Here is a 115343-nt window from a genome sequence, read left to right on the forward strand (position 1 = left end):
GGCGGCGTCCTTCGGGTAGACGATCGCGGCACCGCGCGGCATCGACATGACGTAGTCGTTCAGCAGCGGCCGGAGCGCGAGGTACTCGTCGCCCGAGCTCGCGGTGATGACGGATCCGTCCGGCTGCCCGATCACGTCGTCGTGCGCGAGCATGCCGCGGTGCGTGTGGTAGATCACGCCGGGCTCGAGCGACAGCGTCGTGAGCTTGCCCTTGGGGCCGGTGAGCTGCACGCGGTCGCCCGCGCGGAACGGGCCGCGCGGCGGGGTGTGCGGGGTGCCGCCGGTCGTGTGCGGCAGTCCAGTGGTGTCGGGGAGCTCGGCGTTCATCGCGCGACCTCCTCGGCGTCGGTGGCGGACCCACCGGCTCGTGCGGCCAGCGCCGGCGAGGTGAGCGCCACGAGCCGGTCCACGTCGACACCGGCGAGCGACGTCAGGTAGACGTCGCCGGCCGTCTCCGGCAGCGGCACGATGTGTTCGACGGCGATCGTGACCGCGCCCGACGCGACGGCCGCGGCGACTCCGGTGGCGGAGTCCTCGATCGCGACGCATGCGGTGGCGTCGACGCCCAGCTGGGCGGCTGCGGTCAGGTACGCCTCGGGATGGGGCTTCGGGTGCTCGACGTCGTCACCGGCGACGACGACCCGGAACGGGTGGTCCGCCAGGGCGTCAGCGGCGACGAGCGCCATGGTGCGGCGGGACATCGTCACGAGCGCCGTGGGGATGCCACGGGCGTGCAGTTCCTCGATGAGCTCACGCGCACCGGGACGCCACGGCAGGTCGTCGTGCGCCAGCCGCTCCATGACGTACGAGGTCATCCACTGGACGATCTCCTCGACCTCCATGTCGACGCCCTTGTCCCGCAGGATCTCCCCCGAGCGCTCGAGGCCGCTGCCCACCAGGGAGAGCCCGTCCTCGTGGGTCCACTCGGCGCCGTAGCGACCGGTCAGCTCCACTTGGGACTGCTGCCAGATCGGCTCGGTGTCGATGATCGTGCCGTCCATGTCCCACAGCACGGCTGCGGGCTGGACGAGGGCGAGGGGATGCGCGGTCACGGGCGACGAGTCTACCGGCGCACGCGGTCGCCGAAGGCCCTGGGGCCTATTGTGGATGCCTGATCGTGTCCGGTCGGCTGTGGACGGTCCGCCTCCCGCGCCGACCCGCTCCACTCCACCTCCAGGAGGTCCGCTCCGTGCCACAGCACTCCCCCTTCAACGACGGCCGCCTGCTGGTCGTCGCGTTCGAGGGCTGGAACGACGCCGGGGAAGCCGCCAGTGGCCTCGCCCGGCGGATCGTCGACGCACTCGGGCTCGACGAACTGCGGGAGATCGACGGGGAGCAGTACGTCGACTACCAGTTCAACCGCCCGACCGTCGGCAGCGACGACAACGGCGTCCGCGGGATCCAGTGGCCGCGGATCGTGTTGCACGGCCCCGGCGACGTCGGACGCCCGGTCATCGGCGCGGCGGGTTCCCCGGCGGAGCGCGACGTCTTCGTGCTCGTCGGACCGGAGCCGTCACGCACGTGGCGGGCGTTCTGCGCCGAGATCATCGACCTCGCCGACGTGTACTCCATCGACGCGGTGGTGTTCGTCGGCGCCATGCTCGCGGACGTCCCGCACACCCGTCCGATCTCGGTGTTCGTGTCGAGCGAGAACGCCGGCGTCCGTGCCGCGTTCGACGTCGACAAGTCGTCCTACGAGGGCCCCACTGGCATCCTCGGTGTGCTCTCCGACTCGATGGACAAGGCCGGGCTCACGACGCTGTCCCTCTGGGCCTCGGTCCCGCACTACGTGCACAACGCGCCGTCGCCCAAGGCCACGCTGTCGCTCCTGGACAAGATGGAGGAGCTCACCGACGTCACGGTCCCCCGCGGCACGCTCCTCGACGACGCGACGCAGTGGGAAGAGGGCATCGACGCCCTGGCCTCCGACGACGAGGACATGGCGTCGTACATCGAGCAGCTCGAGCAGGCGCGCGACACCGTCGACTCCCCCGAGGCGTCGGGTGACGCCATCGCGCAGGAGTTCGAGCAGTACCTGCGGCGTCGGGAGCGCAAGGACGGCAAGGACGGTCCCGGCCAGGCGGGCGAGGGCCCGTGGCGGCCCCCGCAGCCGCCGCAGTAGGAGCGCGCGACGACGGACGGGAGGCTCGGTGCCAGCTGGCACCGAGCCTCCCGTCCGATTCGGCGCCCGTCCGGATCCCGCGCCCCGCCCGCCGCCCGCTGACTGGTCACGACACCCCGTCCGCTTCCCGCCGACTGGTCACGACACCCCGTCCGCCTCCGCCGACCGGTCACGAACTGTCGCTCGCGGGCGGCCGGACCGACGGATCGTGGCCGCTCGGCAGACGTGAGCGGGGTGTTGTGACCGGTCGGCAGGTGCCGGTCGGCAGGTGCCGGTCGGCAGGTGCCGACAGCGGGGTGCGCGTCAGCCGATGCGGATGCCGAGCAGGGCGTCGACCAGGTCGACGAGCTCGGGCGTGCACCGGGTCCCGCCGGCCACCGCGGTGTCGACGGCCGCGACCGCACCCGGCGTGTCGAGGTCGTCGGCGACGCGCGCTCGGATGCGCGCGATGACGTCGTCGGCGTCGTCGGCGTGCCCGGCGCCCGCCGTCGCCCAGGAGTCCCAGGCCGCGAGCCGTCGGATGGCGCTCGACAGTTCGGCGTCGAACCACTCCCATTCGTCCGAGTACCGGTGCGACAGGAGCGCGAGACGGATCGCACGGGGATCGGCCCCGTCGTCGAGCAGGCCGCGGACCGTGACCAGGTTGCCGAGCGACTTCGAGATCTTCTCGCCCTGGTACGCGATCATGCCGGTGTGCACGTACGCGTGCGCCAACGGCTGGTGCGCCAGAGCCGCAGCGTGCCCAGCGCTCATCTCGTGGTGCGGGAAGACGAGGTCGCTGCCACCGCCCTGCACGCTGATCGGCAGCCCCAACCGGTCGCCGGCGATGACGCTGCACTCGATGTGCCAGCCGGGGCGCCCCTCGCCGAGCACGGTCTCCCAGCGCGGCTCCCCCGCACGGGCGGCCCGCCAGAGCAGCGGGTCGAGCGGGTCGCGCTTGCCGGCACGGTCGGGATCGCCGCCGCGTTCGGCGGACAGGGCCAGCATCGTCTCGCGGTCCATGCGGCTCTCGTCGCCGAGCGCCCAGGACTCGGTCGGACGGTTCACGTCGAAGTAGAGGTCGTCGCCGGCAGCGTCGGGCGTCGGCACGCTGTAGGCGTAGCCGGTCTTTTGAAGGAACGCGACCGCCTCGGCGATGCGCTCGACCTCGTCGGTGACGGCCACGTAGTCGTCGGGCGGCAGGATGCGCAGGGCTTCCATGTCCCGGCGGAACAGGTCGATCTGCGACGCCGCGAGCTCCTGCCAGTCGACGCCGTCACGGGTCGCCCGCTCGAGCAGCGGGTCGTCCACGTCGGTGGTGTTCTGCGCGTACTCGACGTCGAGTCCGGCGTCGCGCCAGGCCCGGCCGAGCGTGTCGAACGCCAGGTACGTCGCAGCGTGTCCCAGGTGTGTGGCGTCGTACGGGGTGATCCCGCAGACGTACAGCGCCGCACGGTCGTCACCGCGGGTCGGGTCGACGGGCTTCCCGGTCGCCGTGTCGTGCACGACCGGACGGGGTCCGGTCCCGCCGACGTCGGGGACGGACGGGGCCTCCCAGGCCCTCACGGCTGGATCACTCCGAGCGACAGCAACACGATGAGAACAATACCGAGTGCGATGCGGTAGTAGACGAACGGCATGAAGCTGCGCTTGCTGATGTAGTTCATGAACGCCGCGATCACGACGAACCCGACGACGAATGCCACCACGGTCGCGATGACGGTGTCGACCACACCGAACGGCGCGCCGGTGTCACTGAGGCTGGTCGCGGCCTCGTACAGGCCGGACAGGAAGACCGCCGGGATGGCGAGCAGGAACGCGAAGCGCGCGGCTGCGGCACGGGTGTAGCCGAGCGCGAGCCCCATCGAGACGGTGGCCCCGGAGCGCGAGACTCCGGGAACGAGTGCGAGGACCTGCGCGATGCCGATGAGGATCCCACCGCCGAAGGTCATGTGCTCGATCCGGCGTTCCTTGCGGCCGACCCGGTCGAGCACACCGAGGACGATGCCGAACACGATGAGGACGATCGCGACGATCCAGAGCGACCGGAAGGTGGTCTCGATGGAGTGCTGCAGCAGGAGGCCGACGACGCCGATCGGGATCGTGCCGATGATCACGAGCCAGCCGAGTCGCACGTCGGGGTCATTGCGCGGGACCCTGCCACCGAGCGCCCCGAACCAGCGTTTGACGATGCGCGTGATGTCCCGCCAGAAGTAGATGAGCACCGCGGTCTCGGTCCCGAGCTGCGTCACGGCGGTGAACGCGGCACCCGGGTCCTGCGCGTCCGGTAGGAAGAGTCCGACGATGCGCAGGTGTGCGCTGGAGGAGACGGGCAGGAACTCGGTCAGTCCCTGCACGAAGCCGAGGAAGATCGCCTCGAGGATGTGCACTGGCGCGGCCTTTCGGGTCGTGGTCGCCGGTGGCGACCCGACAGCATATCAATACGACGCGAGCAGGTCCCCGAGGACACGACGACCGAACGCGAGCGAGTCCAGCGGCACGCGCTCGTCGACACCGTGGAACATCGCCGGGAAGTCGACGCCGGCCGGTAGTTGCAGGGGCACGAAGCCGTAGCCCGCGATGCCGAGGGTCGACAGCGCCTTGTTGTCGGTCCCGCCGGACAGCAGGTACGGCAGCACCGGCGCACCCGGGTCGTGGCGGCCGAGGACGTCACGGACGGCGTCCACGAGGGGTCCGCCGAAGTCCTGCTCGAGACCGATGTCGCGGAAGGACATCACGACCTCGACGTCGTCGCCGGCGAGTTCCCGCACGCGCTCGAGGACCGCTTCTTCGTCACCGGGGAGGCACCGGATGTCGATGAGCGCCTCGGCGGCGTCGGGGATGACGTTGTGCTTGTACCCGGCCTGCAGCACCGTCGGGTTCGAGGTCGTGTGGAGCGCCGCGTGGATGAACCGGGACGCCGACCCCGTCGCGAGGGCGACCTCGTCCGGGCCGGTCACAGTGGGGTCCACACCGAGGAACCGAGCGACCTCGGCGACCATCGCCTCGGTCGTGGCGGACAGCCGGACGGGCCACTCCTCGCTTCCGATCCGGGCGACGGCAGCTGCGAGCTTGGTCACGGCGTTGTCGCGGATGACGTGCGAGCCGTGCGCCGCCGTGCCCTTCGCGACGAGCTTGATCCACATCAGGGCCTTCTCGCCGGTCTGCAGCAGGTAGGCGCGGCGATCACCGAGCGTGATGGAGTAGCCACCGACCTCGCTGATGGCGGCCGACGCTCCGGCGAACACCTCGGGGTGCTCGGACACGACGTGGTGCGAGCCGAGGACGCCCCCGGCTTCCTCGTCCGCAAAGTACGCGATCACGAGGTCGCGCTCGGGTGCCCCCTGCGCGGCGATCACGTCACCGAGGGCGGTGAGCATCATCGCGTCCATGTTCTTCATGTCCACGGCGCCGCGGCCCCACAGCATGCCGTCCTTGACCACGCCGCCGAACGGGTCGACGCTCCAGTTCGCGGGATCGGCCGGGACGACGTCGAGGTGGCCGTGCACGACGAGCGCCGGCTTGCTGCGATCACGCCCGGGGATGCGTGCGACGACGCTCACCCGGTCGGGCTCCGACTCGAACAGCTGCGGCGTCGCGCCGAGCTCCTGCAGCTTGGCTTCGACGTAGTGCGCCGCTTCCGTCTCGCCCCTCGAACGGCCTTCGCCCCAGTTCGTGGTGTCGAGCCGGATGAGGTCCCTGGCGATCGCCGCGGTGGCTTCGAGCTCGGTGGTTGTGGCCGCGGGATCCGTCGTCATGCACCAACGCTATCGGGCACCGCTGACGCGCCGGAACTCGCCGTCGCCGGAGGACGCGCCCGGGATGCGCGCCCGTGTTCAACGTGCGTTCAGAGCCGTGCTAATGTCTTCTCCGGCAGCAACGCCGGGGAAACCCGCCGGAGCGGCCGACAACTGAAACGAACACCTGTCCGGGTGGCGGAATTGGTAGACGCGCTAGCTTGAGGTGCTAGTGCCCGTATTAGGGCGTGGGGGTTCAAGTCCCCCCTCGGACACGCAGTGTTGAGACACGCGGCGAACGGCTCACCTTCGGGTGGGCCGTTCGTTTTTGCGCGCCCGTTTGCTCCCGCCGTACCAGTCGTTGCGTCCGCAAAGGGCGACAGGGTCGCTGTCGTACGACAACGGGTACGTCGCAACCGCGCGCATGCAACTGTCGCGCCCGCAAGGAGCGACAGGGTCGCTGTCGTACGACAACGGCGTGGTCGTTCCGAGTCGGGAGCGGGCGCGCAGCCGACGGGCCGACGCGACGACGCAGCCGACGCGACCAGCAGACGGACGGGAGGCCCGGTGCCAGCTGGCACCGGGCCTCCCGTCGGTCAGGCAGTCGCGCGCTACTTCGTCGCGTCCACGAAGGCGCGGCCTGAAGCCGAGTTCGGTCTCCTACTTCGTCGCGTCCACGAAGGCGCGGCCTGAAGCCGAGTTCGGTCTCCTACTTCGTCGCGTCCACGAAGGCGCGGCGCGGGTCCGTCTCCTTGATGAGCGAGGTCGCGTCGCGACCGGAGACCGCGCCGGTCACCCAACCGATGACGATGCGCGCCTTGCGGTTCAGGGTCGGCATCGCGTAGACGTGGTACGCCCGGTGTGCGAGCCATGCGAGGAGGTTCGTCATCTTGATGCCCTTGATGTTCGCGGCACCCTTCCCGACGCCGTACGAGGCGACGGTCCCGATCGACGGGTGGCGGTACTCCTCGAGCGGCTTGCCCGTGATCGTCGCGACCACGTTGTCCGCCGCCACGACGGCCTGGCGCACGGCGTTCTGGGCGTTCGGCGGGTAGTACGCCGGCTGCTTGTCCGCGGTGAGGTCGGGGACCTGCGCGACGTCGCCGAGACCCCAGACGCCCGGGACGACCTCGTGCGTCTCCTCGTTCTCGACCTGGAGCTTCGCGTTGGCGGCGAGGTGCCCCTTCGGCCCGCGCGGCAGGTCGGAGGCGTCGAGGAGCGGGTTCGGCTTGACGCCGGCGGTCCAGACGAGCAGCCCGGTGGCGAACTCGTCACCGTCGGAGAGCTTTACGACGCCACCCTCGCAGCTCGGCATCGTGGTCTTCAGGCGGACGTCGATGCCGCGGGCGCGGAGGGACTCGAGCGTCCACTTGGACAACTCGGGGCCGACCTCGGGGGCGACACGGTCGAGCGCGTCGATGAGCACCCAGCGCGGCTGCTCCCCCGCGAGCGACGGGTAGGTCTTGATCGCGGCCTGCGAGACGTCGAACAGCTCACCGATCGCCTCGACGCCGGTGTAGCCGCCACCGATGAAGATGCTGGTCAGGAGCCGGCGACGCTCGTCCTCGTCACGGGTCGCCGCGGCCTTCGCGATGTTGTCGAGCAGCTTCGCCCGGACGTACGCCGCTTCTTCCACGCTCTTGAAACCGATGCCGACCTCTTCGAGTCCGGGCGTCGGGAAGGTCCGCGTGACGGAGCCGAGCGCGACGACGAGCTGGTCGTAGCCGAGCGTGCGGTCGTCGCCGCCGGCCGTGGCGATGGAGACGGTCTTGTCGGCGGACGAGATCCCGGTGACCTTGCCCTGGATCACCCGGGTCTTGCGCAGCGCACGACGGAGCTCGACCGTGACGTCCTTCGGCGCGATGTGGCCGCCGGCGACCTCTGGCAGGAACGGCAGGTACGTGTAGTACGTGTTCTGGTCGACGAGGGTGATGCGCATCGGGACGGTCGCGGCGTGCTTCTGGAGCTGCTTGACGGTCGTGTAGCCGGCCGAGCCGCCACCGAGGACGAGGACGTGAGGGATGGAGTCTGCCATTCCTCCGGTCTACTCGATCTGACCTTGCTGCGTCATGTACGCCGCGCAGAATGCCGAGATCCGGTCGAGATCAACGACGACCGTCGCGCAACCGCCACCACGCCGTCTCGGCGAGGTCGACCCCGAGGTACACCCCGTGCGCGGTCCGGCGCGACTCGGTGAGGCTGAAGCGGCGGAGACGGTACCCGCCACCGAACCGATCGATGATCGCCTCGGGAGAGGACTCAGCCGTGCGCTTCACGAGCCAGGTCCGGTCGTCGACGGCGACGATCACGCGCGCACCCGGGTCACCGGCGCCCGCCGATGCGGGAGCGCAGCAGGTCGATGCGTTTCTGGATCTGCTCGATGCTGGCCTGTGCGACGGCCGGTCCCCCGCTGATCCGACGGAGTTCCGCGTGGATGGCGCCGTGCGGCTCGTTCGAGTGCCTGGACCAGATCGAGACGAGCCGCTGGAGCTCCGACCGCTGTTCCTTGAGCGTCATGTACATGGGCCGGTTCTCGGGCACTGCCGCCTTCGGTTGGCCGTCCTTCACGGCGCGACCCTTCGAGCGCTTCGCCTGCGTCGCCTGACGGGCACGCAGCAGGTCGCGCACCTGGTCGGGTTCGAGGAGCCCGGGGATCCCGATGAAGTCGAGTTCTTCCAGCGAGCCGATCTCGCCACCGGTGCCGAACTCACCGCCGTCGTAGAGGACACGGTCGAACGACGCCTGCGAGTCGAGAGCCTCGAACGGCTGCAGGTCGAGGAGGCTCTCCGAGGCACGCTCTTCCTTGTTGGCCTCGGCGACCATCGCGTCTTCCGGGTTGTACATCCCGTCGTCGGCGTCCTTCGGGCGGTCGAGGGCGTGGTCGCGCTCGAGCTCGAGGGTCGCGGCGAGGGCCATCAGCCCCGGGACGCTCGGCAGGAACACCGACGCCGTCTCCCCACGGCGACGTGCACGCACGAAGCGGCCGATCACCTGCGCGAAGAAGAGCGGCGTGCTCGCGCTGGTCGCGTACACCCCGACGCAGAGCCGGGGGACATCGACCCCTTCCGACACCATCCGGACCGCGACCATCCACCGCGAGGTGTCCGCGGCGAACGCCCCGATCCGGCTCGATCCCGCTGCTTCGTCGGAGAGGACGACGGTCGGGCGCTCCCCCGTGATCTGCTGCAGGATCCTGGCGTACGCACGCGCGGTCGTGGTGTCGGTCGCGATGACCAGGCCGCCGGCGTCCGGCACACCGCGACGGACCTCGGTCAGGCGCTTGTCGGCCGCCGACAGCACCGCCGGCATCCACTCGCCTTCCGGGGAGAGGGCCGTGCGCCACGCCTGCGCCGTGATGTCCTTCGTGACCTGCTCGCCGAGGGATGCCGACATCTCGTCGCCCATGCGCGTCTTCCAGCGCATCTGGCCGGCGTACGCCATGAACAGCACAGGACGGACCACGCCGTCCTGCAGGGCGCGTCCGTAGCCGTAGTTGTAGTCGGAGATCGACGTGCGGATGCCCTGCTCGTCGGGGGCGTACTGCACGAACGGGATCGGTGCGGTGTCCGAGCGGAACGGCGTCCCGGAGAGCGACAGCCGCCGGGTGGCCCCGCTGAACGCCTCCCGGATGCCGTCGCCCCACGTGAGTGCGTCCCCACCGTGGTGGACCTCGTCGAGGATCACGAGCGTGCGCCCGCCCTCGGTGATCTTCTTGTGGACCTCGGGGTTCATGCCGACCTGGGCGTACGTGATCGCGACGCCCTGGTAGTGCCGGCCGAACATGCCGTCGCCGTTCTTGAACATCGGGTCGATGCGGATGTTCACGCGGTCGGCGGCGTCCGCCCACTGACGCTTCAGGTGTTCCGTCGGTGCGACGACCACGATGCGGTCGACGGTACCCCGGGCGAGCAGTTCGGTCGCGAGCCGGAGCGCGAACGTCGTCTTGCCGGCACCGGGCGTCGCGGCCGCGAGGAAGTCGCGCGGTTCGGTCTCGAAGTACTTCGTGAGCGCTTCGACCTGCCAGGCGCGGAGCTTCGACGCGGTGCCCCATGCCGCGCGGTCCGGGAAGGCCGGCGAGAGGTGCTCCGCCGCGGCGTTGCCCGCGATCTCGGCCAGTTCGGCCGGCGCGAGTTCACCCGATGCCGATCGGGCCTGCCCGAGTTCCTCCGACGGCGCCGTGGCCCGCTCGGTGTCGAGTCCGTCGGCCGCGGCGTGCTGCTGGTGTCCGTACTCCGCTGCGCTCACTGTCCCCGATTCTACCGTCACCCGATGTCCTGTCGGGCGTGCGGAGGTCGTTGCTCGGGCGTGCCGCGGACCAGCGACGCCGGTCGGAGCACGCCGGCGCCGAAGCGGGCCGTGACCGCGTCGACGGTGGTCTCGGTCTCACGCCACGGCGCGTCGTCGTCCCACAGCGCGTTGCTCGCCGCGGTCGGGACGAGGTTCTCGCCGCGGACCCCGATGAGTCGGATGCGGTTGCCCGGCTTGTGCAGCACGTCGTACAGCTCGACGGCTTCGCGGTGGATCCGGCGGGCCACGTCGGTCGGCTCGGCGAGAGTGCGGGAGCGGGTCACCGTCGTGAAGTCGGTGTAGCGGACCTTGAGGGCGATCGTGCGGGCCTGGACGTCGGCACGGCGCATGCGGACGGCGACCTTCTCCGCCAGGCGCAGGAGCTCCCGAGCGACGGCGTCGCGGTCGGTGAGATCGGTGCCGAAGGTGACTTCGTGCCCGATCGACTTCTCGCCGACGGCCGTGTCGACCACGCGGGGGTCCCGCCCCCACGACAGATCGTGCAGACGCTGCCCACCGGCAGGGCCGAGCGCGGACACGAGTGAGCCGAGCGGCGTGGTCGCCAGGTCGCCGACGGTGCGGATGCCACGGCGCTCGAGGATCTCCTGCGTCTTGCCGCCCACACCCCACAGTGCGGACACCGGCTGCGGGTGGAGGAACGCCACGGTCTCGGCTTCGGGGACCACGAGGAGTCCCGCTGGCTTGGCGCGGCTGGAGGCGAGCTTGGCGACGAACTTCGTCGACGCGGCACCGACCGAGCAGTGCAGCCCCGTCGCCTCGAACACGGCGCGGCGGATCGCGGTGCCGATCTCCCACGGCGTGCCGTACATCCGGACGGCCCCGGCGACGTCGAGGAACGCCTCGTCGATGCCGAGCCGTTCGACCCTGGGGGTGAATCGATCGAAGACGTCCATCACCGCTTCGGAGTTCGCCCGGTACTTCTCGAAGTGCGGCTCGACGATGATCGCGTTCGGGCAGCGGCGCTTCGCGACGGCCATCGGCATCGCCGAGTTCACGCCGTACTTGCGGGCTTCGTAGGTGGCGGCCGTGACCACGGAGCGGTCGGAGTCGTGCCCGACGATCACCGGCAGCCCGCGGAGGTCCGGCCGGTCGAGCAGTTCCACCGAGGCGAAGAACGCGTCCATGTCGACGTGCAGCACCGTCGCCGTCAGGTCCGCGACCGGTTGGTCGGAGACGAGGCGGTTGCGTCCGTCCTGCTTGCTCACACCGAGATGGTGCCACCGACCGCCGACATCGGCGTCGAGGCGTCGCCGACGACCGTCATGCCGACCCGCTCGGCCAGCAGCGCGAGCGACTCGTCGATGCGACCGAGCGCGTGCACGCGGTCCCGCAGCGCGTCGCCCTCCGGATCGTCAGGGAGTGACTGCGCCACGTCCTCGAGCCGGTCGGTGATCCGGGTCCAAACCCCAGCGGCAGCGGCAGCGGGACCGGCCACGACGCGGTCCGACAGCGTGTCCACGGACGCGGCGAGGTGTTCGGCCGCGCCGCGCAGGGTGGCGGGGACGACCGCCGGGGCCGCACCGGGCCTCCCGGCCAGCTCCCGCGCGAACGCCGCAGCCGCCTGCAGCGACGCCCGCATCCGCGCGTCGGCGCGCGCCGGTCCGCCCGTCGGGAACCGCACCATCGGCTTGAGGACGCTCTCGAGCTGGTAGGTCGCGTTGTCGACGGCGCGGGAGCGGGAGCGCAGGTCGAGCCGGTCCGACCGGGAGGCCGTGGTCGCGTCCGCCACGTCACCATCGTCGGTCTCGTCCGCGTCCACCCCCACGGTCGCCAGCACGAAGCCCCGCACCGCCACGAGCTGCCGGCGGACGGCACGACGGACGACGCTGCGCGTCGCGAGCGGCAGCACCACCAGGCTGACCAGGATCGCGATGGTCGCGCCGAGCAGGTTCTCGGCGAGGCGCATCGGGATGAGCGCGTCGGTGAAGGTGCCCGAGTAGTCGTAGACCTGGCAGAGCACGACGACGAGGCACGCCGCCCAGACCGCGTACAGGCCGCCGAACCCGTACGTGCCGACGGCGAGCAGCACGCAGACGATGACCATCGTGACCCAGGGGTGGTCGGTGCCGAGGACGTGCACCAGTCCGATGCCGACCGCACCGCCGACGATCGTCCCGGCGCCGCGGTGGATCCCCTTGCGGACACGCTCCGGGGTGGTGTTCGTGCCGGCGAGGACGATCATCACGCCGATGACGCCCCAGTAGAAGCGACTGCCGTCGAGGAGCAGGGCGAGTGGCTCCGTGATCGCGACGGCGATCGCCGCGTGCACCGCGGTCCGGAGCGACGCCGTCATGTGGAACCGACGCCACGGCCCCTCGGCGATCTCGTCCGCGACGACCGGCACGGCGCCGACCGGGCGGCCACCCGCGAGGATCACCGGGGACGCGAACGGCACGCCGTCGCCCGCGCGGGGCAGCTCGTCGCGGAGTTCCCTCCAGCGCAGCCCGGCCGCCCGGAGGTCCGCGAACTCCCGGCCCATCCGCTGCACGAGCACCGTGGTCCGCGAACCCCGGTCGGCAGCGGTCGCCGTGATCGCGAACCGGGCTGCGAGCGTCCGTCCCGCGTCGTCCCCGGCGCTGCCGCCGTGCCGGAGCACCGTCGTGAACGCCCGGAGCGCTGCGTGCCGGACGTCCTCCGGCGCGCCCTGCTCGACGAGGGCCGCTGCGGCACGACCGAGCTCGTCGATCGCGAAGTGGGTGTCGAACACGAGTCGGTGCAGCTCGTCGGCCGTACCGTCGACGCCGCTCGCCGCGAGCATGCCGTCGACCGTCAGCGCGATCTCGTGGTACTGCGCACGCCGGTGCCGGAGCCGCCGGAGGGCGCGAGCACGACGGCGCGGTTCGTCGGCGGTCGCGAGGGCGGCGGTCGCCGCCTCGAGCACGTCCGACCCGCGCGCCACGAAGCCGCGCCGGGTGCGCATCAGGGAACGGTACGGGTTCGGGCGGAGGAACACGGTCCGGATCACGATCGTCACGGCGAGGGAGCCGGCGACGACGATCGACAGTGGCAGCACCGCGGTCTCCGGAAGCGGCAGCAGCAGCCCGCACAGGTACCCGGAGAAGGCCACGATGGCGGCGTCGGACGCCCACTTCCCCCACTGGAACGCCAGGAACTGCACGAAGAGCAGCACGACGATGAGCACGAGTTCGACGATGCGGAACGGGTGCAGCGCGATGCTGCCGGCCAGGGCGACGACGAAGGGCACGATGACGGCACCGGTGCGCCCGGCGACGCGTCCGGCGCTCGGGTCGACGATGACCAGGCACGTGATGAACGCCGGCATGGCGCCGATCATCAGCCCGAGGATCGCGGGCAGCCCGAACCCGAGGGCGATCGCGTACCCGACGGCCATGCCGGCCGGGACGCAGAGCAGGGTGCGGAGGGCGCCCTCGCTCTTGACGAAGCCCGGGTCGAGGACGAGCAGGCGATCCCACAGGCGCTGACGGCGGGTCCGACGCCGTGGTGGTGTCCGGTGCGTGGGTGCGGAGCGGCCGCGGTCGGTCCGTTCGATCGTCGCGTCCGTCGTGCTCGTCACCTGGCGCATCGCCTCCTGCGGGGAAAACACCAATAGTACCGCATCTGAACTACTTTGCCGACGGGGGTCCGAGCACCTCGGTCGCGATCGTGCGCGCCGCCGAGTCCCGCGAGGACGGGTGGTACTGCCCGGCCCGCACGTCCCTGGCCAGCCGCGCGAGTTCGCTCGACGCCCGGTACGACCCGCCGCCGACGACCCGCATCGCCTCGTCCACGACGGACTGTGCGGCGTCCACCGTGCGGGCCTTGGTGCCGACGAGGAGCGGGAACCACCGGGGCCCGTGGTCCTCGAGCTCGTCCACGTCCCGAGCCAGCGCGTCCACCTGGAGCGCGACGGCGTCGACCGTCCCCCGCATGTCCGCTATCGCCCGGCGCACGTCCGGGTCGTCCGCACGCGACGTCCCGTCAATCCCCCGCCGGTCCCGGACCCGCTCCACCGCGAGGTCGAGCGCCCGCGTGGCGATCCCCACGTACACCGACGCGACGAGCAACTCGAACGCGGCGAACACCCCGAAGACGAGCGGGTCGGCGGTCGGCCCGACCGGCAGCGACCGCACGATCCGGTCCGCGGGCACGTGGACGCCCTCGAGCAGGGTCGTCCGGCTCTGCGTCGCCCGCATGCCGAGGGTGTCCCAGTCGTCGAGGTGCCGGATGCCCCCGTCGGCGCGGAGGGCGAACCCGTGCACCAGTCGCGGCTCGTCGCCCGTCGAGTCCTTGCCGAAGACGCTCAGCACGTCCCACGCTGGTGCCAGCGACGTGGAGACCTTCGTGCCCGTGAACCGGTAGCCACCCTCGCCGTCGGGCGCGGCCTCGGTCAGCGAGTCGAAGAGCACACGGTCGTTGCCGGGTTCGCTGACCCCGAAGGCCAGCAGCCGGTCCGCCGCGGCGTGGTCCGTGACGGACTGGAGGAACGACTCACCACGAGCGGACACGCTGCGGGCCGCCTGCACCCAGACCTGGTGCATGCCGAGGGCCAGCGCCGTCGCCGGCGCGGCCCGGGCGATCTCCCGCTGGACCGCAGCAGTCGCGCGCAGACCGAGCCCGCTGCCGCCGTCCGCGATCGGCACACCGATGCGCAGGTACCCGGCCGCGCGGAGTTCGTCGAGGTCCTCGGTGCAGAACGCGTTCTCGGCGTCGTAGCGGGGCGCGCGCTCCGCCAACCGGGCGAGCAGGTCGTCCGGGACGGTCCACGGCTTTGCCTTCGTCATGGCACGAGACTATGTTCCGAGGCGTGTCAGATCGTCATCCGTGGTCCAGGTACGTCGCGATCGGTGACTCGTTCACCGAAGGGCTCGGAGACCCGGACCCCACCGTGCCGGGTGGGTTCCGCGGCTGGGCAGACCGGGTCGCCGAGGTCCTCGCCCACCGGACCGACGACTTCGCGTACGCCAACCTCGCGATCCGCGGACGCCTGCTCCAGCAGATCATCGACGAGCAGGTGTCGGACGCGCTGGCGCTCGGGCCCGACCTGATCACGATCTCCGCCGGCGGCAACGACATCATCCGCCCGGGCTCGGACCCCGACGAGATCGCCTCGCGCTTCGACCGGACCGTCGCCGACCTGCGACGCGACGGCGCGACCGTCGTCATCTTCACCGGCCCGGACGTCGGCATGACCCCGGTGCTCGGGCTCGTCCGTGGCAAGGCGGCGATCTACAACGAGCACCTGCACGCCATCGCCCTCAAGCACGGCGCGCTCGTCGCCGACATGTGGGCGCTCCGGGTGCTCCGCGACTCGCGCATGTGGGCGCCCGACCGGCTGCACCACTCCCCCATGGGCCACGCGACGATCGCCGCGGCCGTGCTCGACACCCTCGGGGTGCAGCACGGTCTCGAGCCCTTCAACCCGGAGCCCCTCGCCGCACGGCCCTGGCGCGAGGCCCGCGCCGAGGACCTCGGCTGGGCGAAGGAGTACCTCGTCCCGTGGGTCGTGCGGCGCATCCGGCACACCTCGTCGGGCGACGGTGTCAGCCCGAAGCGCCCGGAGCTCCAGACGATCGTCGAGCACCGGAGCGACACGCCCTAGCGCGTCAGGCGCTCTGGGCGAGCCCGAGCGCGTCAGGCGCCCTGGACGAGCCCGAGCGCGTCAGGCGCCCTGGAACGGGTTCGTCCAGCGCCACCAGATGCCCGGATCCGGGATCGCCTGTTCCAGGACGAGCGGGACCGTCACCGGGTCGTGGTCCGTGATCGCGAACCGCACCCGTCCGATCCGCTCGCCCTTGGTGCCGAGCGTCACCGCGTCCAGCTTCGTCGTCGCCGTCACGGTGGTCTTGCCCCACACCAGGACCTCCGACGCGGACTTCGTCACGGCGTCGGTCTCGTCCTTCCACGGCGTCGAGTAGGTGCCGAAGGTCTGCCCGGCATGGGTCAGCGTGACCACGTGGAAGTTGTCAGCAACCGAGTGCAGCAGTCGCTGGATGTCGGCGTCGAGCGCGTCGTGGTCCTTGCCGCCGAGCATCGCGCCGATCACCGTGACCGTCTTCCCGCCGCGCTGGTACGTCGCCGCGAAGAGCAGGCACGCACCGGCTTCGTCGAGGGTTCCGGTCTTGATGCCCTCGACCCCGTCGATCCCGAGCAGCTTGTTCGAGTTCTCGATGTCGCCGACGTTCGGGATCGTCGCCTGCTTCGTGCCGACGACCTCCTTCACCACCGGGTTCGCCAGCGCGAGCTTCCCGAGGTCCACCAGGTCCGTCGCCGTCGAGACGTTCTTCGCGTCGAGGCCCGTGGGCTCCTGGATGGACGTCTCGTCGAGGCCGTGCTCGTCGAGCCACGACGCTGCGGCCTTCTTGTACGCATCCATCGACCCGAACGCCCAGAGTGCCAGCGAGCCCGCGTAGTTGTTCGCCGACTTCATGAGCATGACCTGCAGCGTCTGGTACTCCGACAACCGGAGTCCAGAGGGCATCGGAGCGACCTCGCCGTTCTGCGCGAGGTACTGCGCGTAGAGGCCCTCCATCTCCGGCGTGAACGCGATCGTCGGCCCCGCCTGCCCCTGCGACAGGGGCTTGGCGTCCAGCACGACCAACGCGGTCACGACCTTCGAGATGCTCGCGATCGACCGCTGCTTCGTGTCGCCGCTCGTGCGGAGGCTCTCCGGGAAGCCGGGCGCCTCGACCGCGGTCGCGCCGTACGACGGGAACGTCAACGACGGGAGCGAGGATGTCGGGGCGGCGTACGAGGTGGTCGTGGCGCTCGCCGGGGAGAACGGAACGACCGCTGCGGCGACGAGGTACCCCACCACCAGGACGAGCACCGCGACGACCGAGATCGTCACCGGCCTCCTGACGGCGGAACGGGGGCGGCGGACGACACGTGACACGACAACCGAGGGTACCGGGGCCGGGTACCGGCCACCTGCGGAACCGCCGCGATGTGGAGAAGGTGGGTCGAGCCTCCCGGCCCTATCCCCGCGCTCGCTGCGCCGCCCGCACCGCCCACAGGCCGACGGCGCTCGCCGCCGCCACGTTGAGGGAGTCGACGCCGTGGTGCATCGGGATGCGCACCGTCGTGTCCGCGGCGGCGATCGCGGCGGACGTGAGCCCCTGCCCCTCGGTGCCCATCACCAGCGCGACGCGATCGGGCACGTCCGCCGCGAAGGCGTCGAGGTCGACCGAGCGGTCCGTCAACGCCATCGCGGCGAGGTGGAAGCCCTGCGCGCGGAGCGACTCCCCCGCCTCCGGCCAGTCGCCGATCCGTGTCCACGGGACCTGGAGCACCGTGCCCATGCTGACCCGGACGCTGCGACGGTAGAGCGGGTCGGCGCACCGCGGACTCACCAGCACGGCGTCCGCGCCGAGCCCCGCGACGCTCCGGAAGACGGCGCCGACGTTCGTGTGGTCGACGATGTCCTCGAGGACGACGACGAGCTTCGCGTCCCGGACGACGTCCTCGACGCTCGGCAGCTCGGGGCGCTGCATCGCCGCGATCGCGCCGCGGTGCATCCGGAAGCCGGTGAGGTCCTCGAGCAGGTCGTCCGGGCCGACGAACACCGGACCGTCGTGGTCGGCGACGAGCGGCAGCACGCTGTCCAGCCACTTCTCCTGCACCAGGATGCTCCGCGGGACGTGGCCGGCGCGGACGGCGCGTTCGATGACGGTGTTCGACTCGGCGATGTACAGGCCGCCCTCCGGCTCGGACACCCGACGCAGCGCGACGTCGGTCAGTCGGGCGAAGTCGTCGAGGCGGGGGTCGTCGATGGTGTCGATGCGGACGGGGTGCACTGGTCTCGTTCCGGGGTCGTGGCGCTGTTCGGGTCCGCGCGTGCCGCGACGCGATGCGGCGTGGGAAGTGGCGGGGTCGGTCGGCTGTTGAGGGTACCGTGAACCTGATGGCGACGAGCGACGCGACCGAGACGGCCCAGTTCGACCGGGTCGTGGACCTGCTCGCGGGCAAGCGGATCGCGGTGCTCTCGGGCGCCGGCCTCAGCACCGACTCCGGGATCCCCGACTACCGGGGCGGCGGCCGCGTCGTCCGGAAGCCGATGACCTTCCAGGAGTTCCGCGCCGACGCCGCGAAGCGCCAGCGGTACTGGGCCGGGTCGCACCTCGGCTGGCGGACCTTCGCCGCCGCACGGCCGAACGCCGGGCACGACGCCCTGGCCTCGCTCGAACGGGCCGGCGTCGTCACCGGGGTCATCACCCAGAACGTGGACGGACTCCACCTCCGCGCAGGGTCACGGCGGGTCGTCGAGATCCACGGCTCCATGGACCGCGCCGTCTGCCTGACGTGCGGGCAGGTGTTCGCCCGGGCGGACCTCGCCGGTGTCCTCGACGCGCTCAACCCCTGGATCGATGACCCCGACTCGGTGCGCCTGCAGCCCGACGGCGACGTCGAGATCACCGACGTCGAGCGCTTCGTCGTGCCCGACTGCACCGTGTGCGGCGGGATGCTCAAGCCCGACGTCGTCTTCTTCGGCGAGTTCGTCCCGACCGAGAAGTTCGCCGAGTCGGTGTCGATCGTCGCGGACGCCGACGCACTGCTCGTCGTCGGGTCGTCGCTCACCGTCAACTCCGGCGTCCGGCTCGTCGACCACGCGGCGCGGCGGAAGCACCCCGTCGTGATCGTCAACCGCGGTGCCACGCGGAGCGATCGGCGGGCGGCAGCGAAGATCGACGCCGGTACCACGGAGACCCTGGTCGCCCTGGCGTCCCGGCTGGCTCTGTCATGATCGAGTCGTGACCACCCTCCTGTACCTCGTGCGCCACGGCGAGACCGACTGGAACAAGCAGCGCCGCATCCAGGGCTCGACCGACATCCCCCTGAACGACACCGGACGGGCGCAGGCAGCCGCTTCGGCATCGCTGCTCGCGCGCAGGTCGTTCGACGCCGTCGTCGCCTCGCCGTTGTCGCGCGCGTCGGAGACGGGGTCGATCATCGCGTCGCGCCTCGCGCTCCCCGCGCCCACGACGTACCCGGGGCTCGCCGAGCGTTCCTACGGCGAGGCCGAGGGCCTGACCGACGACGAGGTCCTGGCGCACTACCCGGACGACGTCATCCCCGGACGGGAGTCGCGGGCTGCGCTGCTCGCCCGCGCGACCGAGACCCTCGCCGAGATCGCGGTCCGGTACGACGGCGGCGTCATCGTGGTGGCCACGCACGGTGCCGTGATCCGGAGCGTGGTGAACGCCGCGGCTCCCGGGACCGCCGATCGGCACCACACACCGATCCGGAACGGGTCGATCCACTCCTTCCGGTGGGACCCGGAGCGCTTCCACGCGGAACTCGTCCGCTTCGACGACCCCATCGACGACGCGTCGGACGCGCCGGGCAAGTACTCCTTCGAGTACCAGAACCCGCTCGAACAGCGCAGCTGAGGCGGGCGCAGCAACCGGGCGGGCCGGGCGACCGCGCGCGCGGCGCTCGGCGTGACGCGGCGCTCGGCGTGGGGGCTCGGCGTGGCGTGATGCTCGCGTGGTGCGGCGACCTGGTGCGGCGCCGTGATCGACTGCGCAGCAATGCCGACTGACAGCCCGAACCCGTCACCAGGACCGCGCACTCGGTCGCTCCCGGTCCGCTGCGACCATCCGAGTGCGCAGACCTGCAGCCCACGGACGGCTTCCGATCGGCACGATTGCGCACTCGACGCGCAGCGCACGTCGCGCCGCCGTCACTTCATCCCGGCACAAGCGCGAGGATGACCCCGGTCCGACAGCGCAGAAGTGACGACCTCAGCCGGCCCCTCGTCGCCATTTCCGCGCACTCGATCACTCATGAAGTCGCACTCGAAGTCGCCCACGAAGTCGCACTCGAAACAGAAAACCGATCGAGTGCGCAGAAGCAACGTCTGCACCACCCACCTCGTCGCCACTCGCGCGCGCTCGATGGACGACGCTCGACAATGCCCCGCGGGAACTCGCCCTCAGGCGCCGGGACCGCCGGTGAAGCCCGTCGCCCCATCTGGGCGCGCGGCCTTGGCGTTCGCCGTCCGGATCTCCTGGTCGGCGTCGATGCCGGGCCGGGGCGCGAGCGGATCCTCCAGCCCCCGCAATGACCGCGCACGACGTGACGCCTGGACCCCCAGCACGACACCGACCGCCACGATCGCGAGGAACACGACCAGCAGGGTGATGAACATGCCTGCAGCCTAGCGACTGATCCTCACACCCGCTGTGCGTCCGACGAACGCTCTGCGCGCCGCCGTCGCACGCGATCCACGAGGCGGCGTTCATCCACCAGGTCGCCATCGGTCACCAGGACGAAGGCCCACCGTTCGGCTTCGAAGCGTTCCCGGCGCGCGATGTCGCGGAGGTACGTCGCCCGGTCCTCCTGGTGGTGGCGTCCTTCGTACTCGATCGCGGTCCGCAACTCCGGGTAGGCGAGGTCGACCCGCCCGAGGAATCGACCATCGCTGCCGCGCACATCGAGGTTGCACTCCGGCTCAGGCAGCCCGTGATCGACGAGCACCAGGCGCAACGCACTCTCCATCGGGGACTCGGAGCCCGGCCGGACCAACTCGACCGCTGCGCGCAGGCGGGTGATCCCCCTGATGCCACCGGCGCGGCTGACAGCGACCCGCAGATCGTCCAGCGAACACCACCGCTCGATGAGCTGGTCCCCCATCACGGTCAGCTCTCGGACGGACAGCACGGCGGCGCAGTCCAGCCACGTCCGGAGTGGATCGCTCGTCGGCAACCCCGCCGCTGTTCCGATGCGCGGAACCGATCTCGTCCTGTGACCGACGACTCCCGGCCGACGCATCTGCCGTCCGTTCGCGCCGGTCACGTGCAGTACGGGCTCGTCTCGTAGTCGCGCGGGTAGGGCGAGGCCCCACAAGGCCGCAGCGGTGGTGTGACTGAACCACTGGTTCGCACCGAGCAGCGGCCTGAACGCACGGGCCCGCAGCTCGACGGTGTCGAGCGGAACGACCCGCGGTACGCGGAGCGAGCGAGTGGGACGGACGAGGTCCCGCCCACGCATCCGCGACCGCGAGACACCTCGACGGCGCCCCTCGATGACGGTGAACGAGGTGTTCCTGAGGAGCAGTGGAAGCGGACGAGCGAACACGGCACCACCCTCCCGAACACCGCGCATCCTCGCTGCCCAATGTGCGGATCCGTGGAGGCATCACGGCAACCTCGCCCTGTGGAGGACGTTGCCCGATCGTTGTCTCCGCGCGCGGCACTGCTCCCGCGCGCGGACTAGCATCCTGTTCACTCGATGGCCCGAGCACGCGTGTGAGGGGATGACATGACGACCGAGGGACCGGGCCCGACCGGCCGACACCGCGACCGGTTCGGGGACGACGACGACCTCGGTCGCGCCTTCGGTACGGACACGTCCTCCGTGCCCGTGCGCACGACACCGCAACGCGTCCGCGCGTGGTCCCTGCTCCTGGCCGGGGTGGTCGTCGTGGCCGCGGTCATCATCGTCGTGCTCTCGATGATCATCGGCAGTGTCCAGACCGGCGTCGGCGGGATCTTCCCCCGACCGGACGCCAGCCTCCAGCGCTTCACGAAGGACGCCGGCGCGCTCGACGGTGTGATCTCGACCGACGCCACGAAGCCGACGAAGACGTCCTTCGCCAGCTACGACGTCACGGCGACGGTCACCGCGTCCACGGAGCTGTCACCGGACCAGCGCACAGCGCTCATCGACCAGCTGAGCGGGGCCGTGGCGGACGCGAGTAGCAACGGCGTGCACGTGTACGCGATCGCGGACCTGGGCGATGTGGACGTCGGGATCTCGCCGTCGAAGGCACGCACCGACGAGCGGCTCCGGCTCGCCCGTGCGATCCGGCAGGTCGCCGGCGTACAGCAGGTCAGGTGTGTGTGGGCGGCCGCGAGCGAGGGACGAGCCGACACGCCCGCCGGTCAGTCCGTCGAGGTGGAGACGGCTCCGACGGGTGTCGACGTCCCGGCGGTCCAGGCGCAGGTCACGGATGCCGTGCACCGGGTCTTCCCCGACGCCGCCGTGCAGGTCGTCGCCGCCGAGCAGTGACCCGTGCGTCGCCGAACGCCGGTGCGAAACCGTCGACGGGAGACATCGCCCGATCGAGTGTGCAGAAATGGGGACCTCGGCCGCCCTGAGGTCCCCGTTTCTGCGCACTCGATGACCGGCACGCACAAGACGGACCGGCACGCGCAAGACGGACCGGCACGCGCAAGACGGACCGGCACGCGCAAGACGGACCGGCACGCACACGACGGACCGGCACGCCGCGCACCCCTCAGGCGCCGCGTGCCGCGACCGCCTGTTCGACCGCCCGGACGACCTGCTCGGCGGAGTCCTCCCACCGGAACCGGGCCGCCTGCACGACCGACGCGTCCGAGGCGGAGTCCCACCGAGCCTCCAGTCTGCGCACCGCCGCAGCGACCGCAGAAGGCGACGACGGGTCGAAGTACTCCGCCGCGTCTCCCCCGATCTCGCGGAAGATCGGGATGTCGCTGACGGCCACCGGCGTCCCGACACCCATCGCCTCGACCAACGGGATCCCGAACCCCTCGTCGTACGACGCCGTGACCAGGGCGGTCGCCGACCGGAGCGCGTCGAGGTACTCCTCGTCCGACGCCCCGTCGTGGAAGACGACGGCGTCCGGGCCGGCGAGCGCGGACAGCCGGGCACGGTCGGCAGTGGACACGCGGGACATGCAGTGCAGCGTCCAGTCCGAACCGAGGAGCGGGAGCGCCGCGACGAGCGTCTCGACGTTCTTGTACGGCATGAAGGAGCCCATGTAGACGAGGGTCTTCGTCCGTGGTCCTCCCGCTGGTCGCACCGTGGCCGGGTCTGCTGCGTTGTACGCCATCGTCACCGGGCGCTTCGTCAGTCGGTGCGCCGTGATCAGCGCAGCGGTCGTCGATGACACCGTCACCACCCCGTCCGCTCCGTTCAGCAGGAGGCGCTGCGGCCACCACGACAGGTGGAACGCCCGCCAGCCGAGCCGGATCGGCCACGCGAACTCCCGCGGCGGCGTCCGGTTCCGGTAGTAGATCAGGTCGTGCAGCGTGAGCACGAGCGCGTACCTGCGCCCTCGTGACCCCATCGTCTGCATCGGTGAGAACACCGCGTCGAGTCCGAGTCGGTTCACGTGACGGGCGACGAGCGGCTCACCGGCGTCGGTCGGCGCCGGGATCAGCTCCCACGGCAGACCGCCCGGCAGCGACTCGAGCTGTCGTTCGTCGTTGACGAGCAGCGTGTAGTCGTGGCGCTCCGGGAGGTGCGCGACGACACCGGCCGTGAACCGGCTGATGCCGTCGTGCCGACCGATCCGGACGTACCGGCAGTCGATCCCGACGCGCAGACGGCTCACGATGCGCGCCCGGTGTTCGGCCTGGAGGCCCGGCCCGCCTTGGCAGCGCGCGCGGGCTTCCGGACGGGGTCGGCCATCCGGCGCAGGGTCGCGCTGGCAGCGGCGGCCGGCGTCTCGTAGTGCACCAGGTGCCCGACCTCGGGGATGACGACGAGCTCGGCGTCACGGAGCCGATCGGCGAGCGCACGTTGTTCCGGCACGGCGGTGATGTCGTCACGCTCGGCAGCGATCATGAGCACGGGGACCTCGATGCGGTCGGCGTACTCCGAGACGTCGTGGGTGACCGAGGTGCGGAAGGCCTCGAGCACGCTCGTCCGGTTGGCGAAGGCGGAGAAGTACCGGTCGTGCTGGTCATGCACCCACCGGCGCATCTCTGGGTCCTTCGACTTGAGCATCGCGACGCTCATCGCCCGGACGATCGCGCGGTTCCTGAGGACACCGAGGCCGACCGGTCGGGGCAGTGCTGCACCCGCGCGGTAGTACGCGATCGCGATGCCGGTGCCGACGGCGCGGGGGCCCTGGAGCGCCGGAGCCGCGATCGGGTTCACCAGGACGAGCAGCCGCGTGTCGAGCCCGGCGGCGACCGCTGCGGACACCACGATCGACCCGAACGAGTGCCCGAGCACGACGGCGGTGCGGTCGAGACCGAGCGCCCCGTGGAACCCGCGCAGCCACGACACGTACCCGTCGATGTCGGAGACCGCGAGCGGGTCGGAGATCCCGAAGCCGGGCAGGTCCGGGACGATCACGCGGACCCCGACGAGGTGCGCGGCGATCGACTCGAGCCCGTGGTGGTCGCCACGGAACCCGTGCACGGCGAGCACGGTCTGCGACGCGTCGGCGGGCCCGTACTCCCAGTAGTGGGTGGTGCGGCCGTCGACCTCGACGGCGCGGTGCACGACGGGCGTCGAGGCCATCAGCGACTGGTACGGAGAGAGCACGGGCGGTTGCATCCGCGCCAGTCTACGAAACCGACTCCGGTGCACCCGGGAACACGCTCGGAGCCGTCGGCCTATCGTGTCCGGGGCGGGCGGAGATGCCCGTCGACCACGACGAGGAGCACGGTGACCTTCACAGCCCCGATCCAGCTGCCCGGATTGACGCTCGACCCCCTCTGGTACAAGCGGTCCGTCTTCTACGAGTGCATGATCCGCTCGTTCGTCGATTCGAACGGCGACGGTACCGGGGACCTGCAGGGCCTGATCAGTCGCCTGGACTACCTGCAGTGGCTCGGCGTCGACGCCCTCTGGCTGCCGCCGTTCTTCAAGTCCCCGCTGCGCGACGGCGGCTACGACATCGCGGACTACAAGGCGATCCTGCCGGAGTTCGGCACGCTCGAGGAGTTCCGCGAGCTCGTGACGAAGTCGCACGAGCGGAACATGCGCATCGTCATCGACATGGTGATCAACCACACGTCGGACCAGCACGAGTGGTTCCAGCAGTCCCGGGAGGACCCGGACGGTCCCTACGGCGACTTCTACGTCTGGCGCGACACCGACGAGCACTACGAGAACATCCGCATCATCTTCGTCGACACCGAGGAGTCCAACTGGACGTTCGACCCGGTGCGTCGACAGTTCTTCTTCCACCGGTTCTTCTCGCACCAGCCGGACCTCAACTTCGAGAACCCGGCGGTCGTCGAGGCCGTGTACGACGTCGTCCGGCACTGGCTCGACCTCGGCGTGGACGGCCTGCGGCTCGATGCCATCCCGTACCTCTTCGAGTCGGAAGAGGGCAACGGCGAGGGCGAGCCGGAGACGCACGAGTTCATCAAGAAGCTCCGCGCGATGGTGGACGAGGAGTACCCGGGCCGTGTCCTCATCGCCGAGGCGAACCAGTGGCCCCGCGAGACCGCGGCGTTCTTCGGGACGGACGAGGAGCCCGAGTGCCACATGGCGTTCGACTTCCCGGTGATGCCCCGCATCTTCTACTCGCTCCGCGCCCAGCACGCCAAGGAGCTGTCCGCGATCCTGTCGGAGACGCTCGACGTCCCGGACAGTGCGGCGTGGGGCGTGTTCCTCCGCAACCACGACGAGCTCACCCTCGAGATGGTCAGCGAGGAGTACCGGCAGGCGATGTACGGCTGGTACGGGTACGACCCGCGGATGCGGTCGAACATCGGTATCCGCAGGCGCCTCGCTCCCCTGCTCGACAACTCCCGCGCGGAGCTCGAACTCATCCACGCGCTGCTGTTCTCGCTTCCCGGTTCACCGTTCCTGTACTACGGCGACGAGATCGGGATGGGCGACAACATCTGGCTGCCCGACCGGGACTCGTCCCGCACGCCGATGCAGTGGACGCCGGACCGGAACGCGGGATTCTCCACCGCAGACCCCGGGAAGCTGTTCCTGCCGGTCGTCCAGTCGCTCGTGTACAACTACGCGCAGGTCAACGTCGAGGCACAGCTCGCGCAGTCGCGGTCCCTGCTGCACTGGGTGCGCAACGTCATCCACGTGCGGAAGGCCCACCCGGTGTTCGGCATGGGGTCGATCGCGGTGCAGGAGACCGACAACGAGAGCGTGCTCGCCTTCGTCCGCTCGTGGGAGGGTGCAGGCACCCAGTTCGGTGCTTCGGCCGAGGACGTGCTCTGCGTGTTCTCGTTCGCCGTCAACGCGACGACGGCGACCATCTCGGCGCCCGAGTTCGCGGGTCGCCCGCTCTACGACCTGTTCGGCGGCAGCTCGTTCCCGTCGTTCGACGACGAGGGCAACGTCACGCTGACGCTGGGCACGCAGTCGTTCTACTGGCTGCACGTCGGGGCGGCGCCGACGGCATGAGCAGGGTTTGGCAGTCGTTCACCTGGCTGCACGTCGGGGCCGCGCCGACGGCGTGACCCGGCGTGTCGGTGCGCGCGGTTAGCCTGACACCGTGACGTTCCCCACATCGCAGCTCGACACGCCGGCGGCCCCCCAGGACCTCTCGACACGTCCGTGGTGGCACGCCCTCGGCGTGTTCGACCTCGAGACCACCGGCATCGACGTCGAGACCTCCCGGATCGTCACGGCGCACGTCGGGCTGATCGACATGACCGGGCGCAGCATCGTCGAGGGCTCCTGGCTCGCCGACCCCGGGGTGGAGATCCCCGAGCAGGCGTCGGCCGTGCACGGCATCAGCACCGAGCGTGCCCGGGCCGAGGGGCGTCCCGCGGGAGAGGTCGTCGCCGAGATCGTCGCCGCCATCGAAGCCGTGTTCGCGCGCGGCATCCCGCTCGTGATCTACAACGCCCCGTACGACCTGACACTGCTCGACCGTGAAGCCAAGCGCCACGGCATCGCCTCCCCCGTGATCGGCAACGTCGTCGACCCGCTCGTGATCGACAAGGCGCTCGACACCTACCGCAAGGGCAAGCGCACGCTCGAAGCCGCCGCCGAGCTGTACGGCGTCACCCTCTCCGACGCGCACGACGCCGGCGCGGACGCGATCGCTGCCGGCCGTGTCGCGCAGGCCATCGCGACGAAGTACCCGGACGACCTCACCGTCTCCGCCGAAGAGCTCCACCGCAAGCAGGTCGGCTGGTGCGCCGAGCAGGCCGCGTCGTTCCAGGACTACATGCGGAAGAAGCGTGACCCGTCCTTCACCGCCGACGGCCGCTGGCCCCACCGCACCGCCGACTGACGCCTGACCTGCCGCAAGCCCCCACCCCGATCGCGCCCGGCTGTGAACATCGCGCCCCGTCACGACGGGGCGCGATGTTCATGCGCGGGCGCCACGAGCGCGTTTGGCCTGGGTAACGCGAAACGGGCGGCTCTCCCGAGGAGAGCCGCCCGTTGCGAGCGCGCAGGCGTCTTACTTGCTGAAGCCCTTGAAGCGCTGGTTGAACTTCTCGACGCGACCGGCCGAGTCGAGGATGCGCTGCTTGCCCGTGTAGAACGGGTGCGACGCGGACGAGATCTCGACGTCGATGACCGGGTAGGTGGCACCGTCGAGCTCGATGGTCTTGTCGCTGTTCGCGGTCGAACGCGTCAGGAACGTCTCACCGGAAGCCAGGTCACGGAAGACGATGGCGCGGTACTCGGGGTGGATGTCGGTCTTCATGGAGATTCCTCGGATAGCAGTGTGTGTTGAGATGCGCAGAACCGCGCGGGAAGTCGTTGGCCTACGCCAGCCGTCTACGTTACCAGACAGCAGGGCCGATGTGGAGCAGGGCTAGGCTGCGCGCGCCGAGAACCGGCCGGAGTCCTTCGACACGGTGAGCCCGATGCCGAACGCCTCGGTCAGGGTGGCGTCGGTCAGGACCTCGTCGATCGGCCCCGCCGCCTGGACGTGCCCGTCGGCCAGGATCAGCGCGTGGGTGAAGCCCTCGGGGATCTCCTCGACGTGGTGCGTCACGATGACGATCGCCGGCGAGTCGCCGCTCTTCGCGTACCCGCCGAGCGTACGCACGAGACTCTCGCGCGCGCCGAGGTCGAGCGACGCGGCCGGCTCGTCGAGGAACAGGATCTCGGGGTCGGTCATGACCGCACGGGCGATCTGGACGCGCTTCTGCTCGCCGTCGCTCAGCTCGCCGAAGGTGCGGTCGGTGAACGCGCCGAGGCCCCACTCGTCGAGCACGCGCTGCGCACGGCGGACGTCGAGCTCCTCGTACTCCTCGTTCCAGCGACCCGTGACCGAGTAGGCAGCGGTCAGTACGACGTCGATGACCTTCTCGGTGACCGGGATGCGACGCGCGAGGGCCGTCGACGCGAACCCGATCCGGGGCCGCAGGTCGAACAGGTCGGCACCGCCCAGTTCGGTCCCGAGCACCTCGACCTCTCCAGAGGTCGGGAAGCTCTGGGCACCCGCGACCTGCAGCAGCGTGGTCTTGCCGGCACCGTTCGCACCGAGCACGACCCACCGCTCGTCGTCCTGCACCTCCCACGAGACACCGTCGAGGATGGTGGCCCCGTTCCGGACCACGGACACGTCAGACAAGCGCACAACCGAGGGCATGTGATCACCCTACGGCAGCCGACCACCCGAAACGGGGCACACGCCGAGCGTCACTCCGCCAGGATCGACTCGATCTGTCCGAGCGCCTCCAGCATGCCCTCACGCATGCCCATCTCGAGCAACTGCTCGAGCTGCTCCGCCGTGGCGAAGTGCGCCGTGTTCGTCATCCTGGTGCGACCACCGAGGTCCTCGAGCGTGACCTCCATGGTCGTGATCGGCATCGACGTGTCCGGCTGCCCCGACTCGTCCGCGAACCCGTCCTCGAGCGTGATGGAGTGCGGTTCGTCCACGGCGACGATCGTCCAGTAGCCGGCCGCCTTCGTGCCGTCCGGGCCGGTCATGAAGTAGTCGCTGCGTGACCCGGGCTCCAGCGAGTGCCTGACGAACGTGGCCGGCCACGACGGCGGTCCCCACCACCGTTCGAGTTGCCTGGGGTCCGCCCAGATCTGCCAGACGCGCTCGACCGGCGCGTCGAACTCGGCGGTGAAGGTCATGGTCAGGGCGTCGACGTCGTGCGTCGCGTCGATGGTGGTGCTCATCTTCCGGTCCCCTCGGGGTCGGTGGGCTCCGTCACGGAGCGGTGTGCGGCCGATCGGCGGGGCCCTCGTCGGTGAGGAGCTCCGTGATCCGGTCGACCCGGTGCCGCCAGAGGTCCTCGTAGGACCGCAGCAGACGATCGGCGCGTCGGACGCCGCCGATCTCGCTCGTGACGATCTGCTCGCGCCCTCGCCGCTCCTTGCGGACGAGTTCGGCACGTTCGAGCACCGCGACGTGCTTCTGCACGGCCGCGAAGCTCATCGCGTACCCGGATGCGAGCGAGGACACCGACTGCTCACGCACGATGACGCGCCGGACGATGTCCCGGCGCGTCGCGTCCGCGAGGGCCGCGAACACGCGGTCCACCGCCTCGGCGTCCATCTCATCACGTACAACCATCAGGTTGTACGTTACGCCCCCCGCGCCCCGCGCGCAACGGACTGGAGGCTCGGGGTGACGTCCGTCAGGAACGTCACCCCGAGCCTCCAGTCCGGTTCAGGGCCGTGGTGCGGTCAGCGCACCGCCAGGACCTGGTCGTACACGGCGCGCGTGCGCGTCGCGATCGCGTCCCAGGTGAACTCGGTCTCGACGCGGAGCCGACCCGCGCGACCCATCAGCTTCGCGAGCCCGATGTCGGACAGGACCTCGTTGAGGGCGGCCGCGAGGTCGGCGACGTACTTGTCGGGGTCGGTCGGCGTGCCGGTGCCGTCGGTGGCCTGGTCGATCGGCACGATGCGGCCGGTCAGCCCGTCGGCGACGACCTCCGGGATGCCACCGGTGCCGGTGCCGACGACGGGGATCCCGCACGCCATGGCCTCGAGGTTCACGATGCCGAGCGGTTCGTAGATCGACGGGCACACGAAGACGGTGCCGGCGGACAGGACCTTGACGATCTCCTCGTGCGCGAGCATCCGGTCGATCCAGACGACGCCGTCGCGGTGTTCCCGGAGGTCCTCGACGAGTCCGGTGACCTCGGCCATGATCTCCGGGGTGTCCGGGGCGCCGGCACAGAGCACGATCTGGACCTCCGGCGGCAGCGACGCGACCGCACGCAGCAGGTACGGCAGGCCCTTCTGGCGGGTGATGCGCCCCACGAAGACGACGCTCGGACGGTCGGGGTCGATGCCGAGGGCTCGCACCGCGTCGTGGTCGACGTCCGGCTTCCACTCGTCGACGTCGATGCCGTTGTAGACGACGTGGACCTTCGCCGGGTCGATCGACGGGTACGAGCGCAGGATGTCCGCACGCATCGCCTTCGACACCGCGACCACCGCGTCCGCCTGCTCGAACGACTCGCGCTCCATCCAGCTGGACAGCCGGTAGCCGCCGCCGAGCTGTTCGGCCTTCCACGGCCGGAGCGGTTCGAGGCTGTGCGCCGTGACGACGTGCGGGATGCCGTGGGTGAGCTGCGCCAGACGTCCGGCGGCGTTCGCGTACCAGGTGTGCGAGTGCACGAGGTCGGCACCCTCGACGTCCGCCGCCATCTGGACGTCGGTACCGAGGGCCTGGAGCGCGCCGTTCGCGTTCTCGAGCCCCGCTGGTGTCCGGTAGGCCCAGACGCCCTCTTCGTCGCGGAACGCGCCGAAGGCACGCACTCGCACGTCGGTGTCCGTTCCCGACCGCAACGCTGCGGTGAGCTCGGCCACGTGGACGCCAGCACCGCCGTAGACCTCCGGCGGATACTCCCTGGTCAGCAGATCGACTCGCACTGGTTCAACGTAACCGGTTCCCAGTGCTGACGCCTACTGTGAACGGCATGGCACCAAAGAAGGTCTTCGGCATCGTCCTCGCGGGAGGTGAGGGCAAGCGGCTCATGCCGCTGACGGCCGACCGGGCGAAGCCCGCTGTCCCGTTCGGCGGGAACTTCCGTCTCATCGACTTCGCGCTCTCGAACCTGGTGAACTCCGGGTTGCAGAAGATCGTCGTCCTGACGCAGTACAAGTCCCACAGTCTCGACCGCCACGTCGCGAAGACCTGGCGCATGGAGGGCCTGCTCGGGTCGTACGTCGCGTCGGTCCCGGCGCAGCAGCGTCTCGGCAAGCGGTGGTTCGCCGGATCGGCCGACGCGATCCTGCAGTCGCTCAACCTGCTCCGTGACGAGCGCCCCGACATCGTCGTCGTCGTCGGCGCCGACCACGTGTACCGGATGGACTTCCACCAGATGGTCGAGGCGCACATCGCCTCCGGCCGCAGCGCCACGGTCGCCGCGATCCGCCAGCCGATCGGCCTCGCCGACCAGTTCGGCGTGATCCAGGTGGCCGAGGACGACCCGACGAAGATCGATGCCTTCCTCGAGAAGCCGAAGGACGCCGTCGGCCTCGCGGACTCCCCTCACGAGATCCTCGCCTCGATGGGCAACTACGTCTTCGACGCCGACGCGCTCGTCGACGCCGTGCTGCGCGACGGCCAGCTCGAGTCGTCGGCGCACGACATGGGCGGCGACATCGTGCCGGACTTCGTCGCGCGCGGCGACGCCGGCGTCTACGACCTGAAGGGCAACGAGGTCCCCGGCTCGAACGACCGCGACAAGTACTACTGGCGCGACGTGGGGACGATCGACTCGTTCTTCGACGCGCACATGGACCTCATCGCGCCCGTACCGGTGTTCAACCTGTACAACCAGGACTGGCCGATCTTCAACCAGCAGACCAACCTGCCGCCGGCCAAGTTCGTGCGGGACGCGAACGGCAACACCGGGTCGACGGTCGACTCGATAGTGTCGCTCGGGTGCCTGCTCTCCGGAGCGCAGGTCGAGCGCAGCGTCATCGGTCCGTGGTGCGGGATCGACTCCGGGTCGAAGGTGCTCGACTCGATCGTCTTCGAGCGGGCGTCGATCGGCGCCGGGTCGATCGTGAACCGCTCGATCCTGGACAAGGACGTCGTCCTCGCGCCCGGTGCACAGGTCGGCGTCGATCGAGAGGCCGACCTGGCCAGGGGCTTCACCGTGACCAATTCCGGGATCACCGTTGTGGGCAAGGGCGTCCGCGTCGAGGCATGACGGCACTCGACTCCGGACTCCGCCCATGCGTGGGCAAGGGCGTCCGCGTCGAGGCGTAGCGCCGTCCGACGTCACAGGAGGCGCGGCACCGCTACCGTTGTGGCGTGCCGCGCTTCCTCGTCGTCCTCGATGCCGATTCCACCCTGCTCGAGGACGAGGTCATCGAGCTGCTGGCCGACGCCGCCGGGACCCGGCCACAGGTCGCCGCGATCACGGAGCGCGCCATGCGGGGGGACATCGATTTCGGGGACAGCCTCCGGGAGCGTGTCGCGACCCTTGCGGGCCTTCCGTCCACCGTCTTCACCGACGCCCAGCGCGCGGTCCAGGTGACTCGTGGCGCAGACGAGCTCGTCCGCGGCGTGCACGCCGCAGGCGGCACCGTCGGCGTCGTCTCTGGCGGCTTCCACGAGGTCCTCGACCCGTTCGCCGCCGCGCTCGGCCTCGACCACTGCCAGGCGAACCGGCTCGAGGTCGTCGACGGCCGGCTCACCGGGCGGGTGCTCGGCGACGTCGTGGACGCGCGCGCGAAGGCCGCCGCGCTCCGGACATGGGCCGGGGCGGACGGTGTGCCCCTCGCACGGACCGTGGCGATCGGTGACGGCGCGAACGACCTCGAGATGATGCGGGTCGCGGCGCTGTCCGTGGCGTTCGACGCCAAGCCGCGTGTCCGGGGGTCGGCGGACGTCGCGGTCGTCGACCGGGACCTCTCCCCCGTGCTCGCCGCCCTCGGCCTGCGCGGCTGAGCGCTGCCCGCGCCGGCGCCCGCGTCCGCGCTAGTGGCCCATCCCCAGGCCACCGTCGACCGGGATGACCGCGCCGGAGATGTACCCGGCGCCGTCACCGGCGAGGAAGAGCGTCGCGTCCGCGACGTCGTCGACGCTGCCGTAGCGCGCCGCCGGGATCTGCTTCTTGAACTCGGCCTGCAGTTCCTCCGGCAGCGCTGCCGTCATGTCCGTCTGGATGAACCCGGGCGCGACGACGTTCGCGGTGATGCCACGCGACCCGAGCTCGCGCGTGATCGATCGGGCCATGCCGACGAGGGCCGCCTTGGACGACGCGTAGTTGACCTGGCCGACCTGCCCGTAGGTCCCGACGACGCTGCCCATCAGCACGATCCGGCCGAACTTGGCGCGCATCATGCCCTTGGTGGCCCGCTTCACGACCCGGAAGGTCCCGGTCAGGTTCGTGTCGATGACGCTGGTGAAGTCCTCTTCGGACATGCGCAGCAGGAGCTGGTCGTTCGTGATGCCGGCGTTCGCGACGAGCACCTCGACCGGTCCGAGCTCCGCCTCGACCTGCGTGAACGCGGCGTCCACCGACGCGGTGTCGGTGATGTCGGCCTGCACCGTGAGCGCACCCTCTGGTCCGCCGAGGCCGCTCCGGGACGTGACGGCGACCCGGTGTCCTTCCGCCACGAACCGCTCCGCGAGGGCGAAGCCGATGCTGCGGTTGCCGCCGGTGATGAGGACGGTACGGGGGGTGGTCATGGAGGCTCCGTTCGGTGGCGATCTCGTGCGCTGCGGACCGGGTCTCCCGGCCGACACGCCCGCACGAGCCTACCCGGGCGCACATCGCGCGCGTGATGTGTCCATGTGCGCGTGATGTGTCCATGTGTCGGTGCGCGGGCTTAGGCTTGCCAGAGGGAAGACGGAGACCGAACGCATGAAGACGACGCGACGCATCACGCGACGCACGACGCAGGCCATCACGGCACTGCCGGAGACACCGCAGCGCGACCGGAAACACCGTCTGTCGCGGTACATCTGGCAGATGGCCGTGCGCGTGATCCTCTTCGTCGGCGCGGTCCTCGTCTACACCGTCTGGCACAGCCCGTGGCTCGCGCTCATCCCGATCGTCCTCGCGGCGGTGATCCCCTGGGTCGCCGTGGTCATCGCGAACGCCGGCAGCCACACCGAGTCCGACTACGTCGCTCCGGCTGGCGCGCTCGTCCGTGCCGCTGACATCGACCCGCGCCTCCGCGAACAGCAGGAAGACGCGCGGGCACAGGCCTACCGAGACGAGCAGGACCGCCTGCGCGAAGGTGCCCAGCACGCGCAAGAAGAATGGCAGCGCAACGGCGACCGCTCCCGCGTGTGGGGCCACCGCTGATGGGCGCAACGTTCGACCTCTTCACCGAGCCGGGTTCGACCCCGGTGTGCTCCCGCGCCGGCTGCTCGACCGCCGCCAGCTGGCGGGTGAACTGGCGGAACCCGCGCATCCACGCCATCGACCGCGTGAAGATCTGGGCGGCCTGCGACGAGCACCGTGACTTCCTCGCCGGGTACCTCCGCTCCCGGACGTTCCCGGTCCGGGTCACCGGCATCGACGAAGACGTCGACCAACTCGACGACGCCAAGCACGACGCGCACGACCAGCCGAAGAACGACGTCGGCGAACGGGCGCGCTCGGCGAACGAACGATGACCGACGACTTCGACCCGGGTTCCCGGTACGGCCGCCGCCACGCCGAGAAGCTCCGTCGCGCTGCCGAGCGGGAACGCCGAGCGGCCGTCGACGCCGGCGTGGTGGAACGCGACCCCGACGAGCCCTTCGTCGGCTGGCGGTTCGTCGGGAGCCGCCGCTGGCTCGGGTACTTCGCCATCGCCGTCGCGTTCGCCATCGTCTGTGCGCTGTTCGGCATGTGGCAGTGGGACCGCCGGAACGAGGCCGTCCGCGAGAACCAGCAGATCGCGGCGAACTACGACCACACCCCGGTGCCGGTCGACCAGGCACTCCCCCGGGCCTCGAGCTGGGACGACGACCAGACCTGGCTCCGGGTCGAGGTCACCGGGCGCTACGACACCGACGACCAGCTCCTCGTCCGGAACCGCGTGCACAACGGACAACCCGGCTTCGAGGTCCTCACGCCGCTCGTCACCGCGGACGGCCGCGCCTTCGTCGTCGATCGCGGGTGGGTCCCGACGGGCAACCGGCAGGACGCACCCGACAACATCCCGGCCGCTCCGACCGGGCAGGTCACCGTCGTGGCCCGTCTGCAGCAGAGCGAGCCGCGCATCCCTGGGCGCACCGATCCGGCCCACACCGACCAGGTCCAGTCCGTGACGCTCGCCGACGTGGCGAAGAAGGTCGACGCCCCGATCTGGACGGGTGCCTACGGCCAGCTCGCATCGGAGACCCCGGCGCCGACCGAGGCCCGCCCGCTCGGGTGGGACCGGCCGAGCGCGGACACCGGCCTCCACCTCAGCTACTTCATCCAGTGGTTCATGTTCGCCGCCGGCGGGTTCGGCTTCCTGGCGTACCTGATGGTGCAGGAGTACCGGAACCTCAACCAGGACGACCCGGAAGAGCGCGAGCGTGCCCTCGAGCGGCAGCGGCGCAAGGACGCGAAGCCCAAGTCGGACGCCGACATCGAGGACGAGCTCCTCTCACGCTGACCGCAGCGCGCTGACCGGCCCGAGTGGTCGCGACACCCCGCCGGTCGTTCGCCGAGTGGTCACGGTCTGTCGGTCAGCGCGGCTCGCGTCGACGTTCCTTGCCCACTCGGCGGAGGTGAGCGGGATGTCGTGACCAGTCACGGGAACGAGCCTGGTCGGGTCAACATCCCGCAGTCGCCAGCGAGGCGCTACGCGAGCTCGATGAGCTCCGCGTAGTCCTTGTTCCAGTGGTCCTCGGTGCCGTCGGGCAGCAGGAGCACCCGTTCGGGGTTGAGTGCCTCGACCGCACCGGCGTCGTGCGACACGAGCACCACGGCGCCCTCGTAGCCCGCCAGCGCGCCGAGGATCTCCTCGCGCGACGCCGGGTCCAGGTTGTTCGTCGGCTCGTCGAGGAGCAGCACGTTCGCACCGGAGACCACGATCATCGCGAGCGACAGACGGGTCTTCTCGCCACCGGAGAGTACGCCGGCCTTCTTGTAGCCGTCGTCCCCCGTGAAGAGGAACGACCCGAGGACCCGACGGGCCTCGGTCTCGTTGAGCTCCGTCGACGCCGACACCATGTTCTCGATGACGGTGCGGTTCACGTCGATGTTCTCGTGCTCCTGCGCGTAGTAGCCGATACGCAGACCGTGACCGGGCTGGATCTCGCCCGTGTCGGGCGCGTCGGCGCCGGCGAGGATACGGAGCAGGGTCGTCTTGCCTGCACCGTTGAAACCGAGGATGACGACGCGCGAGCCGCGGTCGATCGCCAGGTCGACGCCCGCGAAGATCTCGAGCGAGCCGTACGACTTCGACAGGCCCTCCGCCATGAGCGGCGTGCGGCCGCATGCGACCGGCGTCGGGAACCGGAGCTTCGCGACCCGGTCGACGGCGCGCTCGTCCTCGAGGCCGGCGAGCAGCTTGTCGGCCCGCGCGACCATCTGGTGCGCCGCGGCCGCCTTCGACGCCTTGGCACCGAAGCGAGCAGCCTGGTCCTTGAGCGTGGCCGCCTTCTTCTCGGCGTTCGCGCGTTCCTTGCGGCGACGTTCCTCGTCGGCGACGCGCTGCCGCTGGTACAGCTTCCAGCCCATGTTGTAGACGTCGATGGTCTGGCGGTTCGCATCGAGGTAGAACACCCGGTTGACGACCTCGTCGACGAGTTCGACGTCGTGGGAGATCACGATGACGCCGCCGGGGTAGGTCTTGAGGTGCTCACGGAGCCAGACGACACTGTCGGCGTCGAGGTGGTTCGTCGGCTCGTCGAGGATCATGGTCTCGGCATCCGAGAACAGGATCCGGGCGAGCTCGATGCGACGACGCTGACCACCCGACAGCGTCTTCAGCTGCTGGTCGAGGATGCGGTCCGGGAGCTTGAGGTTCGACGCGATCGACGCCGCCTCGGCCTCGGCCGCGTACCCGCCGAGCGCGTTGAACTGGTCGTCGAGGCGCGAGTAGCGGCGCATCGCCTTCTCGGCCACGGCCGGGTCGTCGCTGGCCATGTCGAGCGTGGCGAGTCGGATGCCCTCGACGAGTTCGCCGAGACCCCGAGCGTCGAGGATGCGCTTTCGCGCGGTGTCCTCCGGGTTGCCCGAGCGCGGGTCCTGCGGCAGGTAGCCGATCTCGCCGGAGCGCTCGATCTTGCCGTCGGTCGGCGGGGTCTCCCCCGCCAGTGCCTTGGTCATCGTGGTCTTCCCGGCGCCGTTCCGGCCGACGAGACCGATCTTGTCGCCCTTCTCCACGCGGAAGGACACGTTCTCCATCAGGAGGCGGGCCCCGACTCGGATCTCGAGGTCGTGCACGGCAAGCACAGTGGAAGTCCAATCAGTTGGTGGTTTTGCACAACGACGTGCGCATGAGGTGCACCGCTACGCTGACGGGACCGATGGTCCTGAACAGGACCAGCAGTCCATTCTAGGAGAATCCATGACGAACGCCACCGGGTTCGCTCCCCGCGCAGTCCTCGCCGACCGTCTGCGGACGCACGGCCTCGCCACCGACGCCGCGCTCATCGCCGGCGGAACGCTCTTCACCGCGGCGATGGCCCAGGTCGAGGTCCCCATTTGGCCCGTCCCGATCACCGGGCAGACCCTCGCGGTCGTGCTCGTCGGTGCGACCCTCGGTGCCCGCCGCGGAGTGCTCTCGATGCTCGTCTACGCGATCGCCGGGCTCGCCGGCGCGCCGTTCTTCGCGGACATGCAGGGCGGCCTGCACGCGCTGACCCTGCCGAGCTTCGGGTACGTCATCGGGTTCATCCCCGCCGCCGGCGTCATCGGGTGGCTGGCACGCCGCAACTGGGACCGCCACGTGGGGCGCGCCGCGGTGGCGTTCACGCTCGCGAGTGCGATCCCGTTCGTGACGGGGCTCCCGTACCTCGCCGTCGCGCTCGGTGCGCTCGGCCTGCCGAACGACCTGCAGTCCGTCCTCACTGCCGGCCTGTACCCGTTCGTCGTGGGCGGCCTCGTGAAGGCACTCATCGCCGCGGGCATCATCCCCCTCGTGTGGAAGGCCGTCGGCCGCCGCTGACGCTGCTGCACCCGCGCGAAGGGCCCCAGACCGCTGGTCCGGGGCCCTTCGCGTGCGAGTGCGGGTGTGCCGGGACGCGTCTGCGGCGACCGGTCACGACACCCCGACAGCATCCGGCGACCGGCCACGACACCCCGACAGCATCCGGCGACCGGCCACGAACCGTCGGCCGATGGCTACCCAGTCGACGGTTGGCGACCACCCGGCGCACGTGAGCGGTGTGTCGTGACCACACGACAGACGGGAGGCGCGGTGCCAGCTGGCACCGCGCCTCCCGTCTGTGTGTGGTCGCGACTAGATCGAGAAGCCGAGCGCGCGCATCATCTCGCGCCCGTCGTCGGTGATCCGCTCCGGACCCCACGGCGGCATCCAGACCCAGTTGATGCGGAACGCGTCGACGATGCCGTCGAGCGCGTTCGCGGTGTCGCCCTCGATGACGTCGGTCAGAGGGCAGCCCGCGCTCGTCAGCGTCATGCTGATGATCAGCGCGGTCGCCTCGTCGTCCCAGGCGAGGTCGTAGATGAGCCCGAGGTCGACGATGTTGACGCCGAGCTCCGGGTCCTGGACCTCCTTGAGGCCCTCGACGACCTCGTCGAACTTCTCCGGTGCGAGTGCGGTGATCATGGTCAGTGCGCCTCGGCTGCGGCTGCGGCCTGCACGTAGCGGTCGTAGCCCTCGTTCTCGAGCCGGTCCGCGAGTTCGGGGCCGCCCTGCTCGGCGACCTTGCCCGCGACGAACACGTGCACGAAGTCCGGCTTGATGTAGCGCAGGATGCGCGTGTAGTGCGTGATGAGCAGCACGCCGAGGCCCGTGGCGGCCTTCGCGCGGTTGACGCCCTCGGAGACGATCTTCAGCGCGTCGACGTCGAGCCCGGAGTCGGTCTCGTCGAGGACGGCGAACTTCGGCTTGAGGAGCTCCAGCTGCATGATCTCGTGGCGCTTCTTCTCGCCGCCGGAGAAGCCCTCGTTGACGTTGCGCTCGGCGAAGGCCGAGTCCATCTTGAGGTCGGCCATCGACTGACGGAGGTCCTTCACCCAGGTGCGGAGGGCGGGAGCCTCGCCGTCGATCGCGGTCTTGGCGGTGCGGAGGAAGTTCGAGACGGTGACGCCCGGGATCTCCACCGGGTACTGCATCGCGAGGAACATGCCGGCGCGGGCACGCTCGTCGACGCTCATCGCGAGGACGTCCTCGCCGTCGAGGGTGATCGAGCCACCGACGACGTTGTAGCGCGGGTGGCCGGCGATCGTGTAGGCGAGGGTGGACTTGCCCGAGCCGTTCGGCCCCATGATCGCGTGGATCTCGCCCTCGTTGATGGTGAGGTCGACGCCCTTGAGGATCTCCTTGACACCCTGGTCGGTGTCGATCGAGACCTGCAGGTCGCGGATTTCGAGAGTGGACATTGCGTTCCTTCGGTTGCAGCTGGGTCGCGGCGTCAGCCGCGGGGAAGAGTTGGGGTCGCTAGTCGACGGGGACGGGGTCGTGCACGTCGACGTAGACGTCGCCGTCGCGGACCTCGACCCGGAAGACCGGGACGGGCTCGTACGCGGGGAAGTTCTGCGGCTTGCCGGTGGTCAACGAGAAGCGGGACCCGTGCGCCCAGCACTCGAGCGAGTCGCCCTCGACGAAGCCCTCGGCGAGGGAGATGTCCCCGTGCGTGCACGTGTCACCGATGGCGTGCACCGTGCCCGCGGAGTCCTTGACGATCGCCACAGCGGTGCCGTCGACGACGACGCGCATCGGGCTGTCCACCGCGATGTCGCCCTCGGCGCAGACCTTCTCGGCCATCAGGCGTCCGAGCCGTCCGCCTCGGCCGACGGCGCGACGAGCACGGTCCGCCCCTCGGTGAGCTCCTGCTCGACGGCGGCGATGAGGCGTTCCTCGAGCTCGGGGGCCCCGATCTTCTGGATGACCTCGACGAGGAAGCCGAGCACGACGAGTCGGCGTGCTTCTTCTTCCGGGATGCCGCGGGCCTGCAGGTAGAACAGCTGCTCGTCGTCGAACCGACCGGTCGCACTCGCGTGCCCGGCGCCCTGGATGTTGCCCGTCTCGATCTCGAGGTTCGGGATGCTGTCCGCGCGGGTGCCGTCGGTCAGGACGAGGTTGCGGTTCTGCTCGTACGAGTCGGTGTCGTCGCCGGCGCGGCCGATGAGCACGTCGCCGATCCAGACGGTGTGCGCACCCTGACCCTGGAGCGCCCCCTTGTAGTTGACCCGACCGCGCGTGTTCGGCGCGTCGTGGTTCACGTAGACCTGCTGCTCGATGTACTGACCCGCATCAGCGAAGTACACGCCGTACATCTCGGTGTCGGCGCCCTGGGCACCGAGGTGCGTCGACGGGTTGACCCGGACGACGTCGCCGCCGAGCGAGACCACCACGTGCTTGAGGAAGGCGTCGCGGCCGACCTCGGCGAACTGCGTCGACACGTGGACGGTGTCGTCGGCCCAGTCCTGCAGCGACACGACCGTCAGGCGGGCGTTGTCGCCGACGACGATCTCGATGTTCTCGCTGAGGAGCGCCGAACCGCGGTTGTCGATGACGACGATGCCCTGCGCGTTCGGCTCGGCCGTGACGACGGTGTGCGCAGCGCGGGGCTGCGTGCCGAAGTCCGAGCGGGTGATGGTGATCGACTCGTAGGACTCGGTCGCCTTGATCGTCACGGCGAGGACGGCGTCACGCGCGGTCCAGGCAGCGGCCGCCGCCCGGTCCTCCGGGAGGCCCGCCGTGCCGACGCGGGGGTCGTCACTGCGGCCCCACTCCACGTCGGCGCCGTCGGTCTCCGTCGCCAGGAACGGGTACGCGGAGCCGTCGAGCCCACCCGCGAGGAGCGGTGCGAGCTTGTCGAGCGGCGCGAACTTCCAGTTGACCTCTCGGCCGGTGACCGTCGGGAAGTCGTCGATGTCGCCCGACTGCGGGCGCGCCGAACGGGTCTGGACGGGGACCTTGGAGTCCCATCCGCCGTCGGAGTGCGCCTTCGCGCCGTGCTGGACCGTGGCGGACGCAGGCTCGATCGGCTGGTCGATGCGGGGTGTCTGGGTGGGGCTGGACATCTAGCCGACGGATCCTTCCATGCTCATCTCGATGAGCTTGTTGAGTTCGAGTGCGTACTCCATCGGGAGCTCGCGGGCGATCGGCTCGATGAAGCCGCGGACGATCATCGCCATCGCCTCGTCTTCTGCCATGCCGCGGGACATGAGGTAGAACAGCTGCTCTTCGCTCACGCGCGACACCGTCGCCTCGTGCCCGAGCTGGACGTCGTCCACACGGATGTCGATCGCCGGGTACGTGTCCGACCGGCTGATCGTGTCGACGAGGAGCGCGTCGCAGCGGACCGTGTTGGCCGCGTGGTGCGCACTCGGGTCGACCCGGACCTCGCCGCGGTACCCGGCACGGCCGCCGCCACGGGCGATCGACTTCGAGACGATCGAGGACGTCGTGTACGGCGCCATGTGGATCATCTTCGCCCCGGCGTCCTGGTGCTGGCCGGGGCCCGCGAAGGCGACCGAGAGCGTCTCGCCCTTGGCGTGCTCACCGGCGAGGTAGATCGACGGGTACTTCATCGTGACCTTGGATCCGATGTTGCCGTCGATCCACTCCATCGTGGCGCCCTCGTGCGCGATCGCACGCTTGGTGACGAGGTTGTAGACGTTGTTCGACCAGTTCTGGATCGTCGTGTAGCGCACGCGGGCGTTCTTCTTCACGATGATCTCGACGACGGCCGAGTGCAGGGAGTCCGACTTGTAGATCGGGGCGGTGCAGCCCTCGATGTAGTGGACGTAGGAGTCCTCGTCCGCGATGATCAGCGTCCGCTCGAACTGGCCCATGTTCTCGGTGTTGATCCGGAAGTAGGCCTGCAGCGGGATCTCGACGTGGACGCCCTTCGGGACGTAGACGAACGAGCCGCCGGACCACACGGCCGTGTTCAGCGCGGCGAACTTGTTGTCGCCGGCCGGGATCACGGTGCCGAAGTACTCCTCGAAGATCTCGGGGTGCTCGCGGAGGGCCGTGTCGGTGTCCATGAAGATGACACCCTGCTGCTCCAGGTCCTCGCGGATCTGGTGGTAGACCACCTCGGACTCGTACTGCGCGGCGACCCCGGCGACGAGGCGCTGGCGCTCAGCCTCGGGGATGCCGAGCTTCTCGTAGGTGGCGCGGATGTCCTCGGGGAGGTCCTCCCACGACTGCGCCTGCTTCTCCGTGGAGCGCACGAAGTACTTGATGTTGTCGAAGTCGATGCCCGTCAGGTCGGCACCCCACGTCGGCATGGGCTTCCGGCCAAAGAGCTGCAGGCCCTTGAGCCGGTTCTTCAGCATCCACTCGGGCTCGTTCTTGAGGTTCGAGATGTCGGTGACGACCTCTTCCGAGATCCCGCGACGTGCCGAGGCACCGGCGGAGTCGGAGTCGGACCAGCCGAATTCGTACTGGCCGAGCCCTTCGAGTTCTGGACGGTCGATGAGCACGTCGGACATGGTCTCCTCGTTTCCTTCTCGTGGCAGCTTCCGGTTCCAACCGGTCGGCGTCGGGCGCCATTCCATCGCGAACCGCCGACAGGGCGATCACGGTGCTGCTACCTCGCAACGTCATGGTTCCACGCAGTCCTGGGCATGATCGGCGATCTCGGCCCATTCGGAGCCGGCGCCTGCCTAGACTTGACTGCTGCTGAACCCTCGAATCCTACAGGTTCACTGCACGGAACAACAGGAAGGCACCACCCTCGTGACACGCGTCGGATCCCCCGTCGGCCAGGAGACCCGGACCAGGTGGTGGTCCCTCCCCCGCGTCGTCGACCAGCGGGTGGTCGTCCTCGCCTGGGCGTCGTTCGTCGTCGAGGTCGTCCTGATCGGCACGGGTGGGCTCGTCCGCCTCACCGCGTCCGGCCTCGGATGCCCGACCTGGCCCCGATGCACCGCCGACTCGCTCGTGTCGACGCCGGAGATGGGCGTGCACGGGATCATCGAGTTCGGCAACCGTCTGCTGACCTTCGTGCTCGTGGTCGTGGCCATCGCGATGTTCCTCCTGGTCGTCCGGATGCGTCGTACCCGCCCCGAGTTGTTCTGGCTCGCGTTCGCCCAGGGCGCAGCGATCCCCGTGCAGGCGGTCATCGGTGGTCTGAGCGTCCTCACGAACCTGAACCCCTACGTCGTCGGGCTGCACTTCGTCGTGTCGACGCTCCTGACCGCGGTGACGGCCACGCTCGTCTACCGGTCGATGAACGGGCCTCGCACCGCGTCGCGGCTGGTCCCTGGCTGGTACGTCGGCGTCGTCCGGGGCACGATCGCCGCCACCGCCGTCACGGTCCTCATCGGCATCCTGACCACGGGCAGCGGCCCGCACGCCGGCGCGGACGAAGCGGTCGACGGCGGCCGCCTGCACCGCACGGGGCTCGACCCGGCGATCCTGCAGCACGTGCACGCGGTCCCGGCGTACGTCCTCTTCGCGCTGACCCTGGTGCTCGTCGTCGGTGCCGTGCGACTGCACCTCTCCAGCCGGTGGGCGCTCGTCCTGCTCGTCGTGGAGTTCGTGCAGATCGCCGTCGGCCTGACCCAGGCCCGCACCGGGCTGCCGGTCGGGCTGGTCGGCACGCACATGGTCCTCGCTGGCCTGCTCGTCGGTGCCGTCACCGTCGTGACGCTGTCCACGCGGGCATCGGGTGGCCGCCAGGCGGTCCGGGAGCCCCTGCCCCGCTGACCCCCGCCGCACCCGCCACCCGCCACCCGCCACCCGCGAAAGCGACAGTGTCCGCCCGGGATCCGGGCGGACACTGTCGCTTTCGCATCCGGACGCGCACACCCGCGGGGCGCTGCGTCACGTGCCGGGCACGGTCGGACGGGAGGCTCGTGGCGGGCCCGCCACGAGCCTCCCGTCCGACCGCTCCGCCCGTTCCCGCCCACAACGGGCGTGATGGAAAGCAGAAACGCGCGTAGGTGGTCGGAAAATCCGACCACCTACGCGCGTTTCGACTTCCCACGCGGGAAACGGCCGCCCGCGGCGGCACGCCCGCGGCGGCACGCCCGCGGCGGCACGCCCGCGGCGGCACGCCCGCGGCGGCGCGCCAGCCCCAGGGCCGCAGTGCCTAGAAGGTGAAGACCTGCGGGAGCAGGGGGTCGATGCCCACCGCGATAAAGAGCAGCGTCAGGTAGGTGATCGAACTGTGGAAGACCCGCATCGGCTGGACCTGCTCCACGTGCTGGATCGCCCGGTTGTAGAGCTTGTGCGACTCCACGACGAACCAGACACCGCCCGCGAGCGCAACGACCGTGTAGAGCGGCCCCATGTGTGCGACCGGGATGAGCAGCAGCGAGCAGACGAGCGTCGCCCACGCGTACAGCACGACCTGCAGACCGACGACCGTGCGGCCCCGGACGACGGCGAGCATCGGCACGTCGGCGGCGTCGTAGTCGTCGCGGTACTTCATCGACAGCGGCCAGTAGTGCGGCGGCGTCCAGAGGAAGATCACCATGAAGAGGATCACGGGCGCCCAGGTCAGCGACCCCGTGACGGCCGCCCAGCCGATGAGCACGGGCATGCAACCGGCTGATCCGCCCCAGACGATGTTCTGCGGCGTGCGGCGCTTGAGCCACAGCGTGTAGACGAAGACGTAGATCAGGATCGCGGCGACGCTGAGCGCTGCGGCGAGCCAGTTGACCAGGAACCCGAGCACCGCGGTCGATCCGACCGCGAGTACCCACGAGAACACCAGGGCTTCACGATCCGAGAGCTCACCGGTGACGAGCGGCCGCGTGCTGGTCCGCTTCATGAGGCGGTCGATGTCGCGGTCGATGTAGCAGTTGAACGCCGACGCCGACCCGGCCGACATCGCGCCGCCCAGCAGCGTCCAGAAGACCAGCCACAGGTTCGGCACCCCGCGCTCGGCGAGGAACATCGTCGGCGCCGTCGTGACGAGCAGCAGCTCCATCACGCGCGGCTTCGTCAGCGAGACGTACGCTCGGACCTTGCGGGACAGCGTCGAGCGACGCTCGGTGTCGGGCCTGGTCACGGTGGCAGTCGGCAAGGGGACCTCAGTCTGTTCGCTTCAGCTCGCACGCTCGGTGGACGACGCCATCGGCGTCCGGGCATGCGCTGACCCGGAATGTTCACGGGTCATCGACAGTTTACGTGATGGAAGCGCCGCGACGATGCCCCGCTCCCCATCCGGTGGAGAAGTCGACGCGATGCGTCCCGAGACCGCCGCAGAACCGCGGAACAGCAGGCGACACGCCCGGAGCGGCAACACGCGAGGACCGCGTCCATGAACATCGGGGGTCACCTGAACCCCTTCTGAGTGGCGGGTCACTATGCTGGAGACGCCCTCCCGCAGTGTGCCCCGACGAAGCCGGCCGCGAAAATGCGCCGGTCGGCCGCCGGTGACGGCGACACGACGGAGCCCCGGGATGGGAACCATGTCCGTGCGATGGCACGAGCCCTCGCACATGTCGCTACAGAAGGGTCAACATCCAAGTGGCTGAATTCACCTGGGACGCCATCGACCGGAAGGCTGTCGACACGGCCCGCGTTCTCGCCGCCGATGCGGTCGAGGCCGCCGGCAACGGTCACCCCGGCACCGCGATGAGCCTCGCGCCGCTCGCACACCTCCTCTTCCAGAAGGTGATGCACCGCGACCCGAGCGACTCCACGTGGATCGGCCGTGACCGGTTCATCCTCTCCGCTGGACACGCATCGATCCTCCAGTACGTGCAGTTCTACCTGCACGGCTACGGCCTCGAGCTCGAGGACCTCCAGCACCTCCGCAAGTGGGGCTCCAAGACCCCGGGTCACCCGGAGTACGGCCACACCGACGGTGTCGAGATCACCACCGGCCCGCTCGGCCAGGGCCTCGCGTCCGCCGTGGGCTTCGGGTACGCGCAGCGCTACGAGCGCGGCCTCTTCGACGCAGAAGCCGGCGAGGGCCAGTCGCCCTTCGACCACTTCACCTACGTGATCGCCGGTGACGGCGACATGCAGGAGGGCGTCACCAACGAGGCAGCGAGCCTCGCGGGCCGTCAGCAGCTCGGTCGCCTGGTCGTCTTCTACGACTCGAACCAGATCTCGATCGAGGACGACACCGACATCTCCTTCTCGGAGAGCGTCCCGGACCGCTACGAGGCCCTCGGCTGGCACGTCCAGACCGTCGACTGGAAGAAGACCGGCGAGTACACCGAGGACGTCGAGTCCCTGTACGCCGCGATCGAGGCCGCCAAGGCGGAGTCGACCAAGCCGTCGCTCATCGTCCTGAAGACGATCATCGGCTGGCCGTCGCCGACGAAGCAGAACTCCGGCAAGATCCACGGCTCCGCGCTCGGCGCCGAGGAGATCAAGGGCCTCAAGGAGGTCCTCGGCTTCGACCCCGAGCAGACCTTCCACGTCGACCCCGAGGTCCTCGAGTACACCCGTGGCGCGATCGCCAAGGGCCAGGCCCAGCACGCCGAGTGGCAGAAGACCTTCGACGCGTGGGCCGAGTCTCACCCGGAGCAGAAGGAACTGTTCGACCGCGTCATGTCGAAGACCCTCCCCGAGGGCCTCGAGGCAGCGCTGCCGGAGTTCCCGACCGACAAGGCCGTCTCCACCCGCGCCGCGTCCGGCAAGGTCATCAACGCCATCGCGCCGCTGATGCCCGAGTTCTGGGGCGGTTCCGCGGACCTCGCGGAGTCGAACCTCACCACGATCGAGGGCGCCAAGTCCTTCGGCCCGCTCGACGCGGCCACCAAGGCCTGGAGCACCGACCCGTACGGCCGCGTGCTGCACTTCGGCATCCGTGAGCACGCGATGGGCTCGATCCTGTCCGGCATCGTCCTGCACGGGAACACCCGCCCCTTCGGCGGCACGTTCCTCATCTTCAGCGACTACATGCGCCCGGCCGTCCGTCTCGCCGCGCTCATGCAGGCGCCGGCGATCTACGTCTGGACACACGACTCCGTCGCCCTCGGTGAGGACGGCCCGACGCACCAGCCGATCGAGCAGCTCTCCGCACTGCGCGCGATCCCGGGTCTCGACGTCGTCCGTCCGGCCGACGCCAACGAGGTCGCGTACGCGTGGCTCGAGATGCTGGGGCACCAGGACCGCCCGGCCGGCATCGCGCTGAGCCGCCAGAACCTCCCCGTCTTCGAGCGTGGCGACGGTGACGCGTCCGGCGAGGTCTTCGCCTCCGCGAAGAACGTCGGCAAGGGCGCGTACGTCCTGGCCGAGGCGCCGAACGGCACCCCGGACGTCATCCTCATCGCGACCGGCTCCGAGGTGCAGATCGCGGTCGAGGCCCGTGAGCAGCTCAAGGCCGAGGGCATCAACGCCCGCGTCGTGAGCGCCCCGTCGCTCGAGTGGTTCCGCGCCCAGAGCGAGAACTACCAGGACCAGGTCCTGCCGAAGGACGTCACCGCGCGTGTCTCGGTCGAGGCCGGGATCGCGATGAGCTGGCGCGACATCGTCGGCGACAAGGGCCGCAGCGTCTCGATCGAGCACTTCGGTGCGTCGGCCGACTACCAGACGCTCTTCAAGGAGTTCGGCTTCACGACGGAGCACGTCGTGGCCGCCGCGAAGGAATCCATCGCGGCTTCCTGACCCTGATGGGCCGGGTCCGGTTCGCCGGATCCGGCCCTTCTTCCGGGAGGCCCGGCTCGGCTCCGCCAGTCGCCTCCCGGCCCCACACCACGACACCAGGGCCCGCATCACCTCCGCGACGCGGGCCGGTCGACGAAAGAAGAAGAGAAACACATGGCTGACACCACCCCCACCGCCGAGCTCTCCGCCGTCGGCGTGAGCATCTGGCTCGACGACCTCTCCCGCGAGCTCCTCGAGACCGGCCGTCTCGACGGCCTCATCGAGGACCGCAACGTCGTCGGCGTGACCACCAACCCGACGATCTTCGCGTCGGCACTCGCCAAGGGCGAGCGCTACGACTCGCAGGTCAAGGAGCTCGCCGCCGCTGGCACCGAGGTCACCGACGCGATCTTCGAGATCACCACGCAGGACGTCGCGAACGCGTCGGATCGCTTCAAGGCGATCTACGACGACACCAAGGGCTTCGACGGCCGCGTCTCGATCGAGGTCGAGCCGGGCCTCGCCCACGACACCGCGAAGACCATCGAGCAGGCCAAGTTCCTGTACGAGAAGGTCGGCCGCGAGAACGTCCTCATCAAGATCCCCGCGACGCTCGAGGGCCTCGAGGCGATCACCGAGGTCATCGGCGCCGGCATCTCCGTCAACGTCACCCTGATCTTCTCGCTCGAGCGCTACCGCGCCGTCATCGACGCCTACCTCGGTGGCCTCGAGAAGGCGAAGGCCGCTGGCCACGACCTCTCGAAGATCCACTCGGTCGCCTCGTTCTTCGTGTCGCGCGTCGACACCGAGATCGACAAGCGTCTCGACGCGATCGGCTCGGACGAGGCGAAGGCCCTCAAGTCCAAGGCCGGCGTCGCCAACGCGCAGCTCGCCTACCAGGTCTGGGAGCAGGCGTTCGACTCCGAGCGCGCCAAGGGCCTCCTCGAGGCCGGTGCCAACACGCAGCGTCCGCTGTGGGCCTCGACCGGTGTCAAGGACCCGTCGCTCTCCGACACGCTCTACGTGACCGAGCTCGCCGCCCCGCACACGGTCAACACCATGCCGGGCAAGACCCTCGAGGCCACGTTCGACCACGGCCAGGTCCACGGTGACGCGATCTCCGGCTCCTACGACGCCGCCAACGGCGTCATGGACCAGCTCGCCGCCGTCGGCATCGACTACGACGACGTCGTCGCGCTCCTCGAGAAGGAGGGCGTCGACAAGTTCATCGTGTCCTGGGGTGAGCTCGTCGAGACCGTCAAGACCGCTCTCGAGAACGCCAGCAAGTAAGTGACGGTCTCCATCGCAGCCACCGGTGACGCCGCGCGGGCCATCGACCTGATGGTCCCGCAGCTCGTCGCCGACCTGGTCGCGTCGGGGATCACCGCGGAGGACCCCGAGCTCTGGGGTCCGGCAGCCGAGGCCGAGGCGTCCAAGCGCCTCGGATGGGTGGAGGCCGTCTCGGTCTCCACCCCCCTCGTGGCGCAGATCGAGGCCCTGCGCGACTCCCTCCGTGCCGAGGGAGTCGACCACGTCGTGCTCGCCGGCATGGGGGGATCGTCGCTCGCTCCTGAGGTCATCACGCGGACGTACGGCGTCCCGCTGACGATCCTCGACTCGACGAACCCGGCACAGGTCCGGGCCGCGGTGGAGCACGACCTCGAGCGCACCGTCCTCGTCGTCTCGTCGAAGTCCGGTTCCACGATCGAGACCGACGCTCAGCGCCGCGTGTACGAGCAGGCGTTCCGCGATGCCGGGATCGACCCGGCGCAGCGCATCGTCGTCGTCACCGACCCGGGTTCGCCGCTCGAGGCGTCCGCTCGCGACGCCGGCTACCGGGTGTTCACCGCCGACCCGAACGTCGGCGGCCGGTTCTCCGCACTCACCGCGTTCGGCCTCGTGCCGTCCGGTCTGGCCGGAGCGGACATCCAGGAGCTCCTCGACGAGGCCGACGCCATCTCGGCGCTCCTCGCCGTCGACACCGACGAGAACCCCGGGCTCGTGCTCGGCGCGGTCCTCATGAGCGTCGATCCGAAGGTGTCGAAGATCGGCATCGTCCCGGACGGCACCCACATCGTCGGGTTCGGCGACTGGATCGAACAGCTCCTCGCCGAGTCCACCGGCAAGGACGGGCTCGGGCTCCTGCCCGTCGTCCTCACCCCGGACTCCCCCGAGGTCACGAGCGTTCCGGCGGACATGCAGATCATCCGCATCGTCGGGTCGCGCGGGGCCGAACGCCACGTGGCTCCGAACGAGGCCGAGATCGACGGCACGCTCGGCGGCCAGATCCTGGTCTGGGAGTACGCGGTCGCAGTGGCCGGTCGCCTCATGGGGATCAACCCCTTCGACCAGCCCGACGTCGAGGCCGCCAAGGTCGCCGCGCGAGCCCTGCTCGACGGCGGAGCCGGCGACGGCTCCCCGCGACCGGAACCCGCCTTCGAGGAAGCGGGCACGGCGGTGACGGCGACCGGCTCCGAACCGGGCACCACCATCGCCCAGGCCGTGACGGGCCTCCTGTCCGGTCTCGGCGACCACGGCTACGTCGCCGTCCAGGCGTACGTCGACCGCACGACGAGCCAGTCCCTCGAACCGATCCGCGACCTGCTCGCGGCGCGCACCGGCCGCCCCGTCACCTTCGGGTACGGCCCCCGGTTCCTCCACTCGACCGGGCAGTACCACAAGGGCGGTCCCGCGAACGGCGCGTTCCTGCAGATCGTCTCCGACGACCAGGCAGACCTCGACGTCCCCGGCCGCCCCTTCACCTTCGGCCAGCTCATCCGGGCGCAGGCAGCGGGGGACGCCAGCGTCCTCGCGCAGCACGGGCGCCCGGTCCTGACCCTGTCGACGCGGGACGTTCCCGCGCTCGCACAGGCGCTCACGGCCGCAGTACGTTCCTGACACCAAAAGGAGTTCACCGACACATGTCACCGGTGGCGATCACCCCGGAGCACAACCCGCTCCGGCTGCCCACGGATCGTCGACTGAACCGCATCGCGGGTCCCAGTACCCTCATCATCTTCGGCGTGACGGGCGACCTGTCCCGCAAGAAGCTGATGCCCGCGGTGTACGACCTCGCGAACCGGGGGCTCCTGCCTCCTGGATTCGCGCTGGTCGGGTTCGCTCGACGTGACTGGGAGGACCAAGACTTCTCCCAGCTCGTCCACGACGCGGTCAAGGAGCACTCGCGTACTCCCTTCGACGAGGACGTCTGGCGGCAGCTCGAACAGGGCATCCGCTTCGTCCAGGGGTCCTTCGACGACCCCGACGCGTTCGTCCAGCTCAAGGAGACGGTCGACGCACTCGACGCCGAACGCGGGACGCTCGGCAACCACGCGTTCTACCTCTCGATCCCCCCGAAGATGTTCCCGGTCGTCACCGAGCAGCTGAAGCTGTCCGGCCTGACCGAGAAGCGGGACGGTTCCTGGAGTCGCGTCGTGGTGGAGAAGCCGTTCGGCTCCGACCTCCGTACCGCGCGCGAGCTGAACGCGATCGTCGAGAGCGTCTTCGCTCCCGATGACGTGTTCCGCATCGACCACTACCTCGGCAAGGAGACGGTCCAGAACCTCCTGACGCTGCGGTTCGCGAACCAGATGTACGAACCCATCTGGAACTCGAACTACGTCGACCACGTGCAGATCACGATGGCCGAGGACATCGGCGTCGCCGGACGTGCCGCGTACTACGACGGCATCGGCGCTGCGCGCGACGTCATCCAGAACCACCTGCTCCAGCTCCTCGCACTCACCGCGATGGAAGAGCCCGTCTCGTTCAAGGCCGGTCACCTCCGCGCCGAGAAGGAGAAGGTGCTCTCCGCGGTGGAGCTCCCGGACGACCTGTCGACCGCCACCGCCCGCGGGCAGTACGCCGGCGGCTGGCAGGGCGGCGAGAAGGTCCTCGGCTTCCTCGAAGAAGCGGGGATGAACCCGGAGTCCGGCACGGAGACGTTCGCGGCCATCAAGCTGAACATCGCCACGCGTCGGTGGCAGGGCGTCCCGTTCTACCTGCGCGCCGGCAAGCGCCTCGGCCGCCGCGTCACGGAGATCGCGATCGTGTTCAAGCGCGTCCCCGAGGACGTGTTCGGCATCCCGCAGTCCCCGCTCGGCCAGAACGCACTCGTCATCCGCGTCCAGCCGGACGAGGGCGTGACGCTGCGCTTCGGGTCGAAGGTCCCGGGCGTCGGCACCCAGGTGCGCGACGTGACGATGGACTTCGGCTACGGCCACGCGTTCACCGAGGCATCGCCGGAGGCGTACGAGCGACTCATCCTCGACGTGCTCCTCGGTGACCCGCCGCTCTTCCCGCGGCACCAGGAGGTCGAGCTGTCCTGGAAGATCCTCGACCCGATCGAGGAGTTCTGGGCCACGCAGGGCCAGCCCGAGCAGTACCGTCCCGGCACGTGGGGTCCGGCTTCGGCCGACGACCTGCTCGCCCGCGACGGCCGGACCTGGAGGCGTCCATGAAGATCGATCTGCCGAACACCACGGTCTCGAAGATCCAGAAGACCCTGGTCCACATCCGCGAAGAGGGCGGCGCCGTCGCACTCGGCCGTGTCCTGACGCTCATCATCTCGACGGCTCTCGGCCACGAGGAAGAGGCGATCGCGGCCGCGAACGAGGCATCGCGCGAGCACCCGATGCGCGTGATCATCGTGTCGAAGAACGACGGCGACATCCACTCGCCCGGTCGCCTCGACGCCCAGATCCGCGTGGGGAGCGACGCCGGCGCGAGCGAGGTCATCGTGCTCCGTGCCTACGGCGAGACGGCCACCGACGAGGAGAGCCTGGTCACCGGCCTCCTGCTGCCGGACGCGCCCGTCGTCGCCTGGTGGCCCGGCATCGCGCCGTCGAAGCCGTCCGAGTCCTCGCTCGGTCGCATCGCGCAGCGCCGGATCACGGATGCCGCTGCCCAGAAGGACCCGAGCATCGCGATCGCGGCGCTCGGAGCGTCCTACGTGCCGGGTGACACCGACTTCGCGTGGACCCGCTTGACCCTGTGGCGGAACCAGCTCGCCGCGGCGCTCGACCAGCCGCCGTACGAGCCGATCACCGGCGTCGAGGTCTCGGGGGCGAGCGACAGCCCGTCGACGATCCTCCTCGCCGCGTGGCTGCGGCTGCAGCTCCAGGTGCCCGTGTCCGTCGTCACGTCGCCGCGCGCGACCGGGTCGAGCGGCATCCACGGCGTCTCCCTGGTGCGCGAGAGCGGGACGATCGAGCTCGAGCGTTCCCTGGTCGACGTCGCGACCCTGTCGATGCCCGGCCAGCCGACGCACGATCTGTCCCTGCCACGCCGCAACCTGCGCGACTGCCTGGCCGAGGAACTCCGTAGACTCGACCCAGACGTCCTCTTCGGGGACGTCGTCAAGCACGGGGTGGCCCAGCTCCGCGATTCCGTCGCGGGCTGATCAGCTCCACAGCGGTCCGGTCGGTCTGCCGCCGTCGTCACGACGGGGACCGGCCGGCCGGACCGACGGCGGTCACATCGGGTGGCCGCACCACGAACACGGGAGTCACGTGACCAACGAACGGCGGGTGCTGGTGCACCCGGACAAGCAGGCCCTCGGCGCCTCCGTCGCCGCACGGTTCATCACGAAGATCATCGACGTGCTCGACGAGCAGGAGCGTGCCGACATCGCGATCAGCGGTGGTTCGGTGTCGTCCCTGGTCCTCGCGGCCATCGGTCAGTCCCCGGCGCGCGAGAGCGTCGACTGGTCGAAGGTGCACGTGTGGTGGGTCGACGAGCGCTGGGTGCCGGAGGGTGACGCGGACCGCAACATCACCGGCACGCAGACGGACTTCTTCGACCACGTCGCGATCCCGGCGGAGAACATCCACCCGATGGCGGCATCGGACGCCGGCCTGACCATCGACGAAGCGGCGACGCAGTACGAGCGCGAGCTCCAGGCTGCTGCGCCAGACTCGGCCGTCGCGCCGAAGTTCGACATCACGTTGCTCGGCGTCGGCCCGGACGGGCACACGGCGTCGCTCTTCCCGGAGTTCCCGCAGCTCACCGTCACCGACCGCGTCGTGCTGTCGGTCGACGACTCCCCCAAGCCGCCGCCGCAGCGGCTCACCCTGACCTACCCGGCGATCAACGCGTCGCAGCGGGTCTGGGTGATCCTCTCCGGTGCCGAGAAGGCGTCCGTGCTCGGACTCGCCCTCGCCGGCGCCTCGGTGGACGAGGTCCCCGTCGGTGGCGTGCAGGGCCGCAAGCGCACGGTGTTCTTCGTGGACCAGGACGCCGCACGTGACGTCCCGGAGAACCTCATCGCGTCGACGTACTGACGCGCGCACTTCCGGACGGGAGGCACGGTGCCAGCTGGCACCGTGCCTCCCGTCTTCCGTGTGGTGCGGGATGCCGCGACGCGGGCCGCGCCGGCATGCGGGCCATGCCGGCACGCGGGCCGTGCCGGCACGCGGGCCGTGCCGGCACGCGGGCCGTGCCGGCACGCAGAGGTGCCGGGTGGCAGGCCCGCCGACCGGTCACAACACCCCGCTCACGTCCGCCGAGCGGTCACGAACAGTCGCTCGACGAGGCCCCGAGCGACACGTTCCGACCGGTCGGCGGCGCACGGGCGGGGTGTTGTGACCACTCGCAGAGCCTCGCAGAGCCTCGCAGAGCCTCGCAGAGCCTCGCAGAGCCTCGCGAGCGTGCTGCGACACGACGAAGGCCCCCGCACCGGAGTGCGGGGGCCTTCGTGACGTCTGGTGCTACTTCGCGGTACCGCGACGCTGCCGGAGCTGCTGGAGCGCGTCCTCGAGGAGCTGCTCGGCTTCCTCTTCGGTGCGGCGTTCCTTCACGTACGCGAGGTGGGTCTTGTACGGCTCGGTCTTCGTGACCTGCGGCGGGTTCTCCTTGTCACGACCGGCCGGGAGCCCGGTGGACGGCGAGTCGACCGTCTCGGGGATCTCCTCGTCCGGCAGGGTGGCGGAGAAGTACCGCACGACCTCGTTGCCGAGGGCGTCCCAGTACGAGATCGCCACACGCTCTGCCTGGACCCCGCGGTCCTGCTCCCCCATCGGGCCCGCGCCGACGCGCGAACCCCGGATTGCACTGCCTCCGGTTGCCATGGATCAGCTCCCCGCCGTGAACTTGTTGATGAGCCCGAGCACGATGATCGACACGATCCAGAGGAGACCGAGGATCACCGTGATCCGGTTGAGGTTGCGCTCGGCCACGCCGGACGCCCCGAGGTTGCTCGTCACACCACCGCCGAACATGTCGGAGAGACCGCCACCGCGGCCCTTGTGCAGGAGGATGAGAAGCGTGAGCAGGAGACTCGTGATAGCGAGGAGCACCTGCAGCACGACGGAGAGAATCGCCACGACGTACCTTTCGTGTCAGTCAGCCGTACGAGTATACCGGCCGAGCTGGGCTCGGCCGGTACCCCGGACGGAACGGTGTGTCAGAGGCCGACGTGCTGGCGGAAGCGCGCGATGGCCGCGAACTCCTGGACGTCGAGCGACGCCCCACCGACGAGCGCGCCGTCGACGTCGGGCTCGCGCAGGAAGCCCGCGATGTTGCCCGACTTCACGGAGCCGCCGTAGAGCACGCGGGTCTCGGCAGCAGCCTCGTCGCCCCACGCCGCGGCGATCCCGCGACGGAGTGCTGCGCATTCGTCCTGCGCCTGCTCTGCGGTGGCCGCCTGGCCGGAGCCGATCGCCCAGACCGGCTCGTACGCGACGACGATCTCGGACGGCTTGACCGCGTCGAGCACGACCTGGAGCTGCTCGACCGGCACGACACCGGCTCCGCGGCTCTCGCGCTGCTCGCCGGTCTCGCCGACGCAGACGACCGGCACGAGTCCGTGCTTGACGGCGGCGGCGGTCTTCGCCGCGACGATCTCGTCGGTCTCACCGTGGACGGTGCGACGTTCGGAGTGCCCGACGATCACGTACGCGGCGTCGAGGGCAGCGAGGAACGCGCCGGAGACGTCGCCCGTGTAGGCGCCGGAGTCGTGCTGGGAGAGGTCCTGCGCACCGAAGCGGATCGGGAGCTTGTCCGCCGAGATGAGCGTCTGCACGCTGCGGAGGTCCGTGAAGGGCGGGAACACCGCGACCTCGACGTCGTCGAAGTCGTGGCGAGCGTCCTTCAGCGTCCACGCGAGCTTCTGCACGGTGGCGATGGCCTGGAGGTGATCCAGGTTCATCTTCCAGTTGCCCGCAATGAAAGGAGTACGCGTCATCGGGCCCACCCCAGTGCTTCGAGACCGGGGAGCGACTTGCCCTCGAGGAACTCGAGGCTCGCACCGCCGCCGGTCGAGATGTGCCCGAACTGGTCGTCCGAGAACCCGAGGGACCGGACGGCAGCAGCGGAGTCGCCACCGCCGACGACCCCGAGCCCGTCGACCTCGGTGAGCGCCTGCGCGACGGTCTTCGTGCCCGCGGCGAAGGCCGGGAACTCGAACACGCCCATCGGCCCGTTCCAGAACACGGTCTTCGAACCGGACACCGCCGACGCGAACCGCGCCGCCGTCTCCGGGCCGATGTCGAGACCGATGCCGTCGGCACCGAACGAGGAGGACTCGATGGCATCGGCGGCGACCGTCTCGTGGTCGGCGTCTGCGGAAAAGCCGGACGCCACGACGACGTCGGTCGGCAGGTCGATCGTCACGCCCAGCTCGTCGGCCTTGGTCAGGTAGGAGCGCACGACGTCGAGCTGGTCCTGCTCGAGCAGGGACTTGGCGACACCGTGGCCCTGCGCCGCGAGGAAGGTGAAGAGCATCCCACCACCGATGCACAGCGTGTCCACCTGCGGGAGCAGGTGGTCGATCACGCCGAGCTTGTCGCTGACCTTCGAGCCGCCGAGCACCACCGTGTAGGGGCGCTCCGGGTTCGTGGTCAGACGCTCGAGCACGCGGAGTTCGGTCTCGATGAGCTCACCGGCTGCCGAGGGCAGCGCAGAGGCGAGCTCGTACACGGAGGCCTGCTTGCGGTGCACGACGCCGAAGCCGTCCGACACGAAGGCGTCGGCCATGGCGGCGATGCGGTCCGCGAAGCCACCGCGCACGGCGGCGTCCTTCGAGGTCTCCTCCGGGTTGAAGCGGAGGTTCTCGAGCAGCAGGACGTCGCCGTCCCCGAGGGCCTCAGCGGCCGCGGTGGCGTCGTCGCCGACGGTCTCACCGACGAACGTCACCTCTTTCCCGAGCAGCTCGGAGAGGCGCTGGGCCACCGGGGCCAGCGAGTACTCCGGCGCCGGCGACCCATCGGGACGGCCGAGGTGGGAGATGACGATGACGCGCGCGCCGGCGTTGATGAGCGTGTCGAGCGTCGCGAGCGACGCCCGCACGCGGCCGTCGTCCGTGATCACGCCGTCCTTGAGCGGGACGTTCAGGTCACAGCGGACGACGACACGCTTGCCGGCGAGGTCGCCGAGGTCCTCGAGGGTGCGGAGGGTCATGCTCAGAGTCGCTCGCCCACGAACTCGGTCAGGTCGACGAGGCGGTTCGAGTAGCCCCACTCGTTGTCGTACCACGACGTGATCTTCACGAGACCGCCGATGACCTTGGTCAGGCCGGAGTCGTAGATCGACGAGTGCGGGTCCGTGGTGATGTCGGTCGACACCAGCGGGTCCTCGCTGTACAGCAGGATGCCCTTGAGGGGTCCCTCAGCGGCCTCCTTGTAGGCGGCGTTGATCTCGTCGACGGTGACGTCGGCCTTGGTCTCGAGCGTCAGGTCGGTGATCGACCCGGTCGGGACCGGCACGCGGAGGGCGAAGCCGTCGAGCTTGCCGGCGAGCTCCGGCATGACCTGACCGATGGCCTTGGCGGCACCGGTCGAGGTCGGCACGATGTTGAGGGCAGCGGCGCGGGCGCGACGCGGGTCCTTGTGCGGGCCGTCCTGGAGGTTCTGGTCGGCGGTGTAGGCGTGGACCGTGGTCATGAGACCGCGCTCGATCCCGAACTTGTCGTTGAACACCTTGGCGAGCGGCGCGAGGCTGTTCGTGGTGCACGAGGCGTTCGAGATGATGTTGTGGTTCGCCGGGTCGTACTGGTCCTCGTTCACACCGAGCACGATGGTGACGTCGTCACCCGTGGCCGGGGCGGAGATGATGACCTTCTTGGCGCCGGCGTCGATGTGCTTCTGCGCGTCGGCGGCCTTGGTGAAGAACCCGGTCGACTCGATGACGATGTCGACACCCAGCTCGCCCCATGGGAGGTTGGCGGGGTCGCGCTCCGCGAGGACCTTGATCGGCTTGCCGTCGACGACGATGTTGTCGCCGTCGAGCTCGACGGAAACGCCGAGACGGCCCGTGATGGAGTCGAACTTCAGCAGGTTCGCCAGCGCGGCGTTGTCGGTGAGGTCGTTCACCGCCACGATCTCGAGGTCGCTGCCCTTGGCGAGGGCGGCCCGGAAGAAGTTACGGCCGATGCGGCCGAAGCCGTTGATGCCGATCTTGACGGTCAATGGATCTCCTGGTGGGTGTGGAGCGCCCAGGGGGCGCTGCTTTCGGAGTCGCGAGCCCTCGTCGGGCCCGCGTGTGGTGACGATACGCCCCGTAACGTCGCCGTAACGACCCTAGCAGTCGGAGCATCAGCGCCCGCCCGTGTGACGTCCAGGAAGCGCCACGCCGGGACGGGTCGGACGAGGGGGCCTCAGGCGCCCTCGAGCTCCTCGGGGACGCTGGCCTCGGTGCCCGGGATGTCGAGTTCCGCGGCACGCTTGTCGGCCATCGCGAGGAGGCGGCGGATGCGGCCGGCGATGGCGTCCTTCGTCATGGGCGGGTCGGCGTGCTGGCCGAGTTCGTCGAGCGACGCGTCCCGGTGTGCGAGCCGCAGGGACCCGGCGTACTGCAGGTGGTCGGGGACCTCGTCGCCGAGGATCTCGAGTGCGCGCTCGACCCGTGCGCACGCTGCGACCGCGGCCTGGGCCGAGCGGCGGAGGTTCGCGTCGTCGAAGTTCACCAGGCGGTTGGCGGTCGCGCGGACCTCCCGGCGCTGGCGCATCTCCTCCCACTCGGCGGTGGTGCGCGCTGCACCCATCACCGTGAGCATCTGCCCGATGGCCTCGCCGTCGCGGATGACGACGCGGTGCACCCCGCGGACCTCACGGCCCTTCGCGGCGATCCCGAGACGCGACGCGGCTCCCACCAGGGCCATCGCCGCCTCGTTGCCGGGGCAGGTCACCTCGAGCGCTGCGGCGCGACCCGGGTCGGTCAGGGTGCCGGCTGCGAGGAACGCACCGCGCCAGATCGCGGCGAGGTCCTCGCGGTTCCCGGTGGTCAGCCGGTTCGGCAGCCCGCGGACCGGACGACGGCGGGCGTCCATCAGCCCGGTCTGGCGTGCGAGGGTCTCCCCGGCCTCGAGCACGCGGACCAGGTAGCGGGTGCCACGCCGAGCGGACGCCGAGGAGCCCACCGAGGCCTCGCTGCGGACACCGTAGAGCTCGGCGAGGTCCTTGCGGACACGGTGCACGATGATCCGGGTGTCGAGCTCGACCTCGACGGCGATGCGGCCGGAGATCACGTGCAGCCCGCCCGCGAAGCGCAGCACGGTCGCGAGCTCGGCGGCACGGACCGTGTTGCGGCCCACGACGACCCTGGCCAGTTCGTCCTTGACCTCGGCAGTCAACGGCACAGCATCATTCCTAACGTTTCTGGTGGTGGGGCTCGTCGGTCCCGGTGGCGCAGCCGTGTGGAGCGGCCGGTGGGACGGTCACTCCCGGCCGAGATCTCGGTTCTTCACACGCACGGCGACGTTGGGCATCCCACGGAGGAGACTCGCCAACTCGGCGACGATGGCGACCGAGCGGTGCTTCCCGCCGGTACAGCCGATGGCGATCGTAGCGTGTCTTTTGTTCTCGCGCTGGTAGCCGTCCAGGACGGGCTCCAGCACTGCGGCGTACCGGTCCACGAACGGACGGGCACCGGACTGGGCCAGGACGTAGTCCGAGACGGGCTCGTCGAGGCCCGTGTGCGGCCGGAGTTCCGGCACCCAGTACGGGTTCGGGAGGAACCGCACGTCGGCGACCATGTCCGCGTCCGGCGGCAGCCCGTACTTGAACCCGAAGCTCATCAGCGTCACCTGAACACCCGTGAAGCGGTCCTCGGCGAACTTCTCGATGACGGTGTTCGCGAGCTGGTGGATGTTGAGGTCCGAGGTGTCGATGATCACGTCCGACGCCTCTCGGAGACCGAGGAGTCGCTGGCGCTCACGGGCGATGCCGTCCAGCAGCGTGTCCTCGCCCTGCAGCGGGTGCGGTCGGCGGACCTGCTCGAACCGTCGGACGAGCACCTGGTCCGTCGCCTCGAGGAACAGCACGCGCACCCGTGCGGAGGTGCTCGCACGCAGCTGCTCGACGGCGGCTTCGGGGTCGGTGAAGTGCCGCCCGCCACGCACGTCGACCACCGCAGCGAGCTTCGGGATCTTCTCCCCCGCCCGGTCGGCGAGGTCGGTCAGCGGACCGAGCATCTGGGTCGGCAGGTTGTCGACGACGTACCAGTCGAGGTCCTCGAGGGCCTTGCCGACGGTCGACCTGCCCGCACCGGACATCCCGGTGACGATGAGGACGTCGTGCTGGGGCTTCGGTTCGGTGTCGGTCATCTGGGAGATGTGCTCCGTCGTCGCTGCCCGGGCGCGTCGCCAGGGCTCTCCGGGACGGCCCGGCCGGGTGGTCTCGGGTCGGTTGGGCTCGCGGACAAGGCTATCCCCCGACACGCGCGGTCCGCAGGCCGGCCTGGAGGCTCGTCACGTGTCATGCAGGCAGGTGCGGACCGTCAGCGGTCGTCTCCGGGACCTGCACCGGGCCTCCTGAGCGGGTCGCGTCCGTGTCCTGCGCACCCGGCTCCGCCGGCTGGGGCGCGCTCGTCGGCGACTCGCCGGTCGGCGTGCTCGTCGGCACCGTCGTCAGCTTCCTGACCACCGCAGCGGCGGTCGCCGGACCCACCCCGTTGACCTCGGCGATCTCGTCCGCCGTGGCGGACCGCAGCCGCGCCACCGAGCCGAAGTGCTTCAACAGCGCACTCACCCGGCTCGGCCCGAGGCCCGGGATCTCCGAGAGCTGCGTGCGGACGTCGCGCTTGCGCCGTCCCCGCTGGTGGGTGATCGCGAACCGGTGCGCCTCGTCGCGGATGCGTTGGATGAGGAAGAGCGCCTCGGAGTTTCGGGGCAGGATCACCGGGAAGTCGTCGTCCGGCAGCCAGAGTTCCTCGAGCCGCTTGGCGATGCCGACCAGCGCAATGTCGGTGACACCGGCTTCGTCCATCGCCCGCTTCGCCGCCTGGACCTGGGGCTGGCCGCCGTCGACGATGAGCAGCTGCGGGCGGTACGCGAACCGCTTCGTGGGCTTCTCCACCGCGACCACGCCGTCCGCGTTCTGGTCCGGCTGCTCGGGAAGCTCGGCGTCCTCGTCGAGGCGCGCGAGCCGACGGGTCAGCACCTGGTGCATGCTGTCGGTGTCGTCGCGGGTCTCCGCGATCGAGTACCGCCGGTACTGGTCCTTCCGGGGCAGCCCGTCCTCGAACACGACCATCGACGCCACGACGTTCGTGCCCTGCAGGTGCGAGATGTCGTAGCACTCCATCCGCAGCGGCGCCTCGGTCATGCCGAGCGCTTCCTGGATGTCGGCCAGGGCTGCAGCACGCGTGGTGTAGTCGGCCGAGCGCTTGGTCTTGTAGAGCATCAGCGCCTGCTGCGCGTTCTGCGACGCCGTCCGTGCGAGGCCGGCCCGGTCTCCGCGCTGCGCGGTGCTGAGCTTGGTCCCCCGGCCGCCGCGACGGTCGCTGAGCCACTGCTGCAGCGCGTCGGCGTCGTCGGGGAGCTCCGGGACGACGACCTCTCGGGGCGGATCGGACTCGGCCGTGCCATCGGCGTAGTTGCCCTGCACGATCTGTTCGACCAGGTCGCCCGTCGAGATGTCGAGCTCCTTGTCCACGACCCAGCCGCGGACACCGCGGATGCGACCGCCGCGGACCGAGAACAGCTGCACGGCTGCGGCGAGCTCGTCCTCGGCGATGCCGAACAGGTCGAGGTCCACCGAGTCGCGGAGCACGACGGCCGACTTCTCGAGGACGGCCTCGAGCGCCTCGACCTGGTCGCGGTACTTCGCGGCCTGCTCGTACTGCATCGCGTCGGCGGAGGCACCCATGCGCTGCCGGAGTTCGGTGATCACCCGGCGGTCGTAGCTCGCCATGAACCGGACGAACTCCTCGACCAGGGCACGGTGCTCCGCGATCGTGACCCGCTGCGAACACGGTCCGCCGCACTTGCCGATCTGCCCGGGGAAGCACGGCTTGCCGGTCTGCATCGCGCGCTTGTACGAGGAGTCGGAGCAGGTGCGGATCGGGAACACCTTGATCATCAGGTCGATCGTGTCGTGCACGGCCCAGATCTTCGGGTACGGCCCGAAGTACTTCGCGCCCTTGATCTTCCGGTTCCGCGTCACCATCACCCGTGGTGCTTCGTCCGCCATCGTGATCGCCATGTACGGGTACGACTTGTCGTCCCGGAACTTCACGTTGAACGGCGGATCGAACTCCTTGATCCACGTGTACTCGAGCTGGAGCGCCTCGATCTCGGACCCGACGGTCGTCCACTCGACGCTCTTCGCCGTGAGGACCATCCGGCGGGTGCGCTCGTGCAGCGTCGGCAGCGGCGCGAAGTAGTTGCTGAGCCGCGCCCGGAGGTTCTTCGCCTTGCCGACGTAGAGCACCCGGCCGTTGCCGTCACGCCATCGGTAGACGCCCGGATCGGTCGGGATCTCCCCCGCCTTCGGACGCCACGGGACGGTGTCCGCCACCTACCGAGCACCCGCCTTCGTGCCGCGCTTCAGCGTGCCGGTCTCCGTGACCGTGCGGGCGCCGACGGAGCGCTCCTTGCCCACGCGGGCGTCCTGCGCGTCGAAGATCTCGCGCAGGAAGACACCGGTGTGGCTCTCGGGGACGTCCGCGACGAACTCCGGGGTGCCCGTCGCCAGGACGGTGCCACCACCGGAACCACCTTCCGGACCCATGTCGATGAGCCAGTCAGCCGACTTGATGACGTCGAGGTTGTGCTCGATCGTGATCACGGTGTTGCCCTTGTCGACGAGGCCCTGCAGCACGAGCAGCAGCTTCCGGACGTCCTCGAAGTGCAGGCCCGTCGTCGGCTCGTCGAGCACGTACACGGTGCGGCCGTTGGACCGGCGCTGGAGTTCCGTCGCGAGCTTCACGCGCTGCGCCTCGCCGCCGGAGAGGGTCGTCGCACTCTGGCCGAGGCGGACGTACCCGAGACCCACGTCGACGAGGGTCGCCATGTAGCGGTGGATCGCGGAGATCGGCTCGAAGAACTCGGCCGCCTCGCTGATCGGCATGTCGAGGACCTCGGAGATGTCCTTGCCCTTGTAGTGCACCTGCAGCGTCTCGCGGTTGTACCGCGCGCCACCGCAGACTTCGCACGCGACGTAGACGTCGGGGAGGAAGTTCATCTCGATCTTGATCGTGCCGTCGCCGGAACAGTTCTCGCAGCGACCGCCCTTGACGTTGAAGCTGAAGCGACCGGGCTGGTAGCCGCGGGCCTTCGCTTCCGGGGTCTCGGCGAAGAGCTGCCGGATCCGGTCGAACACACCCGTGTAGGTCGCCGGGTTCGACCGCGGAGTGCGGCCGATCGGTGCCTGGTCGACGTGGACCACCTTGTCGAGCTGGTCGAGCCCCTTGACGCGGGTGTGCTTGCCGGCGATGTGCCGTGCGCCGTTGAGCTGGTTCGCGAGCACCTTGTAGAGGATGTCGTTCACCAGCGTCGACTTGCCGGAACCGCTGACGCCGGTCACCGCGGTGAACACCCCGAGCGGGAAGTCGACGTCGACTTCCTTGAGGTTGTTGGCGCGGGCGCCCTGCACGCTGATCACGCGCTTCTTGTTGATCTTCCGGCGCTCCGACGGCATCTCGATCATGCGACGCCCGGCGAGGTAGTCGCCCGTGATCGACTCGCGGTTCTCGATGATGCCCTCGTACGAGCCCGAGTGCACGACGTTGCCGCCGTTGACCCCGGCACCAGGACCGATGTCGACGACCCAGTCCGCCGTGCGGATCGTGTCCTCGTCGTGCTCGACGACGATGAGGGTGTTGCCGAGGTTCTTCAGCTTCACGAGCGTGTCGATCAGCCGGCGGTTGTCCCGCTGGTGCAGCCCGATGCTCGGCTCGTCGAGGACGTAGAGCACGCCCGTCAGCCCCGACCCGATCTGGGTCGCGAGCCGGATGCGCTGCGCTTCGCCACCCGACAGCGAACCGGCGCCGCGGGACAGCGTGAGGTAGTTGAGCCCGACCTCGAGCAGGAACTCGAGGCGCGCCCGGATCTCGCGCAGCACTGCCGCGGCGATGTGGGCTTCACGCTCGGTGAGGGTCAGGGTCTCCATGAACGCGTACGCGTTGTCGAGGCTGAGCTCGGTCACGTCCGCGATGCTGCGGTCCGCCACGGTCACGGCGAGGACCTCTGGCTTGAGACGGGTGCCGTCGCACACCGGGCACGGGACCTCGCGCAGGTACCCCTGGAAGCGCTGCCGCTGGGAGTCGGACTCTGCCTCGGCGAACTTGCGCTCGATGTACGGCATCACGCCTTCGAAGCCGCTGGTGTAGCGCATCTCGCGCCCGAAGCGGTTGCGCCAGGACACCGAGACCTCGAAGTCCTTGCCGGTGAGGATCGCTGCCTGCACGGACGCGTCGAGCTGGTTCCAGGGGGTGTCGAGCCGGAAGCCGAGTTCCTTGCCGAGACCGGCGAGGAGCTTCTCGAAGTACGAGTACAGCCCGCTCGTGCCGGTCCAGGGCAGGAGGACACCGTCGGCGAGCGAGGCTTCCGGGTCGCCGAGCACCAGGTCGGGGTCGACCGACATGCGCGTGCCGAGGCCGGAGCACTCCGGGCAGGCACCGAACGGGGCGTTGAACGAGAACGTCCGCGGCTCGATCTCGGTGAGCGCCAGCGGGTGGTTGTTCGGGCACGACAGGTTCTCGGAGTAGGTCCGGACCGCGCCGGGCCCTTCGTGGTCGACGAGGTCGATCGCGACCGTGCCGTTCGTCAGGCGCAGCGCCGTCTCGAGGGAGTCGGTGAGGCGGCCGAGGATGTCGTCGCTCGCCACCAGTCGGTCGACGATCACCGAGATGTCGTGCTTGACCTGCTTCTTGAGCGTGGGCGGGCTGCTCAGCTGGATCCGCTCGCCGTCGACGATCGCGCGCGAGTAGCCGGACGCCGCGAGCTCCTGGAAGAGGTCGACGAACTCGCCCTTCTTCTTGGAGACGATCGGGGCCAGGACCTGGAACCGGGTACCGGTCTCCTGGGTCATGAGCTGGTCCGCGATCTGCTGGACCGTCTGCTTGCTGATGACCTCGCCACACGTCGGGCAGTGCGGGATCCCGATGCGCGCCCAGAGCAGGCGCATGTAGTCGTAGACCTCGGTGATGGTGCCGACCGTCGACCGCGGGTTGCGGTTCGTCGACTTCTGGTCGATCGAGACCGCTGGCGACAGCCCCTCGATGAAGTCGACGTCGGGGCGGTCCACCTGCCCGAGGAACTGCCGCGCGTACGCCGAGAGCGACTCGACGTAGCGCCGCTGTCCCTCGGCGAAGATCGTGTCGAACGCCAACGAGGACTTCCCCGAACCGGACAGGCCGGTGAACACGACGAGGGAGTCGCGCGGGATCTCGAGGTCGACGTCGCGCAGGTTGTGCACGCGCGCACCACGGACGCTGAGCGTCGAGGTGTCGTGCGGTGCAGCCCCACCGGGGAGGTGCTGGTCTGCGGGCTCGAGGTCGGCCGGCTCGGTGGTGGCGGAGTCGCCGAAGGCGCTCCGGCCGGAGGTCGCGGTACCGCGGTCAGAGGTGATGGTCATCACCGTCGATTCTACGAAGGAGGTCCGACATTCGGTCCGGGAACGGCATCAGACGAGTGCGTCGAGAGCGAACGCGACCCCCGAAGCACGCTCGCTCGCCTGCCAGAGCCGTGCCGCTGCTCCACGGTCGTGCGCGCGCGGCTCGGCCGGGACGACCGCCGCTGGACCGCGGAGCTGCATGGGGCCGCCGGGACCCCAGTACTGCCCGGACCGGACGTCGTCGCCCACCGCGGCGTGGACGAGCGGGTGGGCCCCGGCGTCCTTGCCCTGTGCGTACAGCCGTTGCCCGGGTCGGGTCCACGCCGGCTCGGTTCGTGCGGGAGCGATCGCGGGACGCGACGGTGCGAGGGAGTCCAACGAGAGGCCGGGGTGCGCGACCACGCTCGACACCGGGGAACCGGCGTCCGCGAGTCGCTCGGCGAGCTCGAAGCCGAAGAGCATCACCGCGAGCTTGCTGCGGGCGTACTGCCGGTAGCCGGAGTAGTGCCCGACCCGGAACGGATCCGACGGGTCGAGCGATGCCCATCGGTGCGCGATCGACCCGAGGTGGACCACGCGTCCCGCGGTCTCCTCGAGCAGTGGGAGCACGAGCGCGGTGAACGCGAAGTGTCCGAGGTGGTTCGTCCCCATCTGCAGCTCGGTCCCCTGCGCGGTGAACCGCTCCGTCCTCGATCCCACGACGCCGGCGTTGTTGACCACGGCGTCGATCGGGCCGAGTGCACCGAGCGCTGCCGCCGCTGTCCGGACGACGTCGAGGTCGGCGAGGTCCACGTGCAGGTGCTCGAGCGCCGCGTCGGGAACGTGTCGGCGGATGCTGTCGGCGGCCGCCGTCGCACGCTCGGGGCTGCGGGTGGCGAGCACCACCCGGTGCCCGGCCGCGGCGAGCTGCTCCGCCGCGAAGTACCCCAACCCGGCACTGGCGCCGGTGACGACGACGGTCTTCCGCGGCTGCTCAGCGGACATGCCCGGCCGACTCCATCTGGCGCAATGCCTTCTTGAGGTCCTGGACCTCGTCACGCAGACGTGCCGCGAGCTCGAACTTCAGCTCGGTGGCCGCCTGGAGCATCTGGTCGTTGAGGTCCGCGATGGTCGCCTCGAGCTGGGTCGCGCCCTCCCCGGCGATGCCCCCGCGCTTGAGCGACGGCGTGGGTGCCCGACCGCGGTCCCGCGCCCCACCACCCCGACGTTCGAGCAGCTCCTGCGTGTCGTCGTTCTCGCGGGCGAGCTGCTCGGTGATGTCGCCGATCTTCTTGCGGAGCGGCTGCGGGTCGATGCCGTGTTCCAGGTTGTACGCGACCTGCTTCTCGCGACGGCGGTCGGTCTCCTCGATGGCCTGCTTCATCGAGTCGGTCATCTTGTCCGCGTACATCAGGACCTGGCCGGACACGTTGCGCGCGGCACGACCGATCGTCTGGATGAGCGAGGTCGACGAGCGGAGGAAGCCTTCCTTGTCGGCGTCGAGGATCGCCACGAGCGAGACCTCCGGCAGGTCGAGGCCCTCACGCAGCAGGTTGATGCCGACCAGGACGTCGTACACACCCTGTCGCAGCTCGGTCAGGAGCTCCACGCGCTTGAGCGTGTCGACGTCGGAGTGCAGGTACCGGACCCGGACCCCGGCGTTCCCGAGGAAGTCCGTGAGTTCCTCGGCCATGCGCTTGGTGAGGGTCGTGACGAGCACCCGCTCGTTCTTCTCGACGCGCTGCTGGATCTCCTCGAGCAGGTCGTCGATCTGCCCGTCGGAGGGCTTGATGACGATCTCGGGGTCCACGAGGCCCGTCGGTCGGATGATCTGCTCGACGACGCTGTCGGTGACGCCGAGCTCGTACCGACCGGGCGTGGCCGACAGGTAGACCTTCTGACCGGCGCGCTCGAGGAACTCCTCCCACGTCAGTGGACGGTTGTCGAGGGCACTCGGCAGGCGGAACCCGTGGTCGACGAGGGTGCGCTTGCGCGAGGCGTCGCCTTCGTACATCGCGCCGATCTGCGGCACCGTGACGTGCGACTCGTCGATGACGATGAGGAAGTCGTCCGGGAAGTAGTCGAGCAGGCAGTGCGGCGCTTCCCCGGGCATGCGGGCATCGACGTGCCGCGAGTAGTTCTCGATGCCGGAGCAGAAGCCGATCTGCTCCATCATCTCGATGTCGAAGGTGGTGCGCATCCGGAGGCGCTGCGCTTCGAGGAGCTTGCCCTGCCCTTCGAGCTCGGCGAGCCGCTCGGCGAGTTCTTCCTTGATGGTGCCGATCGCCCGGTGCATGACGTCGGTGTCGGCGACGTAGTGCGACGCCGGGAAGATCGACACGGCGTCGAGGTCTTCGATCACGGAGCCGGTGAGCGGGTGCAGGGAGCTGAGTGCTTCGACCTCGTCGCCGAACATCTCGATGCGGATCGCGTGCTCTTCGTACATCGGGATGATCTCGATGGTGTCACCACGCACACGGAACGTCCCGCGGGCGAAGTCGACGTCGTTGCGCTGGTACTGCATGGCGACGAACCGGCGGACGAGCTGGTCGCGGGAGATCGTCTGCCCGCGGTGCAGCGCGACCGAGGCGTTCATGTACTGCTCCGGCGTCCCGAGGCCGTAGATGCAGGACACCGTCGAGACGACGACGACGTCCCGCCGGCTCAGCAGCGAGTTCGTCGTGGAGTGCCGGAGACGTTCGACCTCGGCGTTGACCGAGGAGTCCTTCTCGATGAAGGTGTCCGTCTGCGGCACGTACGCTTCCGGCTGGTAGTAGTCGTAGTACGAGACGAAGTACTCGACGGCGTTGTTCGGCAGCAGTCCGCGGAACTCGGTCGCCAGCTGGGCGGCGAGCGTCTTGTTGTGGGCGAGCACCAGCGTCGGCCGTTGGACCTGCTCGATGAGCCAGGCCGTGGTCGCCGACTTGCCGGTACCGGTCGCGCCGAGGAGCACCACGTCGGTCTCACCGGCGTTGATGCGACCGGCGAGCTCCGCGATGGCCGCCGGCTGGTCACCGCTCGGCGAGTACTCGCTGATGACCTCGAACGGACGGACCGCGCGGGTGGGTTCGATCGCAACTCCCATGCCGTCAACACTAGGCGCGACCACCGACACCGAGGGGTCCCGCTCGCCCACGGCGTACCCCGTCCGCGCGCGGGCCGTCCATCGGTCCCCGCAACGAACCACAAAGGACGCTGATAGAAATCAGGTCTAGCGTCCCATCCGTTCAGCACGCGCAGCGATCTCCCCGCAACGCCCCGAAGACCCGAAGACCCGAAGAGGCTCCCATGACGACGGCGACTCCCACCGCACCGGCGAAGGGCACACCGTTCCGCGGACGCATCCGTGGGCGCGTGCTCATCCTGCTGTGCTTCATGTACGCGATCTCGTACATCGACCGCACCAACATCTCCACCGCACTCCCCCACATCACCGAGGAGTTCGGCTTCAACGAGGCCACCGCCGGTCTCATCGTCTCCGCCTTCTCGCTCCCCTACGCCCTGTTGCAGGTGTTCGGCGGCACGATCAGCGAGAAGTTCGGGCCCCGCAAGGCGCTGTTCGTCATCACCGTGATCTGGGGCGTCGCGACGCTCTGGACCGGGTTCGCCGTCGGCTTCTGGACCCTCTTCGCCGCACGTGCACTCCTCGGGCTCAGCGAGGCCGCGGCGTTCCCGACAGCGACGCAGGCCATGAGCCGCTGGATCCCGCGCGACCGGAACGGCTTCGCCCAGGGCGTGGTGCACTCGGCTGCCCGACTCGGCAACGCGCTGGCGCCCCTCGTCGTCGCCTACTTCATCGCGATCAGCGGCTGGCGACTCGCGTTCTTCGCCACCGCAGTGCTGTCCTTCGCGTGGGCCGTCGTGTGGTGGTTCTTCTTCCGCGACAAGCCGGAGTCGGCGAAGGGCATCAAGCAGGTCGAGCTCGACGAGCTGCCGCCCGTCGAGACTCGCGCGACGCGTCCCCCGGTGCCGTGGGGCCAGATGGCGAAGCAGATCCTGCCGGTCACCTTCGTCGACTTCGGGTACGGCTGGACGCTCTGGGTGTTCCTCACCTGGCTGCCGACCTTCCTGAGCTCGACCTACGGCCTGGAGATCGGCGACTTCGCCCTCTTCACCACGCTGATCCTGCTCGCCGGTGTCGTCGGGGACACCGTCGGCGGCATGCTCAGCGACCGGATCATCCATCGAGGCGGGAACACCCGCAACGCGCGACGCAGCATCCTCGTCGTCGGGCTCGGCGGGTCGCTCGTGTGCCTGATCCCCCTCGTCATCGGCCAGGGACTCCTCGTCGCCACGATCTCACTGGCGCTGTCGTTCTTCTTCCTCGAGCTCTGCAACGCGAACCTCTGGGCGATCCCGATGGACGTCGCACCGCAGTGGTCCGGGACCGCGTCCGGGTTCATGAACACCGGGTTCGGGATCGCCGGCGTGGTCTCGCCGATCGTCTTCGGACTGCTCATCGACGCGTCCGGGTGGCAGCTGCCATTCGCCCTGTCCTGCGCGCTCCTCGGCGCCGCCGCCGTCGTCGCCTGGTTCATGAAGCCGCAGCGGCTCACGATGACCGACGGTGTCCTCGAGGTCGGCACCCCGAAGGCGGAGCAGCAGCAGGCGTCCTGATCCCTCGCGGGGCCCGCCCGGTCCGCCGGGCGGGCTCCGTCGTGTCCGAACATCGCACCCCGCTGTGTGCTTCGCGCCCCTGCATGACGGGGCGCGAAGCACACAGCGGGGTGCGGTGCGGACGCGGCCCGCTGACGGACGGGAGGCTCGTGGCGGCGTCGCCACGAGCCTCCCGTCCGTCGCGTGGTCGGCCCGCCCGACCGGTCAGACCGCGCATAGGTGGCAGGAACGCGCGTGGGAGGTCGGAAAATCCGACCTCCCACGCGCGAAACGACCGCCTACGCGCGATTCGACCCGCTACGCGACCGCCGCCTGCCGCTTCGCGGCGCGTGCGGCACGCGCCTTCCTGGACGACAGCGACGGTCGACCCGTGAGCGGCACGCTGAGGGGTGTCCAGCGGAACACCTCGGTGATCGCGACGGCGAGCACCACCACCAGCACGTACGTGACGAGCGTCAGCCACGGCTTCGGGACGAGGCCCTCGAGCCAGCTGTCGCCGTACAGGAGCAGCCAGATGACGAGCGGGTGGCTCAGGAAGATGCCGAACGAGCGGTCCGAGGCGTAGTCGACCGCCTTCGCGAGGCGACTGCCGGGGACGCGCTTGTCCGCCCACGCGGCACCGATCGCCAGGAACGCGACGAAGACGATCGTGCTCCAGACGACCTCGATCGGCTGCAGCGGCGTCCCGGCGGCGTACGGGGAATTGCCCGCGAGCAGGTGGATCGCGAACACGACGACCGTCAGCAGCGCACCGCCGGCGAACGACCACATGATCGCGCGCCGGTACTTCCGGATGAAGCCGAGGAACCCGTCCGCGTGGTCGGCAGCGATGGCCCCGGAGATGATGAAGAACACGTACGAGAAGAAGAACTGCTTCTGGTACCCGTGCATCCACGCGTCCGTCGACGGGAAGTACTTGTAGCAGGCGAAGATGCCGAGCTGCACGACGAACGCGACGACGAGCAGTGTCACGTGGTGCCGCCGGGTCCTGCGGACGACCCACATGATCGCGGGCAGCAGGAGGTACACCTGCATCGTGACGAGGAGGAAGTACAGGTGGTACTTCGCGGTGCCGGTGACGATCCCCTCGGCGTACGTCGTGACGAGCGCGGGGACGTCGCCGCGTTGCCCGGAGTCGAGCAGCCAGGCCGACGCCACGTAGACGAACGACCACGCCAGGTAGGGCACGCCGACGAGCAGGAAGCGCTTCGGCCAGAACACCGACATGGGCTTCGGGCGGATCGTGTAGCTGTACACGAGCACGAACGCCGTCAGGGTGAAGAAGACCAGGCGCGTGAAGTGCAGCAGCGACAGCAGCCCGGCGAGGCCGATGTCGTCCGACGCCATCGTGTGGCTCGTGGTGTGCACGCCGAGCACGCACGCGAACGTCAGGATGCGGAGGACGTCGATCTCGTACAGGTGCCGCGGCCGCCCCGCCGCGGTCCTGGTCGGGGTCTGCACGCCGGTCGGGGCGACGCGCGGCGCGGCGTCCGCCGTTCCCGTGCCGGTACCCGTCGCGGTCACGAGTGCTCCGCCATGCTCCGCACCCGGGCGCGCTGGATCTTGCCGGTGGGTGCCCGCGGCAGGTCGGGCACCACGACGATCTCGACCGGCCGCCGGAAGCGGGTGAGCTCGGCGATGGTCCGCTCGGTCAGGTCGGCCACGAGGGCGTCGGCGTCGACGGGCTCGTCCGGCTGCGGGATCACGTAGGCGATCGGCACGCTCCCGAGTACGTCGTGCGGACGTCCGACCACGACGGCCTCGAGCACGCGGGCGTCGCCGAGCAGGACGTCCTCGACCTCGGAGGGGTAGACCTTCTCGCCGCCGCGGTTGATCACGTCGTCCGACCGTCCGGCCAGCGACACCCAGCCGTCCTCCGACACCGATCCGACGTCGCCCGTGGAGAGCCAGCCGTCGGCGTCGAAGCGTTCCGCCGCGCGGCCGAACAGGTACGAGTGCACGATGCCGGGTCCGCGGACCCAGAGCGCGCCGACCTCGCCGGCGGGCAGCGGGGCGCCGTCCTCGCCGCGGACCTGCACCTCGGAGCCGACGGGCACGCCGACCGTGCCGAGTCGCGCCGGAGCGTCGAGCGGCGTCGCGGTGATCTGGCTCGCGCCCTCGGTCATCCCCCAGCTCACGACGAGCGGGGTGTCGCCGAGCGCCGTGCGGACCGGGTCGGGCAGTGGCGCCGACGCGCTGCGGACGAAGCGCAGGCTGGGCGGGAAGTCGAGGGGGCCGGTCTTCGCGAGCACCGCGAGGATCGCCGGGACCGCGTTCAGCCAGGTGATGCGCCGTTCGGCGAGCAACTCCCAGAACCCGGTGCGACGGAAGCGCCGGTCGAGCACGAGCGTCGCGCCCGCCACCAGCGTCGCGAGCAGCCCGACGACCTCGGCGTTGACGTGGAAGAGCGGCAGGGAGTTGAACCCGCGGTCGTCCGAGTCGAGCTGGTTGTGCTGCGCGACCGCCCGGGCGACGAAGAGCAGCTGCGACTCCGGGAGTTCGACGCCCTTCGGCATGCCCGTCGAGCCCGAGGTGAACAGGACCACGGAGCCCTCGCCGGGAGCGTCCGGGGCATCGCCCGGCAGGTCGCCGTCACGGACGTCCGCCGGGAGGCCCGTGGCCGGGTCGACGCGCGCGGCGGGCGTCCCGGGGATGGTCGAGTCCACCTCGCGATCGGACACCACGATGGAGGCTCCACCGAGCAGGTCGGCGAGCCGGGCCGGCTCGGTGACCGGCTGTCCGGTGTCGACCGGGACCGCTCGACGACCGGTGGCGATCGCAGCGAGGTGCACCACCGCGAACGCGAGCGGGTCGCCGACGTCGACGAGGACCGCGCCGGACGAAGGGATGCCGATCACGTCGAACGTCGACGCCCAGGCGCCCACCGCGGCATCGAGGGCGCCGTAGCGCAGGACCCGGTCGGACCGGGCGTCCTCGAGGAAGACGCGATCCGTGTCCGCGGAGGCGCGCTCCCGGATCAACGAGCGGAGATCGGCGGGTGCGGGTTCGGGTGATCGACCATCGTGCTGCACCACCCAATGGTAGTTCTCGTTCCTATGACGTCCCGGAGGACGTCGTCGGGGCCGCCTGTGGGACGTCGGTGGCACCGGCATCCGGTCCGGGCTCGATGGGGAGCGGGAACCGCCGGAGCAGCCACTGCCACAGCCCGAGCATCCGCGGCTGTCCGTCGTCCGCGAGCGGTGTGGTGTCCTTGATGATGCGCGAGTGCGACTCGTCCGGCGTCCCCACCTCGATGTCGGTGAGGATGGCGTGCGGGTCCCAGCCGTCCGGCGGCGCTGCGGTGTCCGTGCGCCACGGGCCGTCCGGTCCACCCGACGTCGCGGGTGCGTCGAGTCCGAGGACCCGCCACGAACCACGGATGCGCGGACCGAAGACGTCACGGACGTCGTCGATCGCGTACATCTTCGACGCAGGGGTCCGACCGGGACGGTCCATCCACGCCGCGTGTGCCGGCCCGAGTGACTCCACCGGCGACGAGAACATCAGCGCGCCGAGGACCGGACGGATGTGCGCGATGTAGGCGGCCTCTCCCCCGCCCTGCGAGTGCCCGGCGACGACGATGTCCTGCCAGGCGATGTCCTCGTTCGAGGCGACGAAGCGGCCCCAGCCGCCCTTCGGGTCGACGTCGTCGAGGTGCGCGATGGCGTCGCGGAACCGGGAGACGATCGATCCGGCCGGAGACACCTTGCTGAACTCGGACTGCCTCGTGCCGTCGAACCGGTTCCGCTGCACCTGTCCGTAGCACTGCGGATCGGCCTCGCACGTGCCGGACAGGGTCTTGCCGAGGTTCCAGTAGTCGAGCCCGAGCACGTGGTAGCCGTCACCGAGCGCCGTGGTGAGGAAGCGCTGGTACTGGGCGGGCTTCGCCCTGGTGGCGGGGAGGAACAGGAGCAGCGGGCCGTCCGACGCCGTCCTGGCCGCGAAGTCGTCACGGTTCGGCTCCAGCCGCTCGCCGTCGATCGCGCCGAGCCGGAAGCGGTGGAACTCGTCCTGCGGACCGTGTGTGTTGCGTGGCTGGGCGTTCGCGGGCTGCCGTCCGTGGTCCTCGACGCGCTGCTCGCCCATCACGTTCGCCGCGACGAGTGCCGCGGCGCCGATCGCCACCAGGACGACCAGCGCGATGACGATCAGCAGACGGTGCCTCATCGTCCGACCCGGGACCACACCTCGTCCGCGGACCGGATGGTGTCGGCCACGGAGCCCGTGGCGTCGACGACGTGGTCCGCGAGCGCGAGGCGCTCCGCGTCGGAGGCCTGTGCACCGACGCGCCGTTCGGCCTCGGCACGGGACATCCCACGGTGTGCCACGAGTCGTTCGATGCGGTCGGCCGCCGGGGCGTCGACGACCACGACGGCGTCGAACTGCAGCGGGCGGTCCGCCTTCGCCTCGGCGAGGAGCGGCACGTCGTACACCACGACCGCGTCGGGGTCCGCTGCGGCGGCGGCGTCGAACGCGAGCTGGGCGAGGCGCCACACCTCCGGGTGGGTGATCGCCTCGAGGTCCTTCCGTGCCGCTGGATCAGCGAACACGACCGTGCCGAGCGCAGGGCGGTCGAGCGAGCCGTCGGCAGCGATCACATCGGGACCGAACCGCTCCGCGACACGTGCAAGCCCCCGGCTGCCGGGAGCGACGGCGTCCCGTGCCAGCCGGTCCGCATCGACGATGACCGCGCCGTGCTCGGCCCACCGACGCGACACGGTCGACTTCCCCGCGGCGATGCCGCCCGTCAGTCCGATGATGCGCACGGCAACAGCGTACGGGTCGGACGCTCCCGAAACGCCGGAAGCCCGGCACCCTCTCGGGGTGCCGGGCTTCCGGCGCACTCGGTGCTACGCAAGGCAGCACCGGCTCGATCAGTTGGTCGAGCTGAGCTTCTCGCGGAGCGCCGCGAGCGATGCGTCGTCGGCCAGGGTGCCCTGACCGGCCTGCTCGCTCGTGAACGACGAGGAAGCGCTGGCCGGGAGGTCGAAGCCACCCTGCGCCTCTTCGGTCAGCGACTTGGCGACCTGCGCCTTGTGCGCCTCCCAGCGACCCTGAGCGGCGGCGTACTGACGCTCCCACTCTTCGCGCTGAGTGTCGTAGCCCTCGAGCCACTCGTTGGTGTCCGGGTCGAAGCCGTCCGGGTACTTGTAGTCACCCTTGTCGTCGTACTCCGTCGGCATGCCGTAGAGCGCCGGGTCGAACTCGCTGCCCTCGGGGTCGACGCCCTCGTTCGCCTGCTTGAGGCTGAGCGAGATGCGGCGACGGTCGAGGTCGATGTCGATGATCTTCACGAAGACCTCGTCGCCGACCGAGACGACCTGCTCGGCGAGCTCGACGTGCTTGTTCGAGAGCTCCGAGATGTGGACGAGGCCCTCGATGCCGTCCGCGACGCGGACGAAGGCACCGAACGGCACGAGCTTCGTGACCTTGCCCGGTGCGATCTGACCGATCGCGTGGGTGCGGGCGAAGACCTGCCACGGGTCTTCCTGGGTGGCCTTGAGCGAGAGCGACACGCGCTCGCGGTCCAGGTCCACCTCGAGGATCTCGACGGTGACTTCCTGACCGACCTCGACGACCTCGCTGGCGTGCTCGATGTGCTTCCAGCTGAGCTCCGAGACGTGGACGAGACCGTCGACGCCGCCGAGGTCGACGAACGCACCGAAGTTGACGATCGACGAGACGACGCCCTTGCGGACCTGGCCCTTGTGGAGGTTGTTGAGGAACGTGGTGCGCGACTCGGACTGCGTCTGCTCGAGCAGGGCGCGGCGCGAGAGGACCACGTTGTTGCGGTTCTTGTCGAGCTCGAGGATCTTCGCCTCGATCTCCTGGCCGAGGTACGGCGTCAGGTCGCGGACGCGACGCAGCTCGATGAGCGAAGCCGGGAGGAAGCCACGGAGACCGATGTCCACGATGAGGCCACCCTTGACGACCTCGATGACGGTGCCGGTGACGACCCCGTCGGACTCCTTGATCTTCTCGACGTCGCCCCACGCACGCTCGTACTGCGCACGCTTCTTCGACAGGATGAGGCGGCCTTCCTTGTCCTCCTTCTGGAGAACCAGGGCCTCGACCTCGTCACCGACGTTGACGACCTCGTTGGGGTCGACGTCGTGCTTGATCGAGAGCTCGCGCGAGGGGATGACGCCCTCGGTCTTGTAACCGACGTCGAGGAGGACCTCGTCGCGGTCGATCTTCACGACGGTGCCGGAGATGAGATCGCCGTCGTTGAAGAACTTCAGGGTCTTCTCGACCTCGGCCAGGAAGTCATCAGCCGAACCGATGTCGTTGATGGCGACCTGCTTAGGAGCCTTGGTCGTAGTGGTTGTCATGTAGAGATTGCTCCGAACGGACATGAGTCGGGCCAGGGCGACACGGGAGAATGACTCCCACATGGCATCGCGGTGGCGGTTGATTGTGGTGACGCGGATTGCGCCGCACAAGTCTAACCGGTGCGCGCGACCCCCCACAAGCGGGTGTGTCACCCGTGTCGCGGGGCGTCACACGAACCGGTGCGGTCAGTCGAGCAGCGCCGACCGGAGCGTGTCGAGGCCGATGCTCCCGAGCGCCAGCGCGCGGTGGTGGAAGGACTTCAGGTCGAACGCGGCACCCTCGCGCGCCGCGACCTCGTCACGGATCGACTCCCAGACGCGCTGTCCGACCTTGTAGGACGGCGCCTGTCCCGGCCACCCGAAGTAGCGGGCGACCTCGAACCGGATGAACGCGTCGTCCATGTTGACGTTCTCGCGCATGAAGTCGAGCGCGTACTCCCACGTCCAGCCGCCGCCGTCCGGGTTGGTCTTCTGCAGGTGGACGCCGATGTCGAGGACGACGCGGGCCGCCCGCATGCGCTGCCCGTCGAGCATCCCGAGCCGGTCGCCCTCGTCGTCGAGGAACCCGAGCTGCTCCATCAGCCGCTCCGCGTAGAGCGCCCAGCCCTCGACGTGGCCGGACGACCCGGAGAGCTGCCGGCGCCAGGTGTTCAGCTCGCCGCGGTTGTAGACGCCCTGGCTGATCTGCAGGTGGTGTCCGGGGACGCCCTCGTGGTAGACGGTCGTCTTCTCGCGCCAGGTCTGGAACTCGGTCACCCGCTGCGGCACGGACCACCACATCCGGCCGGGCCGCGAGAAGTCGTCCGACGGACCGGAGTAGTAGATCCCGCCCTCCTGCGTCGGGGCGATGCGGCACTCGAGGCGCTTGATCGGGTCGGCGATGTCGAAGTACACGCCGTCCATCGCTCGGATCGAGGCGTCGCTCGTCTCCTGCATCCACCGCTGCAGGGCGTCGGTGCCGTGCAGCATCCTGGCCGGGTCCGCGTCGAGCACCTCGACCGCGCGGGCGACCGACGCGCCGGGTTCGATGCGGTCCGCGATGCGCTCCTGCTCCGACCGCATGCGTGCGAGCTCCTCGAGCCCCCACTCGTACGTCTCGTCGAGGTCGACGACGGCACCGAGGAAGTGCCGGGAGTGCAGTTCGTAGGCATCACGGCCGACGGCGTCCACCGGGGTCGCCAGTGGCATCAGCTCGTGCTCGAGGAAGCGCCCGAACGACCGGAAGGACGCGGCGGCGACCTCGCCACGACGGGCGAGCTCCGCCCGCACGGCGTCCGGGACGGGCGACCCGTCGTCGAGTGCCGCACTCTCGGCGAGCTGTCGGAAGAAGCCGTCCTCGGCTCCGCTCCGAGCCGCCTGCTCGGCGACGAGCTCGACCTGGCGCCTGGCCGGGGTGACGTCCTCGCGCGTGCCCTCGAGCAGGGTCTCGCGGAACCCCTCCAGCGCGTCCGGCAACGCGCCGACGCGGTTGGCGATGTCGTCCCAGTCCGATGCCGTGGCGGTCGGCATCAGGTCGATGATCTCGCGGAGCGACTGCGCGGGGCTGGCGATGACGTTGAGGTCACGCAGGTGGAGCTTCCGGTCGTACGACTCGACGACGAGGGCGAGCTCGGCGCCGAGGTCCGTCTTCGTCACGCGGTCGACGGCGTCCACCGGCTCCGCAGCGGCCAGGGAACGAGCGGCCGCCTTCGCCGCGTCCGCCATCGCGGCTGCCCCGGCCGGCGAGGTGTCGCCGTACTCCCCCGTGCGCCCGGGGACGCCGATGTAGGTGGCGACCGTCGGGTCGAGGTCGACGAGGGTGGTCACCCACTCCTCGGCCACACGGTCGACGGCGGAGGGCTGGCGGGCGGGACGGTCTTCGGTCATGCCTCGACCCTACCGACGCGCGCCGGCCTCGTGCTCGCGCCCGCCACCCGCCTGCGCGACTGGTCACAACACCCCGCGCGCACATTCCCGACCGGTCAGAGAACGTCGCGCAGAGGTTACCCAAACGACCCTTCGCGACCACCCGGCGGACCTGAGCGGGGTGTTGTGACCAGTCGCGGGGAAGGCGACGGCGGCGTCGGCGCGCAGCGCAGGCGCGCGAGGCAGGCGCGCAAGGTACAGGCGTGCGGGTGCGTCGCGGGATGGGAGAAGTGGCACCAGGCGACCGGTCACAACACCCCGCGCGCACGCCCTCGGCCGGTCAAAGAACGTTGGTCAGAGAGCGCCCAGACGACGGTCTGCGTCCACCCGGCGAACCTGAGCGGGATGTTGTGACCAGTCGCGGGCGGGGCGAAGGCGGGCGGGGTGCAGGCGTGTGTCCGTGCGGGGTGGAGGCGGCGGGGTGCAGGCGTGTGTCCGGGCGGGGTGCGGGCGTGCGGGTGCGGGCGTGCGGGTGCGGGCGTGCGGGTGCGGGTGCGGCCCGGGATGGGGGACGTGGCACCCGGCGACCGGTCACAACACCCCGCGCGCGCACCCCCAACCGGTCGAAGAACGTGGCTCCGACGCCGCCGAACCGACGGGCAGCGACCACCCGGCGAACCCGAGCGTGGTGTCGTGACCAGTCGCGGGTCAGTGCGCGGCGGCCTCCCAGTTGGGGCCGGAGCCGACGGACACGTCGAGCGGGACGGTGAGGTCGGCCGCGCCGCCCATCCGGGTCCGCAGGATCTCCTCCACGCGGTCCTGCTCCCCCGGGGCGACCTCGAGGATGAGTTCGTCGTGCACCTGGAGCAGCAGCCGCGTGCCCATCTCGCCGTCGCGCAGGTCGGCCGCGACGCCGAGCATCGCGATCTTCATGATGTCGGCGGCCGAGCCCTGGATCGGGGCGTTCAGCGCAGCACGCTCGGCGTTCTCGCGGAGGACGCGGTTCGGGCTCTTGAGGTCGGGGAACGGACGACGACGGCCGAAGATCGTCTCGGTGTAGCCGTCCTCACGGGCCTGCTCGACCACGTTGCGGAGGTAGTCCCGCACCGCGCCGAATCGGGCGAAGTACTCGGTCATCAGGGTGCGGGCTTCGCTCTGCTCGATGCGGAGCTGCTTGGACAGGCCGAACGCGCTGAGTCCGTACGCGAGGCCGTACGACATCGCCTTGACCTTCGTGCGCATCTCCGGCGAGACGTCCGCCGGCTCGACACCGAACACCCGGGCGCCGACGAAGCGGTGCAGGTCCTCGCCCTCGTTGAAGGCCTGGATCAGCCCGGGGTCGCCGGAGAGGTGCGCCATGATCCGCATCTCGATCTGCGAGTAGTCCGCGGTGAGGAGCGTCGTGTACGGCTCGGCGACGGCGAACGCGGAACGGACCCGACGACCTACGGCGGTCTTGACCGGGATGTTCTGCAGGTTCGGGTCGGTCGAGGAGATGCGGCCGGTGCTGCTGCCGGTCTGCTCGTACCGGGTGTGGATGCGGCCGTCGACGACCGCGGCGTCGAGCGTGTCCACGATCTGCCGGAGCTTCGTGGCGTCACGGTGCTGGAGCAGGAGCCCCAGGAACGGGTGCGGGTGCTGCTCCTGCAGGTCGGCCAGGCTCGCGGCGTCGGTCGAGAAGCCCGTCTTGGTCTTGCGGGTCTTCGGCATCGCGAGCTCGGTGAAGAGCACTTCCTGCAGCTGCTTCGGCGAACCGAGGTTGACCTCGTGCCCGATCTCGGCGAACGCCTGCTGCGCGAGGTCGGCCGCGCGTTCCCCGAGCTCCTTCGAGAGGTTCGTGAGCACCGGGCGGTCGATGCCGACGCCGGTGGTCTCCATGTCGGCGAGGACCGACACGAGCGGGAGCTCGATGTCGTCGAGGACCCCAAGCGACCCGGCGTCGATGCGAGCCCGGAGCGCCGTCGTCACGCGGAGGACGTACCAGGCGTGCACGCCGACGTTCACGGGGTCGGTCTCCGGGACGAGCTGGTTCGGGTCCGCCGTCGGGAGCTCTTCACCGAGCTCCTGGTAGACGAGGTCGGTGAGCGGTTGGCCCTGCTTGCCCGGGTTCGCCAGCCAGCCCATGATGCGGGCGTCACCGGCGATGCCGTTCACCGCGATGCCGGCGGTGCCGAGCGCCTTCACCGCGGCCTTGGCGTCGTGGAAGTGTTTCGGGGCGTCGGACGCGAACCACGCGGTCAGCTGCTCGTAGTCCTTCGCACCGCTGCCGCCCGGGACCAGGACGGCGTCGTCGTGGGTGGCGATCCCGATGGCGCTGAGGCGGCCGTCGATGACCTCCACCGCGACGCCGTACCCGTTCTCGGCTGCTGCGGCGTTCTTCCGCTCGAGCCAGTAGCCGAGCTCTTCGTCGATCAGGGTCTTCACCGTCGGCGAGGCTGGTCCACCGTCGTCGACACCGCCCTCGACCGCGGGGGCCTCACCGGTCTCGCCGTTCCCGGCGACCTTGAACACGCGGTCGAGCAGCGTGCGGAACTGCAGCTTGGCGAACAGCTCGCGGACAGCGGCTTCGTCGAGGGGGCGGAGCGCGACGTCCCCCGGACCGACCGGCAGCTCGACGTCGGTGACGAGGCGGTTCAGCCTGCGGTTCCGGATCGCCCGGTCCTTCTGCTCGCGCAGGTTGTTGCCCACGACGCCCTTGATCTCGTCCGCGTGCTCGAGCACGCCGTCGAGCGAGCCGTACTGGGTGATCCACTTGACGGCGGTCTTCTCGCCGACCTTGTCGATACCGATCAGGTTGTCGCTGGTCTCGCCCACGAGTGCGGCGATGTCGGGGTACTGGTGCGGCTCGATGCCGTAGCGCTCGTAGACCTTGTCGCGGTCGTACCGCGTCAGTTCGGAGACGCCGCGGACGGACGGGTACAGCAGCGTGACGTCGTCGTTCACGAGCTGGATGGAGTCGCGGTCGCCGGACACCACGTAGACCTGGTAGCCCTGCGCTGCACCCTGCGAGGAGAGGGTCGCGAGGATGTCGTCCGCCTCGTAGTCCTCCTTCGTGACGGTGGTGATGCCCATCGCCTCGAGCGCCTGCTGCAGGAGCGGGATCTGGCCCTTGAACTCCGCAGGAGTCTCGGAACGGGTGCCCTTGTAGTCCTCGTACTCACGGGTGCGGAACGAGAACCGCGAGATGTCGAACGCGACCGCCAGGTGGGTCGGCTTCTCGCGCTGGAGGAGCATGAGCAGCATCGAGATGAAGCCGTGGATGGCGTTCGTGTGCTGCCCGTCGCGGTTCACGAAGCTGTCCACCGGGAGCGCGTAGAAGGCCCGGAAGGCGAGCGAGTGGCCGTCGATGACCATGAGGGTAGGCTTTGCGGAGTCCGACACCCGGACAGCCTACCGACGCCATCCGACACGGGAGTCCCAGCGCGTGACCGACGAAGCGACCACCACCGGCCCCGTCGACGAACGCCTCGCGGACCGCGGGATGGGCGAGCTCGCCGACAAGATGGGCATGGTCATCTCGGAGCTCTCCGCGGAGCGCGCCGTCGGCACCATCCCGGTCGAGGGCAACCGGCAGCCGGTCGGGCTCCTGCACGGCGGGGCGTACGTCGTCCTGGCGGAGAGCCTCGGCTCGATGGCCGCGAACGTGCACGCCGGACCCGGTCGGTACGCGGTCGGCATCGAGCTGAACGCCTCGCACTCGCGGAGTGCCACCAGCGGCATCGTCACCGGCACGTGCACCGCGATCCACCTCGGCAACACGCTGACGACCCACGAGATCGTCCTCACCGACGAGCAGGGGCGACGCTGCTCCACCGTGCGCATCACGAACATGATCCGCGAGCGGCGCTGACCGACCGCTCCGACGCAGGGAGTCCGGCATGGACTGGAAGATCGAACTCATCATGGTCCCCGTCAGCGACGTCGACCGTTCCCGAGAGTTCTACGAACGCATCGGCTTCACCATCGACCACGACCAGCGTGTCTCGGACGACGTCCGGTTCGTGCAGGCAACCCCTCCCGGGTCCGCCTGCTCGATCGCGTTCGGCCAGGGCATCATGTCGCCCGACGTGCTGCCAGGGTCGCTGAAGTCCATCCAGGTCGTCGTCCCGGATGCCGACGAGGCCCTCGCACACCTGCAGGGCCTCGGGGTGGACGCCGTCGGCGTTGACGAGATGGCCTGGGGGCGGTTCGTGTTCTTCACCGACCCGGACGAGAACGCCTGGACGCTGCAGCAGCTCCCCGCACGCGGCTGAACGACGGCGGCCGCGGTCAGTCCTCCGGAGGCCGCTGCAGCAGCAGCCGGGCGTCGCCGAAGCCGAGCCGCCGGTAGAGCCGTTCGCCGTCCACGCTCGAGTGGACCGACGTGCGCTCGGATCCGAGCTCGTCGGCGATCTCGAGCAGCCGGGCGACGAGTCGACCCGCGACCCCGCGCCCACGCAGGTCCGGGTGCACGTACACGGTCTGCACGTCGGCCGTGATGCGGCCACCCGGGCGGTCCGGTGCCGGCGGCCGGGCGACGAGCGCCAACCACGCCATCCCGAGCACGACGCCGTCGCGCTCGGCGACGACGCACCGGTGCGACTCCGGGTGGGCGACGGCGAAGTCCGTCATGGCGTCGCGGTACGACTCGGGCGTCTGCGCGGCCTGTCGGCCGTCCTCCTCGATGCTCCACCGCCACCGCAGGTCGGCAACCGCCGGCATGTCGGACGGACGGGAGGCACGGATCACGACGTCGTTCACGGCTCCACCTTCGCAGATGGACACCACCGGAGACACGGAACGCCGCCGGAACCGCGAAACGCCGCCGAGAACGGCGGCGTTTCGGGAAGGAGCGGGTGTGAGCGACTACTTCTTCGCGCTGAGCTGCTCGATGATCGCCTTGGCGACGTCGTGCATGGTCAGGCGGCGGTCCATCGAGGCCTTCTGGATCCACCGGAACGCCTCGGGCTCGGTGAGGCCCATCTTCTCGTTGAGCAGGCCCTTGGCGCGGTCGACGAGCTTGCGGGTCTCGAAGCGTTCGACCAGGTCGGCGACCTCGGCTTCGAGGGTGATGATCTGCTGGTGCCGCGAGAGGGCGATCTCGATCGCGGGGAGCAGGTCGTTCGGCGTGAAGGGCTTCACGACGTACGCGAGCGCTCCGGCCTCGGTCGCACGCTCGACGAGCTCCTTCTGGCTGAACGCCGTGAGGAGGACGACCGGGGCGATGTGGTTCTTCGAGAGCTTCTCGGCCGCGGAGATGCCGTCGAGCTGGGGCATCTTGACGTCCATGATGACGAGGTCCGGGCGGAGGTCGGTCGCGAGCTGCACGGCGGTCTCGCCGTCACCCGCTTCGCCGACGACGTCGAACCCGTTGTCGCGGAGGATCTCGACGATGTCGAGACGGATGAGCGACTCGTCCTCGGCGACGACGACACGGCGGGGTGCTGTTGCAGTTGCTTCTGAGTCACTCACGTCCGAAAGCCTACTAGACGTCGGGAGCGCTGCTTGCAGTACGAGTGGCGGGACTTGAACCCGCACGCCGTGAGGCAGAGCATTTTGAGTGCCCCGTGTCTGCCGATTCCACCACACTCGCGAGGTGACTCACGATACCAGCCCGACCCGTGCCTCCAGGCCGGTGCGTCCGGTCACGGACCTTCGAGCGCTTCCACCGCGGCCACCAGCCCGGCACGGCGGGGCGACCGCGGCGGCAGCGTCGCGAGCAGCGCTCGCAGCACGCGCACATCCGAGGAACCATCGGGGGTACGGGACCAGGCGAGCAACGCGTCGGATGACCCGTCGGACACGACCGCCTCGCGGAACCGACCGCGCACCAGGTCGCGGAGCGCGTCCACGCCGGGCGCGGCGGAGCCGGGCAGGACGGGTCCCGGGTACCGGCTGACGGCCTGGAGGCGCGCCCCGCGGTCGAGCGCGGACAGCACGCCGTCGACGTCGGTCCGGACACCGCCGACCCGGTACGGGCGGGAGGCGAGCGTCACCGACGGTGCGGCCGACGACAGCACGCGGCGGAGCCGCACCACCTCGGCGCGGAGCGTGACCACCGCACCGGGGTCGCCGTAGACGGCGTCGGCGAGGTCAGCAGCGGCCATCCCCGCCGGGGCGGTCGCGAGCACCGCGAGGATCTCCGAGTGCCTGGCCGACAGCGCCACCGCTCGGCCGTCGACGTGCAGCGTCGCGGTGTCGGAGCCGAGCAGGGCGAGTTCGGCCTCGGCGGGCACGACCACCGAGGGAGTCGGGGTCCGGAGTGTGGCGAGGGCGAGTTCCGCTTCGACCGCCGCGACCGTCGCACGCACGAGCGGCAGCGTGTGCCGTTCGACCGCACGGTCGTCGCCGGTGATGTCGAGCACACCGACCGCGCGTCCGGACGGGTCGTGCACCGGGACCGCCGTGCAGGACCAGGGCTTCACCGCGGTCGCGTAGTGCTCGTCGCTGCGGATCTGCACGGCACGGTCGATGCGGAGTGCGGTACCTGGTGCGCTCGTACCGACGTGTTCCTCTGCCCAGTCGGCGCCGGGGACGAACCCCATGTCCTCTGCTGCCCGTCGAGCGGTCCGGGCGCCGTCCACCCAGACGAGCCGGCCGGACGCGTCACCGACGGCCACGACGCAGCCGGCCGACCGCGTGTCGTCGACGAGCAGCCGGCGGACGATCGGCAGCAGCGTGGCGAGCGGCCCGTCGCGCCGGGCGGCGTCGAGTTCGTCGGCTCCGAGGGCGACCCGTGGGACACCATCGGGGTCGACGCCCGCGGAGCGGCGCCAGGAGTCGGCGACGAGGGGACGAACGGATCTCGGTCGGGGTGCGCGCATGCGTCCTCCGTCCTCGGGTCCGCCGTCGCGCCGTCGCGCCGGGGTACGGCCAGCCTACGTCCGGTGGGTGGCCGGGACCAGGCCGAGATCCTCCAGTTCTGGGTCGGTGAACATCCGGGACCTGGTGAGGAACCGCTTGCCCTCGGGTACCTCGAGCGAGAAGCCGCCGCCGCGCCCGTCGACGACGTCGATCGTGAGGTGGGTGTACTTCCAGTACTCGAACTGGGCCCTCGACATGAAGACCTCGACGGGGTCGATGCCGTCGACCTCGAGCGCCCCGAGCAGCACGTCGCCCGGCCCGGTCATGAACATGCCGACGGGGTAGCACATCGGGCTCGAGCCGTCGCAGCAGCCGCCGGACTGGTGGAACATGAGCGGGCCGTGCCGGGCGGCGAGGGACCTGAGCAGGTCGCTCGCCGCCGGCGTGACCGCGACGCGGTCGGTGCTCATCAGAAGAACCCCATCGGCCCTTCTGCGTAGGAGACCAGCAGGTTCTTCGTCTGCTGGTAGTGGTCGAGCATCATCTTGTGGTTCTCGCGCCCGACCCCGGACTGCTTGTAGCCGCCGAAGGCCGCACCGGCCGGGTACTGGTGGTAGGTGTTCTCCCACACGCGTCCGGCCTGGATGTCACGACCTGCCCGGTAGAGGGTGGTGGCCTCACGGCTCCACACACCGGCGCCCAGACCGTACAGGGTGTCGTTGGCGATGGAGATGGCGTCGTCGTAGCCGCTGAAGGACGTGAGCGCCAGGACCGGCCCGAAGATCTCCTCCTGGAAGATGCGCATCGCGTTGTCGCCCTCGAAGACGGTCGGGGTGACGTAGTACCCGCCGGACAGCTCGCCGCCGAGGTCGGCTCGCTCGCCACCGGTCAGGAGCTTCGCCCCCTCCTGCTTGCCGATGTCGATGTAGCTCAGGATCTTCTCGAGCTGGTCGTTCGACGCCTGGGCGCCGATCATGGTCGACATGTCGAGCGGGTGCCCCTGCTGCACCGCACGCACGCGGTCGAGGCCGTCGGCGACGAACCCGTCGTAGATCTCCTTCGCGACGAGCGCGCGGGACGGGCAGGTACACACCTCGCCCTGGTTGAGGTTGAAGAACGCGAACCCCTCGAGTGCCTTGTCGTAGAACGCGTCGTGCTCCTGGGCGACGTCGGCGAAGAACACGTTCGGGCTCTTGCCGCCGAGCTCGAGCGTCACGGGGATGAGGTTCTGCGACGCGTACTGCATGATGAGCCGGCCGGTGGTCGTCTCCCCCGTGAACGCCACCTTCCGGACGTCCGGGTGCTGCGCGAGCGGGGCACCGACCTCGAACCCGAAGCCGTTCACGACGTTGAGCACGCCGGCGGGGATGAGGTCTTGGATCAGCTCGACGAGCACGTGGATCGACGCCGGCGTCTGCTCTGCGGGCTTCAGGACGACGCAGTTGCCGGCGGCGAGGGCCGGCGCGAGCTTCCACACCGCCATCAGGATCGGGAAGTTCCACGGGATGATCTGGGCGACGACGCCGAGCGGCTCGTGGAAGTGGTACGCCACGGTGTCGTGGTCGATCTCCCCCGTTGAACCCTCCTGCGCGCGGATGGCCCCCGCGAAGTAGCGGAAGTGGTCGATCGCGAGCGGGATGTCCGCACCGAGGGTCTCGCGGATCGGTTTGCCGTTCTCCCACGTCTCCGCGACCGCCAGGAGCTCGAGGTTCTGCTCCATCCGGTCGGCGATCCTGTTGAGGATGTTCGCCCGCTCGGTGACGCTGGTCTTCCCCCACGCGGGGAACGCCTTCCACGCGGCCTGCACGGCGCGGTCCACGTCGGTGGAGTCGCCGCGGGCGACCTCGGTGAAGACCCGCCCGGTGACCGGTGTCGGGTTCTCGAAGTACTGGCCGCCGGTCGGGGCGACGTACTCGCCCCCGATGAAGTGGTCGTACCTCGGTCGGAACGAGACGAGTGATCCTGCCTCGCCGGGTGCGGCGTAGGTGGTGGGCGATGCTGCGATGGTCATGGTGGTGCCCTTTCGACGACGCTGTCGGGGCGCACGATCCGCGCGCCTGTCCGCGACGCTACGTGGACAGGGGTTGCATCCGGTTGCACGGGCGGGCGGGCCGGTCGTGCTCCGGGTACTGTCCAGGTCGTCCAGCTCCGATCAGGGAGGAGTGCTCGTGGATTCCCGTGCAGTCCGGACGTTCCGGGTGTTCGTCATCGTGACGTCCGTCGTCGCCATCGCGCTCGGCATCGTCGCGATCGTCTGGCCCCGGCCGTCCCTCGTCGTCGTCGCACTGCTCTTCGGCGTCTACCTCGTCGTCGCCGGCGTGATGCGTGTGTTCGCAGCGGTCCGCGGCCACGGGACGCCGCCCGTGTGGCGGTGGACCTCCGGCGTGGTCGGGGTGCTCGTCGCGGTCGCCGGCCTGGTCACGCTCCTCGACCCTGCCGTCCCGCTCGTGGTCTACGCCGTGCTCGCGGGGATCGGGTTCGTCATCGAGGGCATCGCGTCGCTCGTCGGCGGGTTCGCCGGACACCCCGGTTCCTCCCGCATCCCGACGGTCGTCAGCGGGGTGCTGTCGATCCTCGGCGGCATCGCGGTGCTGTTCGCGCCGGGCCTCGCCCTGACCGTGTTCATGGTCTTCGCCGGGATCGCGCTGATCGTGGTCGGGGCGGCGGCGTTGCTGCTCCTGCCCCCGCGAGCCGCCGTCCGCCGGTAGCCGGCGGTCGCTACGCCGATCCGGTCCCGAAGAGCAGCCCGAGCAGGTACGTGACCACCGCGGCGCCGAAACCGATCGCGAGCTGCCGCAGTGCCCGACGGAGCGGCGAGGCACCGCTGAGCACGCCCACGACGGCGCCGGTGCCGAGCAGGGCGATCCCGACCAGGAACCCGGCCACGGCGACCGCGGTCCAGCCGTCGAGCCCGAACAGGTAGGGCAGCACCGGGATGATCGCACCAGACGCGAAGAACAGGAAGCTCGAGATCGCCGCGCTCATGCCGTTGCCGACTGCCTCGTGGTCGTCGACCGCCCGGGTGGACCTGGTGTCCGGCCCGGTTCCGAGCCCGGCGAGCACGTCGGTCGCGTGGGCCTCGGCCTCGTGCTCGGGCATACCCCGCGCCCGGTAGACCAGGGCGAGCTCGTTCGCGTCGACGTCGAGGTCCGCGACGGCCCGGTTCGCGTCCGGATGCGGTGACGACGCCTCGAGCAGCTCGCGCTGGGACCGAACCGACACGTACTCCCCCGCGCCCATCGACAGGGCACCCGCGAGCAGCCCCGCGATCCCGCTCAGGAGCACGAAGTGCCGATCCGCTCCCGAGGCGCTGATGCCGATGATGAGTGCGAGGTTCGAGACCAGCCCGTCGTTCGCGCCGAAGACCGCCGCCCGGAACGTGCCGGACAGCCGCATCCGGCCGCGGTTCGCCAGCCCGCGGACCACCTCGCCGTGGATCCGTTCGTCTGCTGCCATGCTCGCGGTCGCGTCCGCGTCGTCGGCGTACGGCGAGCGGTCCTCGGCGCGTTGCATGAGCGCGAGCACGAACACCGACCCGAACCGCTTCGCCAGTCCGGCGAGGACCCGCGTCCGCAGGCTGCCGCGCAACGGTCGGCCGATGTCGTTGCCGAGCAGCTCGATCCAGTGCTGCTCGTGCCGGCCCTCGGCCTCCGCGAGGGCGCTCAGGATCTCCCGCTCCTCACCCTCGCGACGGGCGGCGAGATTGCGGTAGACGGCGCCTTCCGCGCGTTCGTCGGCCAGGTACCGTCGCCATCGGCGGACGTCCGTGGGCCGTCGGCCCACCGTCTCGGACCGGAGGCTCCGCTCACTCATCGCGATCGTCTCCTGTCGACGGGATGGGGCTCTGGACGCGAGCGGGCGCGGACCGGAGGTGGTGCAGTGAGCTGCACCGCGCCTCCCGTCCGCGCCCTCGCGCGATCCGCGGGACTAGTCCCGAACGTACGCCGGTGCGGCCTCGGCGTGCGCGTCGCCCACGCGGTGCACGCGGAGGTCGTTCGTCGAGCCCTCGAGTCCGGGAGGCGAGCCGGCCGTCACGATGACGCGGTCACCGGGTGCGGCGAGGCCGTTGTGGATCAGGACGTCGTCGACCTGACCGAACAGCTCGTCGGTGTGCTTCATGCGCGGCACCAGGAACGAGCGGACGCCCCAGGTGAGCGCCATGCGGCGACGCGTGGCCTCGTTCGGCGTGAACGCGATGATCGGCAGCCCGTGGCGGAGACGCGACATGCGGCGGGCCGAGTCACCGGACTCGGTGAAGACGCAGAGGTACGACGCCTCGGTGAACTCGGCGATCTCGACCGCGGCGAGCGTGATCGCACCACCGAGGGTGCGCGGCTTGGTGCCGAGCGGCGCGATGCGCTCGAGGCCGTGGTCCTCGGTCGACTCGACGATGCGTGCCATGGTGCGGACGGTCTGCACGGGGTACTCGCCCACGCTGGTCTCGCCGGAGAGCATCACGGCGTCGGCACCGTCGAGCACCGCGTTCGCGACGTCGGACGTCTCGGCGCGGGTCGGGATCGGCGACGAGATCATCGACTCGAGCATCTGCGTCGCGACGATCACCGGCTTCGCCATGCGGCGGGAGAGCTCGACGGCGCGCTTCTGCACGATCGGGACGGCCTCGAGCGGGAGCTCGACGCCGAGGTCACCGCGGGCGACCATGATCGAGTCGAAGGCGTCGATGATCTCCTCGAGCGCGTCGACGGCCTGCGGCTTCTCGATCTTCGCGATGACGGGGAGGCGCTTGCCCTCTTCGTCCATGATCTCGTGGGCGCGGTCGACGTCGGCGGCGTTGCGCACGAACGACAGCGCGATGAGGTCGGCACCCTGCCGGATCCCCCAGCGGAGGTCCGCTTCGTCCTTCTCGCTCAGCGCGGGGACGTTCACGGCGACGCCGGGGAGGTTGATGCCCTTGTTGTTCGACACGGTGCCGCCGACGACGACCTCGGTGCGGACGCGCACCCCGTCGGTGTCGAGCACGCGGAGGCGCACGCGACCGTCGTCGATGAGGAGCGGGTCGCCGGGCTTCACGTCGTCGGGGAGGCCCTTGAACGTGGTGCCGCAGATCTCCTTCGAGCCGGGCACGTCCTCGGTCGTGATCGTGAAGACGTCGCCGACGGCGAGTTCGTGCGGGCCGTCGGCGAACTTCGCGAGACGGATCTTCGGACCCTGCAGGTCGACGAGGATCGCGACCGGCTTGCCGAGCTCCTCGGCGGCGCGACGGACGTTCTCGTAGTTGGCCTCGTGGACGCTGTAGTCACCGTGGCTGAGGTTGAGTCGGGCGACGTCCACGCCTGCCTCGATGATCTCCTTGACGGTCTCGTAGTCCGACGTGGCCGGGCCGAGGGTCGAAACGATCTTTGCGCGTCTCAATGGATTCCTTCGTGTGGTGTCTTGTGGGGCTTGCGGCTGCTGCTTGCTTGCTGGCGTGGGGCTTCGCAGTACGAAGAAGAGGCCACCAGCACCCTATCGAGTGCTGGTGGCCTCCCGCTCACCGAGTGGTGGCCATCAGATGGAGATCGCCCGGTCGGTCGCCTTCACCGGCGCCGGCAGCATCGTGGTGCCCTCGAGGTACTCGTCGACCTTCGCGGCGGCCGCACGGCCCTCCGCGATGGCCCAGACGATCAGGGACTGCCCGCGGCCGGCGTCACCGGCGACGAACACGCCGGCCTCGTTCGTGGTGTAGTCGGCCTGCCGCGCGACCGCGCCGGACACCGTCACCGGGAGCCCGAGCTGCGGCTCGAGCGTGTCGGTCTCGGGACCGGTGAAGCCCATCGCGATGAGGACCAGGTCGGCGGGGATCTCCCGCTCGGTGCCGGCCTTGGGGACCCGGCGGCCGTCGAGGTACTCGGTCTCGGCGACACGGAGCGCCCGGACCTCGCCAGCGTCGTTCGAGAGGAACTCGACCGTCGAGGCCAGGAAGGTGCGCTCCCCGCCCTCTTCGTGGGCGCTGGTGACCTCGAACACGGTCGGGAACATCGGCCACGGCTGGTTGTCCGGGCGCTCCAGCGGCGGTTGCTTGCCGATCGCCAGGTTCGTCACGCTCAGCGCGCCCTGACGGTGGGCGGTCCCGATGCAGTCCGCACCGGTGTCACCGCCGCCGATCACGACGACGTGCTTGCCCTCTGCTGTGATCTGGTTGTCGACGACGGTGCCGGCACCCGCGCGGTTCTGCTGCACGAGGTACTCCATCGCGAAGTGCACACCGGCGAGGTCGCGACCGGGGATGGGCAGGTCGCGCGGGACCGTGGCACCCGTGGCGACCACGACCGCGTCGTAGCGCGACTTCAGGTCGTCCCAGGTGATGTCCCGGCCGATCTCGACACCGGCGCGGAAGCGCGTGCCCTCCGCCTGCATCTGGGCGAGTCGCGCGTCGATCTGGCGCTTCTCCATCTTGAAGTCCGGGATGCCGTACCGGAGCAGACCACCGATGCGATCGTCACGCTCGTAGACGGCGACGGTGTGGCCGGCGCGGGTCAGCTGCTGCGCGGCCGCGAGCCCGGCGGGGCCGGAGCCGACGACGGCGACGGTCTTGCCGGTCAGGCGCTCCGGCGGGTGCGGGGTGACCCACCCGTTCTGGAACGCCTCGTCGATGATCGAGACCTCGACCTGCTTGATGGTCACGGGCGGCTGGTTGATGCCGAGCACGCACGACGACTCGCACGGAGCCGGGCAGAGCCGACCCGTGAACTCCGGGAAGTTGTTCGTCGCGTGGAGCCGCTCGATCGCCTGCCGGCCCTCGCCGCGCCACGTGAGGTCGTTCCACTCCGGGATGAGGTTGCCGAGTGGGCAGCCCTGGTGACAGAACGGCACACCGCAGTCCATGCAGCGGCCGGCCTGGCGCTTCAGCTGGCCGGACTCCTGCTGCTCGTAGACCTCTTTCCAGTCCATGAGCCGGACGGGGACGGGCCGACGCTCGGGCAGTTCGCGTTCCTGGACCTTCAGGAATCCCTTGGGGTCAGCCACCTGTTACCTCCATCGGGGTCGTGTGCTCAGTCTGTTCCGGACGCGCCGTGATCTCAGCCACCGGTCACCTCCATGATCCTGTTCCAAACGACGTCGCCGTCGGGGTCGAGGCCCTCGTCGACGGCCTGCTTGCGGGTCTCAAGCACTGCGGCGTAGTCGCGCGGCAGCACCTTGACGAACTCGGACAGGTCACCCGACGCCAGCAGGTCTGCGGCGACCGTCGAGCCCGTCTCGGCAGCGTGCCGCTCGAGCAGGTCGGTGACGATCTCCACGTCGGCGCTGTCGAGTTCCTCGAGCCGGAGCTCGCCGCTGCCCAGGGAGTCCTGGTTGACGTGCTCCGTCCGCAGGCCCCTGACGTACGCGGTGCCACCGGACATGCCGGCGCCGAGGTTCCGACCGGTCTCGCCGAGGATGAGCGCGAGGCCACCCGTCATGTACTCCAGCGCGTGGTCGCCGACGCCCTCGACGACCGCGGTCGCGCCGGAGTTCCTGACCAGGAAGCGCTCCCCCACGATGCCGCGGATGAACATGCTGCCCTGGGTGGCGCCGTAGCCGATGACGTTGCCGGCGATGACGTTCTCCGACGGCTCGAAGCCGCTCGACTCGGCCGGGCGCACGACGATGTCGCCACCGGAGAGTCCCTTGCCGACGTAGTCGTTGCTGTCGCCGATGAGCCGCAGGGTGATGCCGGACGGCATGAACGCGCCGAGCGACTGTCCGGCGGACCCGCGCAGCGTGACGTCGATCGACCCGGCCGGCAGCCCGTTCTCGCCGTGGCGCAGCGTGACCTCGTGGCCGAGCATGGTGCCGACGGCGCGCTCGGTGTTGCGGATCGGGAGGTCGAGCGTGACGGACCCACCGTGCTCGAGCACGTCAGACGCCTTCTGGATGAGCTGCACGTCGAAGTGCTGCTCGAGCTCGTGGTCCTGCTCGCGGTGGTGCCGACGGGGTTCCTCCGCCTGGAACTCCGGCCCCTTGAGGACGGGTTCGAGGTCGAGGCCGGACGCCTTCCAGTGCTCGACGGCGCGGTCGACGTCGAGGACGTCGGTGTGCCCGATCGCCTCGTCGAGGCTGCGGAAGCCGAGTTCGGCGAGGAGCTCGCGGACTTCCTGCGCGATGAACTCGAAGAAGTTCACCACGAACTCTGGCTTGCCCGAGAACCGCTTGCGGAGCTCCGGGTTCTGCGTCGCGACGCCGACCGGGCACGTGTCGAGGTGGCAGACGCGCATCAGGATGCATCCCTCGACGACGAGCGGCGCGGTGGCGAAGCCGTACTCCTCTGCGCCGAGCAGCGCTGCGACGACGACGTCACGGCCGGTCTTCATCTGGCCGTCGACCTGCACCACCACGCGGTCGCGCATGCCGTTGAGCATGAGCGTCTGCTGCGTCTCGGCGAGACCGATCTCCCACGGGGTGCCTGCGTGCTTCAACGAGTTCAGCGGCGACGCACCGGTGCCACCGTCGTGGCCGGAGACGAGCACGACGTCGGCGAGGGCCTTCGTCACGCCGGCGGCCACCGCACCGATGCCGGACTGGCTCACGAGCTTGACGTGCACGCGTGCCGAGGGGTTGGCGCGCTTGACGTCGAAGATCAGCTGCTTGAGGTCCTCGATGGAGTAGATGTCGTGGTGCGGCGGGGGCGAGATGAGGCCGACACCGGCGGTGGCGTGCCGGGTGCGCGCCACCCACGGGTAGACCTTCTGCGGCGGCAGCTGGCCGCCCTCGCCGGGCTTCGCACCCTGGGCCATCTTCAGCTGGATGTCCGTGGCGTGCGTCAGGTACATGCTCGTGACGCCGAAGCGACCGGAGGCGACCTGCTTGATCGCGCTGCGGCGCTCGGGGTCGAGGAGTCGGTCGACGTCCTCGCCGCCCTCGCCCGTGTTGGACCGCCCGCCGAGACGGTTCATCGCGATCGCGAGGGTCTCGTGGGCTTCCTTCGAGATGGAGCCGTAGGACATCGCGCCGGTGTTGAACCGCTTGACGATGGACTCGATCGACTCGACTTCTTCCAGCGAGACGGGCTTCCGCTCGCCGTGCTTGAAGCGGAACAGACCGCGGAGCGTCATGAGCTCCTCGGACTGGTCGTCGACCGTGCTCGAGTACTCCTTGAAGATGTCGTACCGACGGGCACGGGTGGCGTGCTGCAGGCGGAACACCGTGTCCGGGTTGAACAGGTGCGGCGGCCCTTCGCGGCGCCACTGGTACTCGCCACCGGTCTGCAGGCGCTCGTGTGCGAGCACCGCGCCGTCCTGCGGGTACGCCTGACCGTGCCGCTCGGCGTTCTCCTTCGCGATCACGTCGATGTCGACGCCGCCGAGGATCGACGAGGTGCCGGTGAAGTACTTGTCGACGAACTCCTGCGACAGCCCGACCGCCTCGAACGCCTGGGCGCCCGCGTAGCTCGACACCGTCGAGATGCCCATCTTCGACATGATCTTCAGGACGCCCTTGCCGAGCGCCTTGATCACGTTCTTGACGGCCTGCTCGGGGGTGATCCCGCTGATCATGCCCTGGCGCACCAGGTTCTCGCAGGTCTCCATCGCGAGGTACGGGTTGATCGCCGAGGCGCCGTAGCCGATCAGGGTCGCGACGTGGTGGACCTCACGCACGTCCCCCGCCTCGACGATCAGGCCGACCTTCATGCGCTGCTCGGTGCGGATCAGGTGGTGGTGCACGGCCGCGAGCAGCAGCAGGCTCGGGATCGGCGCGCTCTCGGCGTTGCCGTCACGGTCGGACAGCACGATGAACTGCTTGCCGGACTCGATCGCCTCGTCCACCTCGTCGCAGACGGCCTGGATGCGCTGCTCCATGGCCTGTTCACCAGCGTCGACGCGGTAGAGGCCCCTGATCGTCACGGTGAGGTGCCGACCGGACGCCGTCTCGAAGTGCTGGACCTTCGCGAGCTGGTCGTTGTCGATCACCGGGAAGTCGAGGACGATCTGCTTCGCGTGCTCCGGGCCGGCGTCGAGCAGGTTGCGCTCCGGGCCGAGGCCCATGCCCATCGAGGTGATGACCTGCTCGCGGATGGAGTCGAGCGGCGGGTTCGTCACCTGGGCGAACTGCTGGGTGAAGTAGTCGAAGAGGAGCCGCGGGCGCTGGGACAGCACGGCGATCGGCGTGTCGGAGCCCATCGCGCCGAGCGGTTCCGCTCCCGCCTGCGCCATCGGACGCAGCAGGATCCGGACCTCTTCCTCGGTGTACCCGAAGGCGCGCTGTCGACGCGTGACGGAGGCAGGGGTGTGCACGATGTGCTCCCGCTCGGGCAGGTCGCGGAGGTTGATCCGGCCGGCCTCCAGCCACTCGCCCCACGGCCCGGAGGACGCCAGGCCCTGCTTGACCTCATCGTCCTCGATGATCCGACCGGCCTCGGTGTCGACGAGGAACATCCGGCCCGGGCGCAGACGGCCCTTGCGGACGACCTTCGACGCGGGGACGTCGATCACGCCGGTCTCCGACCCCATCACGATGAGGCCGTCGTCGGTGACCAGGAACCGGCCGGGACGCAGGCCGTTGCGGTCGAGCGTGGCGCCGACGAGCGAGCCGTCGGTGAACGTGATCGCGGCGGGGCCGTCCCACGGCTCCATGAGCATCGAGTGGTACTCGTAGAACGCCCGGAGCTCCGGGTCCATGTCGGCCTGGTTCTCCCACGCTTCGGGGACCATCATCGACACCGCGTGCGGGAGCGTCCGCCCGGTCAGGGTGAGCAGCTCGAGGGTCTCGTCGAAGGACGCGGAGTCGCTCGCGCCGGGGCTGACGATCGGCAGCAGCGGCGCCATGTCGCCGAGCAGCTCGCTCTCGAGCTGCGACTGGCGGGCGCGCATCCAGTTGCGGTTGCCGCGGACGGTGTTGATCTCACCGTTGTGCGCCAGCGTGCGGAACGGTTGGGCGAGCGGCCACGACGGGAACGTGTTCGTGGAGTACCGGGAGTGCACGATCGCGAGCTTCGACGCAAAGCGCTCGTCACTGAGGTCCGGGTAGAACGGCTCGAGCTGGAGCGTCGTGACCATGCCCTTGTAGACCATGGTCCGGCTCGACAGGGACATGAAGTAGACCTCCTGCTCGCGCTCGACGCGCTTGCGGAGACGGAAGGTCTGGCGGTCGAGGGCGATGCCGCTCCAGGCGGCGCCCTGCTCGTCGTGCCGCTCGGACGCCACGAACAGCTGCTCGAATGCCGGCATCGCGGCACGTGCGAGCGTCCCGAGGACGTCCGGACGCACCGGGACCACACGCCAGCCGAGGACCCGGAGGCCCTCCTCGGCAGCGTACGACTCGACGGCGGCCTTCACCGCGGCACGGTCGGCGTCGTCCACGGGCAGGTAGGCGGTGCCGACCGCGTACTCGCCCGCGGCGGGCAGCTCGAACGGCGCCTCGTCGCGGAAGAACGCGTCGGGCACCTGGCAGAGGATGCCGGCGCCGTCACCGGTGCCGGCGTCCGAACCGACGGCACCGCGGTGCTCGAGGTTGCGGAGCGCACCGAGCGCGGCGTCCACGATGTCGTGTCCCGGCGTCCCGCGGAGCGTCGCGACCATCGCCAGGCCGCACGCGTCCTTCTCGTTGGCGGGGTCGTACATCCCCGTCGCGTCCGGGATCGCGGAGAACCGCCGGTGCGCAGGCAGGAGCGCCGTGGCCCGGCCCGTTGCGGCCGGACGAGACGTGGACTGTGGTGGCAGGAGCGCCATGGGGAACCGTCCTCACGAGGAAGTGGAACAGGGACAGCGGTGGCCCGGCGGTGCGTGCCGCCCGTTTGGGCGGGACTGGTGCCCGTGCACGACGTCAGCGAGTTGCCCTGCGGCGTGCGGAGGTGTTCTGGCCCGCTTGTGGTGGACCTGTTGCTGTGGTGGTGCGCGGGTTGTGTGGTGCGCGGTTTGTGTGTCGCACTGAGCGGGTCGCTGCAGCGGACCCCTCAGGAACGGTCGGCTGCTGTGGCGACCGGTTCGGAGTCGGCGGCGAGGGGTGCGTCGTCCCCGTGCTCCGAGTAGGTGTCGTCCGAGTCTACATCCGAGTTCGCACGGGGCCCGCGACCGGGCATGTAGGGGCTCGGCTCCTTGCCGGTGTGCCGCTTCGACTGGATCCAGAAGATGATGAGGCCCAGCAGGATCGCCGCGAACGAGGCCCACACGTTCGTCCGGATGCCGAAGAAGGTCTCGGAGGTGTCGACGCGGATCGACTCGAGGAACGACCGGCCGAGGCCGTACCAGATCAGGTACAGGGCGAGCACGCGGCCCCACTGGAGGCTGAACTTGCGGTCGATCAGGATGATCACGACGAAGCCCAGGACGTTCCAGATGATCTCGTAGAGGAAGGTCGGGTGGAACAGCGTGCCCTCCGGCAGCCCCGTCGGGTAGGCCGCGTTGGACGACTCGATCTGCAGACCCCACGGCAGGCTGGTCGGCATGCCGAACAGCTCGTGGTTGAAGTAGTTGCCGAGCCGGCCGAACGCCTGTGCGAGCAGCATCGCGGGCGCGACGGCGTCGAGGAAGGCCGTGAACCGGAGCCCCACCTGGCGGCATCCGATGTAGGCACCGACCGACCCGAGGATGAGCGCCCCGAAGATCGCGAGGCCGCCTTCCCAGATGTAGAGGAAGGACAGCGGGTCGCGCCCGGGACCGAAGTAGTCGCTGACGTGGGTGAACACGTGGAACAGGCGCCCGCCGATGATGCCGGCCGGCACCGCCCAGATCGCGATGTCGATGATGATCCAGCGCTCCACGCCGCGGGCGTTGAGCCGTCGGTTCGTGACGACGACGGCGGCGACGATGCCGAGCAGGATGCAGATCGCGTACGCGTGGATCCGGAAGTCGAGGGGCAGCGACCACCCGAACGCGTCGCGCAGCCAAGCGGTCAGATCGAAGTACTGCCAGGCGGTGCTGGGGCTCGGGATGCTCAGGAGGGGCATGGAGGTGCTGTCGCCTTTCGGTGTGCGCCGCGGGCGTCGCAGTCGCGACGATCCCGGATCACTGTAGCGCGGGTGGCACGGTGGTCAGGACCCGGCGGCGGCTGTCTGTGGAAACCGTGATGCGGGTGGACGGGAGGCCCGGCGGACGTGAGCCGATCGGCTGACGTCCGCCGGGCCTCCCGTCCCGGTTCTCAGCGGCGCTGCGCGCCCGCTGTCAGCTCCGCAGCGCGCTGGCCGGCACCGGTGACACCGAGGTCGGCGAGGGCACGGACGAAGGCCGAGCCGACGATCGCACCGTCGGCGTAGTCGAGGACCTCGGCGACCTGGTCGGCCGTCGAGATGCCGAGCCCGACACACGTCCGGTCGACGCCGGCGTCGCGGAGCCGGGACACGACGGTGCGTGCCGCGGCGTCGACGCCGACGCGCGCGCCGGTGACCCCCATGGTCGAGACGGCGTAGACGAACCCGCGGCTCGACTCGACAGCCTGGCGCATGCGCGCATCGGTCGACGACGGTGCGGCGAGGAACACCCGGTCGAGTCCGGTCCGCTCGGACGCGGTGAGCCACTCGGTGGCCTCGTCCGGGATGAGGTCAGGGGTGATGAGCCCAGCGGCGCCGGCGGCCACGAGGTCGTCCGCGAACCGGTCCACGCCGTAGCGGAGCACCGGGTTCCAGTACGTCATGACGAGCACCGGGATGCCGGCGCGCTCGGTGATCTCGTGCACGGCGTCGAAGACCTGCGCCACGCGGAACCCGTTCGCGAGCGACTCCTCGGCCGCGCGCTGGATGACCGGGCCGTCCATCACCGGGTCCGAGTACGGCAGGCCGAGCTCGATGACGTCCACGCCGTTCTCGGCGAGGGCGACGGCGGCGTCGATGCTCGTCTTCACGTCCGGGAACCCGGCGGGCAGGTACCCGACCACGGCTCCGGCGCGGTCCGCGTTCGCCTGGTCGATCGTCGTCGCGACCGTGTTCGTGTTCGTCGTGCTCACAGCTGCACCGCGTTCTCGTCGAGGATGCCGAAGTACCGGCTGGCCGATGCGACGTCCTTGTCGCCGCGGCCGGACAGGTTCACCAGGACGACACCCTCCGGGCCGAGCTCCTTGCCGAGCTTGATCGCCCCCGCGAGCGCGTGCGACGACTCGATCGCCGGGATGATGCCCTCGGTGCGGCTGAGCAGCCGGAAGGCCTCCATCGCCTCGTCGTCCGTGATCGGCTCGTACCGCGCACGGCCGATCGACGCCAAGTACGCGTGCTCCGGGCCGACGCTCGGGTAGTCGAGGCCGGCGGAGATGCTGTGGCTCTCGATGGTCTGGCCGTCCTCGTCCTGCATGAGGTACGACTTCGTCCCCTGCAGCACGCCCTCGCGGCCCAGGGTGATGCTGGCAGCGTGCCGACCGGTCTCGACGCCGTCGCCACCGGCCTCGAAGCCGTGCAGGCGGACCGACTCGTCGTCGAGGAACGCCTCGAAGATCCCCATCGCGTTCGATCCGCCACCGACGCACGCGGCGACGGCGTCGGGCAGGCGGCCGACCAGGTCGAGCACCTGCTGGCGTGCCTCGACACCGATCACCTTGTGGAACTCGCGCACCATCTCGGGGAACGGGTGCGGACCCGCGACCGTGCCGAGCAGGTAGTGCGTCGAGTCGACGTTCGCCACCCAGTCGCGGAGCGCGTCGTTGATCGCGTCCTTCAGCGTCTTCGATCCGGTCTCGACCGGGATGACCTCGGCGCCGAGGAGTCGCATGCGGGCGACGTTGAGCGCCTGCCGGTCGGTGTCGACCGCGCCCATGTACACGACGCAGTCCATGCCGAAGAGCGCGGCAGCCGTCGCCGTGGCGACACCGTGCTGACCAGCGCCGGTCTCGGCGATCAGGCGCGTCTTGCCGAGCCGCTTCGCGACGAGGGCCTGGCCGAGGACGTTGTTGATCTTGTGCGAACCGGTGTGGTTGAGGTCCTCGCGCTTGAGGATCACCCGGGCGCCGCCTGCGTGCTTCGCGAACCGCGGCACCTCGGTGATGATCGACGGGCGTCCGGTGTAGTCGCGCTGCAGGGCGTCGAGCTCCTCGTGGAAGGCCGGGTCCGCCCAGGCCTCGCGGAAGGCGGCTTCGAGTTCGTCGAGGGCCAGCACGAGGGATTCGGGGACGAAGCGTCCGCCGAAGTCGCCGAAGTACGGGCCGTGGAGGTCACGGAGTGAGGTCACGATGGTGCTCCCGGAACGTGTCCGGCACCTGGCCGGACGAAGGGTCAGGCGTCGATGAACGACGCGAGTGCAGCAGCGGGGTCGGCGCCCGTCACGAGCGCCTCCCCCACCAGGACGACGTCGGCACCCGCAGCGCGGTAGTGGGCGACGTCGGCGGGACCGGCGACGGCGGACTCGGCGACACGGACGACCCCGTCCGGGATCGCGCCGGCGAGGGAGCCGAACAGGTCACGGTCCAGCGAGAAGTCCGTCAGGTCGCGGGCGTTCACCCCGAGGATGCGCGCACCGGCGTCGAGACCGCGCGCGACCTCGTCGGCGGAGTGGGCCTCCACCAGGACACGCATGCCGAGCTGCTCCGCGAGGTCGTGGAGCTCGACCAGCTGCTGCTGCTCGAGGGCCGCGACGATGAGCAGCACGATGTCCGCTCCGGAGGCACGGGCCTCGATCACCTGGTACGGATCGGCGATGAAGTCCTTGCGCAGGACCGGCACCGAGACGCGTGCCTTGACGGCTTCGAGGTCGGCCAGGCTGCCGAGGAACTTCCGCCCCTCGGTCAGGACGCTGATCGCCGAGGCACCGCCACGCTCGTACTCGGCGGCGAGGGCAGCCGGGTCGGCGATGGGCGCCATCGAACCGCGCGACGGGCTCGCGCGCTTGACCTCGGCGAGGACCTTCACGCGGTCGCCCGGTGCGAGGAAGTCGAGCGCGTCGAGCGGCGACGCGACCCGGTCGAGGTCGCGTTCGACGTCCGAGTACGGACGGTCGGCGCGACGGGCCGCGGCGTCCTCGAGCGCGCCCGCGACGAGGGTCTCGAGCACGTTCGGCATCGTGGACCTACTCGTTGTGGTGCTTGGAGACGTACTTCGGACCGTTGACGCCGTAGCCGGCCTTGCCCATCGCCCATCCGACGATGATGCCGACGACGAGCAGTCCCGCGGAGGCCCAGACCCCCCACACGATGCTGAACCAGAAGCAGATCGTGCCGATCGCGAACGCCACCAGCATGATGATGACGGACGTCCAGGCTGCCGGCGAGTGGCCTTCGCCGAGTTCTGCGGGCTCAGTGGTGCTCACGGTGCTCCTCGTGGTCGGTGGCGCCGTCGGTCGAGCGGCGCGGTTCCCAGCCTACCGTGTCGGCGGCGTCCGTCCCGTCGCTCGGCGCAGTGCCGGACGTCGCGTCGACGGAGGTCGGGTCGACGCCTGCGCTCAGGTCGTCCCAGTCGACGACCGCGTCCCGTTCCACGGGCGCGGCCTTCGGCGTCGCGGTCGGCGTCGCGGCGTACTTCCGGCTCGGCCCCGGCCACGACCGCTGCACGACCAGGACCACCACGCCGAGCAAGACCGCGAGGACTCCCCCGACGATGCCGACGACGGGCCACGCGGAGACGTCGACGCTCGTGACGACCCGGCGGACCGCTGACAGGTCGCTCACGCCGGCGACCTCACCGATGGCCCCCCTCGCGGCGGCGACCGGATCGGCCAGCGCGTTGATGCCGGCGACGACGATCGCGACGCCGAGCAGGACCTCGATCACCGCGAGGACGACCCGGACGACGCGTCCGGCGATCGTCATGGCCAGGAACAGTGCGAGCGACGCGATCGCGAGCGCGGTGTACTGCGGCACCGCCTTCGAGCCGTCGGCGTCCACGGTGGTGGTCACGGCCGAGGCGGCGTCGAGGTGCACCGTGAACCAGGTCTGGGTCCACGAGAGCATCACGATGCCGGCGACGGCCAACCCGATGACGACGACGAGCGGACGGGAGCGCTTCACGAGCGGACCTCCCGCATCTTGTTGGCGGTCGCGACGGCTCGGAGCGGGGCCGCTGCCTTGTTGACGGCCTCGGTGTGCTCGGTCTCGGGGTCGGAGTCGGCGACGAGCCCCGCTCCCGCCTGCACCCGCGCGACGCCGTCCTGGATCAGCGCGGTGCGGATCGCGATGGCCAGGTCCGCGTCACCGGCGAAGTCGAAGTACCCGACGACCCCCGCGTACGCACCGCGCTTGGCCGGTTCGAGCTCGTCGATGATCTCGAGCGCGCGCGGCTTCGGCGCACCGGACAGCGTGCCGGCCGGGAACGTCGCACGGAACACGTCGATCGCCGACGCCTCCGGACGGACGGAGCCCTCCACGCTCGACACCAGGTGCATGATGTGGCTGAAGCGCTCCACGGTCATGAACTCGGTGACGGCGACGGTGCCCGGTTCGCAGACCTTCTGCAGGTCGTTGCGGGAGAGGTCGACGAGCATCAGGTGCTCCGCGCGCTCCTTCGGGTCCTCGAGCAGGTCCTCGCCGAAGCGCACGTCCTCTTCCGGGGTGGCGCCCCTCGGACGGGACCCGGCGATCGGGTGCGTGATGGCCCGGCCGCCCTGTACCTTCACCAGCGCTTCCGGCGAGGCGCCGACGATCCAGAACGGCTTGCCCACGGTGTCCTCCATCGACAGGAAGTACATGTACGGGCTGGGGTTCAGCGTCCGGAGCACCCGGTAGACGTCGAGCGGCTCTGCCGTGACGTCGTGGTCGAACCGCTGCGAGATGACGACCTGGAACACGTCGCCGTCACGGATGAAGTCCTTCGACCGGGTCACCGCTGCCATGTACTCGTCCGGCGTCGACCGGTGCCTGGGCGTCGGCTCGGCGATGTCGAACGCCTCGGCCACGGTCGCCGCCGTCGGCTGGACCAGGTCGGCCTGCATCCGGTCGAGGCGCTCCTGCGCCGCGGCCCAGAGCACGTCGGCGTCGTCGGTGCCGTCGTTGAGCGCGCTCGCGACCAGCAGGACGAGTCCGGTGCGGTGGTCGAGCGCCGCGAGCTCGGAGACGAAGGCGAGCGACTGGCCCGGGACGTCGAAGTCGGCCTGCGGGACGTTCGGCAGGTGCTCGAGCTGCCGGACGGCCTCCCAGCCGATGAACCCGACCGTGCCGCCGACGAGCGGCGGCGTGCCGGGGACGCGCGGGGTCGCCCAACGCTCGTGGAGCCGTGCGAGCACGTCGAGCGGCGCACCGTCGAGGGATCCCACGGCGCGTTCGGCGCTCATCCCGGTGTCGATCCACGCCGCACGGTCGCCGTCCTGGGTCAGGACGCCGAAGCTCCGCACGCCGACGAACGACCACCGCGACCACAGGCCGCCCTGGCCGGCCGACTCGAGCAGGAACGACCCGGGACGGCCGTCCGCGAGCTTCCGGTAGACACCGACCGGCGTCTCGCTGTCGCCGTAGAGCGCGCGCACCACGGGGACGACGCGGTGGCCGTCCGCCACCAGGCCGTCGAACTCCGGACGGGAGGTCGTGTGCGGCTGCTCGGCGAGCGTCGCGGTGGTCATCGGGTCTCCTCCACTGCCGTGGTCACCGGAGCGGACGCCGTCACCGGCTCCAGGGGGTCGACGTCGAAGCATCGGTGCGCACCGGTGTGGCATGCGGCACCGACCTGCTGCACCGTGACGAGGAGCGTGTCGGCGTCGCAGTCGAACGCCGCCGCCCGGACGTACTGGGCGTGACCGGAGGTGTCGCCCTTGCGCCAGTACTCCTGCCGCGAGCGGGACCAGAAGGTCACCCGCCCCTCGGTTAGGGTGCGGCGGAGGGCTTCCCGGTCCATGTAGCCGAGCATGAGGACGTCCTTGCTGGATTCCTCTTGCACGACTGCCGGGAGCAGCCCGTCCGCACCGAAGCGTGCGCGGTCGAGGACCGCGTCCGTGCTGGTGCTGGTGCTGTCGGTCATGAGGCTCCTAGCGTACGGCGTGCCCGGTCCCCCGCAGCGCGTCCTTGACGTCCCCGATGGTCATCTCCCCGCGGTGGAACACACTCGCGGCGAGGACCGCGTCCGCGCCGGCGTCGACGGCCGGGGCGAAGTGGTCGAGGCTGCCGGCACCGCCGGAGGCGATCACGGGGACCGACGACACCGCACGGACCGCGGCGGTCAGCTCGAGGTCGAACCCGTTCTTCGTGCCATCGGCGTCGATCGAGTTGACGAGCAGCTCTCCCGCGCCCCGCTCGACGGCTTCCCGCGCCCAGGCGATCGCGTCGAGGTCCGACTCGGTGCGGCCGCCGTGGGTCGTCACGACGAACCCGGAGGGCATCCGGTCCGACCGCTTCACGTCGAGCGACAGGACGACGGCCTGCGCGCCGAACCGGTCCGCGATCTCGCCGACGAGGTCGGGCCGGGCGATCGCGGCGCTGTTCACGCCGATCTTGTCCGCGCCGCACTGCTGGAGTCGTGACACGTCGTCGACGCTCCGGACGCCACCGCCGACCGTGAGCGGGATGAAGACCTGCTCGGCGGTGCGCGTGACGGTCTCGTACATCGTGGACCGGTTCTCGACGGTCGCGCCGACGTCCAGGAACGTCAGCTCGTCCGCACCCTGCTCGTAGTAGCGCGCCGCGAGCTCGACGGGGTCGCCGGCGTCCTGCAGGTCGAGGAAGTTCACGCCCTTCACGACGCGTCCACCGGACACGTCGAGGCAGAGGATCACGCGGACCGCGACCCCGCCGCGAGTGCCGCCCACGGCTCCGGTCGCCGTGGTCACAGTCGTGCCGCGTGGATCGGGCTGACCAGGATGGCGCGGGCGCCGAGGTCGTAGAGGGCGTCCATGATCAGGTTCGCGTCGTCGCGCGGGATCATCACGCGGACGGCAGCCCAGTCGCGTCCGTGCAGCGGCGAGACCGTCGGCGATTCGATGCCGGACGCGATCGCCGTCGCCTGCTCGAGCAGTTCGGTGGGGATGTCGTAGTCGAGCATCACGTAGCCGCGGGCGACGAGGACGCCCTGCAGCCGGCGGCGGAGCACGTCGATGCCCGCGATCGTCTCGTCGGTGGTGATGAGGAGCGCGGTCGACTCGAGGATCACCGGCCCGAAGATCTCGAGCCCGGCCTGCCGGAGGGTGCTGCCCGTCGAGACGACGTCCGCGACGGCGTCGGCCACACCGAGGCGCACGGCGCTCTCCACGGCACCGTCCAGCTTGACGAGCGTCGCGGTGACGCCGTGCTTCGCGAGGAACTCCCCGACGAGTCCCGGGTAGCTGGTGGCGACCCGGACGCCGTCGAGGTCCTGCAGGGCCGTGAACCGACCGGGCGTACCGGCGAAGCGGAACGTGGAGTCGGCGAAGCCGAGCGCATCGACCTCGTGCGCGGTCGACCCGGAGTCGAGGAGCAGGTCGCGGCCGGTGATCCCGACGTCGAGCGCGCCGGACCCGACGTACGTGGCGATGTCCCGCGGGCGCAGGAAGAAGAACTCCACCCCGTTGCGGTCGTCGACGAGGTGGAGCGCCTTCGGGTCACGGCGACCGGCGTACCCGGCCTCCCGCAGCATCTCGGAGGCGGTCTCGGAGAGTGAGCCCTTGTTGGGCACGGCGATGCGGAGCATCAGGGGGTCTGCTTTCTGGTGGAGGTCTGGTGACGATTCTGGAGGCGAGGCCTACAGATGTCGCCAGACGTCCGCCGGGGTGAGGCCCTTCGCGACCATCAGCACCTGCAGGTGGTAGACGAGCTGGGAGATCTCCTCGGCCGTGCGGACGTCGCCTTCGTACTCGGCGGCCATCCAGACCTCTGCGGCCTCTTCCACGATCTTCTTGCCGATCTGGTGCACTCCGGCGTCCAGTTCGGCGACGGTGCCGGAGCCCTCGGGGCGCGTGGCGGCCTTCTCGGTCAGCTCCGCGAACAGGTCGTCGAACGTCTTCACGCTCCCAGGCTACCGTCCTGCGAGCGCACGTTGCGCCGCGTCGCGGAGGTCGGCGATGCGCGATGCGGGCTCGCCGCCGTAGACGGCCGAGCCTGCGACGAGGGTGTCCGCGCCGCTCTGCACCGCCTGGGGCACGGTGTCGACACCGATGCCGCCGTCGACCTCGAGCCAGACGTCGAGCCCGGAGGCGTCGACCGCTGCCCGTGCGTCGGCGAGCTTCGGCATGACATCGGGCATGAACGACTGCCCACCGAAGCCGGGCTCCACCGTCATGAGCAGGATCATGTCGTACGCGTCGAGGTGTTCCAGCACGGGCGCGATCGGGGTCCCTGGCTTCACCGCGATCGCCGCGCGGGCGCCGTTCGACCGGATGGCCGCGGCGGTCGCGACCGGGTCGGTGGCCGCCTCGAAGTGGAACGTGACGCTCGCGGCGCCCGTCTCGGCGTACTGCGGGGCCTGGCTGTCGGCGTCGGTGATCATCAGGTGCACGTCCAGCGGCACCGGCGACACCTGCTGCAGGCGCTGCACGATCGGCAGCCCGAGCGTCAGGTTCGGCACGAAGTGGTTGTCCATCACGTCGACGTGCACCATGTCGGCGGTCGCGATGCGGTGGAGCTCACGCTCGAGGTTCGCGAAGTCGGCGGACAGGATGCTCGGCGAGATACGGATCGTCACCCCACGAGCCTACCGGCGCACGTAGGCTGCAGATCGTGACCGATGATCAGATCCGCACGGATGCGGAGTCGATCCGCGTGCGGATCGAGTTCGGCGAGGACCGTGGTGTGCCGTTGAGCGAGACGATCGCTGCGCTCGAGGACGTGCACGAGGCGGTCGACCTCGCCTTCTTCCTCGCGCACGGCGATGCCCGTCGCTGGGAGCACGGCGGAGGCCGGGGGCAGGTGCGGCTCGACGAGCTGGATCACGGCACGCCGGTCTCGATCGACCTCCGCTTGGTCATGTCCGGCGGCCTCGGGCTGACCCACCCCGAGGTCCTCGAAGGGGTGACCGCCGTCGAGGCGGTGCTGCGCGCGGCATGGTCGAGCGCGGCCGCGACCGGCGCAACGACAGTCGACGACGCCGAGAAGCACGTCCTGGAGGCGATGGAGCGAGTCGCGTACGAGGCTCGTGGAACCGACCTGGCCTGGCGCATCCGCGAGGCCGAGGAGCACCGCGCTCCGACCTCCGACGGCAACCAGGGCAAGGGCGCCCGCTTCGTGCGAGCCGCGGCCCGCCTGGTGACGAAGCCCGCCTTCGTCTTCCGCGTCGACCGCTGACCGCGTCGTCAGGACGCTCGTCGCCAGAGTGGGAGTTCCCGCCAACCGTCGCGCGTCCCGATCACGGCAGGCGGCACGAATCGGACGGCGGGCTGGCTGTCGACGACTCGCGACATGAGACGCGACGGTCCGATGCCCTGCTCGTTCCGGAGGAACTGCACGAGGGTCAGCTGACCGAAGGTCCGGTTCATACTGGCCGCGGCGAAGTCCAGGGAGCGGTCGGATCCGGCCCCAGGCAGCCTCGGTCGCTTCGAGTAGACACGATTGAACAGCCGACCGTGGTGGGCGCATGCGTTCCGCACGGTGTTGAGCGCGCGGAGCCACGAGGTCAGCTGGGGAGCGCGGAGCGAGTACTCAGTGGCGATCGCCTGCTGCACGACCGGCGGAGCGAACTCGAACAACCGCACCAGCCCACCCCAGTCGAGCACCTCGACGGCCGCCCAGACCGGGAGCACGCCGGCGTACTGGTTGCGATGGTGCTCGACGAAGTCCTCACGAGACATGGACACGCTGGTCTCGAACTTCCGACGCCACACCGAGTAGGCATCTCCCCTCCGAGCCAACGGGCCGAGAATCTCGGGCGCGAGGTGAGCGGTTGCGTCGAGACGGCCGAGCGCATGACCCAGGTGGGCACGGACCGAGAGCTCGACGGGCGCGAGCGCTTCGAAGACCGCGGTCCGGAGCCGCTCGTCGAACTCGTACAGAGCGATCACGTCGGCGAAGGACGCTCCTCGGCGGAACCCATCGAGCCGACGTCCGTCCTCGACCCGCCGGAACGGGTACCAGTAGCCACTCAACCGGTAGTAGTTGACCCGAGCGAGCCACGTCAGCGCCTGCTGGGGATCGTCGACGATCAGCCCGCGATCGAGCAACTGCTGGAGCTGCTGTTCGTACGATCTGAACTGCTTCGGCGCCCCCATCCGTCGCCTCCCCGGCCGAAAAAAGGACCGGCCCTGGACCTGCGAGCAGGCGGAACCGGTCTTGTGCAGCCAACATATCACCCGGGCTGCACGGGGTGCAACCCGTCAGGCGACGCGACGGAACAGCGCGATGAACATCGCGTCCGTGCCGATGCGGTGCGGCCAGAGCTGCGCCGTCATGCCGTCGGGGACCTGCGGATCACGCGCGGCCACCGACCGCACGACCGACGCCGTGTCGACCTGCTCGAGCACCCCGCCGTGCCGTGCCATCAGCGCGTCGACCTGCCCGCGTGTCTCTGCCAGGTGCGGCGAGCACGTCACGTACGCCAGGGTCCCGCCGGGTGCCAGCACCCGGACCGCCGCGTCGAGCAGCTCGGCCTGCAGCGCCGCGAGCTCCTGCACGTCCTCCGGTACCTTCCGCCAGCGTGCCTCCGGCCGCCGGCGCAACGCACCGAGTCCGGTGCACGGCGCATCGAGGAGCACGCGGTCGAACGTCACGCCGGAGCCGTCGAGCCCGTACCGCCGGCCGTCTCCCTCGACGACGGTGACCGTGTCGCCGAACCCCGCGAGGGCCTGCTTCACGAGTCCGACACGCGTTGGCACGAGTTCGTTGGCCACGAGCGTCGCGCCGCCCTGCGCAGCCTCGGCGGCGAGCAGCGCGGCCTTGCCGCCTGGTCCGGCGCACAGGTCGAGCCAGCGCTCCCCCGCGCGGACCGCCGACGCCCGGCTCAGTGCCAGCGCGGCGAGCTGCGAGCCCTCGTCCTGCACCCGCAGTCGCCCGGCCGCGACCCCGGGCACGCGGGCGGGATCGCCGGTGACGCCGCGGATCCCGACGGGCGACACCGGCAGGGCGTCGGCGTCCGTCACGACCTGGGACACCGGCACGGGAGGCTCGGCACCGTCCGCGTCGTCGGCCTCCGGTTCGTCCGTGGCCGGTTCCACCGCGGTGGTCGCGGTGGCGAGGTCGTCCTCCGTCGCGAGACCGGGCAGCGCGGCGAGCTGCACACGGGGTGCGACGTCGTCCGCCGCGAGCAACGCCACGAGTTCGTCGCGGGAGCGCTCGGCGGCGAGGGCGTCGCGGAGCGCCGACACGACCCAGGTCGGGTGCGACCACCTGGTCGCGAGGAGGGCGTCCCCGGACAGCCCGCGGGTGATCTCGGCGTCCCACTCGTCCGGCGTCTTCGCGGCGACCTTGCGCAGGACGGCGTTCACGAAGCCCGTGGCACGGCGGGCACCGACCTCGCGGGCGAGCTCGACCGTCGCGGACACCGCGGCGTGCACCGGGGTGCGCATCGCGAGGAGCTGATGGACGCCGAGGCGCATGACGTCGAGCACGTCCGCCTCGATGTTCACGACCCGCCGTCCCGAAGCCGCTTCCACGATGGCGTCGTACCGGCCGATCATCCGGATCGTGCCGTACGTCAGCTCGGTGGCGAACCCGGCGTCGCGAGCGGAGAGCGCGGCTCGGCGGATACGGGTCGGGAGGAGCAGGTTCGCGTAGGCGTCGTCGACCTGCACGGCGCGGATGACGTCGAACGCGACGCGGCGTGCGCTCGGTCCGCGGACGGTGCGCGCCGGTTGCTGGTGCTGCTGGTGGGGGCTCATGCGAGGGTCTTCCCGTCGAGTTCGCCGAGCCCGCGGGCCCAGGCGGCGGCGTCCATCGCCTTCTTGCCCGCCGGCTGGACCTCGGTGAGCACCAGCGGACCGTCACCGGTCCCGACGAACAGCCGACCGCCCTGGACGGCCAGCGCGCCGGGGGCGAGCGACGGGGCGGGGTCTCCCGGGCCTCCCGACCGTGCCACGCGGAGCAGCTTGACGCGCGTCTCCCCCAGGTACGCGAACGCTCCTGGTTCCGGCGTCACGCCGCGGATGCGGGCGTGCACGGCGGAGGCGGGCTCGGCGAAGTCGATCCGGCCGTCCTCGATCGTGGTCTTCGGAGCGACGGTCGGCTCGCCGACCTGCTCGGTGGCGGTGGCGGTCCCGGCGGCGATGCCCTCGACGACGCGGGCGACGACCGCTGCGCCCGTCTCGGCCATCGCGGCGAGGACCTCGCCCGACGTGGCCTCCGGTCCGATGACGAATGGTTCGGCGGCGAAGACCGGCCCGGCGTCGAGCGCCTCGACGAGCTGGAACACGGTCGCGGCGGTCGTCGTGTCCCCCGCCATGACGGCACGCTGCACCGGGGCCGCGCCGCGGTACGCCGGCAGGTCGGAGAAGTGCAGGTTGATCCAGCCGTGCCGCGGCGCGTCGAGCGCCGGACGGCGGAGCAGCGCGCCGTAGGCGACGATGACGCCGAGGTCGACGTCGAGGTCGACGAGCTGCCGGGTGACGTCGTCGTCGACGCGGGACGCCTCGATGACGGGGAGTCCGAGCTCCTCGGCGACCCGCGCCACCGGGGTCGGGGCGAGCACGCGCTTCCGGCCCTGCGGCGTCGGCGGACGCGTCAGCACCGCGGCGATCTCGTGGTCGGAGGCCGCGAGCCGGCGGAGGGTGGGGACGGCCGCAGCGGGGCTGCCGGCGACGACGAGACGCATGGGTTCGATCCTCCCATGCCTCAGGTCGTCGTCGCCGCGTCCCGCGACTCGGTGAACGCCTGCACGCACGCCTCGATCTGCTCCTCGGTGTGCGCGGCGGAGAGCTGCACGCGGATGCGGGCACGCCCCTTCGGCACCACGGGGTAGCTGAACGCGGTGACGTAGACCCCTCTGCTCTGCATCTCGTCGGCGATCCGTGCCGTCAGGGCCGCGTCGTGGAACATGACCGGCACGATCGGGTGCTCACCGGGGAGCAGCTCGAACCCGGCGTCGGTCATCCGCGTCCGGAAGCGCTCGGCGTTCCGCACCAGGCGGGCCCTGGCGTCGTCGGAGCGTTCGATGAGGTCCAGCGCCGCAACCGTCCCCGCTGCGATGACCGGCGCGAGCGAGTTCGAGAAGAGGTACGGGCGCGAGCGCTGCCGGAGCAGGTCGACGATCTCCTTCCGGCTCGACACGTACCCGCCGGACGCGCCGCCGAGTGCCTTGCCGAAGGTGCCGGTGTAGACGTCGACCCGGTCCGCGACCCCGCAGTGCTCCGGCGTTCCGCGACCGTGCTCCCCGATGAAGCCGACGGCGTGCGAGTCGTCCACGATGACCAGGGCGTCGTAGCGGTCCGCGAGGTCGCAGATCTCCGCGAGCGGTGCGATGAAGCCGTCCATCGAGAACACGCCGTCCGTGACGATCGCCCGGAAGCGCGCGTCCCCCGCGGCGACGAGCTGCGCCTCGAGGTCCTGCATGTCGCGGTTCCGGTAGCGGTACCGCTGTGCCTTGCAGAGTCGGACGCCGTCGATGATCGAGGCGTGGTTGAGCTCGTCGGAGATGATCGCGTCCTCGGGGCCGAGCAGCACCTCGAACAGCCCGCCGTTCGCGTCGAAGCACGACGAGTACAGGATCGTCGCCTCGGTGCCGAGGAACGACGACACCCGGCGTTCGAGGTCGAGGTGCAGGTCCTGCGTCCCGCAGATGAACCGGACGCTCGCCATCCCGTAGCCCCAGCGGTCGAGCGCGTCCTTCGCGGCGCCGACCAGGTCCGTCGAATCGGCGAGCCCGAGGTAGTTGTTCGCGCAGAAGTTGAGGAGCTCGCGCCCGTCCGCGTCGATCGCGGCGCGCTGGGGACCAGCGATGCCCCGTTCGTGCTTGGTGAGTCCAGCGTCCTCGATGCCCGCGAGTTCGCTCGCCAGGTGGTCCTTGATCGCGCCGTACATCAGTGCTCCGTCCAGTCGATGACGACCTTGCCGCCGTCTGCGGTCGCTGCCGCGTCGAATGCCTGCTCCCACGCGTCCGCGGGGAACCGTGCCGTCACGAGTGACCCGATGCGGTCACGCAGCGCCGTGCTCGTCTGCAGCATCGAGCTCATGGCCTGCCAGGTCTCGAACATCTCGCGGCCGTAGATGCCCTTCACGGTGAGCATGTGCGTCACGACGAGTCCCCAGTCGACGGCGATCGTGCTCGACGGCAGGCCGAGCATCGCGATCCGACCGCCGTGGTTCATGTTCGCGACCATCGAGGGCAGTGCGTCCGGCGCTCCGGACATCTCGAAGCCGACGTCGAACCCCTCGCGCATGCCGAGGTCGTGCTGCGCCGCTCGGATCGCCTCGGCACCGCCGGCCCGGACGTCGACCGCGGCGTCGGCGCCCATCTCCGTCGCCATCGCCAGGCGGTTCGCGCTGACGTCCGTCCCCACCACGAACCGGGCTCCGGCGTGCCGGGCGACCGCGATCGCCATGAGGCCGATCGGTCCGCACCCCGTCACGAGCACGTCCTCGCCGACGACCGGGAAGGCCAAAGCGGTGTGCACGGCGTTCCCGAGCGGGTCGAACAGCGCGCCGACCTCCGGCTCGATCGTCTCGTGGTGGACCCAGACGTTCGCGCCGGGGAGCGTCAGGTACTCGGCGAAGGCGCCGTCCCGCTGCACGCCGAGACCCTTCGTGCGGATGCACATCTGACGGCGACCGGCGCGGCAGTTCCGGCAGGTGCCGCACACGATGTGCCCCTCTCCGGAGACCTGGTCCCCGACCGAGACGTCCCGGACGGCGGCGCCCACCTCGACGACCTCGCCGAAGAACTCGTGCCCGGGGACCAACGGCGCGGTGACGGCGGAGGCTGCCCAGTCGTCCCATCGTCTGATGTGCAGGTCGGTGCCGCAGATGCCGGTCCGGAGCACCCGGATCAGGACCTCGTCCTCGGTGGGGACCGGCACGGGACGGTCGACCATGACCAGTCCCGGGGCGGCATCGGGCTTGTACAGCGCTCGCATGGCGTTCACCTCGTCGTGAATGTCGTCTGGCGGCGACTCGTGGTCACCGCCCTTCACCCTGGCACAGGTCGCGGCGGGGTTGCGGCGGTCGCGGGGTGTCGACTCGGAACGACACGACCGCTGTCGTACGACAGCGAGGTCGTCGCTTGTTGCACACGCGCACAGTTCTTCCCTGCAAGCAGCGACACGAGCGTTGTCGTACGACAGCGGCGTCGTCGTACGAGGTCGGCGCGAGAAGTTGTCACGCGAGGTCGGCGCGAGACGTCGTGGCGCGCGGGCGCGGGCGCGACCACCCGCCGCGCGTCACACCTCGGAGAAGGGCTCGGCGTCGTCGAGCCGCGCGCGGAGCGCAGGAGCCGCACGCCGCTTCTCGCCGCCAGGGAGCACCCGGCGGGTCGAGGAGCGCCGGATGACCTCGGCCTTGAGCGTCGCCGCGACCTCGGTGCCGTGCGCGTACGGGAAGCGCACGATCGCGCGGACCGTGCCGGGGACCGGGTCGTCGACGGGCACGGGACCGAGCACGGGACCGACCGGGGCGTCGCCGAGCGCCTCGACCGCCGCGGTCACCGCCTGCTCCGTCCCGGTCAGCGTCGCCACCCGGACGGCCGGCGGGAAGAGCAGCTCGCGGCGGTCGACGAGCTCGTCGTGCGCGGGACCGTCGAGCTGCCACAGGGCCATCGCGGTCGCGAGACGGCCACCGATGCCGACCAGGTAGACCTCGGTACCCGGTGCGCCCTTCGCGGCGGCGTTCGTCCAGAAGCGCAGCACTTCCTCCTGCACGCGGAGGCCCTCCCGCGCGAGCATGCGTTCGCCGTCGAGCAGCAGCACGCAGGCGTACCCACCCGGTGTCGACGGTTCCGCTCCCCGCGTCGCGACGACCACCGCGGGTCTCGCGGGGACCTCGTCGATCGGTCGTGACCCGTCCGCGACGATGATCCGGGTGCCGGGGAACGCCCGACCGAGTTCGTCCGCGGTGCGCTGGGCACCCTGACCGACGGGCTTCAACTTGCCCCCACCGCACGTCGGGCAGCGGTACCCGACCGCGAGGGCACCGCAGAAGCGGCACTGCGGGACGGCACCGTGCGTCGGGCTGCCGAGCGGGCCGCCGCACACCCGGCAGTGCGCCCGCTCGCCGCAGTCGGCGCAGACGAGCCCGGTGCCGAAGCCCGGGTTCGCGACCTGCACGAGCACCGGGCCCGTCCGGCTGGCCTCTCGTGCGGCACGCCACGCGCTGCTCGGGATCCGGGCCTGGGCGGCCGGACCGTCGGCGTTCACCTGCTGTGCGGTCGGGATGACGTTCGGCACGGGCTGGCGGTACGGCACGACGTCCTCGAGCCACTGCAGCTCGACGAGCCGCTGGACGTCGGTGCTCCTGGCGTGTGCGGCGAACAGCAGTGCGGCGCCGGACTGCGCCGCCCGGACGAGGGCGACGTCGCGCGTGTGCACGTAGGGCGCTCGCGGCTCGATGAAGGACTGGTCGCCGTCGTCCCACATCGCGATCAGCCCGAGGTCGTCGGCGGGCGCGTACATCGCCGTCCGGTTCCCGATCGCCACCACCGGGTGCGTCCGCGCCTGCAAGAGCGCCTTCGCGCGCTGACCGTTCGTCTGCTTGGCGTCGAACCGGACCACCCGTTCGACGGGGACGAGCGCGTGCAGCGCCCGTTCCAGGTCCATCACGTCGCGGAAGTCCGGGACCGCGATCACGGCCGACCGCTCGGTGGCGAGGGTCCGTGCTGCGGCCTGCGCGAGCGTCGCGGCCCAGCCGGGGACCCACACCGGTTCGTCGGCGGACCCCAGGTCGACGGGGTGTGGCACCGCTGCGACCGCCGCACGGCCGCCCTTCGCCAGGACGCCCTCCAGCACGCCGTCCCCGTAGCCCGTCACGGTCGGGGCGACCACCGTGGGTGGCACCGCGGACGTGTCCCGCGCGAGCCAGGCCTTCTCGGCCCGGACCTGCCGCGTCGGCACGGCCAGGCGCAACACGTCCGATGCCACCCCGGCTGCCCGGTCGGACACCGCGCGCGCGAGCTTCCAGATCTCCGGCGCGAGCACCGGCACCGGGCTGACGAGCGTCTCGATCGCGCTGAGCTCTCCCGGGTAGCCGCCCTCGTGCAGCACCTCGACGACGTACGCGTCGGACATCCGTGCCCCGGTGCGCAGTGGCACCTTCACGCGGACCCCCGGCACGCAGTCGTCCTCGAGCTCAGCCGGCACCCGGTAGTCGAACAGACGGTCGAGCTGCGGGAGCGGCGAGTCGAGGACGACGCGCGCGACGGTGGTCACGCGTGCCTTCAGACGGCGACGGAGACGAGTCCTGCCGCCTGGCGGAGTTCCTCGACGCGGTCGAGCTGCTCCCAGGTGAACCCGGGGAGCTCCCGGCCGAAGTGGCCGTACGTCGCGGTCTGCGCGTAGCGCGGCTTGAGCAGGTCGAGGTCACGGATGATCGCGGCCGGACGGAGGTCGAAGACCTGTCGGATGGCGGCTTCGATCGTGGCGTCGTCGACGTGCCCGGTGCCGAACGTCTCCACGTAGAGCCCGACGGGCTTCGCGCGGCCGATCGCGTAGGCGACCTGGACCTCCAGCCGGTCGGCGAGCCCGGCGGCGACGGCGTTCTTCGCGACCCAGCGCAGGGCGTAGGCAGCGGAGCGGTCGACCTTCGACGGGTCCTTGCCGCTGAACGCGCCACCACCGTGCCGGGAGGCACCGCCGTACGTGTCCACGATCACCTTGCGGCCGGTGAGTCCGGCGTCGCCCTGGGGACCGCCGATCTCGAAGCGACCGGTCGGGTTCACGATGACCTCGACGTCTGACGAGTCGAGTTCCGACAGCGCCAGGACCGGTCGGATGACGTGCTCGGTGATCGCCGCGGTCAGTTCGTCGAGCGTGACGCTCGGCGAGTGCTGCGTCGACACGACGACGGTCTCGACGGTCTTCGGGACGACGCCGTCGTACCCGACGGTGACCTGGGTCTTGCCGTCGGGACGCAG

At 70.3% G+C, this 115343-nt stretch carries 100 protein-coding genes, 2 tRNA genes and 1 pseudogene (2 of these 103 cut by a window edge); 26 read left to right on the top strand and 77 right to left on the bottom strand.

Annotation, left to right across the window (positions count from 1 at the left end; translation table 11 throughout):
• Together QK288_RS12345 and QK288_RS12350 are read right to left on the bottom strand one after the other, a co-directional pair.
• Nucleotides 1–327, bottom strand: the beginning of a protein-coding gene (locus tag QK288_RS12345; protein WP_281264606.1) for a tRNA (adenine-N1)-methyltransferase. Its footprint begins 765 nt before the window's first position; the window shows 327 of its 1092 coding nt (coding positions 1–327); its start codon is at nucleotides 325–327; its stop codon lies beyond the left edge, outside the window.
• Nucleotides 324–1052: an HAD family phosphatase gene (locus QK288_RS12350; RefSeq protein ID WP_281264607.1), complete on the bottom strand. Its 729-nt coding sequence runs from the start codon at nucleotides 1050–1052 to the stop codon at nucleotides 324–326. The genes QK288_RS12345 and QK288_RS12350 overlap by 4 nt, the downstream gene beginning before the upstream one ends.
• Nucleotides 1053–1189: 137 nt before the next feature.
• Here QK288_RS12350 and QK288_RS12355 point away from each other — a divergent pair, with 137 nt between their 5' ends.
• A complete protein-coding gene (locus QK288_RS12355; RefSeq protein WP_281264608.1) occupies nucleotides 1190–2122 on the top strand; it encodes a PAC2 family protein in 933 nt (310 codons plus the stop codon).
• A gap of 303 nt (nucleotides 2123–2425) precedes the next feature.
• Here the strand turns inward: QK288_RS12355 and mshC are convergent, their stop codons facing one another.
• Genes mshC through QK288_RS12370 form a run of 3 tightly spaced genes read right to left on the bottom strand, consistent with a single transcriptional unit; the run spans nucleotide 2426 to nucleotide 5859 of the window.
• Entirely contained in the window at nucleotides 2426–3667 is a 1242-nt protein-coding gene (mshC, locus tag QK288_RS12360) for a cysteine--1-D-myo-inosityl 2-amino-2-deoxy-alpha-D-glucopyranoside ligase (protein ID WP_281264609.1), read from the bottom strand.
• The gene (locus QK288_RS12365; RefSeq protein ID WP_281264610.1) at nucleotides 3664–4491 is read right to left on the bottom strand and encodes an undecaprenyl-diphosphate phosphatase; all 828 of its coding nucleotides are present in this window, start codon (nucleotides 4489–4491) and stop codon (nucleotides 3664–3666) included. The genes mshC and QK288_RS12365 overlap by 4 nt, the downstream gene beginning before the upstream one ends.
• A gap of 48 nt (nucleotides 4492–4539) precedes the next feature.
• Nucleotides 4540–5859, bottom strand: coding sequence for a M20/M25/M40 family metallo-hydrolase (locus tag QK288_RS12370; protein WP_281264611.1), 1320 nt, complete (start codon nucleotides 5857–5859; stop codon nucleotides 4540–4542).
• 168 nt (nucleotides 5860–6027) lie between these two features.
• Here QK288_RS12370 and QK288_RS12375 point away from each other — a divergent pair.
• Nucleotides 6028–6113 (top strand) — tRNA-Leu (locus QK288_RS12375).
• 434 nt (nucleotides 6114–6547) lie between these two features.
• Here QK288_RS12375 and QK288_RS12380 read toward each other — a convergent pair.
• The 6 genes from QK288_RS12380 to QK288_RS12405 all read right to left on the bottom strand — a co-directional run bounded on the left by QK288_RS12380 (nucleotide 6548) and on the right by QK288_RS12405 (nucleotide 14888).
• Nucleotides 6548–7873, bottom strand: a complete 1326-nt coding sequence (locus tag QK288_RS12380) for an FAD-dependent oxidoreductase (RefSeq protein WP_281264612.1) — start codon at nucleotides 7871–7873, stop codon at nucleotides 6548–6550.
• Between the two features lie 70 nt (nucleotides 7874–7943).
• On the bottom strand, nucleotides 7944–8147 hold the full coding sequence (locus tag QK288_RS12385) for a hypothetical protein (RefSeq protein WP_281264613.1): 204 nt from the start codon (nucleotides 8145–8147) through the stop codon (nucleotides 7944–7946).
• A 13-nt stretch (nucleotides 8148–8160) separates the two neighbouring features.
• Entirely contained in the window at nucleotides 8161–9954 is a 1794-nt protein-coding gene (locus tag QK288_RS12390; protein ID WP_281267581.1) for a DEAD/DEAH box helicase, read from the bottom strand.
• Nucleotides 9955–10100: 146 nt separating this feature from the next.
• On the bottom strand, nucleotides 10101–11351 hold the full coding sequence (gene dinB / locus QK288_RS12395; RefSeq protein WP_281264614.1) for a DNA polymerase IV: 1251 nt from the start codon (nucleotides 11349–11351) through the stop codon (nucleotides 10101–10103).
• Nucleotides 11348–13681 carry an FUSC family protein gene (locus tag QK288_RS12400; RefSeq protein WP_281264615.1) on the bottom strand — a complete coding sequence of 778 codons (2334 nt, stop codon included), beginning with the start codon at nucleotides 13679–13681 and terminating at the stop codon, nucleotides 11348–11350. The genes dinB and QK288_RS12400 overlap by 4 nt, the downstream gene beginning before the upstream one ends.
• A gap of 49 nt (nucleotides 13682–13730) precedes the next feature.
• Nucleotides 13731–14888 carry an acyl-CoA dehydrogenase family protein gene (locus QK288_RS12405; RefSeq protein WP_281264616.1) on the bottom strand — a complete coding sequence of 386 codons (1158 nt, stop codon included), beginning with the start codon at nucleotides 14886–14888 and terminating at the stop codon, nucleotides 13731–13733.
• Between the two features lie 11 nt (nucleotides 14889–14899).
• Between QK288_RS12405 and QK288_RS12410 the strand changes: the two genes are divergently transcribed.
• Nucleotides 14900–15706, top strand: a complete 807-nt coding sequence (locus tag QK288_RS12410; protein WP_281264617.1) for an SGNH/GDSL hydrolase family protein — start codon at nucleotides 14900–14902, stop codon at nucleotides 15704–15706.
• A 60-nt stretch (nucleotides 15707–15766) separates the two neighbouring features.
• On the opposite strand, the gene QK288_RS12415 is transcribed toward QK288_RS12410, so the two are convergent.
• On the bottom strand, nucleotides 15767–16999 hold the full coding sequence (locus QK288_RS12415; RefSeq protein WP_281264618.1) for a D-alanyl-D-alanine carboxypeptidase: 1233 nt from the start codon (nucleotides 16997–16999) through the stop codon (nucleotides 15767–15769).
• A gap of 82 nt (nucleotides 17000–17081) precedes the next feature.
• Complete coding sequence (locus tag QK288_RS12420; RefSeq protein WP_281264619.1) at nucleotides 17082–17900, bottom strand: RNA methyltransferase; 819 nt, start codon at nucleotides 17898–17900, stop codon at nucleotides 17082–17084.
• Between the two features lie 107 nt (nucleotides 17901–18007).
• On the opposite strand from QK288_RS12420, the gene QK288_RS12425 reads away from it, so the two are divergent.
• Both QK288_RS12425 and QK288_RS12430 read left to right on the top strand, forming a co-directional pair.
• Entirely contained in the window at nucleotides 18008–18847 is an 840-nt protein-coding gene (locus QK288_RS12425; RefSeq protein ID WP_281264620.1) for a Sir2 family NAD-dependent protein deacetylase, read from the top strand.
• Nucleotides 18848–18854: 7 nt separating this feature from the next.
• Entirely contained in the window at nucleotides 18855–19493 is a 639-nt protein-coding gene (locus QK288_RS12430) for a histidine phosphatase family protein (protein ID WP_281264621.1), read from the top strand.
• Between the two features lie 545 nt (nucleotides 19494–20038).
• Here the strand turns inward: QK288_RS12430 and QK288_RS12435 are convergent.
• The gene (locus QK288_RS12435; RefSeq protein WP_281264622.1) at nucleotides 20039–20254 is read right to left on the bottom strand and encodes a hypothetical protein; all 216 of its coding nucleotides are present in this window, start codon (nucleotides 20252–20254) and stop codon (nucleotides 20039–20041) included.
• Nucleotides 20255–20277: 23 nt separating this feature from the next.
• A complete protein-coding gene (locus tag QK288_RS12440; RefSeq protein WP_281264623.1) occupies nucleotides 20278–20592 on the bottom strand; it encodes a hypothetical protein in 315 nt (104 codons plus the stop codon).
• 774 nt (nucleotides 20593–21366) lie between these two features.
• Here QK288_RS12440 and QK288_RS12445 point away from each other — a divergent pair.
• Entirely contained in the window at nucleotides 21367–22116 is a 750-nt protein-coding gene (locus QK288_RS12445) for a hypothetical protein (protein WP_281264624.1), read from the top strand.
• A 229-nt stretch (nucleotides 22117–22345) separates the two neighbouring features.
• Here the strand turns inward: QK288_RS12445 and QK288_RS12450 are convergent, their stop codons facing one another.
• Entirely contained in the window at nucleotides 22346–23416 is a 1071-nt protein-coding gene (locus QK288_RS12450; protein ID WP_281267582.1) for a glycosyltransferase family 1 protein, read from the bottom strand.
• 5 nt (nucleotides 23417–23421) lie between these two features.
• A complete protein-coding gene (locus QK288_RS12455; protein WP_281264625.1) occupies nucleotides 23422–24378 on the bottom strand; it encodes an alpha/beta hydrolase in 957 nt (318 codons plus the stop codon).
• Between the two features lie 111 nt (nucleotides 24379–24489).
• Here QK288_RS12455 and treS point away from each other — a divergent pair, with 111 nt between their 5' ends.
• Together treS and QK288_RS12465 are read left to right on the top strand one after the other, a co-directional pair.
• Nucleotides 24490–26202: a maltose alpha-D-glucosyltransferase gene (gene treS, locus QK288_RS12460; protein ID WP_281264626.1), complete on the top strand. Its 1713-nt coding sequence runs from the start codon at nucleotides 24490–24492 to the stop codon at nucleotides 26200–26202.
• 91 nt (nucleotides 26203–26293) lie between these two features.
• Nucleotides 26294–27040 (top strand): 3'-5' exonuclease, encoded by a 747-nt coding sequence (locus QK288_RS12465; RefSeq protein ID WP_281264627.1) that lies wholly within the window; start codon nucleotides 26294–26296, stop codon nucleotides 27038–27040.
• Nucleotides 27041–27211: 171 nt separating this feature from the next.
• Here QK288_RS12465 and QK288_RS12470 read toward each other — a convergent pair whose 3' ends face one another.
• The 5 genes from QK288_RS12470 to glgA all read right to left on the bottom strand — a co-directional run bounded on the left by QK288_RS12470 (nucleotide 27212) and on the right by glgA (nucleotide 30600).
• Nucleotides 27212–27460 (bottom strand): type B 50S ribosomal protein L31, encoded by a 249-nt coding sequence (locus QK288_RS12470; RefSeq protein WP_071300737.1) that lies wholly within the window; start codon nucleotides 27458–27460, stop codon nucleotides 27212–27214.
• Between the two features lie 111 nt (nucleotides 27461–27571).
• Nucleotides 27572–28354, bottom strand: coding sequence for an ABC transporter ATP-binding protein (locus QK288_RS12475; RefSeq protein WP_281264628.1), 783 nt, complete (start codon nucleotides 28352–28354; stop codon nucleotides 27572–27574).
• Nucleotides 28355–28404: 50 nt separating this feature from the next.
• The gene (locus QK288_RS12480; RefSeq protein WP_281264629.1) at nucleotides 28405–28893 is read right to left on the bottom strand and encodes an SRPBCC domain-containing protein; all 489 of its coding nucleotides are present in this window, start codon (nucleotides 28891–28893) and stop codon (nucleotides 28405–28407) included.
• Between the two features lie 31 nt (nucleotides 28894–28924).
• Nucleotides 28925–29290: a helix-turn-helix domain-containing protein gene (locus QK288_RS12485; RefSeq protein WP_281264630.1), complete on the bottom strand. Its 366-nt coding sequence runs from the start codon at nucleotides 29288–29290 to the stop codon at nucleotides 28925–28927.
• A 113-nt stretch (nucleotides 29291–29403) separates the two neighbouring features.
• Nucleotides 29404–30600: a glycogen synthase gene (glgA, locus tag QK288_RS12490; protein WP_281264631.1), complete on the bottom strand. Its 1197-nt coding sequence runs from the start codon at nucleotides 30598–30600 to the stop codon at nucleotides 29404–29406.
• Between the two features lie 47 nt (nucleotides 30601–30647).
• Between glgA and QK288_RS12495 the strand changes: the two genes are divergently transcribed.
• A complete protein-coding gene (locus QK288_RS12495; protein WP_281264632.1) occupies nucleotides 30648–31889 on the top strand; it encodes a glucose-1-phosphate adenylyltransferase in 1242 nt (413 codons plus the stop codon).
• Between the two features lie 104 nt (nucleotides 31890–31993).
• Nucleotides 31994–32632: a phosphoserine phosphatase SerB gene (serB, locus tag QK288_RS12500; RefSeq protein ID WP_281264633.1), complete on the top strand. Its 639-nt coding sequence runs from the start codon at nucleotides 31994–31996 to the stop codon at nucleotides 32630–32632.
• A 30-nt stretch (nucleotides 32633–32662) separates the two neighbouring features.
• On the opposite strand, the gene fabG is transcribed toward serB, so the two are convergent.
• The gene (gene fabG / locus QK288_RS12505) at nucleotides 32663–33376 is read right to left on the bottom strand and encodes a 3-oxoacyl-ACP reductase FabG (protein ID WP_281264634.1); all 714 of its coding nucleotides are present in this window, start codon (nucleotides 33374–33376) and stop codon (nucleotides 32663–32665) included.
• Nucleotides 33377–33551: 175 nt separating this feature from the next.
• Between fabG and QK288_RS12510 the strand changes: the two genes are divergently transcribed.
• From QK288_RS12510 to QK288_RS12520, 3 genes and pseudogenes are all read left to right on the top strand, one after another.
• On the top strand, nucleotides 33552–33998 hold the full coding sequence (locus QK288_RS12510; RefSeq protein ID WP_281264635.1) for a DUF3099 domain-containing protein: 447 nt from the start codon (nucleotides 33552–33554) through the stop codon (nucleotides 33996–33998).
• A pseudogene (locus tag QK288_RS12515) lies at nucleotides 33998–34204 on the top strand (hypothetical protein); the annotation flags it as partial. The gene QK288_RS12510 and the pseudogene QK288_RS12515, both read left to right, overlap by 1 nt.
• A gap of 104 nt (nucleotides 34205–34308) precedes the next feature.
• Nucleotides 34309–35283, top strand: coding sequence for an SURF1 family protein (locus tag QK288_RS12520; protein WP_281264636.1), 975 nt, complete (start codon nucleotides 34309–34311; stop codon nucleotides 35281–35283).
• A 188-nt stretch (nucleotides 35284–35471) separates the two neighbouring features.
• Here the strand turns inward: QK288_RS12520 and QK288_RS12525 are convergent, their stop codons facing one another.
• Nucleotides 35472–37070: an ABC-F family ATP-binding cassette domain-containing protein gene (locus QK288_RS12525; protein WP_281264637.1), complete on the bottom strand. Its 1599-nt coding sequence runs from the start codon at nucleotides 37068–37070 to the stop codon at nucleotides 35472–35474.
• Nucleotides 37071–37185: 115 nt separating this feature from the next.
• Between QK288_RS12525 and QK288_RS12530 the strand changes: the two genes are divergently transcribed.
• Nucleotides 37186–37785, top strand: coding sequence for a biotin transporter BioY (locus QK288_RS12530; protein ID WP_281264638.1), 600 nt, complete (start codon nucleotides 37186–37188; stop codon nucleotides 37783–37785).
• 294 nt (nucleotides 37786–38079) lie between these two features.
• Here QK288_RS12530 and QK288_RS12535 read toward each other — a convergent pair whose 3' ends face one another.
• The 5 genes from QK288_RS12535 to sufB are packed head-to-tail and all read right to left on the bottom strand — an operon-like array spanning nucleotide 38080 to nucleotide 42251.
• Nucleotides 38080–38409 (bottom strand): metal-sulfur cluster assembly factor, encoded by a 330-nt coding sequence (locus QK288_RS12535; RefSeq protein ID WP_071300728.1) that lies wholly within the window; start codon nucleotides 38407–38409, stop codon nucleotides 38080–38082.
• A 2-nt stretch (nucleotides 38410–38411) separates the two neighbouring features.
• A complete protein-coding gene (sufC, locus tag QK288_RS12540) occupies nucleotides 38412–39185 on the bottom strand; it encodes a Fe-S cluster assembly ATPase SufC (protein WP_281264639.1) in 774 nt (257 codons plus the stop codon).
• Nucleotides 39186–39243: 58 nt separating this feature from the next.
• Nucleotides 39244–39570 (bottom strand): non-heme iron oxygenase ferredoxin subunit, encoded by a 327-nt coding sequence (locus tag QK288_RS12545; RefSeq protein WP_281264640.1) that lies wholly within the window; start codon nucleotides 39568–39570, stop codon nucleotides 39244–39246.
• A complete protein-coding gene (gene sufD / locus QK288_RS12550) occupies nucleotides 39570–40832 on the bottom strand; it encodes a Fe-S cluster assembly protein SufD (RefSeq protein WP_281264641.1) in 1263 nt (420 codons plus the stop codon). Before sufD ends, QK288_RS12545 begins: the two co-directional genes overlap by 1 nt.
• Complete coding sequence (gene sufB / locus QK288_RS12555) at nucleotides 40833–42251, bottom strand: Fe-S cluster assembly protein SufB (protein ID WP_281264642.1); 1419 nt, start codon at nucleotides 42249–42251, stop codon at nucleotides 40833–40835.
• A gap of 247 nt (nucleotides 42252–42498) precedes the next feature.
• Between sufB and QK288_RS12560 the strand changes: the two genes are divergently transcribed.
• Nucleotides 42499–43470, top strand: a complete 972-nt coding sequence (locus QK288_RS12560) for a COX15/CtaA family protein (protein WP_281264643.1) — start codon at nucleotides 42499–42501, stop codon at nucleotides 43468–43470.
• A 385-nt stretch (nucleotides 43471–43855) separates the two neighbouring features.
• Here the strand turns inward: QK288_RS12560 and QK288_RS12565 are convergent, their stop codons facing one another.
• Nucleotides 43856–44779 carry a heme o synthase gene (locus QK288_RS12565; protein ID WP_281264644.1) on the bottom strand — a complete coding sequence of 308 codons (924 nt, stop codon included), beginning with the start codon at nucleotides 44777–44779 and terminating at the stop codon, nucleotides 43856–43858.
• 461 nt (nucleotides 44780–45240) lie between these two features.
• On the opposite strand from QK288_RS12565, the gene tkt reads away from it, so the two are divergent.
• The 6 genes from tkt to pgl all read left to right on the top strand — a co-directional run bounded on the left by tkt (nucleotide 45241) and on the right by pgl (nucleotide 53594).
• Nucleotides 45241–47334 carry a transketolase gene (tkt, locus tag QK288_RS12570; RefSeq protein ID WP_281264645.1) on the top strand — a complete coding sequence of 698 codons (2094 nt, stop codon included), beginning with the start codon at nucleotides 45241–45243 and terminating at the stop codon, nucleotides 47332–47334.
• A 153-nt stretch (nucleotides 47335–47487) separates the two neighbouring features.
• Nucleotides 47488–48603, top strand: a complete 1116-nt coding sequence (tal, locus tag QK288_RS12575) for a transaldolase (RefSeq protein WP_281264646.1) — start codon at nucleotides 47488–47490, stop codon at nucleotides 48601–48603.
• Nucleotides 48604–50211, top strand: coding sequence for a glucose-6-phosphate isomerase (locus tag QK288_RS12580; protein WP_281264647.1), 1608 nt, complete (start codon nucleotides 48604–48606; stop codon nucleotides 50209–50211).
• Nucleotides 50212–50234: 23 nt separating this feature from the next.
• Nucleotides 50235–51773, top strand: coding sequence for a glucose-6-phosphate dehydrogenase (zwf, locus tag QK288_RS12585; RefSeq protein ID WP_281264648.1), 1539 nt, complete (start codon nucleotides 50235–50237; stop codon nucleotides 51771–51773).
• Entirely contained in the window at nucleotides 51770–52714 is a 945-nt protein-coding gene (locus QK288_RS12590; protein ID WP_281264649.1) for a glucose-6-phosphate dehydrogenase assembly protein OpcA, read from the top strand. Before zwf ends, QK288_RS12590 begins: the two co-directional genes overlap by 4 nt.
• A 109-nt stretch (nucleotides 52715–52823) precedes the next feature.
• Nucleotides 52824–53594: a 6-phosphogluconolactonase gene (pgl, locus tag QK288_RS12595; protein ID WP_281264650.1), complete on the top strand. Its 771-nt coding sequence runs from the start codon at nucleotides 52824–52826 to the stop codon at nucleotides 53592–53594.
• Between the two features lie 426 nt (nucleotides 53595–54020).
• On the opposite strand, the gene QK288_RS12600 is transcribed toward pgl, so the two are convergent.
• The 11 genes from QK288_RS12600 to uvrB all read right to left on the bottom strand — a co-directional run bounded on the left by QK288_RS12600 (nucleotide 54021) and on the right by uvrB (nucleotide 68136).
• Nucleotides 54021–54380, bottom strand: coding sequence for an RNA polymerase-binding protein RbpA (locus tag QK288_RS12600; protein ID WP_281264651.1), 360 nt, complete (start codon nucleotides 54378–54380; stop codon nucleotides 54021–54023).
• 3 nt (nucleotides 54381–54383) lie between these two features.
• Nucleotides 54384–54635: a preprotein translocase subunit SecG gene (gene secG, locus QK288_RS12605; protein WP_056124375.1), complete on the bottom strand. Its 252-nt coding sequence runs from the start codon at nucleotides 54633–54635 to the stop codon at nucleotides 54384–54386.
• 80 nt (nucleotides 54636–54715) lie between these two features.
• Nucleotides 54716–55504, bottom strand: coding sequence for a triose-phosphate isomerase (tpiA, locus tag QK288_RS12610; RefSeq protein WP_281264652.1), 789 nt, complete (start codon nucleotides 55502–55504; stop codon nucleotides 54716–54718).
• Nucleotides 55492–56709: a phosphoglycerate kinase gene (locus QK288_RS12615; protein WP_281264653.1), complete on the bottom strand. Its 1218-nt coding sequence runs from the start codon at nucleotides 56707–56709 to the stop codon at nucleotides 55492–55494. Before QK288_RS12615 ends, tpiA begins: the two co-directional genes overlap by 13 nt.
• Nucleotides 56710–56711: 2 nt before the next feature.
• A complete protein-coding gene (gene gap, locus QK288_RS12620) occupies nucleotides 56712–57716 on the bottom strand; it encodes a type I glyceraldehyde-3-phosphate dehydrogenase (RefSeq protein WP_281264654.1) in 1005 nt (334 codons plus the stop codon).
• A 188-nt stretch (nucleotides 57717–57904) separates the two neighbouring features.
• A complete protein-coding gene (gene whiA / locus QK288_RS12625) occupies nucleotides 57905–58885 on the bottom strand; it encodes a DNA-binding protein WhiA (RefSeq protein WP_281264655.1) in 981 nt (326 codons plus the stop codon).
• A 78-nt stretch (nucleotides 58886–58963) separates the two neighbouring features.
• Nucleotides 58964–59851 (bottom strand): RNase adapter RapZ, encoded by an 888-nt coding sequence (gene rapZ, locus QK288_RS12630; RefSeq protein WP_281264656.1) that lies wholly within the window; start codon nucleotides 59849–59851, stop codon nucleotides 58964–58966.
• 151 nt (nucleotides 59852–60002) lie between these two features.
• Nucleotides 60003–62045: an excinuclease ABC subunit UvrC gene (uvrC, locus tag QK288_RS12635; RefSeq protein ID WP_281264657.1), complete on the bottom strand. Its 2043-nt coding sequence runs from the start codon at nucleotides 62043–62045 to the stop codon at nucleotides 60003–60005.
• Nucleotides 62046–65105: an excinuclease ABC subunit UvrA gene (gene uvrA / locus QK288_RS12640; RefSeq protein ID WP_281264658.1), complete on the bottom strand. Its 3060-nt coding sequence runs from the start codon at nucleotides 65103–65105 to the stop codon at nucleotides 62046–62048.
• A 48-nt stretch (nucleotides 65106–65153) separates the two neighbouring features.
• Entirely contained in the window at nucleotides 65154–66068 is a 915-nt protein-coding gene (locus QK288_RS12645; protein ID WP_281264659.1) for an SDR family NAD(P)-dependent oxidoreductase, read from the bottom strand.
• Entirely contained in the window at nucleotides 66058–68136 is a 2079-nt protein-coding gene (uvrB, locus tag QK288_RS12650) for an excinuclease ABC subunit UvrB (protein ID WP_281267583.1), read from the bottom strand. The genes QK288_RS12645 and uvrB overlap by 11 nt, the downstream gene beginning before the upstream one ends.
• Nucleotides 68137–68351: 215 nt before the next feature.
• Here uvrB and QK288_RS12655 point away from each other — a divergent pair, with 215 nt between their 5' ends.
• Nucleotides 68352–69680: an MFS transporter gene (locus QK288_RS12655; RefSeq protein WP_281264660.1), complete on the top strand. Its 1329-nt coding sequence runs from the start codon at nucleotides 68352–68354 to the stop codon at nucleotides 69678–69680.
• Between the two features lie 297 nt (nucleotides 69681–69977).
• Here the strand turns inward: QK288_RS12655 and QK288_RS12660 are convergent, their stop codons facing one another.
• From QK288_RS12660 to polA, 7 genes are all read right to left on the bottom strand, one after another.
• Nucleotides 69978–71204 carry an acyltransferase gene (locus tag QK288_RS12660; RefSeq protein ID WP_281264661.1) on the bottom strand — a complete coding sequence of 409 codons (1227 nt, stop codon included), beginning with the start codon at nucleotides 71202–71204 and terminating at the stop codon, nucleotides 69978–69980.
• The gene (locus QK288_RS12665; RefSeq protein WP_281264662.1) at nucleotides 71201–72712 is read right to left on the bottom strand and encodes an AMP-binding protein; all 1512 of its coding nucleotides are present in this window, start codon (nucleotides 72710–72712) and stop codon (nucleotides 71201–71203) included. Before QK288_RS12665 ends, QK288_RS12660 begins: the two co-directional genes overlap by 4 nt.
• 22 nt (nucleotides 72713–72734) lie before the next feature.
• Nucleotides 72735–73847 carry a hypothetical protein gene (locus QK288_RS12670; protein WP_281264663.1) on the bottom strand — a complete coding sequence of 371 codons (1113 nt, stop codon included), beginning with the start codon at nucleotides 73845–73847 and terminating at the stop codon, nucleotides 72735–72737.
• On the bottom strand, nucleotides 73844–74446 hold the full coding sequence (coaE, locus tag QK288_RS12675; protein WP_281264664.1) for a dephospho-CoA kinase: 603 nt from the start codon (nucleotides 74444–74446) through the stop codon (nucleotides 73844–73846). The genes QK288_RS12670 and coaE overlap by 4 nt, the downstream gene beginning before the upstream one ends.
• 108 nt (nucleotides 74447–74554) lie before the next feature.
• Nucleotides 74555–76012, bottom strand: coding sequence for a 30S ribosomal protein S1 (gene rpsA / locus QK288_RS12680; protein WP_281264665.1), 1458 nt, complete (start codon nucleotides 76010–76012; stop codon nucleotides 74555–74557).
• Nucleotides 76013–76198: 186 nt separating this feature from the next.
• Nucleotides 76199–77878 (bottom strand): DUF885 domain-containing protein, encoded by a 1680-nt coding sequence (locus tag QK288_RS12685; RefSeq protein WP_281264666.1) that lies wholly within the window; start codon nucleotides 77876–77878, stop codon nucleotides 76199–76201.
• Nucleotides 77879–78565: 687 nt separating this feature from the next.
• Nucleotides 78566–81211 (bottom strand): DNA polymerase I, encoded by a 2646-nt coding sequence (polA, locus tag QK288_RS12690; protein WP_281264667.1) that lies wholly within the window; start codon nucleotides 81209–81211, stop codon nucleotides 78566–78568.
• 127 nt (nucleotides 81212–81338) lie between these two features.
• On the opposite strand from polA, the gene QK288_RS12695 reads away from it, so the two are divergent.
• Both QK288_RS12695 and QK288_RS12700 read left to right on the top strand, forming a co-directional pair.
• Complete coding sequence (locus QK288_RS12695; protein WP_281267584.1) at nucleotides 81339–81707, top strand: hotdog fold thioesterase; 369 nt, start codon at nucleotides 81339–81341, stop codon at nucleotides 81705–81707.
• A 28-nt stretch (nucleotides 81708–81735) separates the two neighbouring features.
• Entirely contained in the window at nucleotides 81736–82110 is a 375-nt protein-coding gene (locus QK288_RS12700) for a VOC family protein (protein ID WP_281264668.1), read from the top strand.
• A 16-nt stretch (nucleotides 82111–82126) separates the two neighbouring features.
• On the opposite strand, the gene QK288_RS12705 is transcribed toward QK288_RS12700, so the two are convergent.
• The 6 genes from QK288_RS12705 to QK288_RS12730 all read right to left on the bottom strand — a co-directional run bounded on the left by QK288_RS12705 (nucleotide 82127) and on the right by QK288_RS12730 (nucleotide 86651).
• Nucleotides 82127–82597, bottom strand: coding sequence for a GNAT family N-acetyltransferase (locus QK288_RS12705; RefSeq protein ID WP_281264669.1), 471 nt, complete (start codon nucleotides 82595–82597; stop codon nucleotides 82127–82129).
• A 105-nt stretch (nucleotides 82598–82702) separates the two neighbouring features.
• Nucleotides 82703–83308 (bottom strand): response regulator, encoded by a 606-nt coding sequence (locus tag QK288_RS12710; protein WP_144758275.1) that lies wholly within the window; start codon nucleotides 83306–83308, stop codon nucleotides 82703–82705.
• Between the two features lie 39 nt (nucleotides 83309–83347).
• Nucleotides 83348–83429, bottom strand: a tRNA-Leu gene (locus QK288_RS12715).
• 52 nt (nucleotides 83430–83481) lie between these two features.
• Nucleotides 83482–84660, bottom strand: a complete 1179-nt coding sequence (locus QK288_RS12720) for a GAF domain-containing protein (protein ID WP_281264670.1) — start codon at nucleotides 84658–84660, stop codon at nucleotides 83482–83484.
• Between the two features lie 54 nt (nucleotides 84661–84714).
• Nucleotides 84715–85110, bottom strand: a complete 396-nt coding sequence (locus tag QK288_RS12725; RefSeq protein WP_281264671.1) for a DUF779 domain-containing protein — start codon at nucleotides 85108–85110, stop codon at nucleotides 84715–84717.
• Nucleotides 85110–86651 carry an aldehyde dehydrogenase family protein gene (locus QK288_RS12730; RefSeq protein ID WP_281264672.1) on the bottom strand — a complete coding sequence of 514 codons (1542 nt, stop codon included), beginning with the start codon at nucleotides 86649–86651 and terminating at the stop codon, nucleotides 85110–85112. Before QK288_RS12730 ends, QK288_RS12725 begins: the two co-directional genes overlap by 1 nt.
• Before the next feature lie 157 nt (nucleotides 86652–86808).
• On the opposite strand from QK288_RS12730, the gene QK288_RS12735 reads away from it, so the two are divergent.
• Nucleotides 86809–87348, top strand: a complete 540-nt coding sequence (locus QK288_RS12735; RefSeq protein WP_281264673.1) for a DUF308 domain-containing protein — start codon at nucleotides 86809–86811, stop codon at nucleotides 87346–87348.
• A gap of 10 nt (nucleotides 87349–87358) precedes the next feature.
• Here QK288_RS12735 and QK288_RS12740 read toward each other — a convergent pair whose 3' ends face one another.
• The 16 genes from QK288_RS12740 to rpe form a co-directional block, all read right to left on the bottom strand.
• Nucleotides 87359–88453, bottom strand: coding sequence for a VIT1/CCC1 transporter family protein (locus QK288_RS12740; RefSeq protein WP_281264674.1), 1095 nt, complete (start codon nucleotides 88451–88453; stop codon nucleotides 87359–87361).
• Nucleotides 88454–88567: 114 nt separating this feature from the next.
• Nucleotides 88568–90013 (bottom strand): pyruvate kinase, encoded by a 1446-nt coding sequence (gene pyk, locus QK288_RS12745; protein WP_281264675.1) that lies wholly within the window; start codon nucleotides 90011–90013, stop codon nucleotides 88568–88570.
• Nucleotides 90014–90148: 135 nt separating this feature from the next.
• A complete protein-coding gene (locus tag QK288_RS12750; RefSeq protein ID WP_281264676.1) occupies nucleotides 90149–91606 on the bottom strand; it encodes a glutamate synthase subunit beta in 1458 nt (485 codons plus the stop codon).
• Nucleotides 91607–91659: 53 nt separating this feature from the next.
• The gene (gltB, locus tag QK288_RS12755; protein ID WP_281267585.1) at nucleotides 91660–96177 is read right to left on the bottom strand and encodes a glutamate synthase large subunit; all 4518 of its coding nucleotides are present in this window, start codon (nucleotides 96175–96177) and stop codon (nucleotides 91660–91662) included.
• Between the two features lie 332 nt (nucleotides 96178–96509).
• Nucleotides 96510–97502 carry a prolipoprotein diacylglyceryl transferase gene (gene lgt, locus QK288_RS12760; protein ID WP_281264677.1) on the bottom strand — a complete coding sequence of 331 codons (993 nt, stop codon included), beginning with the start codon at nucleotides 97500–97502 and terminating at the stop codon, nucleotides 96510–96512.
• A gap of 191 nt (nucleotides 97503–97693) precedes the next feature.
• A complete protein-coding gene (gene trpA, locus QK288_RS12765) occupies nucleotides 97694–98494 on the bottom strand; it encodes a tryptophan synthase subunit alpha (protein WP_281264678.1) in 801 nt (266 codons plus the stop codon).
• A complete protein-coding gene (trpB, locus tag QK288_RS12770) occupies nucleotides 98491–99705 on the bottom strand; it encodes a tryptophan synthase subunit beta (protein WP_281264679.1) in 1215 nt (404 codons plus the stop codon). The genes trpA and trpB overlap by 4 nt, the downstream gene beginning before the upstream one ends.
• A gap of 44 nt (nucleotides 99706–99749) precedes the next feature.
• Nucleotides 99750–100523 (bottom strand): indole-3-glycerol phosphate synthase TrpC, encoded by a 774-nt coding sequence (gene trpC, locus QK288_RS12775; RefSeq protein WP_281267586.1) that lies wholly within the window; start codon nucleotides 100521–100523, stop codon nucleotides 99750–99752.
• Between the two features lie 16 nt (nucleotides 100524–100539).
• Complete coding sequence (locus tag QK288_RS12780) at nucleotides 100540–100779, bottom strand: DUF6704 family protein (protein WP_281264680.1); 240 nt, start codon at nucleotides 100777–100779, stop codon at nucleotides 100540–100542.
• On the bottom strand, nucleotides 100766–101476 hold the full coding sequence (locus QK288_RS12785) for a Trp biosynthesis-associated membrane protein (RefSeq protein WP_281264681.1): 711 nt from the start codon (nucleotides 101474–101476) through the stop codon (nucleotides 100766–100768). Before QK288_RS12785 ends, QK288_RS12780 begins: the two co-directional genes overlap by 14 nt.
• On the bottom strand, nucleotides 101473–103020 hold the full coding sequence (locus QK288_RS12790; RefSeq protein WP_281264682.1) for an anthranilate synthase component I: 1548 nt from the start codon (nucleotides 103018–103020) through the stop codon (nucleotides 101473–101475). The genes QK288_RS12785 and QK288_RS12790 overlap by 4 nt, the downstream gene beginning before the upstream one ends.
• On the bottom strand, nucleotides 103017–103415 hold the full coding sequence (hisI, locus tag QK288_RS12795) for a phosphoribosyl-AMP cyclohydrolase (RefSeq protein ID WP_281264683.1): 399 nt from the start codon (nucleotides 103413–103415) through the stop codon (nucleotides 103017–103019). The genes QK288_RS12790 and hisI overlap by 4 nt, the downstream gene beginning before the upstream one ends.
• A gap of 7 nt (nucleotides 103416–103422) precedes the next feature.
• Nucleotides 103423–104199 (bottom strand): imidazole glycerol phosphate synthase subunit HisF, encoded by a 777-nt coding sequence (hisF, locus tag QK288_RS12800; RefSeq protein ID WP_281264684.1) that lies wholly within the window; start codon nucleotides 104197–104199, stop codon nucleotides 103423–103425.
• 17 nt (nucleotides 104200–104216) lie between these two features.
• Complete coding sequence (gene hisG / locus QK288_RS12805) at nucleotides 104217–105056, bottom strand: ATP phosphoribosyltransferase (protein WP_281264685.1); 840 nt, start codon at nucleotides 105054–105056, stop codon at nucleotides 104217–104219.
• Nucleotides 105057–105107: 51 nt separating this feature from the next.
• Entirely contained in the window at nucleotides 105108–105371 is a 264-nt protein-coding gene (locus QK288_RS12810) for a phosphoribosyl-ATP diphosphatase (RefSeq protein WP_281264686.1), read from the bottom strand.
• 9 nt (nucleotides 105372–105380) lie between these two features.
• On the bottom strand, nucleotides 105381–106046 hold the full coding sequence (gene rpe, locus QK288_RS12815; protein ID WP_281264687.1) for a ribulose-phosphate 3-epimerase: 666 nt from the start codon (nucleotides 106044–106046) through the stop codon (nucleotides 105381–105383).
• Between the two features lie 35 nt (nucleotides 106047–106081).
• Here rpe and QK288_RS12820 point away from each other — a divergent pair, with 35 nt between their 5' ends.
• The gene (locus QK288_RS12820) at nucleotides 106082–106645 is read left to right on the top strand and encodes a hypothetical protein (RefSeq protein WP_281264688.1); all 564 of its coding nucleotides are present in this window, start codon (nucleotides 106082–106084) and stop codon (nucleotides 106643–106645) included.
• Nucleotides 106646–106653: 8 nt separating this feature from the next.
• Here QK288_RS12820 and QK288_RS12825 read toward each other — a convergent pair whose 3' ends face one another.
• From QK288_RS12825 to metK, 7 genes are all read right to left on the bottom strand, one after another.
• Entirely contained in the window at nucleotides 106654–107565 is a 912-nt protein-coding gene (locus QK288_RS12825) for an Abi family protein (protein ID WP_281264689.1), read from the bottom strand.
• A 105-nt stretch (nucleotides 107566–107670) separates the two neighbouring features.
• A complete protein-coding gene (locus QK288_RS12830; protein WP_281264690.1) occupies nucleotides 107671–109170 on the bottom strand; it encodes a transcription antitermination factor NusB in 1500 nt (499 codons plus the stop codon).
• On the bottom strand, nucleotides 109167–110099 hold the full coding sequence (fmt, locus tag QK288_RS12835) for a methionyl-tRNA formyltransferase (RefSeq protein WP_281264691.1): 933 nt from the start codon (nucleotides 110097–110099) through the stop codon (nucleotides 109167–109169). The genes QK288_RS12830 and fmt overlap by 4 nt, the downstream gene beginning before the upstream one ends.
• A gap of 20 nt (nucleotides 110100–110119) precedes the next feature.
• Nucleotides 110120–111304 (bottom strand): glycine C-acetyltransferase, encoded by a 1185-nt coding sequence (locus tag QK288_RS12840; RefSeq protein WP_281264692.1) that lies wholly within the window; start codon nucleotides 111302–111304, stop codon nucleotides 110120–110122.
• A complete protein-coding gene (gene tdh / locus QK288_RS12845; protein ID WP_281264693.1) occupies nucleotides 111304–112356 on the bottom strand; it encodes an L-threonine 3-dehydrogenase in 1053 nt (350 codons plus the stop codon). Before tdh ends, QK288_RS12840 begins: the two co-directional genes overlap by 1 nt.
• Before the next feature lie 303 nt (nucleotides 112357–112659).
• Nucleotides 112660–114639, bottom strand: coding sequence for a primosomal protein N' (locus tag QK288_RS12850; RefSeq protein ID WP_281264694.1), 1980 nt, complete (start codon nucleotides 114637–114639; stop codon nucleotides 112660–112662).
• An 8-nt stretch (nucleotides 114640–114647) separates the two neighbouring features.
• Nucleotides 114648–115343: the 3' portion of a methionine adenosyltransferase gene (metK, locus tag QK288_RS12855; RefSeq protein ID WP_281264695.1), read on the bottom strand. 519 nt of this gene lie beyond the right edge of the window; 696 of the gene's 1215 nt are visible here — the last part of the coding sequence; its start codon lies off the right edge, out of view; its stop codon occupies nucleotides 114648–114650.

Origin of the sequence: Curtobacterium sp. 9128 (genome assembly GCF_900086645.1) — a bacterium.
Lineage (GTDB): Bacteria > Actinomycetota > Actinomycetes > Actinomycetales > Microbacteriaceae > Curtobacterium.

Excerpts from the sequence above, each read along its gene's own strand:
- QK288_RS12370 (WP_281264611.1), bottom strand. The coding sequence starts at position 5,859 with ATGACGACGGATCCCGCGGCCACAACCACCGAGCTCGAAGCCACCGCG.
- QK288_RS12380 (WP_281264612.1), bottom strand. The coding sequence starts at position 7,873 with ATGGCAGACTCCATCCCTCACGTCCTCGTCCTCGGTGGCGGCTCGGCC.
- QK288_RS12405 (WP_281264616.1), bottom strand. The coding sequence starts at position 14,888 with ATGACGAAGGCAAAGCCGTGGACCGTCCCGGACGACCTGCTCGCCCGG.
- QK288_RS12410 (WP_281264617.1), top strand. The coding sequence starts at position 14,900 with ATGTTCCGAGGCGTGTCAGATCGTCATCCGTGGTCCAGGTACGTCGCG.
- QK288_RS12425 (WP_281264620.1), top strand. The coding sequence starts at position 18,008 with ATGGCGACGAGCGACGCGACCGAGACGGCCCAGTTCGACCGGGTCGTG.
- QK288_RS12435 (WP_281264622.1), bottom strand. The coding sequence starts at position 20,254 with ATGTTCATCACCCTGCTGGTCGTGTTCCTCGCGATCGTGGCGGTCGGT.
- QK288_RS12445 (WP_281264624.1), top strand. The coding sequence starts at position 21,367 with ATGACGACCGAGGGACCGGGCCCGACCGGCCGACACCGCGACCGGTTC.
- QK288_RS12455 (WP_281264625.1), bottom strand. The coding sequence starts at position 24,378 with ATGCAACCGCCCGTGCTCTCTCCGTACCAGTCGCTGATGGCCTCGACG.
- QK288_RS12470 (WP_071300737.1), bottom strand. The coding sequence starts at position 27,460 with ATGAAGACCGACATCCACCCCGAGTACCGCGCCATCGTCTTCCGTGAC.
- QK288_RS12475 (WP_281264628.1), bottom strand. The coding sequence starts at position 28,354 with ATGCCCTCGGTTGTGCGCTTGTCTGACGTGTCCGTGGTCCGGAACGGG.
- QK288_RS12480 (WP_281264629.1), bottom strand. The coding sequence starts at position 28,893 with ATGAGCACCACCATCGACGCGACGCACGACGTCGACGCCCTGACCATG.
- QK288_RS12485 (WP_281264630.1), bottom strand. The coding sequence starts at position 29,290 with ATGGTTGTACGTGATGAGATGGACGCCGAGGCGGTGGACCGCGTGTTC.
- QK288_RS12495 (WP_281264632.1), top strand. The coding sequence starts at position 30,648 with ATGGCACCAAAGAAGGTCTTCGGCATCGTCCTCGCGGGAGGTGAGGGC.
- fabG (WP_281264634.1), bottom strand. The coding sequence starts at position 33,376 with ATGACCACCCCCCGTACCGTCCTCATCACCGGCGGCAACCGCAGCATC.
- QK288_RS12510 (WP_281264635.1), top strand. The coding sequence starts at position 33,552 with ATGAAGACGACGCGACGCATCACGCGACGCACGACGCAGGCCATCACG.
- QK288_RS12520 (WP_281264636.1), top strand. The coding sequence starts at position 34,309 with ATGACCGACGACTTCGACCCGGGTTCCCGGTACGGCCGCCGCCACGCC.
- QK288_RS12530 (WP_281264638.1), top strand. The coding sequence starts at position 37,186 with ATGACGAACGCCACCGGGTTCGCTCCCCGCGCAGTCCTCGCCGACCGT.
- QK288_RS12535 (WP_071300728.1), bottom strand. The coding sequence starts at position 38,409 with ATGATCACCGCACTCGCACCGGAGAAGTTCGACGAGGTCGTCGAGGGC.
- sufC (WP_281264639.1), bottom strand. The coding sequence starts at position 39,185 with ATGTCCACTCTCGAAATCCGCGACCTGCAGGTCTCGATCGACACCGAC.
- QK288_RS12545 (WP_281264640.1), bottom strand. The coding sequence starts at position 39,570 with ATGGCCGAGAAGGTCTGCGCCGAGGGCGACATCGCGGTGGACAGCCCG.
- sufD (WP_281264641.1), bottom strand. The coding sequence starts at position 40,832 with ATGTCCAGCCCCACCCAGACACCCCGCATCGACCAGCCGATCGAGCCT.
- sufB (WP_281264642.1), bottom strand. The coding sequence starts at position 42,251 with ATGTCCGACGTGCTCATCGACCGTCCAGAACTCGAAGGGCTCGGCCAG.
- tal (WP_281264646.1), top strand. The coding sequence starts at position 47,488 with ATGGCTGACACCACCCCCACCGCCGAGCTCTCCGCCGTCGGCGTGAGC.
- zwf (WP_281264648.1), top strand. The coding sequence starts at position 50,235 with ATGTCACCGGTGGCGATCACCCCGGAGCACAACCCGCTCCGGCTGCCC.
- QK288_RS12590 (WP_281264649.1), top strand. The coding sequence starts at position 51,770 with ATGAAGATCGATCTGCCGAACACCACGGTCTCGAAGATCCAGAAGACC.
- QK288_RS12600 (WP_281264651.1), bottom strand. The coding sequence starts at position 54,380 with ATGGCAACCGGAGGCAGTGCAATCCGGGGTTCGCGCGTCGGCGCGGGC.
- QK288_RS12615 (WP_281264653.1), bottom strand. The coding sequence starts at position 56,709 with ATGACCCTCCGCACCCTCGAGGACCTCGGCGACCTCGCCGGCAAGCGT.
- rapZ (WP_281264656.1), bottom strand. The coding sequence starts at position 59,851 with ATGACCGACACCGAACCGAAGCCCCAGCACGACGTCCTCATCGTCACC.
- uvrA (WP_281264658.1), bottom strand. The coding sequence starts at position 65,105 with ATGACCATCACCTCTGACCGCGGTACCGCGACCTCCGGCCGGAGCGCC.
- QK288_RS12645 (WP_281264659.1), bottom strand. The coding sequence starts at position 66,068 with ATGTCCGCTGAGCAGCCGCGGAAGACCGTCGTCGTCACCGGCGCCAGT.
- QK288_RS12655 (WP_281264660.1), top strand. The coding sequence starts at position 68,352 with ATGACGACGGCGACTCCCACCGCACCGGCGAAGGGCACACCGTTCCGC.
- QK288_RS12670 (WP_281264663.1), bottom strand. The coding sequence starts at position 73,847 with ATGAGGCACCGTCTGCTGATCGTCATCGCGCTGGTCGTCCTGGTGGCG.
- rpsA (WP_281264665.1), bottom strand. The coding sequence starts at position 76,012 with ATGACAACCACTACGACCAAGGCTCCTAAGCAGGTCGCCATCAACGAC.
- QK288_RS12685 (WP_281264666.1), bottom strand. The coding sequence starts at position 77,878 with ATGACCGAAGACCGTCCCGCCCGCCAGCCCTCCGCCGTCGACCGTGTG.
- polA (WP_281264667.1), bottom strand. The coding sequence starts at position 81,211 with ATGGTCATCGACGGCCACTCGCTCGCCTTCCGGGCCTTCTACGCGCTC.
- QK288_RS12695 (WP_281267584.1), top strand. The coding sequence starts at position 81,339 with ATGGGCGAGCTCGCCGACAAGATGGGCATGGTCATCTCGGAGCTCTCC.
- QK288_RS12700 (WP_281264668.1), top strand. The coding sequence starts at position 81,736 with ATGGACTGGAAGATCGAACTCATCATGGTCCCCGTCAGCGACGTCGAC.
- QK288_RS12720 (WP_281264670.1), bottom strand. The coding sequence starts at position 84,660 with ATGCGCGCACCCCGACCGAGATCCGTTCGTCCCCTCGTCGCCGACTCC.
- QK288_RS12725 (WP_281264671.1), bottom strand. The coding sequence starts at position 85,110 with ATGAGCACCGACCGCGTCGCGGTCACGCCGGCGGCGAGCGACCTGCTC.
- QK288_RS12730 (WP_281264672.1), bottom strand. The coding sequence starts at position 86,651 with ATGACCATCGCAGCATCGCCCACCACCTACGCCGCACCCGGCGAGGCA.
- QK288_RS12740 (WP_281264674.1), bottom strand. The coding sequence starts at position 88,453 with ATGAGTGAGCGGAGCCTCCGGTCCGAGACGGTGGGCCGACGGCCCACG.
- gltB (WP_281267585.1), bottom strand. The coding sequence starts at position 96,177 with ATGTACGACCCCGCCAACGAGAAGGACGCGTGCGGCCTGGCGATGGTC.
- lgt (WP_281264677.1), bottom strand. The coding sequence starts at position 97,502 with ATGCCCCTCCTGAGCATCCCGAGCCCCAGCACCGCCTGGCAGTACTTC.
- QK288_RS12790 (WP_281264682.1), bottom strand. The coding sequence starts at position 103,020 with ATGACCACCGCGACGCTCGCCGAGCAGCCGCACACGACCTCCCGTCCG.
- hisI (WP_281264683.1), bottom strand. The coding sequence starts at position 103,415 with ATGACCGACAGCACCAGCACCAGCACGGACGCGGTCCTCGACCGCGCA.
- hisG (WP_281264685.1), bottom strand. The coding sequence starts at position 105,056 with ATGCTCCGCATCGCCGTGCCCAACAAGGGCTCACTCTCCGAGACCGCC.
- QK288_RS12825 (WP_281264689.1), bottom strand. The coding sequence starts at position 107,565 with ATGGGGGCGCCGAAGCAGTTCAGATCGTACGAACAGCAGCTCCAGCAG.
- QK288_RS12830 (WP_281264690.1), bottom strand. The coding sequence starts at position 109,170 with ATGAGCCCCCACCAGCAGCACCAGCAACCGGCGCGCACCGTCCGCGGA.
- fmt (WP_281264691.1), bottom strand. The coding sequence starts at position 110,099 with ATGCGTCTCGTCGTCGCCGGCAGCCCCGCTGCGGCCGTCCCCACCCTC.
- QK288_RS12840 (WP_281264692.1), bottom strand. The coding sequence starts at position 111,304 with ATGTACGGCGCGATCAAGGACCACCTGGCGAGCGAACTCGCGGGCATC.
- tdh (WP_281264693.1), bottom strand. The coding sequence starts at position 112,356 with ATGCGAGCGCTGTACAAGCCCGATGCCGCCCCGGGACTGGTCATGGTC.